Genomic DNA, 102,555 nt, shown 5'->3' with positions numbered 1-102,555 from the left:
TTTTTCGAGCAAGCTCGAAAAAATCTGGGCGACAAATACGCCAAGGCGCATTTGATTTTTTGATTCTTTTGTAAAGGGGATTTTTGCAGTGGAGACTATTTATCTAGAACATTCAAATACAGGGCTGTCATTCATCGAATCACAACCTTGTGTTTTTGCACTTGGGTTTTTCGATGGGGTGCATTTTGGTCATCAAAGGTTAATTCAAACAGCGAAAAGAATATCTGAAGAAAAAGGGGTTCCATTAGCTGTAATGACCTTTTACCCCCATCCAAGACAAGTTTTCGATAAAAATAACGCTCCCATAAAATATCTCACCCCTTTACATAGAAAGCAAGAGGTATTAAGGAACATGGGTGTAGATAAACTTTTTATAGTGAAATTTGATCCAAATTTCGCAAAACTGAGCCCAGAAGATTTTGTCGAACAATATCTTATTTATTATGGATGTATTCACGTTGTAGCCGGATATGACTATACGTATGGCTATAAAGGACACGGAAATATAGAAACGCTTAAAAAGTCGGGGCAAGGCCGTTTTGAAGTAACGGTTGTTAATAAAATTTCTTATAATAAAGAAAAAATTGGGTCCACTCAAATTAGGCAACTAGTGTCCGAAGGGGAAATGGAAATCATCCCGAAGCACTTAGGTAGTTATTATAAAGTAAACGGCTATATTGCCCGCTCACACTTGTTAAAAAATGATATGCAGGAATTAGTTATTAAAATAGATGCCGATTATCTAGTACCTCAAGAAGGCCACTATCAAATTCAATTAAATGTTCATAATATCCTATATCACGGTACGATTCAAAAAATTTCTATAAGAGACAATTACACACTTCTATACGCCTATATCTATGAAGATTTTAATCTATCAATTGGGAGCCTGGTTGATGTTAAATGGCTAAAATCGATTTATGTACCGGGTATGGAGAATATTAATGTTGTTTAACATAAGGTAGCAAGAGCCAGAGGGCTCTTGCTTTTTTCTTCTACACCAAATACCAAAAAGAAGCAAGGGCCACAGCCCTTGCTTCTTCCATACATACAATCTATTTATTATTTGCCGTTAGCTACTGCTTCTTCTTCCAACACCATTTGGTCTAAGAATTTCTTAACTAGAGCCATTTCAACTTCTTTATCAGCATTTGTATACGTATCCATTGTTACACGGAATGAATCAATTAGATAGAAGCGCTCGTATAATTCACCACGACCAGCTAAATCTGAACCGATGAAATCCCAAGCTAGGCGATTGACTTTGATTTTTTCTAATGCAGATTTATTTCTAGCTTGATAGTACTTATCGATAAATGGTCTTAAATGGCCTTGCATATCTTTTTTCGATGGCGTACATAAGAAACCTCCGCCGCCAATAAGTTGAATTAATTCGATTGATCTTGGGATCCATTTTGGCATTAATCCTCTTAAAGCTTGTAATGGTCTACCATCAGGTATTAATACACCATTCACTCCATTATCTTGTGCACCTTCAATCGCTGAAACGATCGCAGTACGTGTTAATTCTTTATATTGCCAGATTTCTCCAAGCTTTTCTTTAATATGATCAAATGCATTAACACCGTTCATGTCAGCAATCATATGACCAATACCGAATAAGAACTCAAGCTTTGTAAGTGCTCTTGTCATTGCTTGGAATACGATATAGGCACCCCAGTTTACTTCAGCTGTTACTGCACGATATAATTCAGTATTTCCATCGATAAATACACGATCTTTCGGAATATGACAATTATCAAAGATTACAATTGCATCTTGCTCATCAAAACGACTTGATAGTGGATAATCAAATAAATCGCGTTGCTTACTGAAAGAATCACGGTTAAGCAGCATCATACCTGGATGATCCATTGGAACCGCAAACATTAATGCGTATTTTGAATCTTCAGGACGAATTCCTTGACCTGCTCTTGAAGGATAAATTGTCATTTCATCAGCAAATGGGGCTAATGTACCTAACATTCTAGCTCCACTTACAATGATTGAATCCTCAGTTTCGCCAACCTTATGAAGGGCTAAATCCCCCTCACCTTGCTGTGCTTCTGGTACTGAACGGTCCACTTGAGGGTTTACGATACAGTGTGTTAAACATAAGTCATTGTCACGAATATATTTAAAATAGTTTTCTAGATTTTTACCTTTTTCAGATTCGCCGTATTTGTCCCATACATCGGTTCTACTTGCGTAGCAAGCAAATGTAATGTTTAAGTAGTCCGGACTGCGCCCCATGATTCCTGCGGAAGCTTCAGACCAAAGTTTAGTTGCTTTGTGTAATTTCCATAGATCATCTTTAGACTTAGGAAACATAAAAGCGGTTCCAACTTTTTCGCCATTTTCATTTTCAGTTAACATAACCTCTGGATGCAGATATTGTAGGTCATATAAATGAGCGATTGATTCTGCTCCACCTTTCAACTGTGGGTGTACCGTAATATCTTCGATTCTTTCTCCATCAAGGTAAATCTCACGTCTATCTTTTTTCAGCTTTTCTAAATATTGGGCTCCTGTACGTGCTGGCATGAAAAACATCTCCTTTAGTTTGATTTAACAATCGAAATATTATTAATATTTCATTTCCTTGTTTAAATCATATATGATTTGGAAGCGTTTTTCTACGACACTAAGGGTCTAATATTGTAATTTTTTTAAACTTTTAGTATCTAAATGTTTATTTAATTCAAATTAATCTCACCTTTGATCACCAATACCTGTAACGTTAAACGAAGCTGAAAACTCACTTCGGGGTCTCTGATATCAACATCTAAGCAGCTTTCGATTTTTTGTAAGCGGTATCGTAAACCTGTTTTCGAGAGGGCTAGTTCATCCATTGTTCGCTCCAAATTCCCGCCATTTTGTAAAAATACATACAAGGTTTTCACAAGTTCCGTATCTTTATTGCTGCTATTATTTATTAATGGATTTAAAAGATACTTCGCTTTTTGGATAACAGCCTTTTCATCTTTCGAATGCATTAACATGCCAACTAGACCGAGTTCACCAAAGGATACTACCTTTTGGTTGGGATTAGTCATTTCCAGGGCACTTAATGCTTCTTGATAATATTCTGGAGCATCGACGATATCTTCAGCTATTGTACTAATTCCAATTTGAAAGATGGCCCCACGATATTTTGTTGTTAATTGACTAATAAATTCATGGCAAAGCTGTTCTATTTTTCCTTCTGACTTTTTAAATTGAACAAATAATACGGTATTTGCTGCGTGTTGACCAATAATGACCTCTGTATTTTTTTTATTAAAATATTGAACTATTGTATCAAGCAGTTCCTCATAGAAAACCAATTCTTTTTTTAGATAATCATCTAGATACTGATGTTTTAAAATCACAATATGATATGGAAACTCTAAATCTACGTTAATGAATCGTCCTCGTTGCAGAATCTCTTTTTTTGAAGCAAACTGACCACTAATAATCTGTTCTAAAAAGTAGCCCTTCATCCTTTCCATTGCTTCAAAACTAGTCTTTTCATTTAAAAGATGCAACGATGCTATAAAAGAAAGTCTGTCGAGTACCATGTAAGCAAGTTCGGGAAAAGTGTTTTTTGCTTCAAAATAAAGAAAGGAACAATAGCCGAACATTTTTTTCTGCACGATAATAGGTGTCATAAGGCGAGTGTGCTGGGACGCGATAATTTTCCGCATATTTGAATAGGCAATTACACTATTATCAGAATGCTTTTTATCCATCCATTCCGTGAAATCCTGCTGGATCGTTTCTAGTGAATCCTTTGATAATCCAGCGGAAACATAATCCCTAAAATGTACATCTTCTATTAAAATCGGAATCTTTAATGTATTAGAAACATCATTAACAATAGATTGTAAATCACTGCCATTAATTAATGCTTGGGTTATTCTTTTGCTAATTTCAGTTGCCTTAGAGAGGTTATTTCGTTCTTGAAGCAATGTTTCATATGTTCTTTCCAGCTCTTTAACAATTGTTGAATTTTCATAGTACTTTAATTCTTCATCTGCTTCCCCATTCCAATTATGAATGGATTTCCCAATATATTTACACTCATGCATCCCCATCCCTTTGCAGGATAGCTCTTTAAAAATAACCGTATGCCCACAAATAGTTGAGTAAAATCCGCTGGCATAACCAATAAGTGTATAGCAAATAGGCAGGTCTGTCATGCCAAATTGGTTTAAATGCTCCTCTGCCTCATAGGAATTAAACCACTCCCCTTCGACATATACAGATTTGACCTCCCCATTCTTTTCCCATTCAATATCGGTCTTAATTGTATGAACCTTTGTGTATCCTTTAATCATATGTTGGATTGGACCTTGCTTAAGAATATCCTTAATAGAAGGAATATCTTCATCATCCAACACTTTTTCTGCATCATATTTACCAAGATTCCATCCATATCGTAATAGAAATCCCTTAACCCGGGCCATTCCGATATTTTCAATAAGTTCCTTCCTCAATGTGCCAAAAACGGCTGACGGAGTTAATAGAATTCGTTCGTTGTCTAGAAAAATTGCACCATTTTCTTGTTTAATATCGAGACTATTTAACAGGTTTTTGGACATTCATTCCCCTTCTTCCGATAAAGATTTCTATGTATTTATAACTTTTTTATATTTTTTTAATTATCCCAAAAAAAGCAGAAAGAAGCTATCCTTAGATAACTCCTCTCTAAAAAACATATTATTTTTTCATCAAATCTGGTAAAAATGTAACTATTTGCGGGAAGATAACCAAGACAGCTACACATGCAATCATTGCAATAACAAACGGTGTAATTCCCCTAAATATAGTCTGGATTGGTACATCCTTCGCTACCCCTTTAACATCATAAACACTTATGCCAAGCGGTGGTGTAAGTGAGCCAATATTAATAATCATAACCATGATTACTCCAAACCAAACTCCATTAAATCCTAACTCTGTTACGATCGGATATATAATTGGTAATGTTAAAACTAGGATTGATAATCCTTCCACAAAACATCCCAGAATAAATAATGCCAGTAGTATAAGGGTTAAGATAACATACTCATTTAAGTCAAGATTTCCTACAAAGCTAGTAATCTTAACCGGAATTCTACTTACTGTTAAAAACTGGCTAAATATCGTTGCCCCAATAATGATAATAAAAAGATAGGCCGTCAATCGAACAGATTCATGAAACGATTGTTTCAGCCTCTTTAAATCGATTGTTCTAGTTAGTAAAGTTACTACAAGTGCAATAAATGCGCCCACTCCGGCAGCCTCTGTTGGTGTAAAAACACCTAAATAAATCCCACCAATTGAAGTCAAGAATACAACCAGAAATGGCCAAATATTTTTTAAAGTTACTAGTTTTTCACGAAGGGATGCCTTTTCAAACTTTTGTGGCGCTAGTGTTGGGTTACCTTTAATTATGAGAAGTATCGTAATTAAAAAAAGAATGATTTGAACAATCCCCGGGAAAATCCCAGCAATTAATAGTTGTCCGATCGGTTCCCTTGTCATAATTCCGTATAATACTAAAATTACACTAGGTGGAATTAGGGCCCCAAGAGTACCGCCTGCTGCCACGCAAGCAGTTGATAATTGCGGTTTGTATTTATATTTATCCATTTCAGGCAGTGCAATTTTCGAAACCGTAACAGTTGTTGCATTTAAAGAACCAGAAATGGAGGAGAAGATGGCGGCAGTTCCGATTGTCGCCATCGCTAAACCTCCTCTTAAGTGTCCCATCCAACTGTCAACGGCTTTGTATAGATTACTGCCTATACCGGAGTATGATAAAAACATACCCATTAGGATGAACAAAGGAATTACACTTAGAGTATAGGAACTGGCTGTATCAAATGGTGTCCTTCCGGATTGTAGAATAGCTATGTCCCAGCCTCTAATTAATCCGGTGCCAATCATACCTACTAATAATAGCGAAATTCCAACAGGTATTTTTAATAGGAACAAAACGATTAATAAAATTATCCCTAATATTCCAATCATCTCAGGACTCATTGCTATTCACCACCTCTTGGATGCGAGACTCGTTGCTAACTAAATGTTTATTTTCAATAGGCTTATTGATATTTATGATTTTCTTTGAATAGGCTACAATGTGCGAAACAGCAGACAATGCAAATACAACAGTTCCAATTGCAGCAATAATTACAAACAAATAAACAGGTAAATATAAGTCAGCTGTTACCGTATTTGAATGCAGCAATCTCTGGGAATTCATTACTAAACTCCAAGCAACAATAGACAATACAGCTGCGATGATGACATTAATAACACATTCAAATATCCATTGAACTTTTTCAGAGAATTTTTCAACTACAAAATCAATCGTTACATGTACTTTGTGCAAGTGTGTATATGCTAAGCTTAAAAATACTACCATGGATAAGCCCAACTCTGTAAAGTCCACTGTTCCTTTAATTGGATGATTAAAGAGCCAGCGGCCCAGAACATCAAACGTAATCCAAAGCATGATCAACAATAGAATTACTTCGGCTATATTATGTAGCCATTTGGTTATCTTCTCGATCATTCCTTCCATATTACCAGTTCACCACTTCCTTTTTACTACTTTAGTTCATCCTTAAGTTCTTCTGCACGGTTATAAATTTCCTGTGCAGGTAACCCTTTAGCAGACATCTCATCAATCCATTTTTGTGCAACCGGCTTTAATATTTCTTCCCAAGGCGCTAATTGTTCTGCAGTAAGTTCAATAATTTCCGCACCATTCTTTTTCGCTAATTCTAATCCATTTTTACCATCTGTATCAAAGATAGCTCCAGCTTTTTCAGACATCGGTAATCCCACTAAGCTATCAAGCAACTCTTTATCACTATCAGAAAAACTATCATATGTTGATTGATTCATAACAGAATAAAATGGTGTAGCTGAGAAGTTACCGATTGTTACATATTTAGCAATTTCATGGAAATTGTAATTTTGTAGTGTTTCTAATGGAACCATGGCAGCATCAACGACACCTCTTTGTAATGACTCATATACATCACCCATTGGCATTGATACAGCTGTTGCTCCTAGAGCTTCAAGAACCGCACTACCAGTTGGAGATGGAGTACGAACACGAAGACCCTTTAAATCTTCCGGTTTTTCAATGCGATGCTTTACACTTATAAGCTGGGCAGGCTCAGCTGTGAACACGAATAACGGATGTGTTTCAGAATGCTCTTTTTGGATCTCAGGGAACTCATTATAAAGAGTTGCTACTATTTTTGAACCATGTACAGCTGATTCAGCTAAGAAAGGTAATTCTAATACAGAAACTGAAGGAAATCTTCCTGGTGTATATCCATAAACACTAAGTGCGATGTCAGCTTCACCGGTTACTGCCATATCATAGTGTGCACCAGCATCACCAAGTGAGTTTGCCGGGTATAGCTCTTGTGTAATTCTACCATCTGATCCCTCATTTAATGTTTTTCCAAATTCTTCGAAAAGCTGAGTTTGAATAGGATGATTACCTGGTAAGAAATGAGAGATTATTAGATTATGAGACTTTCCAGGTTCTTCTGCCGCACCTTTAGTGTTGGAAGCAGTATTTTGTGTACCTCCACCACAAGCAGATAAAAGAAGTGCTGAAGCTATAGCAACCGTTGATAACACTTTTTTACTTTTTAGAAAATTAGTCATACATTCCATCCTTTTCAATAATATTTTTTCTTTACTCTAATATAAAAAGCTTCATCTATTGAAAACGCTGTCAAAAAACATACATTCCGAAGTGTAACAATTGGAAAAATAGTATATTTTCTGAATTTTGTTAAGACCTTGATTTCATCTGCTCTTTAAAAGCAATAATAGTATTGATTCGATGCTGTCGAATTTCCTCCTCTATTTGAAATAAAGGCGCTTTTTCTTTGAGAAGATGAATGATCGTATTATGTTCCTCTATTGATTGACGAGTCCGCCCGGGTACTAATGTAAAGATAGAGCTTCGAATTCGATCCAACCGTTGTTGGGATTGACGAATTTCTTCTAATAAAAAATCGTTTTCGCATTTTTCATATATAATAGAATGAAACTTTCTATTTAGTTGATTAAATAAATCCAATTGAAAATCTTCCAAAGCTTCATGCATTTGGGTATTCAATTGTTGCAGCTCCTCAATATCTTGAGAAGAAAACTTTCGAGCACTTAAGGCTGCCGCATATCCTTCTAAAACAGAAATGACAGATAGAATCTCAATGTACTCCGTTTCATTGATAGCGCTTACTATCGCACCACTATAGGGCTTATATTGTATTAGTCCATCTGATTCAAGGTTACGGATAGCTTCGCGGATTGGTATTGTACTAGTGCCGAGTTCTTTAGCGATTTGGTCAATGATTATACGCTGTCCCGGACCATAAACACCGTCCAGTATCTTTGTACTTATGTATTCATAAGCATACTGGGTTTTACTCATAGCTAATTTTTTTCGACGATGAATAGTTTTCTTTTTATCCATAGTAATAAGTCCCCTTTGATTGTGTCACCTCCGCTTTGTTAATCCTTCTATTAAAATCATATATCACATCGTATATGATTTCAAGGTTTTTTATACATTTTTTTCAAAAAAGTATAAAATATTTGTATATTTGACATTCATTGTAAAATTGTATCAATAAAAGCTAGAGAGGATAACTCACTAGCTTTTATTATTCACTTTATTTTCCAAACTGTGGAATATGGTGATCGCCAATTGCTACATGGATAACTTTTGGCTCAGTGTAAAATTCAAATGCATAGTGGCCCCCTTCGCGACCGATGCCGCTGTCCTTTACGCCTCCAAATGGAATGCGAAGGTCACGTACGTTTTGTGCATTAATCCAAACCATACCAGCTTCTACAGCATTAGCTACACGATGGGCTCTCTTAAGATTGTTTGTCCATACAAATCCAGCAAGGCCGTATTTCACATCATTTGCAGCCTTGATTACTTCTTCATCATCCTCGAATTCAATTACAGCCATAACGGGACCGAAGATTTCCTCTTGAGCAACTCTCATATCGTTAGTCGCATTTAATAGAATTGTTGGCGGTACGAAGTTGCCTGCTTTAACTTCTTCTGGAACAGTTCCTTGTACTACATCACAGCCCTCTTCTTTAGCGATTTCGATATAGCTTTTAACTTTGTTATAATGTCCTTTTTCAATTAGTGGACCAAGCTGCGTAGATGGGTCCATTGGGTCACCAATCTTAATGTTTCGAACACGCTCTTTCAATGCAGCAACGAATTGATCCTTAATATTTTTATGAAGGAACACACGTGAGTTTGATGTACAACGCTCACCGTTGAATGAAAAGATACCCCATACAGCAGCATCAAGCGCACGATCAAGATCAGCATCTTCGAAAACGATCAGAGGTGATTTACCACCTAGTTCCATAGATGTTTTCTTGAGTGTATCTGCAGAGTTCCTGATAATAGTTGATCCAGTTGTTGTTTCACCTGTAAATGAAATAGCTTTTACATCAGGGTGCTTAACTAGGGCATCCCCTGCTGTTTCACCGAAACCATGAACAATGTTGAACACACCTTTAGGTAATCCAGCTTTATCAATGATTTCTGCTAATTTATTTGCAGTTAACGGAGATAATTCAGCCGGCTTTAATACAACAGTATTACCTGTTGAAAGAGCAGGTGCTACCTTCCAAGTTTCTAGCATAAAGGGTGCATTCCAAGGCGTAATTAAGCCTACTACACCTAGTGGTTTGTATACAGTATAGTTGATAAATTCATCATCTACAGGGAATGACTCACCATGTTTTGTTTCTACCATTCTTGCATAGAAGCGGAAGTTCTCCGCTGCACGCGCAGCTTGATTCCTAGTTTGACTGATTGGTAGACCTGTATCTAATGATTCCAAATAGGCAATCTCATCATTTGCCTCATCAATAAGGTCTGCAATTCGATAAATATATTTCACACGTTCTTTTAATTTCAAGTTTGCCCAATTTTCAAAAGCAGCATTTGCAGCTGCAACAGCTTTTTCCATATCCTCTTTGCGACCTTCAGCGATATTGTTGATCACAGTGTTTGTAAACGGGTTGTGGTTTGCAAACGTACTGCCAGCTTCTGCATCTACAAATTCACCATTAATATATAATTTAATATCTTCTAACTCTTTATGAGTTTTTAAATTGTTTGTTTCTACTGCTTGACTTTGCATCCTTTTCACATCCTTTTCTTTTTTCAATATCAATCACAATTATTTAGAAACAACATTCTCTGGAAGGTCTACATGTCTTTTTAAAATATTACGTAGTTTATCTTGTAATTCTTGTGTTGGAAGAGCCATTGGTCTGCGTAGGATTGGTTTAGCAATACCCATCATTCCCATAGCTGCTTTTAATGGTGCTGGGTTTGTATCTTCAAACAATACATCATTTAATTCCATTAATTCGAAATGATGATCTAATGCAGCTTGAATGTTTCCAGCTTCATAGTCATTGTAAAGATCAGCAATTTCTTTGGGAAGAAGGTTTGCTGTTGCACTGATGTGACCAGCTCCACCGATTGCTAACATTGGGTAACATAATAATTCGATACCAGAATATAAATTGAAATCTCTTCCACACTTTTGTAAAACACGGTTAACATGTTCGAAGTCTTTGTTAGATTCTTTTACGCCGATGATTTGTGGAACGTCTTTAACAAGACGAGCTAGTGTATCAACATGTAAATTCACTGCTGTTCTACCAGGGATATTGTACACGATGATTGGAATATCTACTGTTTCAGCAATCGTTTTATAATGATCATAAAGTGCATGTTGTGATGGCTTATTGTAATAAGGAACGATGATTAATACTGCATCTGCTCCAAGATCTTTTGCCTTCTTCGTTAAAGTAATAGTTTCATCAAAATTAACAGAACCAGTAGCAGGTACGAATGGAACTCTTCCATTGATTACTCTTGCAGCATTTTCCATTACTTGAATGCGTTCTTCTGTTGTTAAAGATGAAGGTTCACCAGTAGTACCACATACAGAAATGGCATGGCTACCGCTTTCAATTTGCCAATTTATTAATTTCTCTTGTGTTTCAAAATCGATTGAGTAGTCTTCGTTGAATGGTGTAACAACAGGTGCAATGGATCCTCTTAATCTTTTTTTCAATTCTTGATACATTATGAATTCATCCTTTCTAAACTAAAATAATTTATAAAAAGTATAATTTTTGCTTCTTGTTTAAATCATATACCAAATCATATACGATTTCAATAGTTTTTCTCAAAAAATCATATATGATTTTTTGAGAAAATAAAAAAGAGAGTCTTTTAAACTCCCGTTCTTTCGATTGTTTAGTTTTTAAAAATGTTCACATTTTATACTTAATATACTGTTTTGTATAAAAAGCAAATAAAAAAATTTGGTTTTAGGCAGTTATATCTGTAGTTTGTTTTTCAAATGTAATGACAGGGTTCCAGCTTCCTGAAGATTGCCCATCTGCATAATACTTTGGTTCATCATTTTCATCCAAAATCGCACTTAACATCGCTAAATGACGTCCGCCAGATTCAACCTTAGCAGCAGCTGCATATTGTGGAAGCATTTCATATGCTTCTTTATATTTTTTGTTCATTACTAATTCTACATATTGCTTATCTAAAGCCTGCTCAGAAATAGTTGGCTTATTCTCTCTACCACGCACGACATTATGAGATAATGCACCGCTAGATACAAAAACAACCTTTTTATCAGTTTTCTCAAGAACCTTTCTAATTTCTTGGCCCCATTTATACGTCTCTTCTAGGGATGCAACTAAAACAACAGATAAATTAATAACTGGGATATCTTCATTAGGGACAAGATGACGTAATGGTACAACTGTACCATAATCCCAGACAAAGCTTGAATCATTAAATCCAACAATATTTAATCCGGCACTTTGACCTGCTTGGACAAGCTTTTCAGCGATTTCTTGATCACCTGGATAATTGTATGGAACATCAGAAACTAAATCAGGGCATTCTTGGGCAGTTAAAATACCTTTGTGAACAGGCGTGCAATCAACTAGATGATTGAAAGTTGATGGCCAATGGCATGAAACTAAGACAACTAGATCAGGTTTTTTCTCATAAATCTTCTTAGATACCGCTTTCATTCCAGCAACCATTTCTTTTTGAAACTCAGGAACATGCTCATCATGGCAAATACTCGGTACGTGCGGTGAAATAACACTCATTACAATACTCATTTTTCAAAACCTCCTTAATTTTCTGTATATTCTATTTATTAGAAATCGGAAATCCCTTATGTATGTTGTTGCAAAAAAAGGGATTCCCGAAACCAATCAAACAAAATTTTTGTTATTCTACGACAGTAAAAGCTACTTCTCCTAAACCATCAAATTTACCAGAAACAACATCACCTTTTGAAAGCATAACAGCACCGGTAATGCCGCCTGTTAAAATGATATCGCCTTTTTTAACCTTCTCGCCTTTTCGAGCAAGCATATTCGCTAGCATTGCCACAGAATTAGCCGGATGACCAAGAACAGCTGCACCAGCCCCAAGCTCTTTAATTTCACCATTAATCGTAATCGTTGTTCCAACAAGCTCTAGATCAAATTGGTCCGGCTTTTTCAATGCTGTTCCGAATACAACACGAGATGTTGAGGCATTATCAGCTACCACATCAGGGAATGTAAAATTAAAATTTTCATAACGGCTGTCAATGACTTCAAGTGCAGGAAGTACATATTCAGTCGCCGCTAATACTTGTGCACCTGTAACACCAGGACCTTCCACGTCTTCACCCATTACAAAAGCGATTTCCGCTTCAACCTTTGGATGGATAACATCACTAAGTTTGACCTGTCCACCATTATCAATCAACATATAATCAAATACATAACCATATATCGGCTCATCTACACCCATTTGTTTCATTTTGGCATAGCTAGTTAATCCCATTTTAGGGCCCACGATTTTTTTTCCTTCAGCCAGTTTCATTCTTACAATTTCTTCTTGAACTAAATAAGCTTCATCAAATGTTAAATCAGGCTTAATCGATGCCGTTACTTTTACTACTTCACGTTTTTCATATTCAGCATCTTGCAAATAAGTTGCTATTTGTTTGATTTGTTCTTGGGTAATCATTATTGCTTCCTCCTAGCCGATCGTGACATTTTTCTTCTTAGCAATCTCTGCAGCGACATCGACGATCATGTCTTCTTGACCACCGACAATATGTTGTTTACCCAATTCTATTAAAATATCACGGGAGTCAATGTTAAATCTCTTAGCCGCACGCTGTGCATGCAATAAGAAGCTTGAATATACTCCTGCAAACCCGAGTACAAGTGAATCTCTTGTAATTTCCTGTGGTTTTTCCAAAATAGGTGCAACAAGGTTTTCAGCAGCGTCCATCATTTTATAAATATCGATGCCCGTATGAATACCTAATTTGTCTAATACCGCAACCAATACTTCAGTTTGTGTATTTCCAGCACCCGCACCTAAACATCTCATACTGCCATCAATTCTTGTAGCACCTACTTCAATCGCAGCGAGTGTATTAGCCATTGCTAATGATAGATTGTTATGACCATGAAAACCGATATTTACTGATAAGTGATCTCTTAAGGCACAAATTTTTTCTGTTACCTCATGCGGCAATAAAGCCCCAGCAGAGTCAACAACATAAACTGTATCAGCCCCATAGCTTTCCATTAACTTAGCTTGTTCAACTAGCTTAGCCGTTGGAGCCATATGTGACATCATAAGAAACCCTACAGTTTCCATTCCAAGTTCTTTTGCAAGTTCAATATAGGCAGGTGAAACGTCTGCTTCCGTTACATGCGTTGCGATCCTTGCCATCTTCGCACCAAGGCTTGCAGCTTGTTTCAAGTCCTTTTCTAAGCCGATACCTGGTAATGATAATACGGCAATTTTAGAATTCTTCGCAGTTGCTGCAGCAGCTTCAATCAATTCAAACTCATCTGTTAAAGATAATCCATATTGCAGTGTAGAACCACCTAATCCGTCGCCGTGTGCCACTTCAATATATGGAACTTTCGCTTCATCTAAAGCCTTAACAACATTTACCACCTGTTCAACAGTAAATTGATGTCTAATCGCATGGCTTCCGTCACGTAAAGCAACCTCAGTAATTAAAATATTTTTATTTGTATCACACATCATAATTTCCTCCCTTCTTTAAACAGTAGCATTTGCTAGCATTTTGACTGCCCATTGTTCTGCAACTTGAACGGATGCAGCCGTAATGATGTCTAGGTTACCTGCATATTTAGGCAAGTAATCTCCAGCACCTTCAACCTCAATCAGGATTGTTATTTTATTCCCATCAAATAATGGCTCCTGTCTAATTCGGAATCCTGGAACATATTGTTGTACTTTTTTCTCCATGTCTCGAATTGCTTTCACAATACCTTCTTCATCCACAGTATCGCCTTCAACTAATGCGTGGATTGTATCTCTCATAATAATTGGTGGTTCAGCTGGATTAATAATCATAATTGTTTTTCCACGCTTTGCCCCACCAATAATTTCAAGGGCACTATTCGTTGTTTCAATAAATTCATTAATATTAGCTCGTGTTGCAGGACCAGCACTTCTACTAGATACAGTTGCGATAACCTCTGCATAGGCAACTGGTTGAACTTGATTAATTGCATGTACAATTGGAGTTGTTGCTTGGCCTCCACAAGTAATCATATTTACATTATCATCGTCTAAATGTTCATTTATATTTACCGTAGGTACTACAAATGGACCAACAGCTGCAGGTGTTAAGTCAAGCACTCGTTTTCCTGCTTCTTTTAATAATTTAGCGTGTCTGATATGCGGCTTTGCGCCAGTTGCATCAAATACGATATCAGCAAGTTCCGGTTGTTCTAAAAATCCGTCAATTCCATTATCAAAAGTTGCATACCCATATTCTCTTGCGCGTTTTAAACCATCTGACTCGGGATCAACACCAATAACTGCTGTTAATTCTAGATTGGTTGCTCTTCTAAGCTTAATCATTAAATCCGAACCAATATTACCTGAACCTAATATTGCTACCTTCACTTTACTCATTAACTACAACTCCCTCCTATTATTCTTCAAAATTCACTGTAACTTGACCAAGATGCGCAAATCGAGCTGTAAATGTATCACCAGGTTCTGCAACGACCATTGCTGAAAGTGCACCTGATAGAATAACTTCCCCTGCACGCAGCGGAATATCAAATTGAGATAGCTTGTTTGCTAACCAAGCAACGCATGTTGCTGGATTACCTAGTGCAGCAGCTCCAACGCCAGTGTTCACTAACTGACCGTTTTTCGTTAAGACCATACCTAGTAATTCTAAATTTACATCTTCGATTCGTGTTGGTTTTCCACCTAATACATAAAGACCACTGGAAGCATTGTCAGCAATTGTGTCCGGCAATTTAATCTTCCAATCTTTTACTCTACTACCGACGATCTCTAGTGCCGGAACGATATATTTAGTAGCCTGCAAGACATCAAGAGTAGTAACATTTGGTCCGATTAAGTCTTTTTTCAGAATAAAAGCGATTTCACCTTCAACTCTAGGTTGGAGTATTTGACTCATAGAAACGGTTCCACCATTTTCAACAACCATAGAATCAAGTAAATGTCCGTAGTCCGGCTCATCTACTCCAAGTAATTTTTGCATTGCTAGTGACGTTAAGCCGATCTTTTTTCCTACTACTTTTTGTCCAGCATCTAATTTCCTTTGAATATTTTCAAGTTGTATATGATAAGCTTCCACCGGTGTAAGATCTGGGTTCACTGATGTTAAAGGAGCAATTCCTACGCCTGTTACTTCTGCTTCTCTAAGTTGGTCAGCAAATTGTATTGTTTGAGTAGTCAATATGTTCCACTCCATTCCATGTTAATTAAGATGTAAAAAGTCAATTGATTTTACAACATACATTAGTTTAACTTCTTCAATCATCTCCCGAAATCCTCCCTTATGTTAGGGATTTTATATAATAATCTTAAAATTATAATAACTCTACTTAGTTGCGCATACAACCTCGCAGTTGTTCTATACGCAACAAAAAGTATCTTTTTTGAAACTTTTTCATCTTTTTTCGTTAAAATAAAAAAGAGACTTTTGCAGCCTCTTTTCTTATTTAAGTATTTACATTTGTTGCCAAAAGCGAATTGACACCTTTTTCTCCTGAAATTTGTGGTGGCCAAGTACAAAGGTCGAAAGGATAATCTGATCCTGGAACTACCCTGTCTTCGCCAACTGTATTTAGTAAATACTGCAAACTTCCCTCGTTCCAAAGAACGGTGTCATACCACATTCTTTTTAAATACTCAATCGGCGGTGCTTGTAATACTGACGAAACATTGTTCCACATACTGTAGCCTTTATTTAATCTTCCTATTTGGTAGGGAAGAAAACCGCCGCCATGGGCAAGCAATACTTTAATATTCGGGTACTTGTCTAAAAAGCCACTTAGTAATAAATCAGTTGCACATACTGTTGTTTCCCAAGGAACACCAATTAAATTAGGCATCATTCTCTTCTTTAGTCTTGGATCTTCACATAGTAGCGGATGAATAAAGATAATCGCATTTAATTTATTAGCCTCTTCAAAAAACGGTGCAAAAAAATCATCTGATAACATATATTCGGATAGTCCCGGTCCAATAATCGCACCTTTTAAGCCCAATTTCATTGCTTCATTAAGCAACCCGGCAGCCTTAACAGGACTATTAAGCGGTACAGTAGCCAGTCCTGATATTTTTTCTGTTTCTCGATCAGCCCAATTAGCTAAAGAGCGATTATAAACTTGCGATAATTCACTTGTTATTTCGGCGGAGAAATCATACATAAATAATTGTGGAATTGGTGATACAAGCGAATGCTTGACGCCAATGTTTTTTTGTTCATGTAAATACAGGTTCTCATCTACGAAAGATTTCTTTAATTCAAAGCCCCATTTTTCATTTACAACAAGAAAGTCCTCTTTATTTGGGTCTTTCTTTTCCCATTTTGCATTGACTAAAGACTTATTTTCTTTTAGCCATGCGATTACATCTTGCGGTATAAAATGAGTATGTACATCATACATATGTTTCCACTCTCCCTGTTTATAGTTTATAGCTTTTAGTTTCATATATCGAAATTACGTTTCTCTATAACATACACTATATCAAAAAATCAGTTAGAAAGTAACAAAACTTATGAAATTTTTAGAATATTCCTTTAAAAAAATTTATCACTTTTCAATTTTCATTTTTTTTGATATGTTTTCTATAGAGAGAGTGCGTTCTTCTATATGAAACTACGAAAGGGTGTACTAAATTGACAACGAATGATAGGGATTCAAAAGATAACAAAGATAATTTGCTTTCATCAGTAAAAAATGCACTATTAATTTTACGGAGCTTTTCAATGGATGAACCTGAAAAAAAGATTAGTGATCTTGCCACAGAGTTAGGTCTGAATAAAAGTACTGTCAGCCGAACAATGGCAACACTTGCTAGTGAAGGGTTTGTTTATAAAGATCCCGAATCAAAAAAATATCGCTTAGGAATGACAATTATTTCATTAAGTGGCATTATCAATAATAACATGGATGTCTACCGTGAATCACAGCCAATTTTAAATAAACTGGTCCAGGACATCGATGAAACGGCCCACATCTCGGTTCTTGATAATACCGATGTTATTTATATTCAAAAAATTGAATGTAAACATTACGTAAGAGCACTATCACATGTTGGAAGACGAAATCCGGCTTACTGTACTAGTTCCGGTAAGGTTCTATTGGCTCATGCAGATGATAGTGTTGTAGAAACTGTGATTAATACAGGACTAAAAAAATATACTGATACAACAATTACTGATCCCGACAAGTTAAGAGAAGAATTAAAAAAGATAAAAGAAGATGGATTTGCCTATAGCTTGGCAGAATTCAATGAAGGTGTCCATTCAGTAGCGGCACCTATTTACGATTATACCGGAAAGGTAATAGCGGCCCTGACTGTGGTTGGTCCGATGCAACGAATACAGCAAAGCAAAATTAGACCACTTGCCAAAAAAGTCATTGAAGCCAGTATGGAAATTTCAGATAGAATGGGCTATTGGAGGTAAGAAAAGCACAAGCGCTAGACAAGAAAAATCGGGGCAGGATTGTCCCGATTTCTTTTTTTATAGTTTACTGGATAATTGTAATAAAAGCTTTGAAATTTCCTCAAATCTTTCAATTCTAGTATTAATATCTTTTGCTTTTTCTAATTGACTAATAACAGTATTGTTTATAGAAGTAACCTCATCCGTAATGGATTGAAGGTCAATCTTCAAATCATTTAATGTTTTTTCAATTTCGATACTTGCATCATTACTGTGACCAGACAACTTCCGGATTTCATCTGCAACGACTCCAAATCCTCGTCCGACATCTCCAATTCTTGCAGCTTCAATAGCAGCATTTAGTCCAATTAGCCTTGTTTGTGAAGCGATTGATTTAATAGAATCCAAAATCTGGCTAGATCTTTTAAACTTATTATTAATATCAGCAGCCTTTTCTTGGAGTGCTTCACTTTCACTTTTTATTTGGGAGGCAATTTCCAAAAACAGTTTTATAATACTCCCAACCTCACCACTAGATTGTGATAATTCCTCAGCACTATTATTCAAACCAGTCCAGGTTTCTATGTTCCTAGCAATTCCCACCGAACCGATAACATTATTATTTTCATCTATTATTGGATACCCTGAAAGTCTAACTGGTAAGCCATATAAAGAGGCATCCATATTCTTAACAGCATACTTTTTCGTTCTCATAGCTTCTGCAGATGCCGAAGTCGGTTTGAGAGGATCACCTGGAGAAATATTCAATTTCAATGTTTTCCCATCTTTTTGTATAATAAACTTTTCTTTGTCTGTAACGGCAAATCCCATATCTACTTGCAAAATATCAGCAATAAATGGCGTAACCACAACAAGCGCATCCATTAGTTGCTGGGCTGTTACATTTCTTTCCATTGTATTCGCCTCCTTACTTCATTAAATTAATAGAATAGTATTTTAGTATAGTAGTAAACGTTTCCATATATCACAATAATTTTATCATTCGAATTCACTGTTTACAAGTTGTTAAAAGAGGGGCTATCCCAATTAATAGACTCATATGATCTGTTAACTTGAGATACCCCCCTTAAGGTTTAAACTAATTGTTGAACAATTTGAAGTGCTGCTTCCCCACACATTTCATCCTCTTCAGCGCTTCCTCCGCTAATACCGATACCGCCAATGACATGACCATCAACAGTAATAGGGAAGCCACCGCCGAAAATAACAAGCTTCGGAGTGTGTACAATTCCATTTAATAGTGCTGGTTCATCCTTTATCATTGGATACCAATCACCGGTAGGTTTTTTAAATCCAATAGCAGTGTATGCTTTATTTTGTGATATGCCGATACTTAGAAGCGGAGCATGATCCATTCTAGAGAAAGCTACTAAATTTCCGCCTTCATCTACAATCGTAATATTAACAGCGATTCCCAATTCCTTTGCCTTATTTTCAGCTGCTTCAATCATTTTTTTCGCAAGCTCATTTGGAATGGAAAACTTCTCTATTAACTTCATATAATCCCTCCTAATTAATTCATTTTTGAACGGCGTTTTTCTACTGATTCACCTGCAATTCCCCAATGTGATGCAGGAATTTCATTAATAAGTACACGAACAGATTCAATTGGTGCTTCCAATGTTTCACAAACTGTATTCGTTACTTCTTTAATTAGCCGTTCTTTTTTTTCAGGTGTACGTCCTTCCATTATAGTAATCTGAACTAAAGGCATTCTTTGACACTTCCTTTTATTATTTGATAGAATCTTCTTAATTTATAGTAAATCCTTTTTGTTCGTATAACAACATTATTGTTGCTTTATATGAAATCAAAAAAAATTTCGATTTAAAGTATTAATTATTGTATATATTTTTTGAATCTTTTGCTAAAATACTTTGTATCATATACAGAATTTATGTTGCTTTATAAGCAACATTTATGTGTAGCGTTTAGGAGGAGGTCATAAAATGAGAGAGAGAAAAATTCAGAAAGTCCTTGTAGCAAACAGAGGAGAAATTGCAATTCGCGTATTTCGTGCTTGTACTGAGCTTGGAATACGTACTGTAGCCATTTATTCGAAAGAGGATTCTGGCTCCTATCACCGTTACAAAGCGGATGAAGCCTATTTAGTTGGTGAGGATAAAAGTCCAATCGATGCCTATTTAGATATTGAAGGAATCATCGAAATCGCAAAAGCAAATGATGTTGACGCCATCCACCCTGGATACGGCTTCTTATCTGAAAATGTTCAATTGGCGAAACGCTGCGAAGAAGAAGGAATCATTTTTGTCGGACCGAAAGAAAAGCATTTGGAGATGTTCGGCGATAAAGTAAAAGCGAGACACCAAGCTGTTTTAGCGAATATTCCAGTTATTCCTGGTTCCGATGGTCCTGTATCAAGTGTTGATGATGTAAAAGCATTCGCAAGTCAATTTGGCTATCCATTCATTATTAAAGCTTCCTTAGGCGGCGGCGGTCGCGGAATGCGAATCGTTCGCAGTGAAGATGAACTCGTTGAAAGCTATAATCGTGCAAAATCAGAAGCGAAGTCCTCTTTTGGTAATGATGAGGTCTACGTTGAAAAATTCATTGAAAATCCTAAACATATTGAAGTGCAAATTCTAGGTGATCAACACGGAAACATTGTTCACTTGTATGAACGCGATTGTTCTGTCCAACGTCGTCATCAAAAGGTTGTTGAGGTTGCACCAAGTATTTCCCTATCTGATGACTTACGTGAACGCATCTGTGAAGCAGCTGTGCGGTTAATGGATAATGTAAAATATGTAAATGCCGGTACAGTTGAATTCCTTGTTACAAAAGAAGAGGAATTTTACTTTATTGAAGTAAACCCAAGAGTACAGGTTGAGCATACCATTACTGAAATGATTACCGGAATTGATATCGTTCAATCACAAATCCTAATTGCGGAAGGACATCAACTCGACAGTAAGGAAATCAGTATCCCAAATCAGTCTTTTATTAAAACTCATGGCTATGCCATTCAATCACGTGTCACAACAGAAGATCCAGAAAATAATTTCATGCCTGACACAGGAAAAATCACAGCGTACCGTTCCGGTGGTGGGTTTGGCGTTCGCCTTGACGCCGGAAACTCCTTTGCCGGTGCTGTCATCACACCATTTTATGATAGCTTGCTTGTGAAAATCTCCACACATGCTTTGACATTTGAGAAAGCAGCTGCGAAAATGCATCGAAATTTAAAGGAATTTAGGATTCGTGGTATTAAAACGAATATTCCTTTCTTGGAAAATGTAATTACGCATGAGAAATTTTTGACAGGTCAATATAATACAAATTTCATTGATCAAACACCGGAGCTGTTCATTTTTCCACAGCGTAAGGACCGCGGTACAAAGATGTTAAGCTTTATTGGAAATACCACTGTAAATGGAACTCCAGGCCTTGCGAAAGAAAAGAAACCACTTCTTAAAAATCCAAGAATGCCAAAAGTGAAATTATCTGAACCAATACCAACTGGAACAAAGCAAATTCTTGACCAAGAAGGTCCAGAAGGTCTTGTAAATTGGATTAAAAACCAAAAAGAAGTTCTATTAACAGATACAACATTCAGAGATGCGCACCAATCCCTACTTGCAACTCGTGTTCGTACAAATGATTTAAAACATATTGCTGAACCAACAGCCAGACTATTGCCAAATCTTTTCTCTGTTGAAATGTGGGGCGGTGCAACATTTGACGTGGCCTACCGTTTCTTAAGAGAAGATCCATGGGTAAGGCTGCAGGTATTAAGAGAAAAAATGCCGAACCTATTATTCCAAATGCTGTTACGTGCTTCCAACGCCGTTGGTTATACAAATTATCCAGACAATGTCATTAAAGAATTTGTTCAGAAATCAGCAGAAAATGGCATCGATGTTTTCCGAATCTTTGACAGCTTAAACTGGGTTAAGGGTATGACATTGGCGATTGATGCTGTTAGAGATACAGGAAAGATTGCCGAGGCAGCTATTTGTTATACTGGGGATATTGAAGATAGCACAAGAACGAAATATAACCTTGAGTATTATAAGAATATGGCAAAAGAGCTTGAAAACGCTGGAGCCCATATTTTAGGAATTAAAGATATGGCAGGTCTATTAAAGCCGCAAGCAGCCTATACATTGATTTCGACTTTAAAAGAAACCGTGAATATTCCGATCCATCTTCATACACATGATACAAGCGGAAATGGCATTTATACCTACGTGAAGGCCATTGAAGCCGGCATAGATATCGTTGATGCGGCAACAAGCTCTATGGCGGGATTAACATCACAGCCAAGTGCAAATACATTGTACTATGCGTTGCAGAATCAAGATCGCCAACCAAAGGTTGATATTCAGTCACTTGAAAAGCTGGCCCATTATTGGGAGGATGTACGCCACTACTATAAAGTATTTGAATCCGGAATGTATGCTCCTCATACAGAAGTATACAATCATGAAATGCCAGGCGGACAATACAGTAATTTACAGCAGCAGGCAAAGGCTGTTGGCCTAGAGAGCGAGTGGGACAATGTTAAACAAATGTATCGCAATGTAAATGATATGTTTGGCGATGTTGTTAAGGTAACTCCTTCTTCTAAAGTTGTAGGAGATATGGCGTTATACATGGTTCAAAACAAACTTACAGAAGAAGATGTAATCGAACGTGGTGACACCCTTAATTTCCCTGATTCTGTAGTGGAATTTTTCCAAGGTTATCTTGGTCAGCCGTACCAAGGCTTCCCTGAAAAGTTGCAAAAAGTAATTTTAAAAGGTCGTGAGCCAATTAAAGTTAGACCCGGAGAATTACTTGAGGCTGTTGACTTTGATGCCATTAAAAAAGAATTGGAAAACACATTTGAACATGAGGTTTCTGATTTAGATGTGATCAGCTACGCAATATATCCGAAAGTATTCGAGGAATACCAACATTTCTTTGACCAATATGGTGATGTTTCCGTCCTTGATACCCTTACTTTCTTCTATGGTATGCGCCTCGGTGAAGAAATCGAAGTGGAAATCGAACAAGGAAAAACATTGATTGTTAAGTTAATTTCCATTGGTCAAACACAGCGAGACGGTACAAAAGTCGTTTACTTTGAATTAAACGGCCAGCCTCGCGAAGTCATTGTTAAAGATGAAAGTATGAAATCTGCTGTAGCAGCAAAACCGAAAGCAGAAAAGAAAAATCCAAATCATATTGGTGCCTCTATGCCTGGAACAGTTGTTAAAGTATTAGTAGAAAAAGGAGAAAAGGTTAAAAAAGGTGACCACTTAATGATTACAGAAGCAATGAAAATGGAAACAACCGTTCAAGCTCCATTTGATGGGGTTGTGACCGACATCCATGTTAGAAGCGGAGAAGCAGTCCAAGCGGACGATTTATTACTAGAACTGGAAAAGTAAGAAAAGCAAAAGCGCCCGTTCAGCGAAGTTTACGAGTTGCTGGGCGCTGGAGCTAGGCATTAGAAAAGCGAAAAGGCTGGTTCCTTAAAATTTAAGGATCAGCCTTTTTTTGATTATCTTAGAATTTTATTCATTTCTCTGCATGGTTCTACAACCATATCGGTTATTGGCATACTTTGACATGCTAAACGGTAGCCTGCAGAATGTTCGTCATCTGATAACACAGATTTCGAAGCAATTCCATCTAATGTATGTCCACTGACAACCTTTACTTTACACATCCCGCAACCACCACCTTTACAGCCGACAAAAATTCCACCTGCTTGGCGTTGTGATGCATTAAGGATCGTTTCATTCTCCCTCACAGCTATCTCTTTTTCTCTTATAACTACTTTATAAGCTCCCATTTTACATAACCCCTTTGTTGAAAATTTCAATAATAAGTAGAAGGAAGTTTCCCGAATATTTGGTACCGCTCCCGAGCGCATCCAAATCGAGAAACTTCCTTGTTATCTTTATATTATTTTTTATGAGAATACAGTCGTAAATCTTTCGTTTAATTCTCTTTCGAAGTAGAATATTGCCTTACCAATCGTATCTTCTGTCCAAGTAATCGTTGGAGAGTCAGGATATGTGATATAGCCGCCACAGAATACTTCGTTACGGTTACCAGATGGGTCAAAGAAGTAAATTGTTGTACCTCTTGTAATACCGTGACGAGTTGGTCCTGCATCAATCATGACGTCATTTTTAGCCATAATATCAGCAGCATTTCTTAGTTCAACCCACTCATCTAACCAGAATGCAAAGTGGTGTAGTCCATTTTGAGGGCCTTTTATAATAGCAATATCATGGGCTGTATTTGTTTTGAATAACCATTTACAAATAGTAACATCATTATTTTCCCCTGCTACTAATTGCTCACTTACATGAAAGTCGAAAAGGTCTGTGAAAATCTTCACTGCCCCATCTACATCGTCTCCGGCAACCAATAAATGATCTAGGCGTGTTGGATGCATTCCTACTAATCCATCTGGCCATGGATCTGGATTCACCAGTGGTAAGCCATTGCCTACTACTTCAATTTCACTATAAAGTTCTACAGTTTGTCCAGTAGGAATTACGAAACGTACCGCTTCTCCTTCAGCAAGGCGAGTTCCGGCCGGTACACGCTCAGTAGTTACACCATAGTTATTTAATTTTTCTTCATATAGATCTAAATCAGAGGCAAACTCACATTTAAAGGCTAAATGAACTAAACCTGCAGAATCATTCTTTTTCAGAATAACACTGTGATGATCGTGCTCATCCCAAGCTTTTAAATAAACTCTATCTTCTTCACGAGCAACTTCAATTAAACCGATTACATTTTTGTAATACTCAATAGATTTTTCCCAGTTTGGACATCCGATTTCTACTCTTCCTAAGCGCATGATTGCCATTACAACATTCCCCCTAATTTTATTATTTTTACTAATTTATAGATTAAAATATTTCAATAGTATTGTCTTCCTACGAAATATTCTAATTTTTGATTATTTTCAGACATATACATACAGTATAAACTAAATAATAGAATTATTTTCAGTCAATTTTTGATAGTTGTTAACATTTTGTTACAAATCAAATTGTATTTCACCTAAAATAATAAGCATTTGTATTGCCAGAAATAATGGATAACTTGAGGCTGGTTGACGGATGTCTACAGACAAAATATCCTTTATTTTCTCAATCCTGTATCTTAATCCACTAATGGATAAGGCTGAGCTGCAGGCGGTTTGTTCCAAATTACCGCCATTCAAAATATAGTGATACAGTGTTTTCGTCAAGTCCATGCCCTTTCGGTTATCGTATTCTAATAGATCTTTTAATACTTGAATCGAATATTTTCTAATTGCCTCTTTATCTCCAGTCTGAATTAAAAGTCCAATAAACCCAAGCTCTTCATAACTAGTAATTGGTTTAGATTTCGTACTAAGCTTCACCGCTGTCAAAGCTTCTTCGAGTTGATTTTTAGCTAACTCGATATTATCCTGGCATGTGCTAATACCACTATAAAAAGTAGGACACGGGTATGACTTTGAACAAACCGTCATAATCTCTTCGGTGAGACTCTGTATAGTCTTATTACACTGATTTAAAATATCATCCTGAATATAGATTACAAAATTTTCTGATTTATAGGTTATTAGTATTGGAATGGACATCTTTTTGAAAAATCCCGATATTTTGGTAACGAGGTCATCTTTCCATTCAATTTCTTCCTTTACATTATGCTCCGTATGAAAAACGTTAACCACTACTATATGAAAGGGCTTTAAAAAATCCACACTCACATAGTGACCCATTTTTATAATTTCTTGTTTACTCATTTTGCCCGATAGAATTTCTTCTAAAAAATTCCCACGCATGCGTTGTTCTGCCTCAATCACAGTTCGATCATTTAGAAGATACATCGCACAAACTACCGACGACCTTTCGATCATCATATTTTCCAAGATTGAAAATTTATCTGTTGGTCTTATGACAGAACAATAACCCGTAACCTGATGATTTAATATAATCGGAATCATTAAGCGGTAATGTTGACTAGCAACCTGCACAACGGCCGGTTTGAAATCTTTAAGAAATTCCAACTTCAATTCTTTAAACCGTTTCATTTTTGTATTTTTATAACACTTCATCTGCTCATTATTCTTTATTATTTCTTTTTCGTCTAATCCTGCTGCTGCCAACACGTTAAATTGATGGTCTTCAAACATAATCGGTACATCCAATGTTTCAAAGAGAACGCTTGCAATAGACTGCAAATCATGGCCTTGGATTAATTCACTAGTTAAGCGTTTATGGATGGTAAAAGATTTATCTAGATTATCTCTTTCTTCCTTTATTTGTTCATAAGCTGACTCTAACTCTTTAATTAAGCTAGTTTCATTAAAACTAAATAACTCTTTAACTTCTTTGTCTTTCCATTCTCGCTCCGGCTTAGCAATCCAATGACAGCAGTCGTCACCTTTACCTTCACACTTGATCTCTGTTACAATAACCTTCATTCCTAAGATTGTTGATATATAGCCGCTGGCATAGCCAATCGTTGTGTAACAAGTTGGTCTGTTGTCTAAACCAAAAAGCTTCTTCCATTCTTCAGCTTCATGTGAATGCCGCCAAATTCCTTCCATATAGAAACTATTCTTTTTTATATCCATCTCGAGCTTTAAAGGTCGGACATAGACATGACCTTTTTGGGTATGCAATTTTGGCCCATCAAGAATCATTTCTTCTTTAGACTTGTTCGTATTATTTTGTAAGGTAATAGATGCATCATGAACGCCAAGACTCCATCCGTGCAACACAAGAAATTGTCTCGTTCTTATCTCTCCAACCATCTCTAGTAAACCCTGACGCAATAGACTCATAGCCGCTGTTGAGGTAATAAAGACTCTTTGGTTATTCAAATAGATCTTACCATCTGAAGGAAATCGAATAACAGATTCATTTTCAACTGAAGAGTGATTCGCCAATACAATACCACCTCGATCCAAGAAAATTATTCTAGTCTCTTGATGTCAAAATCAACAAATGACAGCGCTTTAATTTCATTCAGCAATTACTGAATGAAATTAAGCCTCCGGCGGATGCCTCTGAAAATCTGAGGCAGAAATACGCCGAGGCGTATTTGATAATACAAAAAATGTCTTGTATAATCAATATATCAAAGTTTGTCCCATATACAAGGATTGTGTTGCTATATATGAAACAACCATCGTCTTTTCTGGAAATTTTCTTAATTGTTTTTTAAAAAAGGGGGATGTTATAGAAGAATCCTATATAGGATATCACTTACTTCCTAAAAGCTGTCAGGAATCTGAATTTGGTTCCTGACAGTTTTTAATTAATAACTAAAATTCATCTAAATAGATATGGTTTCCTCTTAAGCCTTTTCCATATAAGGCATCTGTTACCGTTTCGCACATGATCGGCGGCCCGCAAAGGTAAGCATCCATCCCACTACATGACTCCATCTTTTTCTTGATTACATCAGCAATAAATCCTCTTTCCCCACTCCAATTTGAGTCATCTGAAAGATTGGATAGTGCAGGGATAAAGTGGAAATTTGGATATTTTCGTTCCAATTCAAGCCAATCTTCTACTAAATATAAATCCTGTTCTGTTCTAGCCCCATAGAAAAACCATGCTTCATGGTCAAAAGAGGCAGAAAAAACTTCTTCAAGCAAAGCCTTGATTGGGGCCATACCTGAACCGCCAGCAACAAACACTAAATCTTTATCGCGATCACGTAATTGCATTTTCCCATATGGTCCCGAAGCTTTTACAGTTGCTCCAACTTTAAGGTCACACATATAGTTCGAGCCAATGCCATTTGGAATTCTTTTAACATGAAGCTGAATCTTTTTGTTATCAATATATCTAGTTGCCGCGGAATAGGACCTGAGTTCTGATTCACCTTGAACCTGAAATTCGAAAAATTGCCCTGCGCCATAAGGTACAGTTGTTGGTTCGGTCAACTCCAGATCAATAATGTGAATATCTGGTGTAACCTGCTCATTTTTTTCGACTGTTGCTTCAAAATCAACAACCGGATAAAATGTTAGGCCTTCTTCCTCTTCTTCTTCAATTTCCACTACAAGATCACTCTCTGCCAATGTGCTGCAAAGAAGAATCATGCCATCATCTCTCTCAAAGGAGAGAAGAGAGTATTCGGATACTCTCCCCATAATTTCATAATTACCTTCCAGCACCCTAGCTTTACAAGCACTACAGCTGCCATGACGACACCCATACGGTATTTGAATACCATTACGGATAAGGGCATCCAAAATCGTTTGGCCTTCCCTCACTTGTATTTGATTCCCGCTAGGTTCAAGAGTGACCTCATATGTTTCTACCATTGTCTTACTCATAACAAATGAGTCCTCCCTTTTATGCTATTTGAATATTTTTATAGTCTTCTAGACTGCAATGATTTGAATTGGTGCACCGTTTCTAATTCCCATTTCTTTCAATGTTTTCTTTTCATCGACATCGACATCTTGACCACCAAGCCATGTCACTAACTTATAGCGATGATTGTCTTCATTTAAGTTCCATAAGCTAAGACCGGCTTCTTTTAAATCTAATCCCGTCATATCATATTTTGCCCTAAGTGCGATATAGGTTAATAATTCATCCCCGCCAGCTAAAGAAGATGGAACTATATGGACCAACAAATGGTTTGGATCATGTAAATAACTGATTGCCAATTGTATTCACCTCCAATTATTTGAATCTCTTATCAAAATTAATAACTTGGCGGTATTGCAGCCAACGTAAACGGTCTCTAGATGAGTAATGCTCTCCCGCTTCTTCAGGACTAAACGCTAAATACTTAAACAGATCCATCGGAACATTTTCTCCAAATTCACCACTTACATAAGCTTCAGCTGGCCACCACATTTGCATATACTTTTGTGGTTCTGATTCAAATAAATGTTTACAGCCTGGTGAACATGTCATATGGATATCACCATTGTATTCACTGTACTGTGTCCATTGTTGTGTTGGTTTATCCGGATTTACAAATTCCAATGGAATTTGACATACTTTACATACAGATGGGATTCCCGGACTAGTAACAGCTAATGCGTGATCACCTTGACGCTTATAATAAGACGCATAATATTGGTCAAACGTATTTGGGTACTCACTTGCCAGCCACTCATAATCATCCGGCTGCAGCTTAAATGTTCTAAATACATTAGCATGTTTATAATGATCTAAAATTCTCATAGTGGCATGGGAGTAATGTTCTTTTTCCTTTATGCTATCTTCTGCATGTAAAGGTAGGCGAATACCATATTTTCTTAGATCTTTAAATAAGCCATTAAATACTTGGTCTTCAATATAGATTTCGAAAGCTTTTTTCCATGAGATTGGACGAATACGCGGGTAGTAATCCACGATTACTGATACAACAGAAAACATTCTGTAGGCTCTCCAATACCATTTATCCAACCACTTCTGAACAATCGGAACGTTTCGGTCATCTTCTTCTAATAGCATTTTCAAGGCAGACATTCCGAGCGCCATATGTCTTGATTCATCCGATTGTACTGTTTTACCTGTCGCAGCAAAATGCTCATCACCAACAGCAGCTGCTGAGGAAGCAAATGGCAAGAACAAAATATTTGTAAAGCAATATTCAAATGAAAAGGAAATCGCCATCAATGCTTCAAATGGTCCTGCACTTAATGCATCTTCAAAGAATGACTTTGGAACGGTGTTAAACCAATGATTCTCATTTGTTTTAGCATAGGAATGTAGACCATCGTAATATTTACTCATATGGGCATAATGTTTAATCTCAATTTGTGCGTGGCGCAATTCATCGATTGCTTGGGCAAAAGTAGCAAAACGGATTGCTTCAATTGGAATATTCCTTCCAATATAAGCCATTAAGCGGTGTGCTTGATATTCTGCTGGCTGAACAGCTACAGCAAACGCTTTTACCCCTTCATACCATCGGGAGTCTACTACTTTTGCATGTCCATGATTGGCTTCAAAAGCATTAACCACCGAATGATAGATAGAATCCTTCTCCGATTGAATTTTTACATATTGATTGTAAGTCATACGGAAAGGATCTTCCCATTTTTTCGGATCTTTAATATGAATTCCTTCTTTTTCGATTAAAGGATACACTGTTTTCATATCAAAGTCTTTTGGTTCCCACATTAAATCTCTAGTTAAATATTTATATTGATCTTTTGAACTAAGTTTAACTGCCAAAGAACTCACCTCATTTTTTAGTCAACGTTATTCCAACGAATGATTAGCTGTTCATCGTCCATCTCTTCCATAAAGCCAAAATAGGATGCCATATAAATATGAAGTTCATCCATAGACCAATCTCTTCCTAGATGCTCTTCCACATTACACCTGTTAATAATCAACTCATTGGGAGCCTTTAGTTTAATAAATGTTGAAAAATCATCAACTTCTACTCCCGTATTGTCATCCTTTGCAGCAGCGATAATTGCTTTGATAACCTCCCCGCCACTAGTATCTAAATCGATACCAACATATCTAACTGTATCAACAGACATCTTCATTCCTCCTCTTTAGACTGGTGAAGCCGCACAATGAAATGGAATTCCTGCTTTTTTGTAAAGTGGAATAATATCCTCTTCCTCTATTTGCTTCAATATTTGCTCCAAATCTATACCAAGATTGTGTTTTTCAAATAAAGGTGCAAGTGCTAAAACAGCTTTATATGCTTTTGGATACCACTTCTCCACCCATTCCTGAATGATTTCTAAATTGCTCAAGTTTTCCTCTGGTGTCTCCCTTGGGTCAGTGAGTGTTCTGCCCCAACGATAATCACCAGGCCACTCCTCGTACCCTAATGACTTCAAATAATCCCAACGGCTCGTTGGTTTATCATTAGCAAAATGTTTAAATAGTGCGAAAGCCCAATCCGATTGCCATTTCATTTGTTTATTAATCGTTAAATTTAATACTGAAAGATGATAATCGTTAAACTTTCCAGCTTCCTTAGTTAAATGTTTATACATTAAATTCCCTAACAAAAGATCTAAAGTAAGGTTTTCTGCTAAAATTACTTCCGCCCAATCGTTTGTTACTAATAATTCTTCAGCATAGCTGCGTAATGGCTGATAAGCAGGCTCATTTAATAGAATCTCCTTACTATGATCTAGGAAATTACCATGATGCTCCTGCATATTCATTGCCCAAAGTGTAATCCATTGTGCTCTACCTGTTTTATCATAGGCTTGAAAAGTAGCACATTGCTCTATCGGCGTACCTAGAGCATAGCGAATTACATGCTGCATTTGGACATTTTCACCATATTCGATATGGCGTAAAGGAGTGTATATATCACGTAGCGCATCTGCCCATTGGCTTGGCAGATTTTCGATTATTCCTAATTCCTGTGCATTTTTAAACCCATTTTCCACTTCAATAGCTAGATTTTTTCTATCCCTAGTGTAGGTTGTATACCAATATCGTTTCGGATCTCTAAACGCTTCCCAATCAGAAGATTTAATTCTTGTATAGCGAGGGTCATAAAGATCATAATCTCTTTCATCAAAAATATTACGATAATGATAATGCATATAAGTTTGCATTCTTAACGTTACTTCTTCATATTCATTTTTCGTATCCCATGTAAAAGGTTTTTCACGAATTGGTTTGATCTGTGATGATTGATCAGCACTCATTTTCAATTCCCTCCTAGACTTCTACTCTACTAATGCTATTTAATTTTATTACCTACATACAAATATGAATGATGTATCAGCTACTAGTATTTCTTTTCACCATGACTATCTGAACATGACGTCTTTCCGGAGCAATTCCCACAGCACTTTCCGTCTTTTTTACCATTACCTTGCATAACAGTACACCTCCTCTTTTTTCCGCTTCACTTGATATTTATATTGTATTGAAAGCACTTTCAACTTTAAACAACACGGTTTGTTATAATTTTCTAAATATTTAGTACTAAAATGTTTGTAAAATTTAATAAACATTATGTTTTTAATATATTTAGAAGGAAATATATATATAAAGCATAATAATATATATAAGCTATAAAAATGTAAGTATAAAGGAGTTTGACAATGAAAAAAATATATCGACCAAAAGATTTAGTGGAGGTAGTAACAAAAGGGAATATACCACCAAACTGTGATTTAACATTACAGCTGCAGCCTACTTTTTCTGATGATGGTATAGCTCGTGGAGTTTGGCAAGTAGATGAAAAATTTATTAATGGTATTGGAGTGGTTATGGGTGGTTATCTTTCTGCAGTAGCAGATACAATGATGGCTTATGCTATCGCATCAAAATTAAATGATAATCAAGCATTCACATCTATTGATTTACATACAACTTTTCATAGACCAGCCCAAATCGGGGAAATATATGTAGAAGCTAGAGTGGAAAGATTAGGAAAAAGAACTGCTTATGTTCTGGCAGATGTGATCCAAAATGATAAGAAAGTGGCAAGTGCTGTCTCTTCCGTGTTGATTATGGAAAATCATTAGATTTAAAATTTTAATTTGACAAAGCATAAGGGGCATTCAAATAATCTTAAGCCCGATTATTTGGATACCCCTTTCCATTTAAGCATTTATCTTATTTTTACGATAAACCATGCCATCAGCAGTTGCAATTAATTGATCATGTTCATTTCTAACTTCCATATTATAGAAACCCAATTTAGAATTTTTAGAAACTTCTTTGGCAACTGCTATTAATCTATCATTAGAAAAACCTGCTGCAATAAAGTTAATATTCACGTTAATTCCAACTGCCTGTTGTTCATACGTATTGCTAGCGATTGCAAACGCTGCGTCTGCAAGTGAAAAAATGACTCCGCCATTTGCAGTACCGTGAATATTCAGCATATTATCGGTTACATCCATCGAAACCTTTGCAAATCCCTCTGCGATTTCATCAACCGACATCCCCAATAATTTAGCATAAGGATCATTTGTAACTCTTTCCGTAATTTTAGTATCCATTACACCACTCCTACTTTTTTAGCATCCACTTTCCATCTTTAACTTCTGCTAATACCATACTATCTGCTGACAAACCATTATGATCTTCAGGAGAGAATGTAAATGTACCTGTTGCCCCTACAAAGCTTTGAACTTTTGTCTCAAGATAATCTCTGATTGCTTGGCGGTCTGTACCAGCATTTTTCAGTGCTTCAATAGCTAAAAGCATATTGTCATATCCGTAAGAACCGAATTGTGTTGGCTCTCCGCCAAATTTTGAATGATAAGCATCATAGAAATTCTTGATTACTTCATATTGTGGATCTGACTCTTCAATTTGGGTTGGGAACAATAATTTACCTGTAGGGATAACAACGCCCTCAGCTCCACCTTCAGCTAGTTCAATAAATGTATTATTTGCAATACCATGACTGCTGATATGTGGCATTGTCATGCTTAATTCTTTCATATTTTTCGCTATAATAGCTGGACCTGGATTTGTTCCCCATACAACTAGAGCTTCCGCGCCAGAATTATTAATCTTCGTTAATTGTGCACTCATATCTGTATCATTTGTATTATAAGATTCAGAAGTTACGATTTCGATGCCATTTTCACCAGATAATTCTTTAAGTACTTCCAATCCAGCAGCACCATATGCATTTGAATCTGTTAAAGTAGCAATTTTTGTGATTCCCTCTTGTTTCATGTACTGATAAATACGTGTTACTGCGTGTAAATCAGAATGTGGTGTCTTAAACACCCATGTTGACTCCTCAACAGGTGCAACTACGGATGTAGCTGCAGCAGCTGAAATCATCGGAATTTGATTTTCCATTGCCAGTCCTTTCATCGCAAGACTAGGACCGGTCGTTGAAGTTCCAAGAATAATATTCACTTTTTCGTCATGAATCAAACGGTTCATTTCTTCAATCGCCTTTTCCTGCTTAGACTCATCATCAGCAAGAATAACCTTTACCGGCACACCATTAATACCACCATTAGCGTTTATTTGTTCTTCAAGAAGCAATGTTGCATTCCATTCAGGTTCACCAAGTGGACTAGCAGGGCCTGTTTTCGAATAAATTGCCCCAATTTTATAAACCTCCGGAGTTTTTGTTTCTTCTCCTTTGTTTTCTTCTGTTGTCGACTTAGATGTGTTTCCTGTTTGCTGGCCACCACAAGCTGTAAGAAGCATTCCAACAAATAGAAAAATAATCCCGAAATTTAACCATTTTTTCATTTTCAAACCCCCATTTTTTTCAAAATTTTATTTTAGTTAATTTACTGTTTTGAATATTTATAATAAATGGAAAATTATGCGCAGATCCATTTACCCCCTAAATTCCAAACAACCAATTAACATAAAATCAATTATCCTACTGCATGACCTAAAAAAGCTTCCTTAACATTTTCATCTCGTAGCAATTCTTGTGCAGAACCTTCTTTAACAATTTCACCATGCTGTATAACATAGGCACGGTCAGATATTTTAAGAGATGCAAATACATTTTGCTCTATCAATAATACTGTTGTATTATATTGATCGCGTAAATTCTTTACTAACTCAAGTACCTCTTTCACAACAATTGGTGCTAATCCTAGGGATGGCTCATCTAGAAGCAATAAGTCAGGCTTAGACATAATTGCTCTTGCAATCGCTAACATTTGTTGCTGGCCGCCAGATAGTGTTCCTGCCAACTGATCCTTTCTCTCTTCAAGAATAGGAAAAATTTCAAACAGCTTTTCGATCTCTTGAACGACATTTTTCTTTTTTGTTTTCTGATAATGATGATAGGCGCCAAGATGTAAATTATCCAAGACACTCATCGTTGAAAATACTTGTCTATGCTCTGGCACATGAATAAGATGCCGTTGCACAATTTTTTCAGCTGATAGCTTAGTAATGCTCTCATCTTTAAAAATTATCTCACCCGAATCAGCGCTATTTAATCCGGATATTGTTTGAAGTAATGTTGTTTTCCCCGCTCCATTTGCACCTAACAATGCAACAATCTCTCCTTTATGTACATGGAGGGACAAGTTATCTAAAGCCTTAATTGGGCCATAACTAAAATGTAGGTTTTTGATATCCAATATTTTCTCGCGATCTATTCTTTTTATCATCCTATCACCTCGACTTTTTCCTCGGCTTCCTCACCAAGATAAGCTGCTATTACCTTTTCATTATTTTGTATTTCCTTAGGTGTTCCTTCAGCAATTTTCATTCCTTGGTCCAGAACGATAATCTTGTCACATATGCCCATAACCAAATCCATATCATGTTCTACAACAAAGATAGATATTCCCTTATTGCGAATTCTTTTAATAAGTTCACTCATCTCAAGCGTTTCAATATGATTCAGACCCGCTGCAATCTCATCTAAAAGTAAAAGTTCAGGCTTCGTTGCCAGTGCTCTTGCTAATTCTAGTAAGCGGAGCTTGCCTAATGGCAAACTTCCTGCATTTACATCATATAGATCCTCTAAACCAACAAATTTGATTTGCTCCATTGCTGCTTCAAGAATAATTTTCTCTTCTTTTTTAGCACTGGGGAAGCGTAAGGCAGCAGCAAGCATTCCTGATTTTGTTCTTGAATGATGTCCAACCATCACATTTTCTAAAACGCTCATGTTTTTAAATACTTGTAAGTTTTGAAATGTTCTCGAGATGCCTAACTCACAAACTTTATAGGATGACATTTTTTCGATTCTCTGGCCTTTATATTTAATCTCACCAGTTGTAGGGGGAAATACAGCAGATAACATGTTAAACATCGTACTTTTACCTGCACCGTTTGGCCCAATTAAACCAACAATTAGCCCTTCTTCAAGGGTGAACGAAACATCACGATTTGCAACTACGCCTCCAAAGCTTTTTGTAAGACCATGAGCCTCCAACAAGTTTCTCATTCGCTTTGATCTCCCTCCCTTTTACATTTGTATATCTTCAGAGACTTTCATTTTCCTATATTTGAAAAGTCTAGATTGGAAAACATGCACAAGTGAGGGTAATAACCCCTTTGGAAGAAATATAACAACTATCATTAAAATTAATCCATATAGTACATGTTCAAAATCACTTGTAATAAAAGAGATGTGCTCCCCAAGAATTTTAACGATTACTCCAATTAAGGTAATTAGTAAAGAGCCAACAACTGCTCCCCAAATACTGGTGCTTCCACCTAGTACAACCATTGCAAGGAATATAATCGATGCATCCAACGTAAAGGATGTAGGGGAAATGCTATAACTCATATGGGCCATAAGCCAACCGGCCAGTCCTGAAAACATTGCTCCTACTATAAATACTTGCATTTTATATTTTCCGGCATCAACCCCCATTGCACTTGCTGCAATTTCGCTGCCATGAATAGAACGGAGTGCCCGTCCAATTCTGGAATTAATAATATTTAAGGAAATAACAATAATTATTAATACAAAAGCCCATACAAAGTAATAGTAAGATAACCCTTGAGTTAAACTATATCCAAATAACTCTACCTTAGGAATTCCATATAATCCGGAGGCACCATTTGTTACAGACTTCCATTCTACTAATAAAACATGAACAATAATCCCAAATGCAAGCGTTGCCATAGCGAGATAATATCCATTTAAACGTGACATCGTAAACCCAATCAAAAAGGCGATCATCCCTGGTATCAACATGGAAAAGATCAGCCCTAACCACGGATTAAAGTTGTAAGTAGTTGAAAGTACAGCTGTTGTATAGGCTCCGACACCATAGAACGCTGCATGCCCTAGCGAAATTTGACCCGCAAATCCCATTAATAGCCCTAGGCTAACCGCAACAATTGTATATATACCAGCAAATGTTGCTTTAGTAATATAAAATGACTGAGTAATAACTAGGGGAAAAATTATCATCACAACCGCAAAAGCCATCAAACCAATCCAACTTGTCTTTTGAAGACCCTTCAAATTAGAGCCCTCCTTTTCCAACATTCTTTTCTCCCATGATGCCATATGGGCGAATTAATAATATGATAAGGATTACTCCAAAAACAATGGCATCCTTTAATCCTGAACTAATATAACCCGCACCAAATGATTCCATCAAGCCGAGAATCAAGCCGCCAATGACTGCTCCTGGTGCACTTCCTAATCCTCCAAGAATAGTAGCTGAAAATCCTTTAATCCCCAGCATTGACCCCATATCATATGCAGGAAAAAGTATGGGTGCTATTGCAAGTCCGGCAATTGCTCCGAGTGCTGCACTTAGAACGAAAGAGAATGAGGACATTTTCGCAGGGCTTATACTCATTAACCTTGCCGCCATTGGATTAGCTGAACAGGCGCGGAAAGCCTTCCCTATCATTGTTCTTTCCATAATGAAAAATAGTAGAGTAACACATATTAGTAAAATAATCATTACCCAAATACTTTGCGGGGTAATCGCAGCCCCCATTATATTAATAGGATCATTTTTCATAAACGGCTCAATTTTCACCGGGTTTTTTCCCCAAACCATACTCGCAATACCACGGATAAAAATAGAAGCTCCAATTGTTAAGATGATAAGACTAAGTGCATCTGCTTTTCGTGCTCTTCTTATAATGGTTAATTCTAATAAATAGCCTAAAATTACGACAATAATAATAGTTAATAAAAATCCAATGAAGTAAGGTAGCCCTAATGAAAGCAAAGTAAACATTGTCATACCGCCCAACATGACGAACTCTCCTTGGGCTAAGTTTATTACTTTCGTAACGCTATATATGGTTACAAAACCCAATGCAACGATCGCATAAATGCTACCGATTGTTAAACCAGTAATCAAAAATTGCAACAGTTCTCCCAATACTATACCCCTCCTAAATTAAATATGACGTTTTTGTAACGCCCAATTATTAGAACGCTATATTTAGAATGATACCGTTTTCAAATATTAATTGTCAATAATATTTTAAATATTTTTTAAACTTATTATATTTTTTTGTTTATTTTATAAACATTCCTAATATACCTTGATTTTTTTCAAAAAAAAAATAGTACAGGACTAATCCTATACTACCGATTCAAAAATATTTTTAGAACTTTACCACGTTATTTCTAAGTTTTTATATGACCACTTTTCGTATTTCGTTTTTATTTCGTGTTATTATAAAAACTACAACTTTTTTATTAATGAATTCATAACAAGTTCAGCTTCAGCAATCATCCGCTCTACTAATTCTTTAACAGTGGGAATATCGTTTATTATTCCTGAAATTTGACCGCCATTAATAAAGCCTTCTTCTAAATTTCCATCAACAGCTCCGATCTTATGGAATTTTTCACTTGTGAATTCACTGAATTTCGCTAGTGTATAATCCGGACTACCTTCAAATTCTAATAGTTTCTTAGAGTAAGGAGATTTCAAGACACGGCGTACACGTTTTACCGTACGTCCTACAATTACAGTATCGGTATCTGTTGCAGACAATATTTTATGCTTATATTCCTTACTAAATGGTGCCTCTTTTGTAACTATAAACCGGGTACCAATTTGAACTCCGCTTGCACCTAACGCAAGCATTGCTGCTAAACCACGACCATCAGCAATTCCTCCAGCTGCAACCACCGGTACTGTTACTTTATCAACAATTTGTGGTATTAAAGTTAATGTCGTACTTTCATAATTTGAATTAATTCCGGCTGCTTCATACCCTTCAGCCACAATTACATCTGATCCTGCAGCTTCTGCCTTTTGAGCATGTCTAACAGAACCGACAACAGTCACTACTTTTATTCCTGCATTATGAAACCTTTCAATAAATGCAGTTGGATCGCCAGCCGATAAAGAAACAACAGGCACACGATGTTTTATTAACAACTCTATCAATTCATCCACATAAGGAGACACACCTATCGCAATATTTACGGCAAATGGTTTATCTGTCATTTCCTTTGTCTGTTGGATAATTTCTTCCAACTCACCTGAAGTCATTGTCCCGGCCCCTATTGTGCCTAAGCCCCCTGCTTCCGATACCGCTGAAGTTAAAATAGCATTACTAATATTACCCATACCACCTTGAAAAATTGGGTATTTAATCCCTAATTGCCCACATAACCTATTCATTTTTTACCACCCCGTTTAAAAAGTGTTATAATAACCTTGTATATAAATTACCATATATAGGGGGAGTTGGAAATGCTTTATCCATATAAAAATAAAATGCCGAAAATTGACGAAAGCGCTTTTATCGCACCCGGTGCAAGAGTTGTAGGCGATGTTACTGTTGGAAAGGAATCCAGCATCTGGTTTAATGCCGTCCTAAGGGGAGATGAAGCACCCATTAAGATAGGTGAGCGATGTAGCATTCAAGACAATACTACATGCCATTTATTTGAAGACTATCCGTTAGTTGTTGAAGATGATGTTACAGTTGGACACAATGTTATCTTACACGGCTGCACCGTAAGAAAAGGAGCACTAATAGGTATGGGGTCGACAATACTGGACGGTGCTGAAATAGGTGAATATACAATAATCGGAGCAAACACACTAATCCCTTCAGGCAAAAACATTCCACCACGCTCTTTAGTTGTTGGTTCCCCAGGAAAAGTTGTGCGAGAATTAAATGAGAAGGACTATGAGCTAATTCAACTTTCTGTAGATACGTACGTCCAAAAGGGAAAAGAATTTAAGGAGCAATTATCATTATAATGAAAAAGAGGCTTTTCAGCCTCTTTTTCATTTTTTCTTAATTGTTGTTTACCATATATGGATGGTTTAAAACCTCATATTCACTGTCTTTTTTATGCATTTCATTATCTTTTTCAAACACACTTTCAAAGAACTGATTGGCAGGCTCAGCCAATGTTTTGTAATAATCACTAAACAGCGATGCAGCGTGTCCACCAAGCCATTTGCTTGGCAAGAGTTCCTCAGGTAAGCCAGGGTCTATGAATAAGAACTTGCGATATTCATGAACCAACTTGGCTCTTTCAACAAAGCATTCTGCATCTGTCATTTCACCGTTCGAAATTTTATTTTTATCCACAACATATTTTTTGCTGTAAACATTTATGAACTCTTCATATTTAGCATTAATATTATCGATATCCCAGCATTGTCTTACAAGTGCTTCATTATCAGCAGGACCTTTGTACTCTGATACAAAAAAATGGACATATGATTCAATTTTATACTTTTCTATTAATAACTTCACTTCATCTTCTAAATTGTTGGGAGATATCCAACAGCTATTTAAGAGCATACCAAACCCGCTCCACACTAATTCCTGACGCAATTCATCACGTAAGTTCCGCTTTTCTTCGGGAATCGTATAGGTTAGTGTTCTCCAATAGCCATCCCATTTTTCAGGGCCTAATTTATATATACGTTTGGCTGCTTCTTCAATACGTGCTACACCCATTTTACTAAGGGAATAATAGCTCTTATTACCTTTTTTAGAGGAAGTTACCCAACCTTGTTTCCCCATTCGCGAAATAGCCGCTCTTACTGATTGATCATTATGACCGAACTCTTCAAGCAAACGGATTAAACTGCCAATCCATATTTCATTTCCATAATGGCTAATATAGTCGCCATATAATGTAAAAATCATAGATCGTGTATTTATATTAGTCACCTAGATTCATCCCTCTTTACTATACTATTTTATATATTATTATAAATTGAGGATGATATCAAATACCTTATGTTATAGTTTTTGCAAAAATAGTAAAAAAACTCCATATTACGACATATTCATAGTTTTCTTAAATACTATTTCCCTATAAAGTTTGGTGGTCTTTTTTCACTAAAAGCTTTTAAAGCCTCAACCCTATCTTTTGTCGGGATTATCATTTCATAGGCCTTTGCCTCTATTGCCAAACCTGTCTGCAAATCCACTCCCATGCCATAATTAATAGCATATTTCGCCTGCTGCAACGCTACGGGACCATTAGACATCAATTCTTCCGCGAGTGAAATGCATTCATCCATCAAGTTTTCTTGTTCAACTACTTTTGTTACTACACCAAGGATATTTGCCTCATCCGCAGACACTTTTTTCGCGGTTAAAATCATTTCTTTTGCTTTTGCTTCACCTATTAATCTTGGAAGACGCTGCGTGCCTCCAGCTCCTGGAATAATAGCCCATTTCAATTCAGTAAGCCCCATTGTTGCTTCCTTAACAGCAATTCTAAAGTCACATGCTAACATTAGCTCAAACCCACCACCAAAAGCATGCCCATTAACAGCAGCAATGGTTGGTTGCGGTAATAAGGCAATATCATTAAATACAGTACGAATTTTATTGACGTTCCTACGAACCTCTGAATCTGGTAATGTTTTGCGCTCCTTTAAATCTGCTCCTGCACTAAAGGCTTTGTTGCCAGCACTAGTAAAAATAACAACTCTAACATCCTTATTTGTTCGAATTTCATCAACGATTTCTCCAAGCAATGCCAAAGTTTCATAATCAAAACAATTTAGCACTTCGGGTCGGTTAATGGTCACATAGCCAATATAATTTTTTACATCAAACATTACTTTTGCCATAAAAAGCGCTCCCTTTTTATCTTATATGAACAAACAAATATTATATTTAAATAACTTTTATTTCATTCAATATTTTCGACAATAGTTGCAATTCCTTGACCAACACCAATACACATCGTCGCGAGTCCATATTTAACATTTCGTTTTTTCATCTCATAAATAAGTGTGGTTAATATCCTAGCTCCGCTGGCTCCTAAAGGGTGACCGAACGAAATCGCACCACCATTAACATTAACAATATCATTATTCAACTCAAGTTGCTTCATGCACTCCAAAGATTGGGAAGCAAATGCTTCGTTTAACTCCACTAGACCTAAATCATTAATTGTTAATCCCGCACGTGTTAAAGCTTTTCTTGTTGCAAAAACTGGTCCTAATCCCATTATTGCCGGCTCTAAACCTGCTGTAGCGGATACTTTATATTTAACTAATGGCTTAACTCCTAACTCGTCAGCTTTCTCAGCTGACATTAACAGTAAAACAGATGCACCATCATTTACACCTGATGCATTTCCTGCCGTTACTGTGCCGTTTGGAAAGATTGGTTTCAGCTTTGCAAGGCTTTCTAATGTTGTTTCAGGCCGCGGATGTTCATCTTGATCAACGATAGTTTCATTTCCTTTACGGTCATGAAGAACTACCGGAACAATCTCATCTGCAAACCTATTTTCTTCTATTGCTTTTTTTGCCTTCATTTGACTCTCAAAAGCAAATTGATCTTGTTCTTCACGTGAAATATCGAACCGTTGTGCAACATTTTCTGCCGTTTTTGGCATCGTATCTGATCCATACATTTCGTGTAATTTCTCATTTGTAAAACGCCAGCCAATTGTAGTATCAAACATTTTCATGTCACCGCGCGGGAAATCTGTTTCTGGCTTTGCCATTACTAAAGGGGCACGAGTCATACTCTCTGTTCCTCCCGCGATAAAAATTTCACCCTCTCCAGCCAAGATGGCACGTGCAGCATAATTAACAGCATCCAACCCCGAACCACAAAGGCGGTTTATGGTTGTTCCACCAACTTCAACGGGAAGGCCAGCAAGCAACGCAGACATTCTTGCAACATTACGGTTATCCTCACCAGCCTGGTTAGCATTTCCTAATACTACTTCCTCAATTTGTTCAACGGGAACATTGGGATTTCTATCCATAATTTTATTAATTACAATCGCCCCTAAATCATCAGGACGCACTGATTTTAATGCACCTTTATAACGGCCAATTGGAGTTCGAACAGCATCAACGATAACTACTTCTCTCATCACTAACAGCTCCTATCCCTATTTATCAGTATAATCGTAAACGCCTCTGCCCACTTTCCTACCTAATCTGCCAGCTTTTACATACTGTTCTAAGAGCGGAGCAGGACGATATTTTTCTCCTAATTTTTCATGTAAGTATTTTAAATTATTCAATCGCACATCTAAACCGACTAAGTCTACAAGTTCAAATGGACCCATCGGGTAATTCAACCCGAGCTTAATAGCCTTATCTATTTCCTCCGGTGTACCAATTCCTTCCTGAAGCATATAAAATGCCTCATTGCCCACTAGCGTGCTGATTCTGCTTGTAACAAATCCCGGAAACTCATTAACAACAACGGTTTCCTTTCCCATTTTTTCCGATACTTGTCTTGCAACTTCAGCTGTTTCATCTGCTGTTTCCAAACCACGGATAATTTCTACAAGCGGCATTTTATGAACAGGATTGAAGAAATGCATAGCAATTACTCTTTCAGGACGTTTCGTATAGGAAGCGATTTCTGTCGGGCTCATCGTTGATGTATTTGTTGCAAAGTAACAACTTTCAGGTGCATTTGCATCGATTGCTTCAAACACATTTTTCTTAATATCTTTAATTTCAGGTACAGCCTCTATAACCATATCAGCTGTTTTCACAGCATCTGCTAAATTTGACTCATATGTTAAACGCTTTTTAGCCTCATCGGACTGTTCCACTAAGATTTTTCCACGTTCAATTCCTTTGTCAAAAATACTATTTATCTCTTTTTCAGCATTTAATAATGCTTCATTTTTAACATCCACGAGTTTTACATGAAATCCACCCACAGCAGAAACATAGGCAATGCCTCTTCCCATCGTACCTGATCCAACCACAACTATATGTTTAACCACGATATTTCCTCCTATTATCTACCTATTTATATACTGAAAAAATAACGAGCACTTTTTATAATAAAGGTGCTCGTTTTAAAAAAACTATGTTAACCTATTTTAATTACACACCTAGTGGATTTAATGGCTTGCCACCATAATATGAGAGAACACTCTTTGTTTCCGTATATAAATCTAGCGTTTCGATACAAAGTTCACGACCAAAACCGGATTGCTTATAACCACCAAATGGTGTTCCTGGGAAGGCTGAAAATGGACAGTTTACCATTACAATACCTGCTTGGATTTGGTGGGCAACTCGAGTTGCAGTGCCTTGGTCCTTAGTCCAGATAGCAGAACCTAAACCAAATTCAGTATCATTAGCAAGCTTAATAGCTTCTTTTTCATTACTAAATTTCATGACAACAACAACAGGTCCGAAGATTTCTTCTTTTACGACCTTCATCTCATGGGTAACATCGGTAATAATGGTTGGCGCATACCAATACCCATTTTCAAAACCTTCTACTGTTACTTCATGACCACCTGTAAGGACCGTTGCACCCTCTTCAATTGCAGATTTTACATAGCCATCAATAACTTCAAGTTGGCCTCTACTAATAATAGAACCTACTTGTGTTCCAGGATCCATAGGATTTCCTAAACGTAATTGCTGCGTCTTTTCAACGAATTTTTCCATAAATTGATCATAAATGTTTTCATGAACATATAAACGTGAGCGCGCCTCACAAGATTGACCTGTATTATAGAAAATTCCAAAAATAGAACCATAAACAGCTGCGTCAATATCAGCATCCTCAAATACGATATTTGGGGATTTTCCACCTAATTCAAGTGTAAGACGTTTTAATGTTTGGGAAGCTTTTCCCATAATGTCTTTACCAATTGGTGTAGATCCTGTAAAGGCAACTTTATCAACACCCGGATGTTCTACAATGGCATCTCCCACACTAGCACCTGGTCCAGTTACAACGTTGACTACCCCTTCAGGTACTCCAGCCTCATGACAAATTTCAGTTAATACAATGGCCGTTAATGGCGTTAGACTCGCTGGTTTTAATACTACAGAACACCCTGCTGCAATGGCCGGTGCGATCTTCCAAGCTGCCATCATCATTGGATAGTTCCAAGGAATAATTTGTCCACAAACGCCTACCGGTTCTTTTTGAGTATAATTTAAAAATCCGTACGGAAGATTATTAACTTCACCGCGGTGGCCTACAATCGCAGCAGCATAAAACTCAAAATCTTCAATAGATTGCATAACCTGACCTTGAGCAGCTGATAAAGATTTACCGCTGTTTAGAACTTCTAATTCTACTAATTCATTGAAACGTGCTCTCATAATAGATGCAATTTTATTTAAAACTCTTGATCTTTTATTTACTGGGAACTTTCTCCATTTTCCGTTGTCAAAAGCATTACGGGCTGCTTCAACAGCTCTATTAACATCATCCTTTGATGCTTTCGCAACCTGCGCAAGCACCTCACCTGTTGCAGGATTATATGTAGTGAATGTTTCCTTTGCTAATGCATCAACACGTTCACCATTAATAACCATTTGATAATATTCACGCTTCATATTTAATTTTTCCATTTTTTCTTCTTTAATTGTAGACATAAATAACACCCCTTGGTTTATTACATTTATTTACAAACCCTTAAATTCTGGCTTCCGCTTTTCCAAGAATGCCGCTATTCCTTCTTGGTGATCAGCAGTTAACCCTGCAGCCCTCTGCCCATATGCTTCCTTCTCAAGCATTTCTTCGAGATTGCAAGTCCAGCTATCATTAACATAGCGCTTTATTAATCCAATCGCTTTTGTTGGCATTTTTGCCAACTTTTGTGCAAATACAGATACCTCTTTCTCCCAATGATCTGAAGGTATTACTTTTGTAACTAATCCAATTGATTTTGCTTCTTCGGCAGAGATTTTTTCCCCTAATATCGCTAATTCAAGTGCTTTAGCCTGGCCTACTAATCTAGGCAAGTAATACAAGTTCCCTGAATCAGGAATTAAGCCGATATGAATAAACGCTTCAACTAAACTAGCCTTTTCAGATGCTAGTCGAAAATCGCAAGCCAAAGCAAGGCTTAATCCTGCACCTGCAGCAACTCCGTTGATCGCAGCAATAACTGGCTTTTCAATGGCAGCAAGCTGCTGAACCATCGGATTGTAACGATTTCTAAGAATCTCACCATGATTTGTTTCCTCACCAAGACTGCCGATGTCCTCACCTGAACAAAAAGCACGACCCTCCCCTGTAATGACTAAACATCTAATCTCAGAGTTTCTAGCAACATCCTTCAAAGCTTCACCAATTTCTACATTCATTTGTTCTGTAAAAGCATTTAGTTTATCTGGGCGATTTAAGGTTAACCAAGCAACACCATTTTTAACATCGAATTTAATTGTTTCAAACATTAAAATCCTCCTATTTCCCTTCAAAATTAGGCTTTCTCTTTTCGATAAACGCCTTCATTCCTTCTTTTTGATCCTGTGAAGAAAATAAAAGGTAGAAGTTTTTTCTCTCAAATTGCATTCCTTCATATAATGAATAGTCAACTGCTTTTTGAACTGCCTCTTTAATTAGTCTTAGAGAAAGAGGAGGCTGCATTGCGATTTTTTCAGCAAAACGAACGGTTTCTTCTAATAATATTTCCGGGGCAACTAAGCGATTGACAACACCATAATGTAAAGCCTCTTTGGCAGACATTGGTTCACCAAGCCACAGCCATTCCAATGCTTTTGTTTTTCCCATCAATTTGGTTAAGCGCTGTGTCCCTCCTGCTCCTGGCATCACACCCAACTTAATTTCCGGAAAACCAAATTGTGCGTTTTCAGCAGCAAATAAAATGTCGCAGCAAAGTGCCAATTCAAAGCCACCACCTAATGTAAAGCCATGTACTGCACCAATGATTGGTTTTTTAATGAGAGCGATTCGATCCCAATCTTTAAATTGATTCAATAATTCAAAACGTACAGGATCATCCTCAGCCATTTCATCAATATCGGCACCTGCTGCAAACGCCCGACCTTCCCCTGACATAATAATTACTTTTATTTCATCATTTTGATCGAAGTCTTCCATTGCATTAACAATTTCTCTTACCATTGATCGGCTAAGTGCATTTAACACTTTCGGGCGATTGAGATTGATATAACCAATTGAATTACGGCTTAATACGTTTATATATTGAAAATTACTCATTAACTTCCTCACCAATCATGAACGTAACAATCCCCTTAGCAAAAGACATTAAGTCTTTACCAGATGCTTTAGCCTCCTCAGTTTTCATTGCCGTTTTAAATGTATCCATGCTCTCATAATACATTTCGCACATTAAGTAATATTCACTTTCACCACCCATTGGACTGCCAACAAATTTAGTAACATCCATTTTTAACAAGCCAGGGATTTTCTCCGTAATTGGCGCATGTGTTGAAAAATAATGCTCATCAAACTTTTCCTTATCTTCAGGGTGTTTATATAGTGCTACAAATTTAATCATTTTATATACCTCCATGTTTGATCTTATTTTTTTATAAAATAGAAATCGGCTTCATCGCTTCAAATGGGTTTTTACATTCCTTGCAATACAGAAGACTTCTACATGCAGAAGGACCAAAAATATTTTCTAGTGTGTTGTAGGGTGACCCGCAATACGGGCAGTCAACTTGCCAAGACCCGTCACTTTCAAGTTGAATAGGAGGAGGGGCTATACCAAATTTCTTCAGCGCTTCTCTCCCTTTTTCTGTGATTGAAGCGGAAGTCCAAGGAGGGGTATTGATGTAGTTAACCACAACCTCTTCCACTTCATTAAGTTCACTAATGGCTTTTATTACATTTTCTTTAATGATTCCTAATGCAGGGCATCCTAAAAATGTCGGAAGAAGTTCAACAGTTACTTTTTTTTCGAGGATCGAAACATTTCCAAGCATTCCCAAATCAACGATATTAATCGTATCAATCTCTGGATCATAAACAGTTTCGATTTGTTGTTTAACCTTTTCCTCTAGAGTTTGTGAGATTATCATTTTCACTCCACCTTTCTAGTATTTTTCCAACAATATATGCTGCGGTGTAAATCTAGTAAACTAATATAATCTTAAAATTAGAACTCCCGCAGCATATATTTACATATTGTTCTTACCAAGATACAGCAGGATTTAAGTTATAAACTTCTGCCAGTGTATTAATTGCTTCTTTTAAATCCGCAGTATGAACACCCGTTCTACCATCCCCACGTTCCATTCCAGGCTCTCCCGGATATTCTAAATTAAGATGTTCAAACGCATCCTTGACAACGGCCACAAAACGTTCTTTTAACACTTCTTCACCATCAATCAATCCTGTATTCACCATAGCTTCACGGTTAGGTCCAAGTGAAAGAAGTCCACCCACATCCCTCCAAGCCTTTTCAATTGCAGCCTTCATTCGGTCTCTTGCTTCACCTTCGGCACTTACCAGTTGGTAGAACCAAGTTCTCCAATGCATTAAGTGATAAATGGTTTCAGATTGAACCTTGATAGCAACTTGTGCAAGCGGCTCGTACGAGCTTGTTTTTAAAGATTCAATCTTGTGCTTTTTCATTACTTCATAGAAATAATTGCGAACAACGGTGAATGCCCAATCATATTTAGGTTCTTCGTATAACCAACCGCCAGGACCGTTTACTTCTTCTAATAGAATGGCATTTTTACGAACAGCGTCTGAACGACCATGGGCTAAATCATCAGATTTACCTTCCCCAATCTCTTCCAGTAATTCATAATAAATCGCGGCATGTCCCATTGTATTTTGGGCAATAGATGAATAAGCTACATCTTCTTCAATATGCGGCACTAACCCGAGCCATTCACTTCCTCTAAAAGAATGAAGGAAATCGTCATCAGCCAGTTGATACAATAAATCTACTAACACTTTTTTATACTCTACATTTTTTGGATCGTTGACTTCATTTGCTGATGTGATTTTCATTATTTAACACGCCCCTTACTCCAAGAAAGGATTTCTTTCTCATCTAACATTCCCTGCTCGGCTTCTCTCCAAATTTTTGCCAAATAGCCGTAGCCCTTTGTTGTACGATAATCTTTATTATCAATACGCTTAAGTCCTTGGCGTTCTTCCGGTGTCAGCGACCGAATGTCTGAGCGTTTTACAACCCATATATCACAAACCTCTTCACGTCTCATAAAATTTTCTTGCGCCATCATTAAAGCGATTTCATGATTTGGAGCAAGTAATGTATATTGCTCCTGTGCATAAGAGGTAGGTGTTTTTCGACTAAACACTTGAAATTCTTCATAAAATTGCGTACTCTTATCCATTGATTAATCTCCCTCCTTCTTTTTCAATCACATGACTAATCAAATACCTACTTCACTATTCAAACCCAATGCTTCACGTACCCATGCATTATTTTCATAAGAAATTTTTCTTAGGCGCAGTCTTTGTTGTGACATTGGACCATTATTACTAATAATTTTTTTAAAATAATCCCAATCCGGTTGTTTATATACCCAGTTCTTTGTTTCCGAATCAAGGTATATTGTTTCATCTGGAATTGTTAAACCAATCCCTTGAATTCTTGGAATATATTTAGTAAGATAAAATTGTCTTAAATCTTCATTTGTATTTTTTCTAATTTTATATTTGATTGTTATGTCTTGCTTCGAAGTGCCTGTTGTTTCGGAAGTTGGAGGTCCAAAGAACATTAATAGTGCTGGCCACCAACGATTTAGGGCATCTTGAAGCATTTCTTTTTGTTCTTTTGTTCCTTTAGCTAAAGCTACAGAAATTGCCTCACCATGCTGGGCGTGGAACACTTCCTCCGCAGCAATTCTCTTTAATGCTCTTGCGTATGGTGCATAAGAAGCATCCAACATATTGGTCTGTGTGATTATTGCTGCTCCATCTACCAACCATCCGATTAATCCAGCATCTGCCCAAGATTCTGTTTTCCAATGGAAAACGTTATGGAATTTCAAATCCCCTTTGAACAAATCTTGCATTAAATCTTCACGTGTTTTGCCAAGTGGTTTTATTAAGTCTTCAGCAACCCTTAATAAAAGTTGGCCATGCCCCATCTCATCTTGGACTTTTGCCATAATCCCAAGCTTACGGTAAAGGGATGGTGCTTTAGGTGTCCACTCCTTCTCCGGCAATGCACCCATAATCTCACTAATCCCATGCATGGAAATTAGCTTGATCAGTGCCGTTCGATATTCTTCAGGCATCCAGTCACTGGCCTCAATCTTTTCACCAGCTTCGATTCTTTGCATAAACTCTTTGTGCTTAAGCTCATCCGATGAATTTACTACTACAGCCATTTTAATTCCACCTTTCTTTATTATAGTTTCGAAAACTCATTATTTTTATATGACGTTTCCATAACGTGATTATAATATTACGTCATATATATTACAAGTACAATTTATAAAATTTTCAGACTTTTAATAAATTTAAATTGATTAAACACCGACACTTATTGATCTTCTATCGATAACCCTAACGGCTTTCCCTTCTGATCTTTTAATCGACTTAGGTTCGTGTATTTTTACATCCATTGATACAAGACAGCTATTTTTCATAATATGCTGTACTTTCTTCTTCAGGAGCTGAATACTTTCATGATTCATATTCCATTCAACTTGTTTATATACTGCATCTGTGATTTCAACATTAAGTTCAATTGCATCCATAATACCTTTTTTTAATAGGTGCACTTGGTAAAATGGTGCCAGTTCATTTACTTGCAATAGATAATGTTCAATTTCGGACGGAAATACATTTACTCCTCTAATAATGATCATGTCATCAATTCGACCTTTTACACGTGACATGCGAAGAGTTGTTCTGCCACACTTACACTTTTCTCTAGTAACTGATGCAATATCCCCTGTTCGATAACGAATTACAGGAAATGCTTCTTTTGTCAAACTAGTAAAAACTAATTCTCCGTCCTGTCCATCTGCCACTGGTTCAAGCGTATTTGGATCAATAACCTCAACATAGAAATGGTCTTCAGCAACATGCAAACCATCCTGAGCATGATGACATTCCATCGAAATCCCAGGACCCATAACTTCACTTAAACCGTAAATATCGCAAGCCTTTATATCAAACTTTTCTTCTATCGTTCTTCTCATTTCCTCAGACCAAGGTTCTGCTCCGAAAATTCCATATTTCAAGCTTGTTTTACGAGGATCCTTTCCTAACTCCTCCATATGCTCTGCAACGTTTAATATATATGATGGTGTTCCACAAATGACCGTCGGCTCAAAATCTTCAATTAAAGTAATCTGTCTTTCAGTATTTCCTCCTGAAATAGGAACTGTAGACATTCCTAAATGCTCACTGCCGTAATGAAGTCCCAATCCACCAGTAAACAAACCATATCCATATGCATTATGTAATACCTCTCCTGGTTTTCCACCAGCTATCGTTATTGCTCTGGCTACAATTTCACTCCAACTTTGAATGTCTTTTCTCGTATAAGCCACCACTGTCGGCTTACCACTTGTACCGGATGAACCGTGGATGCGTACAATTTCTTTACGGTCAACTGCAAAAAGACCGAATGGGTAGTGATCACGTAAATCTTGTTTTTTTGTAAATGGTAGTTTCGAAATATCCTCTAAGCCTTTAATAGCGTCTGGAGTTATATTTTTTTCGCTAAACTTTTGTTTATAAAACGGTACATTGTTGTATACTTTTTTAACTGTTTCTTTCAATCTACTTAATTGAATCCTTTCAATATTCTCCCTGTTTTCTGTCTCAATTTCATGTAGAATCATCGCATTTCCTCCTTTAAATTTACATTCATAGCAATATTTCGCCAAAATACTACATAAAAGCGTTTTCAATTTATCATAAATATTACGGTACACAATTAATGTATGACGTTATATTTACGATTATAATATTTTTGTAATGTTTGTATAAAATTTACAACTCTCAAAGTAAATTGTCAATAGGTTTTCAGATTTTTTAGACTTTTTATTTTTTTTTGTTTATAAATCCCTATTTAGCGCCTCCCTATTATAATCTAACTAAATTTTCAAACTATTTAAAGTATTATGTTACAATTTTTCAGTGCATACGTAATATTTAATAAAAAGTGGATTTTATATTTTAAGAATTAATTATCGAAGAGAGATGAATTTAGTGAAGCTGGATGAACACCAAAATAATGGCGCAACTGAAGGAGCGAAAAAGGACCATTTTCTTGGTATTTTTCTTGTAACGATTGCCTTTGGTTATATATTTAAGATTGCAGCAATTACAATCTTGGTAGGGGTTAGGGCCCCGTTCGGAGAATGGTTGGATGGGGTTAGAGTCAATTTAACTTTAGTATCAATTTTTACACTTGTACCATTACTAGGAATCCCGGTGCGGTTGGGTGGGTATTTAGAATCTTTAAAACAATTATTTGCGCGAGTAAACCCAAAGTCTTCTTTCGTTTTTCTAGTAACTCAAGCGCTGGCACATGCATTGGAGGTAGTTTTTAATATTGGTTCCATTTCAATCCTCCATTATTTATCAAAAGCTGCACCTATTCAATCGCCCCGTTTATTAGTCAGCGCAATCAATAGCATATTGAAGTTACAAGGATTGCCTTCCGCTGGAATATGAAATACGGGATTGTTATGGCGATATTGCTGCCGATCTATTTAAAGGTTGTTGGAGTGTAAAAAATTAAGAGCATGAAATCACGTTTATGTGACTCATGCTCTTTTTGTTTTAATGATGATGGTGATGGCCTTGTGGCTCCTTAGAAGGGTTGGTGATTTCGAACCCTTCCTCTGGAACATAAAAATATTTAATCCAAACGCCATCTAAGAATTCCTCTCTTTTATCAAGGATGACATCGATTCCTTTGTCTGTCTTGACAACTTCATCATGTTCCGTTGGTGTATCAAGTTTTAAATCATAATGGGCATGGTCGCCATGCATATGAGTTATGTATACACGGATCATTTTTCCTTCTGCTTCTTCACTTCCAAGCATCTCATTCAACACTTTTGCGGCATTGCGATTAATTTTACATTTCATTATTGATGATTCCTCCAATTATTTGTTTTGTATGTATTCATATTTTACCCATTTTTAAAGCCTCCAAGCAACGATATTGAATGTTTAGAGGCTTTATTTAATTTTACAGCATAGTGAATTTTAGAAATAGAGGTTATCGTATCTTTCAAAATGCTCTATTTCCTTAAAATCAATGGAAGTAACTCGATCTGTATTTGGATTATAAACTACATTGCCTTGTATCCTAATATTATCTTGCCCGGAATGAACAATATATTCATAGGTTTCTTTAGTCTGCGACGGAGAGACATGGGTTTTTCTAATAAAATGAAAATCCGTTACGTTATAAGTTGGATAAGCTGTTTTAATAATCTCCAGCAAATATTTCCCCCATCTTTCTTTTTCAAGCTCAGGCGATGGAATAATCTCGACATTTATAACACCTATACTTGGATTCGCTCCTAAGGCTATAAATGCGTTGCGATGAAGATTGACTTTATTTGCCGGATAACCAGCCACTGTATCTACGATTGTCACAATAATTTCTCTTTGCCCTGGCGAAGTTAAGTTTCGTATTTTAAGAGTTTGACCACATTTATAAGGGGAATTTTCTCCGACAGCGACCGTCATATATTCATTTTTAGACCAGGGGATGCCGCATTTTGTAACTTGTCCCCCAGTCGTCCATGTCGCTTGACCTCTTATAGGACGTTGCCGATCCCAGTTATCAGTTGTATCTAACAGATAGCCCGTATTGTAATTATCATAGGGTTGACCATGGAAAGTTCGATACTGATAGGTTCCATAAATATTGGGGTTAATATTAGACCCAAGATAGTAGTGAGGCCACATTTTTCCTTCCTCCTTTTCAATTTCTTTCTAGATAGCATATGCCTTTAAAAGGTTGACCTGTTACAGTAGCACACTGTTTGTGAAATTAATTATCTACTTTTCAAAAAAAATTTTTAAAAAATTGTGAAAATAAAGGATTTAAGAGAAAGTTTGTCGAATTGCCAAAAATGAATTCAAAAAGATTGGAGGAATTTTTATGTCAGTTGAAAAAGGTAAATTTATTGAAGTTAAAGGCGTCAATACCCACTATCATGAAGATGGTCAAGGTGAAGTTGTTTTACTGATTCACGGTTCTGGACCAGGGGTGTCTGCTTGGGCAAACTGGCGTTTAGTGTTCCCGCTTCTTTCGCAACATTATCATTTATATGCACCTGATGTAGTTGGTTTTGGCTATACAGACAGGCCAGAGGGTGTTCAATATGGAATCGATGTTTGGGCAGACCATATGATTGATTTTATTGAAGCTGTTGGCCATAAAAAGATTTCAGTAATTGGAAATTCTTTCGGTGGCGCTATTGCCTTACACATGGCTAAAAAACGTCCTGACCTTATCAACAAACTCATCTTAATGGGTAGTATGGGCATTGACCATCATATTGCTGATGGATTAGACCAAGTTTGGGGCTACGAGCCAAGCCATGAAAATATGAAAAACCTAATTAAGATATTTGCCTTTGACAAAAGCATGGCTGAGAATGGCGATTTAGTTGAAATGCGTTATAAGTCCAGTATTCAACCAGGCTTCCAAGAATCATTTTCCTCTATGTTCCCTGCACCAAGACAAAGACATGTTGGGGCAATGTCTTTAACTATTGACCAATTACAAGATATTAACTTCCCAGTTTTATTAATTCACGGCAGAGATGACGAAGTTATTCCTTTAAAAGAAACTAGCTACAGGCTGGCACTTGCTCTTCCAAATGCTCAGTTGACTGTATTCCCTGAGTGCGGCCACTGGGTACAAATTGAAAAAACCAATGAGTTCGCTGTACAGGTTGTTGATTTTTTGAATAGATAGTATTTGATTATTTTTGGTTAAGGGGAATCAGAAGCTGTGTTCTACAGACAGGCTTCTGATTTTTCCCTATTCCAATGATTGTATACACTCCATCTGGTTATTTTTCGGTGAATTCACTATAGACGATACCTCATATACAATCATTTCCTCAGCCGCATATGGTATTAACAGCTGTTTTAATTGATTAGTATCCTGGATACTGCGATCGAGCCATATTTTTTGCGCTTCTTCTGGAAGAATAACCGGCATGCGATCGTGAATATCCTTCATAATTTCATTCGGCTTTGTTGTAATTATTGTGCATGTATATAAAACTGTCCCCTCTTTTTCCCACCGGTCCCAAAGGCCTGCAAATGCAAATAACTTATTATCTTTATGAACGATTCTGAATGGTCGTTTATTCCCTTGATCGTCTTTTTTCCATTCATAAAATCCATCAGCTACAATCAAACAACGTCTCCGCTTTAACAAGTTTTTAAAACTTGCCTTTTCATCAATCGTTTCGGACCTGGCGTTAATCATTTTATAGCCAATTGACGGATTCTCTGCCCAAGACGGCACCAACCCCCAACGCAAGAATCCACCCCTGTTGTTTTCACCATCGGATACAATTGAAAAAACATTTTGGCTTGGGGCGATATTGTAGCTGATCTCATAATCAAGCTCATCCCCATTTACAATATTGAATAATTTAATAATTTCCTCTAGTGGTGTAGTTAACGAAAAACGTCCACACATATATTAACCCTCTTTTCATTATCTCAAATACGGTTACGGAAGCTTATTCAATGGTATTTGCGGACAACCCTCATACCCCAGTGTTGGTTCTTGACCGCAATCACCGGGACCCGACCTATACATTTCCCTATTATTGATTATTACTATTACTAATTTAAATAATAACTCTTTTCATTAACTAATATTGACTATATGGGAATATTTTTATATAATTAATTTTGTTCTGGTCTGTTAGCTCAGTGGGAGAGTACTTGCTTGACAGGCAAGGTGTCACTGGTTCGAATCCAGTACAGACCATCATTGTAAGAGAGCCTAAATCCTTTGATGTGAAAGGGTTTAGGCTTTTTTTTTTACGATTTGACTTTTTACTTTCAAATGCCTATATTTATGATTTGCAAATGGGTTCCAACATGGTTATATCTTCCATTAGAACTCCCTAGTATTTAAGAGTTTATTTGTAAATTCAAACTTTCGATAAGAAGATAAATCCCAGTAAAACTCAAAAGAATATATGTAAATATCTTAAAAATCCGTTGATTTAGCCATTTGTAAATAATTTGACCTATAAACAACCCCAAAAATACAATTGGAATTGCATAAAAACTTGACTCCCATACTAATTTATTTGTACCAGTAAGAATTATTTGAGTAATTAGACTGATAAAATATATAAACAGATAAAAAGCTAAAGTAGTTGCCCTTAGCTTCCCTTTTTCAGTATCGGTTCCTGTAAAGTAAAGTAATAACGGGGGACCCGGCATACCAATGCTTGCTGTTAAAAGACCTGATAACCCACCAACAACGAAATCTCCAATGCGATTTGGCTTTACCCTGAAGTTAAGTATTAACAACAAAGTTAATATTAAAAGCAATATACTAACTCCTATTTTAAAAGCAGTTATGTTAATGGAAATAAAGATCAGTATACCAAAGGGTACCCCTACCATACTTCCGATAATAAACCTCTTTAAAATTGAAAAATCAATATCTTTGCTTATTTTCCCTATTAATGAAACTGAAATAATTAAAGATAAAATTATGTTTATTTGTATGGCTTCTTGTGGCAGAAATAACATTAGCAAAAAGGGGGTCGCCATTATGGAAAACCCAAAACCTGTACTTGTTTGCAGAATAGAAGCCACTAATATAATACATAAAAAAGATAGTATAGTCCCCAAAATAACCTCCTATAAATTCAATGTAACTAGTATTTTATCATTGAATTTATTATACCATCCAATTCAACAATCCTCCCTGCCTGTTTACACAAGGGAATACCCAAATTTTTCTTTAAATAGTTATTTTTTAATTAATCTTGTATACTTTCTACTAATTGACCCTCGTGGCGCTCTATGAACCCACTGTTAAAGAACTTATTCCGTCTAACATTACCAACAACTTTTTATAAATAGATAATGTTTCTTTGTCTTTAACTTTATAACCAGATTTAAAAAATAAAATATCTCCTGCCCCATCGTTAATTTGATTCCTAGCTTCGAGAATTCGTTTTAAGTTTTTTGCAGTTCCAATACCTCCAGAAATAATATCCACTTCTTCAGGAAATATTCTTTTAAAACTATTTTCAAAATAGGGGAAATGGGTGCATCCAAGTACAATCGTTCCGTACTGTTTTAAATCAAATGAAGATAGTTTTTCTTTTAAATATGGTACAACTTTTTCATCTCTAAATTCAAAATCCTCAGCGAATTGAACCAGACCAGGAAGTGGTAGACTTTCAACAATATCGTGATGGTCTATACTTTTCACAAGGTTTTGGAACTTTTCCTCTCGGAGAGTTAAATTGGTCGCCAACACTAAAACCTTTTTTCTTTTTCCCTCACAGAGTTGAACTGCTGGTTTTACAGCTGGTTCAATACCCAAAATAGGGAAATTATACTTTTTTCTAAGGTCATCCACAGCGATACTAGTTGCAGTATTACATGCAATGACTAATGCTTTAATTCCTTGTTCAGCCATAAAGTCAACTGCATTAAAAATATACTCCCTTACCTCTTTTTTTGTTTTTTCACCATATGGAACATGCAGGGTATCTGCATAATAAATATAATCATCATTCGGTAAATACTTCAATGCTTGATGAAGTACAGTCATTCCACCTATTCCAGAATCAAAAAAACCTATTCTCACTACTTTCACTCTTCTCCAAATTTAATGCTATCAATCACTTATTAAGAATCTATTTTATATGCATACTTGCAATTATTGTAGTCAAATCCGCTTTCCGAGATAAAGTTATCTTCAAACACTTGATGCAATGTACAGGTGTTCCAACCCTTTGTGCAGCCATTACAATGAGAAAGATTTTTCTTGCTGGACATTTTCGAGTTGCTGAGTAGTAGCCTCTAGTTGCTGGTCATCTTCCTTTAATTGGGGCCCGTTTGCTTGTTCACAACCAATAATAAACAAACTCCAAAATAAAATAAAGGCTATCACCAAAAAAGATGATTTTTTCATGTCTGTTCCCTCTCGTAAATTTTACTCTCTACTTTTATTAGACGCAGACTCCTCCCATTTGTTTCAATATTGAAGTTAGAATTTCTAATAATGTAGTGGGAATTCTCCTCTTGCCAGTAATTTATAGAGAACCTTTCCTGTTTATTTTTGTTTTAATATTCGCCACAACTAACAATAGTAAAGGCAGCAATAAAAAGAAAGTTAATGAATAGGGAGTCCACACCTCAAATGTAAATTCTCTAAAATAAACAATATTGGGCTAAAAAATCTAATAGAAAAGAGAGAATGGTAACAATCCAGGCATCCCTTCCTGCAGCAGCACCAAAACCATATATGATAGTGGTCCCTATTTGAAAAAAAACAGTTAATACAAAAAGTTGGTATAGTGATATTTGCTCCATAAAAAAAGAATCTATCTTAACAAAATAAATTCTTTTCTAGCATCAAGGTAGTATTTCAAATTTAATGTAATTCTAGACTTGATCTCACCTCTTCTTCCATTAAAAAGCTAATGAAATATTGTTCATAAGCACTTAATATATTTCCAAAGTAAAAAAAGTCTGTTTACCATATAGAAATAGAACAGACGTGTCTTAATATTGGTACCTTAATTTAACTGCTATAAGCATACAAATCATCCAAATTTTTCCTTCAATTTTTCAAATTCAACTAACAGGCCACCCACATTATCTTTATATAATAGTTGTTCTTTAATTAATCTTGTATATGTTCTACTAATGGACCCTCGTGAGGCTCCCACCATTTTTGCTAAATCAGTAGTAGTAAACTGGGGCTTCAGATGACATTGACCGTTTTGGGTGATTTCCCCGTACCTTTCACACAATCGTAATAGTAATTTCACAATTTGCATATTCCTTTCAAGGAGAACCTGCTCCTCAAGACGGGTTTGGAGATCAATAATTCGTTCATTCATTACACTAAATAGCTTAATTAAAACATTCGGGTTATCTAATATTAATGATTCGAAGTCATGCACTCCAATCGAACCTATTATTGAATCTTCTAAGGCCTCGGCATTTGCCGGAAAAGTAACTTCTCTGGAGAAACCCTCCAATGGGAAAATATCACCTTTCTGCATAATCCAGACAATTTGCTCTTTTCCACAGGAATCCTTGTTAAAAATTTTAACCTTCCCTCTTATTATGAAATAGATTTCATTGAGTGACGTACCTTTTGAAAAAATTTGTCCGTGATTTTTGTATTGTCTTACACGAATGATATTTAAGAGATGTGTTAATGCATTTTCATTCAATTCTTTTATTATAGGAAAATTTTTAATACTATCTTTCAAAAAGCTCATTTCAAAACCTCCCCTATCTATCATCGTGATTTATGCACAGTTTCTGCAAAATGATAATTCCAATGTACCTCATACCCTTGCCGGTATTCCGTGATTAAAATCACAAAAATTGTGTATGTTCTTTGTACATTTCGTGTTGATTTTGTGAGGAAAATTTTAATTTTTAACGAGATTTTTGTGAGTAAATTATGAACTCTAAATTTTTTGGAAGAATAAAGGCAATAAAAAGAACCTGAAATGGTTTTTTATTTCAGGTTCCAACAATACTTACTAAATTATAAGATTACTCCTGCAAAGCTTCCTCTTAATACTTGTTTCTCATATTGGTTTGCACATTGAAAAGATGCCATAATAGATATTCTGTTATTATCCTGCCTTTCAAACTTCTCAATCGTTACTTCACATCTAATTGTATCACCAGTAAATACGGGTCTTAAAAACTCAAAATTCATCGTTCGGGCCAGTACATTATGATCTCCACCGACTTTTGTTGGTAATGTAGCGGTCAACAACCCCTGAATAACAAGTCTTCCCTGTTCATCAGGAGTAACATGGTGAGTGCCTTCATCACCTGAAACCGTAGTAAATAATTTGACATCATCTGCCGTGAAAGTCCGTTCGAATGCTATAATATCGCCAACTTTTAAAGACACTGGTATCCCCCCTAATTCAATTGCTAAAAATCATAAGTGAACGATCGCTCAGTTATATTATAAATAATATTCCCAATATTTAAAACAGATCGCCGCCGTTATTTAATAAATGTTTCCGTTCAAATAAAACAATCTTTTTTATATAATTGAAGTAAAGTAAATTTGACTTCGTGGAAAATGGGGAAGCAATTTTGAAAACAATTAATCTAGTTTCTTTAATAAGCGCTAAAGAAGATTTAGATGCAATAAACTTTGCCAAATACATTGAACAATTCGGTATTAATCCAAGAATACGTACAAGTGAGATTAAAGATATAAAGGCTTTAGTTGGGGAATTTAGAAAACGGGATGATAAATTTGATATTTTTAACGATTATTATGTCGGATTTATGATAAAACAAATAGGAAAAGAATTTGACCTACTCAGAATCGGTAAGAACAGTATTATTAACATTGAATTAAAGCTAATAAGTACTGAGGAAAAAATTAAAAAGCAGCTTGTTCAAAACCGACACTATTTAAAATTTCTTGATGTGGATGTTTTTAATTTCACCTACATTTCATCAACCCAAAAACTTTATTGCCTAGTCGGTCCTGATAGCATTGAAGAAATAGGATTTGAGATTTTAATTGAAAAATTAAAAGAACAAAAAATTAAAGAGATTGAAGATCTTAATGAGGTATTTGACCCGACGCATTATTTAATTTCTCCATTTACTGAAGCTTTTATCGAAGATAAGTATTTTCTCAGTGCCCAGCAAAACACATATAAAAGGGATATCATTAATTTAACACCGACTGACCAAACAATTTTTGTATCCATTAAAGGTGGAACTGGTACTGGAAAAACACTGTTAACCTATGATATCGCTAAAGAATATATGAGACAATCGAAAAAGGTGCTTATTTTTAATTGCGGGAAGTTAAATGATGGACACGAAAGACTAAAAACACAGTATTATTGGCCAATTGAAGCTATTAGTAATTTTAATGAAGGCAATAGCCTAGAAATGGATATTCAACAATATGAATTAATCATATTCGATGAAGCCCAACGAATGTATAAGAACAAATTTTTGAAATTAACGAATATGATCAAACAGTTTAAGATAAAATGTATTTTTTCCTATGATCCTGACCAATGCCTAACGGAGCTTGAGATTGAAAATAATATTCCTAAATTAATAGAGGAAAATTTGAATCCGCACCAATATGAATTGACCACGATTATTAGGCACAACAAAGAAATACATGCATTTATTAATAATTTATTTGATTTGTCAAAGCATGCGAATGTCGATAATTATTCGGATGTCAGTATTCAATATTTTTCCTCGAAAAGCGCGACAACAAGCTACTTGCAATTATTACAACAAGAGGGATGGAAAGTGATCGATTACACCGAGGAACAATATATTGAAAATCCTGATAATGATCATAAAATTACAGCAAGAGCAAAATATCAATATGGAACTGGACAGGAACTTGATCATGTTGTTGCCGTCATTGACGAATACTTTTATTACAAACGAAACCACAAACTGGCCACGAATGATATCGAAAAACAAACTTTTTATCAGCCAATTAAAATGCTGTATCAAAACATAAGTCGAACAAAAAAGAAGTTGCATATTGTGGTTCACAACAATTCTGATGTTTTAGATAAAATCTTAAAGATTTTAAACTAAATAAGAGCCTAAATCCATTGCTATCAAAGGGTTTAGGCTCTTTAAAATTAAAACATTCATAGATTACAAGATATCCATCCAAATTTTCACTGCCGTGGCGAATATTAGGATTGCTAAAATTACTTGCAGAATTTTTGTATTCACCTTTTTTCCCGCCATTGCCCCAAGTGGTGATGCTATTAAACTGGCAATGACCATGATTAGTGCCGGAAAGTATTCCACCTGTCCTGTTGTCAGTTTTCCCACAGTCGAACCAATCGATGATATAAAGGTGATCGCCAATGAAGAAGCAATCGTCATACGTGTTGGAATCTTTAACACTACAAGCATAATTGGTACTAATAAAAAAGCTCCTGCCGCACCAACAATGCCCGCTCCAATTCCGACAATAAAAGCTAATGAAGCTGCAATCCATTTATTAAATTTCACTTGATCAAGTGGAATGTCATCAAGGCCCTTCTTCGGAATAAACATCATCACCGCTGCAATAGCTGCTAAGATTCCGTAGATGACATTAATTCCGCCCTCAGACATTAGCTTTGATCCATAGCCACCGATAAAACTTCCAACTAAAATACTAATCCCCATATAGGCAATCAATGTTTTATTTAAATAGCCACCTTTTCGGTAAGCCCATACTCCGCCAATTGTTGCAAAAAACACTTGGACTGCACTAATTCCAGAGACTTCATGTGCACTAAATGCCGCGAGACCAAATAATGGCGGGATATATAAAAGCATCGGATATTTAATGATAGAACCGCCTATGCCAAGCATTCCGGAAATATAGGAACCAATAAAGCCAATTAAAAAGATCGTAATAATAAATGCAAAATCCATGAATTTCCCTCCTCCCCTATTAAGGAAAGGGATCTAAACTAGATCCCTTTTTTGTCACTTTATTCTGCGTGGTGAACAGCACAACGGTTTGGACCAATTTCCAGTTCCTGCATTTTTTCAACGTCTGCTGACACCATGCCACGGTTAATAGAGACAATTTCTTCAAAATTAGGAGGTTTTACTGAACTTGCTGATTTTTCAACTTGGTCAAGGAATTCCTCTTCACTCGTATTAAACATCTTCTCGTTACGCTTCCGAATATCGCCAAGAGTCGCCCCAATAAAACCAGAGGCATTCATTTCATCATCCAAGCTAGCATAATGACCCGGAAGTACAATCACATCATCCGCAATCTCTGATACCTTAGAATAAACAGTATTATATAAGTCCTTTGCCCATTCTCTTACCTTATTACCAAGGTCAGGACGTCCTAAGCCGCTCACAAAAATCGTATCCCCAGAGAATAATAACTTGTTGTTTACAAAGAACGATACACTTCCCGGTGTATGCCCGGGTGTTTTTACTGCTAGCACTTCTAGTGTAACGTTGTTAAATACAATCTTTTCATGATCCTCTAAAGGAATGAAATCAAATGTTGCTCCTTCACTTTTCATCAGGTAGTAGTCTGCACCTGTCATATCAGCAAGCATTTTACCACCTGAAATATGGTCTGCGTGAAGGTGGGAATCAACGATATGCTTTACCTTCGCTCCCGCTTCCAGAGCAGCAGCTTCATATTGTTCTACAAATCTTGCCGGATCCACAATAAGAGCTTCCCCATCAGAAACAACCATATAAGAAAGACAGCCTTTACCTACACGTACAAATTGGTACACCGTAATGTCTTGGTCTTCATAAACCTTTGTTTTGTGTAAAAATTCACTCCATGACTTCATTCCGCCCTCTAGAATAGAGGAACTAATACCAGCTTCATCTAAAAACTCTGCCACCATCATCGATGAACCTTCTTTTGCACAGACTACTAATATTTCCTTATCTGTTGGAAGCTTATCTTGGATCGGCTCAATCCCATCAATTAATTCGAAGTAAGGAATATTTAAATATTCAAAGTTCTCCCCTTCAATTTTCCAATCATTAAAATCAGTTTCATTACGAACATCCAAGATAAATAGACTTTCTTTATTTAATACTTTTTCAGTGATTTGTTTTGCAGTCAAAATATTTACAGTCATCAACTTACCCCCAAAGGTATTATTGTTTGTAAAAAAATTTGTTGATTTAGAACGTCAACGTAATATCTGCATCTTTTGCATACTCTAAAAATGTTACCGCCCCACCAATATCAATGCCATCAACAAAGGCTTCTTTCTCTAGACCCATTACATCAATCGTCATTTGGCAACCGATAAATCTTACGCCCATTTCCTGCGCCATCTCTACTAATTCTGGAATGGCCGGTACGTTAGCTTTTGCAAATCCTTCTGCAAAATGTTCTTTTCCCTCAGGCATCGGAAGTTGTTTGTATGCTTCCTTATGAATTAAATTTAATCCTTCGAACGTAAAGAAAATCGCTACTTCCATATCTGTTGCTGCTGCTGCTGTTGCGATATTAAATACCTTATATGCATCAAATACTCCACCATTACTTGCAATAATTGCTACCTTTTTAGTCATTTTAAATTCCTCCTAAATTGTATAGTTATTTATTTAATCCTGTCGTTTTACCAGTCCACTGACTCATTCCTGGAACGACATTAAAAACTTTACTAAATCCATTTTCATCAAGCTTCTGAGCAGCTAAGTCACTGCGGTTTCCTGTACGGCAAATGACATAAATCTCATTATCTTTATTTAGTTCTCCCATGCGACCCTCAAGATCACCTAACGGAATTGAAATAGCCTCAGGAATATGGTTAAAAGCGAACTCTGCTGTTTCTCTTACATCAAGAACAACAATTTTGTCATTGTCTTTTAATTTGATTTCAAGTTCATCATTATTAATAACGTTTGGATGATTTTTTTCGAGCATATCGTCATTCGAAGATTTCCGAATATAATGCTTCAATACATTTTCTTCTTCGACTGTACCTAAATATTGGTGGCCGGTGCTCTCAGACCAAGCTTTAATATCGGCTTTTGAGCCTTTATCAGTCGCTTGGATTTCTAACACAAGACCAGCCTCAAGATCATTCATTGCTTTTTTTGTTTTTACAATTGGCATTGGACATGATAATCCTTTTGCATCCACTACTACATTTGCTTTTATACTATTCATTACAAACCTCCATGTGGTGATATCACTATTAATATATACTTACAGGTATAGGTATTTATAACTGTAAAAAAATTATTCTACAGAGCCTTCCCAAGCGAGCATTCCACTGGTCATGTTTTTCACCTTAAACCCATAGCTTTCAAGAAATTGTGTTGCACGACCACTTCGAGCACCAGATCGGCACACGATAATATAGTCTTTTGTTTTATCTAACTCATTCATGCGAAACTCGATTAACCCTAAGGGTATATTTACTGCACCAGGAATTTTCCCAGCTTCCACTTCATCAGCTTCGCGAACATCAATTAGATTTAGAGTTTTTCCCTCTTTAATTAGTTCTTCTACTTGTTTAGCAGTTATCACATTCATCGTTTTGAGCCTCCAATTAGTCTAATTGTGATTACCTTTTTTAATACAAAACTTTAAAACCTCATTACTGCGATTAATATTCCTAACAATATTCATTTTATACCCTATACGGTATTTAGTCAACATATCTATATAAAAAATATAATAAAAATAACAATGTTTTGGGATGGTCAATATTCGATTTGTTATCTGAATATTAAAAGTTTCCTGGTAGTTTAATCATACTTAATCGTTACATTATAAGCAGAGAATAACCATTATTCTACCCTTTTTTTAGGAAGGATTTTTAAATGGATGAAGTTTTAAAATTTTTCTTAATTTATCTATAATTTCTATTCCATTTATACCCTGTTAGGTATATAATATTATAAAATACACTAGCAGGTATGTAAAGGGGGATAAAAATGGCGAACGTTGTCATTTTGGGAGCAGGTTTTGCTGGACAAACAGCGGCATTGTATTTAAGAAAAAAATTAACCAAGGATCATCAAGTAACCGTAATCAATCCATGGCCTAGATTCACATATATACCCTCCTTAGTATGGGTTGGAGTTGGCCAAATGCAGCCGGAAAAAACAATGTTTGAACTAGCTCCTATATTAAAAAAGAAAGGAATAAAATTCATTCAAGCCTGGGCGAGAGAAATTCATCCCGATGAACAATACGTGGTTACTGAGTCAAAAGATGGGACAAAGCAAACAGTAAATTATGATTATTTAATCAACGCAACAGGACCACACTTAAACTTTGAAGGAACTGAAGGCTTAGGACCGGACAATGGTTATTCCCATTCTATCTGTAATATTCATCATGCCAAAATGGCAAGAGATGCTTATTTAGACAAGGTTGAACGAATGAAAAAAGGTGAACATGTAAACATTCTAATCGGTACTGGGCACGGACAAGCTACATGCCAAGGGGCTGCATTAGAATATATAACAAATATTCATAGCGATCTTGTTAAAAGAAGACTTAGAGACAAGGCCAAAATTATGTGGATTTCAAATGAACCAGCATTAGGAGATTTAGGTGTTGGTGGTATCCATGCGCAAAAATATGGGTACGTCATGAAATCCGAAGCATTCCTCAAATCACTTTTTGCTGAACAAGGGATTTATTTTCAAGTTCAAACAGCCGTGAAAAAAGTAGAACAAGGAAAAGTGACTTGGGAAAACTACGAGGGCGAAGAGGGGGAAACAGAATTTGACTTTGCTATGCTAATCCCTCAATTTCTTGGAACAAAAATAAAATATATTAATAAAAATGGCGAAGATGTTACATCTAAACTTACAAACCCTGGAGGCTTTATGTTGGTAGATGGCGGTTATGGTAAGCAATGGAATGAAATGAAAGCTTCTGATTGGCCTTCCACATACCAATCACCATTTTATCCAAATATATTTGCTGCTGGGATTGCTTTCGCTCCGCCGGGGTCCATTTCAAAGCCACATGTAACGAAAAATGGAACAGTGATTACTGCAACTGCCCCGCGTACGGGGATGGCTGCTGGTATTATCGGCCGTGTAGTAGCTTTTAATATCATCGATATGATTGAAGGCAAAGCCCCATCCCATTATGAATCTATGGCAGAAATGCCAGGTGCATGTATTGCTTCTTTAGGAAAATCAATATGGAACGGTTCAGCTTCAACAATCTTAATGTACCCGGTTGCTCCAGACTACGAAAAGTATCCTGAGTACGGACGAAACCTTAAAGTTTGTGATTTAGAAGTGGGACTTGCTGGCGCATGGATTAAGCGTTCTTTACACACAGCATTCTTATATAAAATGAAAGGAAACTTAGGTTGGAGTATGATACCTGAATAAAGTGAAAGGAAGATGATTTATGCAACTGATTAATGAAATGAAACCGACAAGAAGAACATTGTTCATAAGGCAATGTAAAATTTATCAACTATTTAGGTTTTTATCGTTAACTCTTAAAGTCTTAAAAGTGGCCTTATTCCCTCCACATGATTCACGTCATTAGGAAGTTATAAATAAAGTGCCTACATTAGAAAAGTTGGCTAATGTAAGCACTTTTTTTATAAAAAAATCTCTTATTTAATAGATAATGTCCTTCGCCAGCATGTTCAATTAGGATAGATTCGAAATAACTTGCGCAATTAGTACAATAAATATTAGGGGCAATGCAATTTGAACCCATTTCATTTGAATCTTTGGAATTAGTTTGATCCCAATATGGGAACCGACGATTGAACCAATTGCTATTGGAATGGCAACTGCCCAATCTACGATCCCTTGAAAAAAATACCACCAAAAAGCTCCAAAGCAACTGGAGAATATTACAATTCTAGAAAATTCAACGGCTTTATAATAACTGAATTGCTTTTTTAAATAATATGTAATACTCATTGAAGCCGACCCAGGTCCAAACCCTCCATCATAAATACTTATAATAAATGGAATAATCCGATTGATTTTTTGTTCCTTATCTTGTTTTACTAAATTATTAATATATTTTCTACTTAATAAAACGGTTATTAGAGCTATAACCAATAAAAAGCATGCCACTATATTCATTACGTTTTCCGATAGTAGTGTGGCTAAAAAAGCTCCAAAAATACCACCGCAAATAGCAATGATGATGATACCAATTGTCTTTTTAAATGATATTTCTTTTTTTACAAAAAAGGTCATCACATTCGTAAACGCAGATAGTCCTGTTGCAAACTTATTGACAGCTACACTCGTATGGATTGGTATGCCAACCAAGAGCATGGCTGGAAGGGTTACAAGACCCGCAGCCCCAAACAAAGCCCCTACCATTGATGCAACGACACCTATACCGAATAATGTGACAGCCTCAAACGAAAATAAAGAAAAGATTAATTCACTCACCTAAACTCCCCCCTATTTCTAAATTAGCTGTATACTATTGATAAAACAAATATATATTTTTCTATTTTTCATAAATAATTTTTATATAAGGGGTATAACATGAATTTACATGCACTTAAAATTTTTATAATCGTAGCAAAACATAAAAGTATCACTCTAGCAGCAAACGAACTTTTAATCAGCCAACCGGCTGTAACGATCCAGATTCGCAATTTGGAAAAAGAATTAAATTTAAAACTGATCGAGGGAAGAGGAAGGGGAATCCAATTAACATTAGCTGGTGAATTTATATATGAACAGGGCCAAAGATTATTTCGATTAGAACAAAATATCGAGAACAAAATTAGTGATTTTAAAGAAAGAAATATCCAATTGAATATTTCTTCCTCCTACATCCCAATCAACTATGTTTTACCTCCTTTGCTGGCACAATACAAACTGCTACATCCCCATATTTTTATTAATGTTGCACTTGGAAATGTAGCGAATGTAGAAAAACAAGTTCTAAATTACGAATCAGATATTGGTTTTGTTGTTAGAAGCAACGCAGGACACGAAGACCTACTATTCGATGAATTAATGACCATTCCTTTTTGGTTCATCGTCCATCCTGATCATCATTTGGCAAATAAAATGATAAAATTAGGAGACTTATCAAGTGAACAGATTATTTTTCGTGAAAGAGGAAGCTCAACACGTGACTTACTTGAAGCTATTTTTTATTCTAACAATTGTTCTCTACCGCCTATTGGAATCCAATTACAAGGGCTTCATGAATCTATTAAAGCTGTTGAAGCTGGTTATGGCGCAACACTTGCCCCTTCCTTTAGTGTGAGTAACGAAATTAAAGATAAAAAGATCGCTCGTGTATGGGTTGAAGGGATCGAGATCATTCAAAGTCTCTATATTTGCACACGAAAAATGGAAGTAAAGACAGAACCTTTTATTACATTTATCAAAGAGAAACTGAATGAAAACAGGAAAGTACTCTAAAACAAAAACAAGCCCAGAGTAGGGCTTGTTTTTAGCTAAGTCAACTGCATTGTTGTAATACAAGTATTGTCTCCTTCAAACGTTGAAATCTCCGATTCCGCTATTTTCCCATCGTACTCAATTTTTACTTGATACGTTTTGTCACGTGGTAACCAGAAATCCATGAATCCGTTGGCTTGGGATTTCATTGTCTGATCAAGGATCACGTTGCCTTCTTCATCTTCAATATATACAGCAAACTCTTTATCTACCAATTCACCTTGACAACCTGTCAAGCTATGGTTGCTTCAAGGATGGGTCTGATCGAAGTATGGAGCGATGGAAACAAAAAATTCATCTTCTGGTAATTCATATGTTAACTCACTTTTGTCGCTGTTCCTTACAATAAGTTGATGAGAAGTGATTGATGCAGATTGATCTGGAATATTACCCACACTATAATCATGTACCAATTCCTTAATATTTTGTACTTCGTTTTCCTGCGTCGCACTATTTTGGACAGTACTAGGTGATGGTTCTTGATTTGAGCTACATGCTGAGATTACTAGTGTCGACAGTAAAATTGCAGCAAATGCTTTTCTTTTCATATCTATTAAAACTCCTTTTTGTTATTTACCTATATAGTACCTTTTTTATGTGCAGAAACTTTGCAGATACTATTATTTATTGTGACAAAATTTCTAACTTATTCCCATTTATATCCTAGACCCCATACTGTTTTTAAATGATCCTCAATCGGAAATCCAGCTTTTCTACATTTATCACGGATATTTCGAATATGGGAATCCACCGTTCTTCCTTCAGTATTCGATTCTAATCCCCATATACTTTCTATCAGCTTTTCGCGACTAAAAACCGTTTTCTTATTATGTATTAATAGACCAATCATCTCAAACTCTTTCGGTGTTAGATTGATAGCTTCATCATTATATGTTAGTTCATGACTGCCCTCATCCCAAATCAAGCCGTTTTCTTCTATCTTGCTTGGCGGACTAACTCTTCTTAGTAATGCATGAATGCGTGCTAATAGTATCTCTTCCTCAAACGGCTTCGTTATATAATCATCGGCCCCAATTCCAAGTCCTTTTACCATATCGGAACTTTGATCCCTTGCTGTCAACATGATAATCGGGACATTTGAAAAACCTCGAATTAATTTAGCAGTTGCCCAACCATCAATTTCTGGCATCATAATATCAAGTAAAACTAAATCGACCTCATGATCCACTAGGAAATTAATTGCTTCATATCCACTTGTCTTCGTAATACATTCAAAGCCATGCGGCTCTAAATACAGTTTTAATAATTGCAACATCCTGACTTCATCATCTACTACTAATAATCTTTTCAATTTGCACCACCGTCCTTTAAATGAATAGTAAAGGTTGTACCTACGTTAACTTTACTTCTTACTGAAATTTCACCACCATGGCCTTCAATAATTTTTTTCACAATTGCAAGCCCTAGTCCGCTTCCTCCGGTTGAACGAGATCTAGATTTCTCTACTCTATACAGTCGATCCCAAATATTAGGAAGATCTTTTTCAGAAATCCCTTCTCCCTCGTCAGAAACAGTAATGGTCGTTCCATTTTTATTTTGATTGACTTCAACTGTTACGGTAGTATTAGCTGGTGAATACTTTAAAGCATTATCCAACAGGTTACTTATAACTTGTCTAAACCGTTCCGCATCTATTGATACACGAATATTGGCTGCACACTTAATTTGCAATATAATATTGGCCTCGTTAAAAGCGGGCTGGAATTTCTGGCTAATTTTTTCTAAAAAGTCATTCAACATGACTGATCGTCTATGAATAGTAAATTGATTTTCATCCATCTTTGCCAGCTCAAATAAATCATTTATTAAGGCAACGACATTTTCGGCTTCTTCTTTGATAATGGCTAGATATTCGTTCCGTTGTTCATTTGTAAGATTCGGTCTTTTTGCAATATCTGCATAACCCTTTAAATAGGTTAACGGTGTTTTAAGGTCATGGGAAATACTTGATAAAAATTCATTTCGATCTTTTTTAAGACGCTCAAGATTATCGGATAGCAATTGAATCGAACGGGCTAGATCTCCCAATTCATCATCACGTTTTGTATTTAACTCATTTTCATGATTTCCCTGACTAATTTGCTCTGTTACCCTTTTCATCTCAAGTAATGGAGAAACAATAAATTTGGATAAAAGGAAGATTGTAATCAAAGTTATAAATATTGAAATCACACCAACTAATATAAATTGATTGGTTAATTGGTGGATCATATTGCGGATAGGCACAGTCTCTAGGAACATAAATACAAATCCAACAACCTTTTTATTTACAACAATCGGGCTGACAGTCGCCATATATTTTTCCGTTTTCCATCTGTCTTCTAATAATTCTCCATGATGTGTAAAATGATGTGCTTTACTATTATTTATCAGTTCTTGCATTCCGTCTGTTATTTCATTGGACGATTTAATAACTTTATTATTTTCATCGGTAATAACAACATCTGTTGCAGCTTCCGTTTCCATTAATGCCACATGCTCTATTGTCGATTCTTGAAAGTTCTTTTCCAACACATTCCGATGAGTTGTTCCCCTAGCAAGCAGATTTCCTGTTTCACTTTGAATTCTTTCACTTATAATCCCTTGGTATAAAAAGAAGAAAAGCATCGTTTCAATTAACAATATAAAAATAAAAAACAACAATCCTAACCGGATAGATAGTTTGTTCATTGTATTCTCCTTAAAGAAGATAGCTGTATTTAAAACCAATAAGTAATCGTATCTAATGTGCCCAGAACAATCATGATCCAACCGGATACCTTTTGAATGATTGCCCCAACTTTTCGTCCCTTCTTTTTCATGTTGGAACCACTAATGCCGAAATACCAAATTAAGAAAATAGCAATAATTAATGGTAAAGATGTTCCTATTGCAAAAACGCTCGGTAAAATGACTCCGTAAGATGCTGAAAAAACAATAGGCATTAAAGTTACAAAAAACAAGAGAAACATAGTTGGACAAAACCCTAGAGAAAACCCAACACCTAAAAAGAATGCACCTAATTTTCCTTCTTTTAATCTTTCAGGAACTTCCCCTAAAGTAATAAACCAAGTCATCTTAATGATCCCAATCATAAAAAGGCCAATTAAAATGAGAAAAGGCCCTACTGTTTTACGAATCCATGGAAAAAATAATGGTAATAAATCTTGAAATTCTCTCCCCAGCAGCCACACTAACAACCCTAAACTTGAAAAGACAACCATCTTTCCCATGGTAAACCAAATAATATGGAGCCATGGAATCTTGTTCTGTAGTGAACGGTTTCCATATATCGTAATGGCCCCTAGATTTCCTGTAAATTGACAAGGTGCAACCGCTCCAACTACCCCCAAGAACAATGCAGCAAGTATCGGTGTCCCTTCAAATCCATACGCTAACCGCATAAATGGTTGACTTAAAAGGTTGCTAATTTGACTAAAAATCTCGTACATTATTATATTCACCTCTACCCATGCTTTTTATTTTAGCAAAAAATAAGAGGTGCCCTCTCATTTTAATAAAGTTTGTTTTAAGTGCTCGAATTCATCTTCGGTAATTTCTCCCCTAGCCAAGCGTTCTTTGAGAATATTAATATGTGATCCGCCCTTCGTGTCTTTACCGTTCTGCAATGTTTTTAAGAAATAGACCCCAAGAAAAATCAATAATCCCCAAAAAATAAACATACCTAGCATCATCATTCCGCCTCCTTGAAATCCTAGACAATGATCAAACCAGTTCATCATTATTTTCCGTCTCCTTCCCTTTGATGATGTATTTCCGAGAAATTATTCCCATATATATCCTAGTTCTCACATCAAACTTTAGCCTAAGTGGGAGAAACTATATTACCATAAGTATAGGAGAAAAGTTTGCAGAAACTTTCGAGAAAGATTAGAAAAAGGCCACTATTTATTAATAGGGACCCTCGTTTAAGATACTCTTACTTTTTATGCAATAAATAAATCTACTGATTATGTTGCTCCGTATTCGAATGGTCTACACCTTTAGTCGGGGTATCACTTATTGCTGTATAGGCATAATATGAGCCTACAACCACGATAAAATATAGAATAGCTGAAAGCGCCCATTTTTTCATAACACGTTTCCCCCCTAAAGTTTTACTTTTTGCAAGCGAAGAGCGTTCAATACAACAGATACAGAACTGAATGCCATTGCAGCACCTGCTAGCCATGGAGCCAGAAATCCAACCGCTGCAATCGGTATTCCAATTGTGTTATAAGCAAGCGCCCAAAAAAGGTTTTGCTTAATATTTTTCATCGTTTTATGACTCATCAAGATAGAATCAGGAATACTATTTAAATCTCCACGAATTAAGGTAATATCTGCTGCCTCCATCGCAACATCTGTACCAGTTCCAATAGCCATACCGATATCCGCAGTCGCAAGTGCTGGAGCATCATTGATACCGTCCCCAACCATGGCAACTTTCTTTCCTTGTTGTTGTAGTTTTTTCACTTCTTCAACTTTACCTTCCGGTAGCACCTCTGCAATTACATGATCTACCCCCGCTTGTTTGGCAATTGCACTTGCTGTTTGTTTGTTATCTCCTGTTATCATAATGACTTCAAGTCCCATATCTTTCATACGCTTGATGGCAGAGGTTGAAGTTTCTTTAATAGTGTCAGCAACCGCAACAAGTCCAGCATATGTGCCATCAACAGCAGCTAACATAGCAGTCTTACCTTGTTTTTCAAGACTTTCCATTTTCTCGATCACATGATCTATTGCAATATTGTATTTCTTCATAAGTCGGCGTGTACCGACCAGAACTTCTTTTCCATTTACATTAGCTTTAATACCATAGCCTGGAATAGCCTCAAAATCCATAACATCTTTCAAATGAATGGACCTTTCTTTAATTCCTTCAACTATTGCCTGAGCCAATGGATGTTCAGATTGCTTTTCAGCTGATCCTACTAAGGATAAGAATTCTTCTTCGTTTCTATCAGTTATTACATCTGTTAGAACCGGAGTACCGTTTGTTATCGTTCCTGTCTTATCTAAAACAACAGTATTTATTTGGTGTGTCATCTCAAGGTGCTCCCCACCTTTAAAAAGAATCCCATATTCCGCGGAACGACCTGAGCCAGCCATGATAGATGTTGGAGTAGCAAGGCCGAGTGCACACGGGCATGCAATAACTAGAACAGCTATTAAATTTTCTAAAGCCTCGGCAAAGTTCCCCGGATCTACCCAAAAATACCAAACTAAAAACGTAATAACCGCAATTCCCACAACTATTGGAACAAATATTCCCGATATGGAATCAGCTAACCGCTGGATCGGTGCCTTTGATCCTTGGGCTTCTTCCACTATTTTTATTATTTGGGATAGGGCTGTTTCTTTTCCAACTTTAGTAGCTTTTATTTTTAAGAATCCATTTTTATTAATAGTTGCACCAATGACAGTATCTCCAACCGTTTTATCAATCGGCACACTTTCACCTGTGATCATTGATTCATCCAGCGCAGAACTACCTTCGATGATTTCCCCATCAACAGGTATTTTCTCTCCCGGTTTGACTAATAAAATATCACCGGAAGTAACTTCCTCCAGTGGGATAATAAGCTCTTCCCCGTTACGAAGAACGGTTGCGTTCTTAGCTTGTAAGCCCATCAGTTTCTTTATCGCTTCAGAAGATCTACCTTTTGCTTTCGCTTCAAACAATTTACCTAAAATAATTAAAGTGATTAAAACGGCACTTGTTTCAAAATAAAGCCCTACTGAATGAGCATTACTTCCAAGCGTTTGAATAGCTAAATAAACACTGTAAAAATAGGCAGCAGATGTACCTAATGCTACTAGAACATCCATATTTGCACTTTTATTTTTCAATGCTTTATAAGCACCCACATAGAATTGCTTACCAATAAAAAATTGAACTGGTGTAGCTAAGGCCATTTGAACCCAAGGATTCATAAAAGCATCCGGCACATAGATAAAGGATGTAAAACTAAAATGGCCTACCATGGCCCAAAGAAGAGGCAGCGATAAAATTGCTGAAAAAATAAATTTCCCTTGCTGTTTTTCAATCTCTTTTTGACGGTGATCCGTAGCATCGTTTTCATTATCGTCACTTTTTATGATAGCACCATAGCCTAAGGCTTCCACCTTTTGAATTAAATCGTTGGTTGCAATGATGGATGGATTGAATACTACAGATGCTTTTTCTAAGGCTAGATTGACATTAGCCTCAAGAACACCATCCATTTTGTTAATACCCTTTTCGATTCTTGTAGCACAGGCCGCGCATGTCATTCCTGTAATAACCAATTCCTTTTTTTCGGTCACGATGTCGTACCCTAGATCTCTCACTTTTTTCTGTATATCAGAAGGGGTCATGACTGTAGAATCAAATTTCACCATCGCTTTTTCTAAAGCTAAATTAACATTCGCGTCTTCAACACCATTCATTTTCTTTAGCCCTTTTTCAATTCGAGTTGCACAGGCAGCACATGTCATCCCAGTAATTTGAAATTGACTTTCTATTAATTTCTCACTCATATTAACACCTCATACCTATATAGGGTATATTTTATCTTAAAAAAGAGAGCGTGCTTCTTAGCACGGCTCTTGCTGATTACTTTACATCGTAACCTTGATCATCGATAGTTTCTTTAATTGTATCAATTGTCACTACATCCTTATTAAACTCAACATCAACTGTACCATTTTCAAGATGAACTTTTACGTTAGAAACGCCATTTAAAGCTCCAACACTTCCTTCAACGGCTTTCACACAATGACCACATGACATTCCTTGTACATTTAAAGTTACTTTTTCCATATTTACGTCTCCTTTATTTTTTCATTAATTTTTGAATTGTAACAAGCACTTCATCTAGGACTTCCATATCTCCTTCTTGAATTCGATCAACAACACATTCCTTCATGTGTGCTTCAAGAAGTAATTTAGCGACACTATTTAAAGCAGCTTGGGTGGCTGATATTTGTGTAATAACATCATCACAATATGCATCCTTTTCAATTAATCCTTTTATGCCTCGAACTTGACCTTCAATCCGATTAAGTCGGGATACTAAATTCTTTTTTGCTTTCTCGGAATGATGACTCTTTCGCTCATTTGAATGGGAGCAACAATTATCCTCAAACAATTCATCGTTTTCGAATTCAGATTCCATCTCACTTCCCCTCCTTATTCACATTATAGGATACCATAGTACCCTATGTAAAGTGTTTTGTGCAAAATTTTTACACTGTTTAGAGACTAACTTTTTTTGTCTTTATCCATTTGATTAACGGCTTCTTGATGTGTATGGTACATATACGTACCGGGATGTGTTGCGTTGAATTCCGTGCCAGTGAGTAGGTACAGGAGCAAGAAGCTCATTTTTTAATGTGATTTTGACCTTTTCAATTTTCACAAATAAATTCTATATGGGCGATAAAAAAGGTGACATTCCTATATAACTGATGAAGGATGTCACCTTTTTTGCTTATTTATTAAAATAGTATTATATTTTTTTCCATTTAGATGAAATTTCGATTCCTGCATCTAAAAACAAATTAAATACTGGGCATCGTCTTTCAACTTCCATTTTTAGTTTTCCAATTGCTTCTTCCGATTCATTTGTATCTATTTTTACCGTTAAACGTATTTTCTGAAAATGTGGAGTTACGCCTTCTTCACCCATCAAACCTCTAATATCAATAATCCCTGTTGTTTCAAATTCAATCCCTGAGAAAGTAAAACCCTGTTCATTTGCAATTAAAGGAATCATTACACCCTTACATCCATTTAGTGCTGCGACAACAAATTCCATAGGATTAGGTCCAACATTAGTGCCTCCTAATTCAACCGGTTCATCCATAAGAAAAGGTTCAAATTCTCTAATATGATGGTTTGTTTTTACTCCTTCTTCCCATTTCCCAACAGCTGATACTTTCATCAAAGTATTTGTTTCATTCATTATAAGTACCTCATTCCAAGTATTATTATAGGATTATACAACTTTTACCATCTTATGTAAAATACTTTTTTGAATGTTCACAGTTTTAGTTTTAGTGGTGAAAAACGTAAAAAGCTATATCCCCAATTTGTAACCACTTAGAAATCTACACTTTTTGATTGGACTTCCTTTACTAAAGCACCTATTTAGCTGAGTAACTTCCAGATTCTTATAAGAGTAAAAATAAGTCAAAAAACACCATCGGTTAATTAAATATCATTAATCTAAGTCCAAATATCAAATATTCTGTTTATTGTCTCACCAACCACTACATTCGGTATGCCAAATGCAATCAATTTATATTTTAGGCGATTTCTCCCTTTGTAATCTGCATGATCATGATTATTTCTAATCTCGTTATAACGATAAAAACAACCCATTCCTATTTGTATATAAAAAGCTATAACTAAACTAATTAATCCTACAATTAGATTAAAAAAAACTAAAAACTCTACATAGCCTGTTACCCAAACAGCTATTATTGAAATAAAAACCAGTAATAATCCTGATAAAAACCATTTTCTCATATCATAACATCCCCCCCTAAACAATTTTATATTACCATAAGACCCATCCTATTGAATTATGGTGCAGTTAGTGGAACAAGGGATACAATTATTTGGTTAGGATAAGCCATCATTAGTTCAGCAATTTTAAAGCCAAAAATGCTTAAACTCCAAAAAGGGATGTCCAGATTAGCTTGCTGAATATCCCTTTTACTTCAAAATTCTAAGCTGGCAGACAAAATCAATTCGACCTCCGTTCCTTCTTTCTCTTTACTTTTTATTTTAATTTCACCTTTATGCAGTTTTATGATGCTTTTCGCAATATAGAGTCCTAAGCCGGAACCTCCAGTTTCCCTGCTCCTTGCCTTATCCACCCGGTAAAAGCGTTCAAAAATATTCTTAATTTCCTCCTGAATGAACTACAATCTATTTAAATCGATTAATCAATGGGCAGGTCATCACCCTTTTTTAGATGGACTAATGGTCGGTGTGACAAACAACGCGTTGCTCATCTATGCCGTTGTCTAGGTGCTCATTTGGGTTTTCGGAAAAGATCAGTATAAACAAACAGTCGTTTACGCTACGATTACCGGTGTTCTTGGATTACTCATTAACTTCGTCATTGGACATATTTATTTTGAATCTCGCCCTTTTGTCACACATAAGGTCAATTTATTATTGACCCATGCGGCAGACGCTTCGTTTCCAAGTGACCATACAACCGGTGCCTTTGCTTTAGCAGTGGCAGTTCTATTTGTTCATCTTTCGAGTCAGTGTTTTGTGCCAAGACTAACCTTTTTAGATTTTATCTTCCACAAATAATAAAAAACAAATAATAGTACAATGAACAAAATTAAATAAAGACTGTATTTGGTTACATACATTTCTACTTGTCCCCAATTTTCCCCTAGTTTTCTTCCTAAAGTGATAAAGGTAAACGTCCAAACGAATGCCCCACTATACGCATATACAATGAATTTTCTAAAAGGATAGTTATTTATTGCGGCCATATAAGCCGCAAGATGCCGCACTCCAGGAATAAAATAGCCAATGAATAAAACTGTAGGCCCGATTTTCCGAAATAAATTCTTTGTCAAATTGATTTTAGATTCAGTAATATGAAATTTAGGTCCATATTTCTTCAACAATGGTAATCCAAACCTGTAACCAATATAGTAACTAAGTGAAATTCCTCCTGCAGCACCTGAAAACGCGCTTAACAAAGACAGGATGAATTTTAAATTACCCTGAAAGACATTATAGCCAACGTATGTTAATAGAACCTCATCAGGTATCGGAAGACCCACAATACCGCCAATTAACACTACAATGATTCCTATATATCCAAAATGCTCAATTAGGAAATTTATATGTTGCATCATTATTTCCCACCTAAGTATTAAAGTTTTTTAACTCTAATGGGAGTCACCATTAAAATAGCAAGGACTAAGGTGATCCATGCATTGCTGTATGAAAAGAATCCCATTGCAGCGAGCGGTAGTCCAGCAGCAGGAATAGGCAATCCTCTAAAATATCCAATTGTTGGTTTAACATTAAACCTTGCTAACCTTAACGCCCCCATTATTGGAAAAAGGATAAATGCCAAGGAAGTTAAAATAGATGGCTCTGCTATTGCATGAAATACAAGTGCTGGAGCAACACCAAAACTAACAATATCAGCCAAGGAATCCAATTGAACACCTAGTTCACTGTTAACTTTTAACCCTCTAGCAATTCTTCCGTCAAGAAGATCAAAAATAGCTGAAAAGAAAATGAGGATGCATGCTACTTCTAAAAAGCCACTCATAATACAGGTAATGGAAAGAACACCACACAATAAATTTCCCATTGTAAATAAATTAGGTATTGCTTTTGCTACTTGACTGAACAAAATACTCCTCCTAACTTTGATGCTTCGACATTTAATTAGTTTTTGTTCCTTATGGTTTTCTTATTAATATGTCTTTCCTGGTATTGCTGATAAAACCATATTGCAGTGGTTAACCATAATACACTGAGGAAGTACCCTGCTAATATATCGCTTGGATAATGAACTCCAAGATTAAGACACCTCATTATCATTTACCTTTTTTTCGCATTAACCTATTGAACTTTGTTCCAATATGCTTTTGCTTCTTCTTCAAGCACTTTTAATCTTTTATAATAATCAGGAAACTCGTTAAGGTGAGCCAATGCGATTTTCCCAGTTATTATAGGGTCATCCCCAGTAACATTGGTTTGGCTTGATTGATTTCCATGTTCAAGCTCAATATTTACTCCCATCCAAAATTCATTTAAATCAAACTTACTTTTAGTAAAATCAATACCTAAAAGTAAAGCTATTGCTGCCGCTTCCTCTTTAGAAAAGCTAGTTCTAGCCCTGTTCCATTTATTTGTTGGAGTATTATTAGAATAAATCCTTGGTGGATATTGGTTAACCAGATTTCTATTGGTTTGATGAGTAGTATCCATACCGTAGTTAGAATTAACGAAACGATTCATATACGGATTATTAGAGTAGTACATCATAATCCACTCCTATAAAGTTATTACCAATAATATATGTTAACTACACTTTAAAGAAACATTCAAATTATAATTTTTACTTTCTGCTTATGATACCTTGCTATAATAATTTTAATGATACAACTTTGAGACACTAATATAGAACATTTTATGAATATATAATTGTTCTATATATGTTTTGACCGCATATGTTAGTGTCAACAAAGAATGATATCCTATTTAAACTTAAAATGGGGGATGAAGAATGCCGTCCAGTTATTCAAAATGGTACACAAATGAAAGGGATACCTATCTTGGTGCAATTTATCACTCTTTAGAAAAAGGAATGGCTGCTAAAGAAGTTGTATGTTCCATTACCACCGGTTTTCGGTCGGTGCCTTCCATCAGAACTGCTCCGGGACTTAATCCCTACCACGCAACAGTTGCTGATATTGGATACGGGTTTGATGCGATTAATGGAACGATCAATAGGATACTAACTGGCGAATCGATTTCAATGGCTAAGGAAATGCTTGTTTTTGACCTTGACACATTAAGAATTAGCGAGGCACAAATCCTCCCAAATTTTGAATTAGCCGTAAAAGGTGCATCTCCAGATACCAACTATTTAGTAGAACAAAGTCGTTATTTAAACTCTCAAATTTCTATAAGAATCAATAAATCTATAAGAATTGGTAAGGAGCTTTTTGGAGCCGAGTGGGAGTCTATCCGTTCAAAGGTGGAAAATATCCAAGCTGTTCCACGTCTATAAAAAGTGGTAAAGCCATATACCATTTTCCATTACTATTTGTGCCGCCTACGGTAGCGGCAAATGGAGGTTATCATGTATAATCCTAATTCACACAAAATGACCCTTAGTAATGAAGAATACTTTCATTTATTAGAATGGTGGAAAACAATGGAGTCCGGAAAACCTGTCATTCAGCGACTTGTATCGTTAGTAAGTGAATTACGGATACACCCGGAGGCTAGTCATGCAGGAGGGATTATTCTTTTTTACCGTGCAATATCTGAGGTTTCTTATGGTTATGCAGGCGTAAGAGGCTGTATACGTAGGGCATTTACAGATGAATATGGCCACTCACTCAGAACCAATATGGGTATGTGTCATAGATTTGCCCATCGATTTTCGATAGATAGTAAAGTACTTCTCGCTCGTTTAGAAAAAGAAATTTCCGGACGAAATGCTCTTCTTCTAATTAACCGAATAAAAGAAGTATTAAATGAAAACGATAGAATACTAGAGGAAATAGAAAATAAAGCCAACACTTTTTTTGGAAAAGAAACTTTTCAGTCCTTAAAAAAAGAAATATCACAAGCAAATATGGTACCGAAAATTAGATAATATTACTACTTATAAGAAAAGGTATTACACATCTGTAATACCTTTTATACGCTATCTGCTCGTTCTCCCACTATATGAATGGGAGTGAGGTGTTCGACCGCTAACAGTTGTAACTCCATGAAATTCATGAAAATGTCCACCATTTGGAAGTGGGATATCCGGTCCAGTAACTCCTCTAATTTCGTGTCTATGTCCATCATTAACGGAAGTGAATGTAAAGTACTGATGAGTATGCGGCACTCCACTTAGTGCTGGTGCAGTGGTACCAACGTATTTATGATGATGACCATCAGCAAAAGAAGTTACACCCGAAATATGATGTACATGGACAGGCTTTCCATCCCAAGACATTATATAAAGACTATGAGAATGCATAGGGTCATCTTCATTATTTGAAATCATAAAACCAGTTACAGGTATTTCCAAACCTCTTCCCCCTCGAAAAGATTAATTGCGCAAATATGAATCCAATACGCCATTCTAATATATGAATTATTTTGCAAGGTGTTCATTGAAAAAGCCCTTTTAATGGCTAAATATATATCAAAAAACAGGCTTAGCAAAGCAGGGGTAAAAGCAGATCAAGAAAATGAACTTGATATAGATATAAAAAAATTCAGATAGTGGGAATTCTCCCACTATCTGTTTAAAGGGTCTGTTTCCAAAGGTTCATTGGATTTTCTTGATTTTCATTCAATCGCATTTGTTTCATTTTTATTTTACGTTCATCTTTGCTCTCTTTAAATTCATCATATATAAATTTGGATTTTCCCAAACCTACTTCAACAGCATCAGCCACTGACTGACAATAAAACACCTCTTCAATACCAGCAAAATACATAGCTGTTAGACACATTGGGCACGGCTCTCCGCTAGCATACATAGTATAACCTGATAAATTATTAGTTTGTAATTGAGCCTGTGCCCTCCTAATAGCAATCAATTCGGCATGTCCGCTTACATCATATGTTTTATGTAATTCATTTACACCTTCAGTTACTACTTCGTTATTTTTCACAAGAACAGCACCAAATGGCTGTCCTCCTTCATTTACATTAATAACAGCTAATTCTACCGCTCTTTTCATAAAAATATTCATTCTTTTTTCCTCCCATTTTTTTATTATCAATATAGACCATGCATCTCATAATTAATAAGACTGCGTCAAGTTTAACAAAGAAAATTTATTGGGGCTCAATATGAATATGAACATTTTGTATTTGATGTTTCTCCATAAGACTTTTCTCTATTTCTTCGGTAATTTGATGACTTTCAAAAACATTTAGAGTTTGGTCTGTCACTATAATAATATCAACAAATGTTTGATTTCCGTGCATTCTAGCTTTTATACTTTTTACTTTTTTAATATCAGGATTATTACTAACGGTCTCCCTAATTTGTTCCAATTCCTCAATTTCAAAGCCGTCAGTAAGTTCAAGTACAGCCTCCTTAAATATTTCGATTGCAGTCTTAATAATGATGATTCCAACAAGAATAGCAGTTACCGTATCTAGCCAATAAAAGCCAAATTGTGACCCTGAAATACCAATAAATGCACCAATACTAACAAGAGAGTCAGAAAGATTGTCCTTGGCAGCAGCTTTGATGGATTGACTATTAATTTTTTTAGCTAGGTTTATATTATAACAATAAACCAAGAACATGATGATCGAACAGATTAATGCAACCCACCCGGTAAACATATCCGGAATAGCATTACCTTCATCAGTTAGACTTTTAACACCTTCAATTATTACTTGGATCCCTACCGAAATCATGATAAAAGCCGCAATTAGCGACGCAATTGTTTCAGCACGAAAATGACCATAATGATGATTTTTATCTGGAGGTTTCCTAGCTATTTTTAACCCGACTAAAACTGCTATTGAGGCAACTACATCTGTTGAATTATTTAATCCATCAGCAAGTAATGCTTCTGAATTACCCAAAAACCCAATCAACAATTTAGATACAGATAAAAATATATATGTGATAATACTAAGCCAAGCACCTTTTTCTCCAGCCTTGAGGTTTTCGTAAGACTCCACTAATATGCCCCCATACAAATAAAATAATTTTCCTTATTGAGTATGGCATATCAAAATCGAGTGTGTCTACAGCAACAGTTTTTCCTTATTGCAACAATTCATCTTGGATACCTACAAAAACTGTGCAAGAAATATCTAATACAGTATAGGTGATGATTGGCTTTACCAAAAATAGGAATGCTTAGAATGTTTAAAGTAGCTCTAAGCTCAAAATATATAGTCTTATGAAGATCAGTCCTACACAAACTAAAATAATATATTCTCTAGCTGTTACCGTAGTCTTTGATTTCCAAAGTATTTCATGTACAGTCACATACCCTAATGTCCCGATTGCACTACCCATTAATATTGTATTAAACTGGTGGGATAGATTGGAAATACTTATTCCTCCTAAGATACTTACACCAAGAATCAGTGCTAAAAGAGCTGTAATCAATGAAAAAGATAATGAATTTGAACCAGCAAGTATACTAGATACCATTAATGTTATTCCCTCTGGAATATGATGTAAAAAAAGTGCCCATAAGAGAGGTGATCCTGTAATTGACTGGTCGACTATATTGGTGCCTATAGCAAATCCAGTTGGAACATTATGAATAGCGACAGCAATTATTAAAAATATAATGCCATGAACATAATTTGAAGCTTTCCCGTTATGATTGTTTTTACTATGAAATATGTTCTCGATTGCCATCATTCCAATTATCCCTAAAAATCCACCTATTATCAGTCCTAGCTGATCATATTGCTGTATGCTTTCTGGTATGACTTCAAAAATTAACAAACCGACTAATAATCCACCACAAAAAATATAAAGCCTATGAATTTTTCCAGGTAAGTACTGCTTAAAAAAAGTTGTTGTGATTCCACCAATGTACATTCCTAAAAATGCTAAAAAGGATATAAACAGCGAAATGTATAAATTAAATATCATGAACCCTTGCCCCTTTCGTCATTCTGGCTGTTCATTCATGTATACGTTAATTTTTGAAAAGACATGCATAAGATAGCTTGAATATCCATAAATATAGCCTATTTACAAATTTTGTTATTTGATGTATCTTATATTTAACATATGAATAAATACTCATATGTTTATGTTTGCATAGGAGGATTCTAAATCATGAATAAAGACGAACACCTATTTTTAGATGAAGACCTAATTGAAGTGGTTTCAAGAAATTTTAAAGCCTTGGGGGATCCCACCAGAATTAAACTGTTGTATTTATTATCTCAAGAAGAGTGTTCTGTAGGTCATATTGCTGAAGTACTTAATATGTCTCAATCAGCCATATCCCATCAATTGTCATTTCTAAAAAATCTTAGATTAGTTAAATCACGACGAGACGGAAAATCAATTTATTACACATGTGATGACGAACATGTTATTGAGATATTAAAAATCATGATTAATCATACAACCCATAATTAGGAGGAATAAAAATGAGTCACCATCATCACCACGGACATGAGCACGGTCATGGTCACAGTCATGACCATCATGGACACCACCATCATGGTCCAACTAGGGAAGGAAATAAGAAAGGTTTAGCCATTGCATTAACCATCACAACCGGCATTATGCTTTTAGAGTTTTTCGGTGGGTTAATCACAAACAGTTTAGCCCTGCTCTCGGATTCAGGTCATATGTTAAGCGATGCCAGTTCATTAGCACTTAGCTTAATTGCTATGTGGTTTGCAGCAAGACCAGCATCACCAAATAAGACCTTTGGTTTTTACAGATTCGAAATTTTGGCTGCTCTTTTTAATGGGGTTTCACTCTTTTTAATAGCTGGTTTTATCGTTTATGAGGCTTACGGGCGATTCTTTGACCCACCAACTGTGGCAAGTGGCTCAATGATGCTGATTGCATTAATAGGTCTTTTAGCAAACCTATTAAGTGCTTGGGTATTAATGAGAAAGGGAGACGTGAAAGACAATGTGAATTTACGAAGTGCATATTTACACGTGTTAGGTGATGCATTAGGTTCAGTTGGAGCGATACTAGCAGGAATAGTAATGTATTTCTTTGGCTGGTATGTAGCAGACCCTATTATTAGTGTTATTGTTGCACTCCTGATACTGAAAAGTGCTTGGGGAATTATCAAGCATACCGTGCATATTCTAATGGAGGGGACTCCTATAACCATTGACCAACAAGAGGTTTATAAGGCATTAGAGGAAATTCCGGGGGTTATTAACATTCACGACCTGCATATATGGACGATTACATCAGGTTTAGACTCTTTAAGCTGTCATATCCTAATTGAAGATAATCAAGATAGTCAGGTTATTCTACAAGAAGCCATCACTAAAATTGAAAACATATTTAAAATTAAACATACAACGATACAGGTTGAAAAATCAGATTTACAACATGCAGAAACAGAGGTATAGTCAATTACAAGCAAAACCAAAGCTCTTATTCGCATCTTGGTTGTGAATAAGAGCTTTATCATTCCAATGCCTATTATTTCTTTCAATTCACATTCATTTATTGATCAGATTTTTTCATTTCTATAATTAAAATATGAGATGTATTTTCCGATTGAATAGTGATATCCTCTTCAACAATTTCCATGCCATCTCTATCGTTTAACTCAATACCATTAATAGTAGATATACCTTCAATTTGTACTAAATATGCCTGTCTTCCTTCTTTCACTGGGAAGCCGATTTCTTTTCCCTGCTCTAATTCTAAAGAATAGATATTAGCATCTTGATGAATTTGAATGGGCGCATCACCGCCTACCCCAGAAACCATGTGCAGCCATTTGTTTTTTCTGTCATCCCAATTGAATCTGTAATCACCATAGTTAGGTGTATAACCATATTGATCAGGTAATATCCAAATTTGTAATAACCTTAATGTATCTACCCCTAAGTTGTGCTCACTGTGGAGCACACCAGTACCTGCACTCATATACTGGACATGACCGCGAGTGATTGTATTTTTATTTCCCATGCTATCACCATGAGTTAATTCCCCATTTACTGCATAGGATATGATCTCCATATCACGATGCGGATGAGTTCCGAAGCCCGTTTGTGGATTGATTAAATCGTCATTAATTACTCGTAAAACACCGAACTGAATATTGTCAGGATTATAGTATTCTGCAAAAGAAAAATGAAACTTACTTCTTAACCATCCAAGATTACTTGAGCCCATTTGATTGCTATCAATTTTTTTTAACATATTATTCTCTCCATTCTATTTTAAAAAAATTAATACAAATTCATATATTATTAATTTCAGATATATTACTAAAAAAATTATAACCCTTGCGCTTGATACCCCAATTTTTTTAACAGTTGGATCAAAACTTCTTTCTCATTAGAATCCAACCCGCTACATATTTCATGAATGGCTGTCCTGTGATTAGGAAAAACTTCATCCATAAATTTAGTTCCTTCTTCAGTTATCGTTGCATATGTGACTCGGCGATCTTTCGGACAAGGTCTTCTAGTTAAGAATTTTTTCTTCTCCAACTTGTCAACCACATAAGTAATACTACTGCTTGCTATAAGAACTTTTTCACCAATTTTTTGTATTGGTTGTTCCCCTTTACTATAAATCAACTCTAAAACGGCGAACTCTGTTGCGTTTAGCCCCATAGACTTGATGTCTTCTTCAACACGTTTATTTATCGATTGCAATGCGCGTGATAACACTATAAATAACTTAAGAGACAAATCCTCTTCTACTAGTTTTTTGTCCGTAGTCCCCATGATTAGTCTTCCCTTCCTTTTATCTCGAATTCGAGATAATTGTATAATATTAAAATTTCTATGTCAACAAAGCTTTAGAGGATTGAAAACATTAGGTATAAAGCTCAATTTCACAAAGTAAATAACGAATTTGCTTGACCTTCATAATCATATAAAAATAATCCTTTATAAAGAGGTGTATATACATGGAGAATTTTAAATATTTCGAAGGCCCTAAAAACATTACAACGGGACCACATCCATCATCACCAGGGGCATGTCAAGCGCATTTTAATCACCAAACCTATAGCCATTTTCATAAACAGACACACCAACCTACGTATCCAAATCCTCATTACACTAACGGATATATGTATCCAGAAATTCCAACGGGAAGACCGCCGTTTGGTTATTATCCCTATCAATATTATTAAAATGTATTAACAAACTACAGCAAATACCCTTCCACCTTTTCCTTTAAATTATTTTATAACCGAAGGGTGTCTGATCTCACCTAAAAAACGTCTGTACCTTATTGGCAGACGTTTTTTAGTATTTCTAATAGTTACTGTTCTGCCTGTTTTTTTGCATTTAATCGATTTTCCAATATATGAATCATATATAGGAAATGTTCAGCTTCACGAACCACATGGTCAGCTAATAAAGGGCTTATTACATTTCGGATTTGGCATGATTTGATCAATTCCAACCCTGCCTTCTTAAAGGCAAGTATTTCTTGAGCTGCATTTTCACTATCATTATTTAATTTGCCGATGATCGGATATGTTGGTTGTTTACGATACAACATCGACTCAACATCTCTAGCTTGATTTAATAGTGTTTCGAAATCGTCACCAAATTTACGTGCTGTAATGACCAAATTTCGTTCAGACTGGTCTAACAAAGAGGCAATAAAACGGGAATGTTCCATCATGATTCGTATCCAAAATACGTTTTCAGTTATAATTGCATCTTGGATGGGGTCTAAAATGCCCTTATTGAACTTATTTAAAGTTCGCATAAAATATTCTGCTTCCCTTGCAATGTGATCCACGAGCAAAGGAAAGTTGAAACCGCTAATCTTACAATTAATGATTAGAATCAAAAGATTTCTTTTAAAATTACGAAATCCTTGTACGAGATCTATACTTTCTTCGTTTAACTTTCTAACTAATTCCACATTGTTCGGCGTTTGGTAAGCCTTCTTTTCTTGCTGTTCAAAATAATGATAAAATCTATCGGTTTGTTGAATAAGATGTGTATCCTTTCGATTAAAGCCTTCCCCTAAAAATAGGGAGTGTTCTTTCATAATTCTTAACCAAAACTTGTTTTCTGTTAGGGATCGCTCTACAAATAGTTGCTCTGTAAGTGATTCAGGTTTTGCAGCAAACGATTCTGGAGAAATTAACATCTGATTGAATTGGTCCATATTCACATGACCCGGAAGTTGAGGATGATTCTGCATCGAATTCCTCCTTTGATTTTACTTATTACAAATAATATTTTAAAAAAATGGGATTATGTATTGGACAAGATTTGATATTTTAGGGGGAAAATGAAATTTTAAAAAGCGTTCCTATTTTTTTAGGAACGCTAGCCTCAAAGATTTTTCTTATTTAATTGCATTTAATTGGTCTAGATAACCTTTTAATGTTTCTTCTGTCATTGGTGCAAATCCAGTTTCACCTGCGAATTTACCCGCATTTTCAACTACGAATTTTGCATAGTCTAATACTTGTGGTTTTTCTTTTGCATAATCAACATTTAAATAAGTGAATACCGGACGAGTGAATCCTGCATAATCAAGATCTTCCCCAATTGTCTTGAGACTTGGTGAAACAGGGCCTTTTCCAAAGTCTACGCTAACCGCTTGTAATTTATCAGTATTGTTTGCATAGTAACCATAGCCGAAAAATGCGATCGCATTTTTATCTTTAGATACTAAATCAACTAATGTTGAATATTCTTGTTGGAGATTTACAGTTTTCACCAACGGCTGTTCGTCTAGGATTTTTTCAAAGAAAAATTCGTATGTTCCATGGTTTTCGTTAGGTCCAAAGAACTTTACTTCTTCAGCTGGCCAGTCTGGACGAATATCAGACCATAATACTTTATCATTAGCTTTGATTTTTCCAGAAATAAACATGTTCACAATTTCGTCTTTCGTCATTTCAGTTGCCCATGTATTTTCTTTATTAATAACCATTGTTAAACCATCATAAGCAAGTTTGATTTCTAATACGTTTTCGCCCATTTTCATGCCTTTTTCCGCAAGCTGTGCTACTTCCTCATCTTTAATAGGTCTTGAAGCATCAGAAAAATCAAGTTCACCTGGGATGAATTTTTTGAAGCCTGCGGATGAACCAGCACGACCTACTTGGACACTTACGTTTTCTTGTGCAGTTGTCATATATTCTTCAGCAATACGTGCCATTAATGGATATACAGTTCCAGAACCATCTACGATAACGTCACCTTCTAATTCTGTAGCTTGATCAGCTGGTTGTTCGCCTTCAGTTGGAGTTTCAGTTGATTGTTGCCCCCCACATGCTGCGGTAAAAATGACTAGAGCTAACATTAAAAGCATAAAAAGAAGATTTTTCATTTTTTTCATTTCCCCAAATTCCTCCTGCGTTGTTTGTTATCTTTTACAATTATTAGTCTAATAGTTTTGTATTAAGCGCATATAAACTAATCGTTAATATTTTGTAAATTCGACTTTTTAGACTTATAAATATAAAAAAACCAAGAGGCCCCCACTCTCTCGGTTTTGTTCATTTAAACAATCACTTAGGTTCTTCCAGCTTATATCCTACACCCCGAATTGTTTTAATATATACTGGTTTTTTTGAATTTCTTTCAATCTTTTCTCTAAGATGACTAATATGAACATCTACTATTCTAGTATCATTTGCATACTCGTAATTCCAAACATCATTTAATAATTGGTCCCTAGTTATGACAAGTCCTTTGTGCAGCGATAAATAGACTAGTAGTTCGAATTCTTTCGGGGTAAGGTCAAGTCTCTCTTCACCAATATAAGCTTCAAAGCGTTCAGGAAAAATCTTCAAATCTCCAACTTGTATTTTTTCCTCCTTTGACTGTTTATTTTCGATAGTATCTATCACTGGTTTTCTTCTTAAAATCGCCTTTACTCGGGCAACCACTTCTCTTGGACTAAATGGCTTCGTCATATAATCATCTGCACCAAGTTCAAGGCCTAAAATTTTGTCAAATTCATCACCTTTTGCCGTTAACATTAGGATCGGTATCATGATTTTATCTTCACGCAATTTTTTACATACTTCGATTCCATCGAGTTTGGGCAGCATTAAATCAAGGATCATGATATCCGGATTTTCTTCCATAACCATTTTTATACCTGCCTCACCATCCATGGCAGAGCTTACGTCAAACCCAGATTGTTGCAAATTATATTGTAGTAATGTGATAATTGCTGGTTCATCATCTACAACTAATACCTTTTTGACCATGATATCCTCCAATAAGTATGTTTTAGCTCCTTATATAAAAATCTACCTTTGTATTGTTAATTTAGTTTTTTTAAAATATTAAGTTTTTGTAAATATATTAAAATAGGACCTTGTTATTCAAATTCACATTTGAATATTTCGATGTTTTAGTTTATTGTATATTCAAACGAACACTTGAATAACAAGGAAGTGGAACAGTTATGGGGTCAAAGGATACTTGTGATATTTATTGTTTTGATGAAGAAAAAGTTAATCGAATTCAAAACGATATGCAAAATGAAGATTTATCAAATATTGCTTTAGTTTTTAAAGCACTTGCGGATGAAAATAGGGCAAAGATCACCTATGCCTTATGCCAAGATGAGGAGTTGTGTGTATGTGACATTGCCAATATCATCGGTGCTACTGTTGCAACAACCTCCCATCATTTACGGACCCTTAAAAGCCGCGGGATTGTAAAATTTCGAAAAGAAGGTAAATTAGCTTTCTACTCTCTTGACGATGAACATGTAAAGCAGTTAATTGGAATTGCATTAGCTCATACAAAAGAGGAGAAAGCCCATGTCTGATCAAGCAATATTAAAGAACTATGATGCGAAAACTTACAGAGTTCAAGGCTTTTCCTGAGCAAGCTGTGCAAAAACATTCGAGGAGAATGTGAAACACCTGGATGGTGTTATCGATGCACAGGTAAACTTCGGCGCCGCAAAGATTACAGTTTATGGGAATACGACGATTGAAGAACTTGAAAAAGCAGGGGCTTTTGAAAACTTAAAATTGCGAGGGGAAAAAGAACAAAGAATCAAACAAGAACCATTTTGGAAACAAAAAGAAAATATAAAAGTGTACATCTCCTCATTATTACTGCTTTTCGCTTGGTTTTTAGGGCATCAATACGGTGAAGATCATATTGCCCCAATGATTGTCTTTGCAGCCTCCATTCTAATTGGTGGGTACACATTATTTAGGAAAGGTCTTAAAAATTTAAGCAAGTTTCAGTTTGATATGAGCACACTTATGACAATTGCTATCATTGGAGCTGCTTTAATTGGTGAATGGAGCGAAGGGGCAACTGTCGTTATACTCTTCGCTATTAGTGAGGCTCTAGAGAGATTTTCTATGGATAAAGCGCGAGAGTCTATTGAGTCATTGATGGACAGTGCACCTAAGGAAGCATTAATCCGGCGTGGTACCCGAGAATTTCCAATCAATGTGTATGACATTCAGATTGGCGACACCATGATTGTAAAGCCCGGACAAAAGCTGGCAATGGACGGCATTGTTGTTAAAGGGACTTCAACATTAAATCAAGCCGCGATTACGGGTGAATCTGTTCCTGTAACTAAGACCATTGATGATGAAGTGTTTGCTGGTACCTTAAATGAAGAAGGCTTATTAGAGGTAAAAGTAACAAAATTGGTGGAAGACACAACATTGTCCAAAATCATTCATTTAGTGGAAGAGGCCCAAGCAGAACGCGCACCATCTCAAGCCTTTATAGATAAATTTGCAAAATATTACACACCGGCGATTGTTGTTTTAGCCTTTTTGATTGCTAGTATTCCACCTTTTTTAGGCGGAGATTGGAGTACTTGGATTTACCAAGGGTTATCTGTACTAGTTGTTGGTTGTCCTTGTGCACTTGTTATTTCAACACCCGTTTCTGTAGTAACGGCCATTGGAAATGCTGCAAGAAATGGAGTTTTAATTAAAGGCGGCATCCATTTAGAAAAAACAGGATCGTTAAAAGTCATTGCTTTTGATAAAACCGGAACTCTTACAAAAGGCATTCCAGTAGTGACAGATATTGTGACTTTTGACGGGAATGAAAATGAAGTATTAGCCATTACAGCAGCGATCGAAAAAGGATCTCAACACCCTCTTGCTTCGGCAATCATGAAAAAGGCCGAAGCCAACGGATTAAATTTCAATGATATAGCTGTTGAAGAATTACAGTCACTTACAGGAAAAGGAATAAAAGCAAGAGTTAAGAACGAAATGTATTATGTCGGAAGCCCAAACTTGTTTAAGGAAATCCTTCCAGATGGCATCGATAATACAATTACAGAAAAAATTTCAACGCTTCAAACACAAGGGAAAACCGTCATGATCATAGGTACAGAAAATAAAATTCTTTGCTTAATTGCCGTAGCAGACCAAATAAGAGAAACATCAAAAGAAGTAATATATAAACTACACCAGCTTGGAATCAAAAAAACAGTTATGCTCACCGGTGATAATAAAAGAACAGCAAATGTGATTGGAAAAGAAGTTGGGGTTTCGGAGATTAAGGCTGATTTACTTCCAGAAGATAAATTAACATTTATCAAAGAACTTCGTGAAAATTACCAAAGTGTTGCGATGGTTGGTGATGGAATTAATGACGCTCCAGCTCTTGCTGCCTCAACAGTAGGGGTTGCAATGGGAGGGGCCGGAACGGATACTGCACTTGAAACCGCAGATATTGCTTTAATGTCTGATGATCTAAGCAAATTGCCATTTACAATGAATTTAAGTCGGAAGGCACTTGGAACGATAAAACAAAACATTGCTTTTTCCTTAGTCGTGAAAGCACTAGCTTTACTTTTAGTCGTACCTGGTTGGCTAACGCTTTGGATCGCCATATTTGCAGATATGGGAGCCACATTGATTGTAACTCTAAATAGTTTAAGATTATTGAAGGTTAAAGACCAATAGTTTTTTAAATTAAAAGAATTGAACTCCGACGCTAACGAGTTCAATCCTTTTAATTTACTTTAAGTTTTAGCTATATAAAAGCCAAGAATAACAAGGGAGACCGAAACGACTACGACATAAATTGATGTTAATCGCATCACATTGGACTTGCTCTTTTTCCCATAGTTTTCGTCATTTTCTTTAGACACGGATATGGTTACCAATGTGCCAATTATTAAAACTACAACGGCTATCGCCAGAAGATAAAACATTAAGTGGAAGATTCTCCTTTCCAAATGAAATCAACGCTACATCTTTAATTCATTTATACCATCCGCTGTATAAAGATGCAAAAAATAAGCATCGCCCTAAAGTGGTGCTTACTAATTTAATCAAGTTAGAAAATGGAAAAGAGTATTAACGTACCGGTCTACAATCTCTCTTTTTGATTGTTCAGGTAATTTATAAAAAGGAACCTTCTCTGGCAAAATGACGTGACTTAACATCATGCCGGCAATAAGTCTTGCACATCGTTCTCCATCAATAGTTGTATTTTTAAGTGAAAAATGAGCCTCTATTGCTTGCTTTAAACTATTCAAAAGAATTTCTGGCATGTTAATGCTTTGATCTAAGTTTTTCATAACACTTTCAGCGATTAAAACCCTTACCACTTGATCATTTCGCGACATTGTCTCTAGACGGTCGAATAATATTTTCCGAAAAAACTCCGCTGTTTCTTCTTCCTTTGCAAATTGCATAATTTTAGAATCAAATTGCCGTGCGATGATCGGTTTGAAAACAGATAAGAACAAATTTTGTTTGGTTGAAAATTTCCGAAACAAAGTCATTTCTGCAACCTCTGCTTCTTTGGCGATTTCTTGTGTAGTTGCCTGAAGATAACCTTTTCTTAAAAACACCCGAAGTGCAGCAGCGATAATTTGGTCTGTTTTATCTCTCATTTCATATCTCCTTGGTACAGTTATTACTAACTATCATTCCCTTAATGTATCAATTAAAACCTACTACTATTCTTCCTGAATCCATTTCTTTATCTTTTTATTATTTTTCTCCATTGAATAATAAAGGATAGGAATTACAAAAAGTGTCAACAATGTCCCGACCGTTAGTCCCCCTAACACAACTGTCGCCATCGGGGCATTTGTTTCCGTTCCTTCTCCTAAACCGAATGCTATCGGGGCCATCCCTAGTATTGCTGTTCCGGTTGTCATAAGGATTGGGGTTAAACGTATTGGCGCAGCCTTCATCACTGTTTGATAGGCATCTAAACCTTGTTCCCGCAACTGCTTCATAAATTCAATCATAACAATTCCATTGCTGACAATAATCCCTGAAAGCATAATAATACCGAGAATGGCGGGCATACTTAAACTTCGATTAAAAACAAGTAAACTTCCTGTAATCCCCAATATAGTGAGTGGAATTGTGAACATAATGATAAAAGGATGCTTCACATTTTCAAATTCAGCCACCATTACCATATAAATAAGCAAGACTGCTAATAGAAGGGCGACCCCTAAATCAGAAAATGACTCTTTCATATCATCCATTTCGCCGCCAAATTCAACTGTATATCCTTTTGGGAGCTTATAATCTTTTAATCTGTCTTGAATCTTTTCACTAACCGTACCTAAATCTGAATGAAAGATGCCGGCAGTTACATATGACATACGGATTTGGTTTTCACGAAAAATATCCGATGGCATAGTACCTTGACTTACTTCGATAAAATTTTGAAGCGGAATCATTCCATACTTGGTAGGGATCAAAACATTCTTAACATCGCCAATTTGATTTAAAGAACTTCCCTTATAGGATAAGCGAATGTCGATATCATCGGTATCTGTCCGCATGATCCCAATAACCTCCCCCTCCATTGCCATACGTAAGGTTTTGCTGACTTGCATTACATCTAGACCATAGCTTTTCAATTTTTCTTTATTAAAATGAAGAATATATTCTATTTTTCTTCCATTAAAACTATTGTCCGCCTCTCGTATTCCCGGTACTTCTTGAATCATTTGCGTTATATCATGTGATATACGATCTAAAACGTCCAAGTTTTCTCCCTTAACTGTAATAAATACCGGGTCAGATGAAAATAAAGATGCCATGATAAATCCTTTTTCTTGAATTTTAATTTGAACACCAGGATATTTAAGTTTATTTCTAAGCGATTCCATCACCGCTGCTGTACTTTCATTTCTTGCTGCTTTATCAACTAACTTTACATGGATAAAGGCTTTATCCGATTGTTCTTGGTTCGGATTATCTTTTGTAAATCCTATACCAATATAGGTAGACTCCTTGCTTTTAATTTCATCTACCTTTTGCAAAATATCCTTCACCATTTTCTCAGTATCTTCTAATCTTATATTTGGTGCCATATTAACATGTACCGTGAATTCCCCTGAATCCATCTTCGGCATAAACTCTTTCCCAATCATTGGTACGAAGGCAATTCCGGCTACAAGTGAAAGTAAGGCGGTAAAAAGAACTATTTTTCGATATTTCAATACATGTACCAAAAGGTTTTTATACCTGTCTTCGATTCCCTGCCTTAGTCTATCTAAAAACAAAGACCATTTTGATTTTTTCTTGAGCCATGGTATCGACTGCGAAAGTGACAAAAGTAAGGCAGTCAGAGTTGGTGTGACGGTAAACGATACAATTAGGGAAGACAATAAACTATATATAACTGTTAAAGCCAATGGACGAAAAATCTGGCCGGCCATCCCTCCGACAAATAGCATCGGTAAAAATACAATCATTTTTGTCATTGTTGACGCAAAAACAGCAGATGCTACTTCTTTCGTTCCTTCAATAGTAGCCGGGAAGACTGTCTTTTTTTCATCCTTATAGTGACGGTAAATATTTTGGAGAACAACAACAGCATCATCTACGACTAAACCAATGCTTAATGTTAATGCTCCAAGTGTAATCAGGTTAATTGTTAACCCACTAAAATACATCAACAGAAATGACGCAATAATCGAAATCGGAATTGCTAACGCAATCACCAATGTGGCTGCTAATTCACCTAAGAAAAAATAAATGATAAGCGTTGCTAATCCTGCCCCAATGAATCCTTCCTTTGTTAAATTTTTAACTGAATGATTAATAAACTGTGAAGAATCATTCGTAACAATTAATTTCCCTTTGCTGAACTCACCCTTAAGTTCTTCAACTTTTTTCATTATCTTAGCTGCTACATCAATTGTATTGGCACCGTTTTGTTTATAGACATTAATGGTCACCGCATTACTGTTATTATAATAAGAGATTTTATCAATTTCTGATGTTTTAATCGACACATCGCCTAAGTCCTTTAGACGTAGTGGAATATCCAGCTGATTAGGAATAGGCGTATTTTCAAGTTCATAGATATTCGTTATTTCCGATTTACTTTTGATCGGTATAGATTTGTTTCCTTCATCCACTGCCCCCATTGCAAGCGTGATATTATCCTTCTGTAGAACCTGCTGAATTTGGCCAATGGTAATTCCGAATTGGGTTAACTTGCTTTCATCCAGTGAAATTTGAACCTCGTTTACTTGACCGCCCAAAATTTTAACAGACGCTACCCCTTCCACTTTTTGTAGTTCATCCTTAACCTGTTCTTCGGCAATCGTCGTTAATTCCTTCAGATCCCCTTCACCAACTAAGGCCAGCTCAACAATCGGTGTATCGGATGGATTTACTTTTTCTACAATTGGATCTTCTACTGTAGAAGGGAGATCTGTTTTGATCATTGATAATTTTGAGCGAATTTCATTTTCGGCTGTATTTAAATCTGTACCCCAATCAAATTGGATCATTACGCGGGAAACATTTTGCGAGCTTGTTGAATTTATTGAATCAAGATCCTCTAAATCAGCCATTTCTTCCTCAATAACCTTTGTCACTTGCTCCTCCATTTCTTCCGGAGAGGCCCCTGCATTTATCGTTGTAATAGTCACAACTGGAAGATCAAGATCAGGAAACAAATCTACAGGAATCCTTAATAAAACGAACAATCCCATAAGAACAATCATTAAGACAACCATAAATACTGTCAGTGGACGTTTTAATAGTACCTTAAACATTTAGTTCCCACTCTCTTTCTGGATCGTTTGAACTTTATCTCCATCCCGGACAAATTCAACTCCATCCACGATAATGACCTCTCCTTTTTGCAGTCCACTTACGATCTCAATATTGGTTTCCGTCCGAATCCCTGTGTGAACAACTCTTTTTTCAGCCATATTATTTTCAATCACGTAGACAATATACTCCCCTCTATCATTCAATACGGCATCTGCCGGAACTGTAATAGTCGCTTTTTTGTCAGCTACCGGGACATTAACCTCAGCTGTCATTCCTGGTTTAAGCAGTCCATTTTCATTGTCGATAATAACTTTCACCTTGAATAAATTCGTTTTCAAATCCGCGTGTGGCGGTATTTCAATAATCGTACCGTTAAAATTTTTGTTTAAGGTTGCGGTTTTTACGACTACCTGATCTCCTTGATTCAAATTTAAAAAGTAGGATTCTGGAATATTGATGAGAGCATATACTTGATCAATATTATGAACAAAGGCCAAAGGCATACCTGAACCAACGAATTCTCCTTTCTCAGCCTGGATATCTGCTATAAAGCCGGAGATTGGACTTTTTATGGATAGGTCTTTCACCTTTAATTGTAATGCGGCATAAGCAGCATTAGCCTGCTGATACTGTGCTTCTCCAACTTGAACGGTTTCCTTTGTCGGGCCTGCTTTCATTTGCTCCAATTGGTACTTCAAAGATGCATATTGAGATTTTGCAATTTCTAATTCAGTTTCAGCTTGCTCCAGCTGCTGTTTACTAATGGCCCCATTTTCAAATAATACTGCTAACCGATCTGTATTTAAGTTTGCTGCATCATATTTAGCTTTTGCTGCCTGTAGATTTTCTTCCACACTGTTAATTTCCTGTTCACTTACTCCCGCTTTCATTTTTTCTAAATTAGCTTTTGAAACTGCCACTGCAGCTTTTTTATTTAAAATTTCTGATTCAAGGTCTTTATTCTCAATTAAAAATAAAAGATCCCCTTTATGAACTTCTTCTCCATTCTTATCTGGAGCCAATTTAATGTTTCCGGGTATAGACGATGAAATTGTTACTGTTTCTTTACTAACGATCTCCCCAAAGAATCTCTCGGCATTTGATAACGGTTGCTCCTCAACCGTATGTGCGGTTACATATAATTCTGCAAATTCTTGGGTTGCTTCCTCCACTTGACAACCACTTAAAATACTAATGAATAACAAAGCAAAAACAACTAAAATACGTTTATTCATCAGATTCATCACCAACCTTCTTTTTTGTGCTTGATTTAAATTTAATTCAGTTAGTTAGTACCAACTAACATTAATAGCAAAAAAAAAAAAACCTATTTCATAAACTTATACTAATGTTAGTTATCACTAACATTAGTATATAGAAAGAGTGGCAATTTGAAAACACTTTTTACAAAACTTAAGCAAGTAGGTAGATGGTTGTCAAGCTAGTGATTTTCTTTTACGTATTATTACGATAATTCAAAGTAATAATGGAATTCCTTCCGCATTGATAGGCGTAATAAATCCAATATGTTTTCATGTATCAATCAGCCCTTCTAAGGTTACTGGGATACTAGGGCGTGGTTTAGTTTTCGTTTACGGGATTTAAACATATCCTCGGCTTAATTATTCTTGCATCGAAATTGATTGCATTAATTGTAATTACTTCTTTAGAAGATTTCGCTGAAATATAAAAGTATATGTTAAACCATTTGCAAAGTATATATACTATCGCCGTTTCGTCTTGTCCTATCCCTCATACTATATATTAGTTTTAAGGAAAGGGGGGAAGCGTATGTGTAACGACCACGATCATTGTTGTAATAATGAGCATAAGAATTGTCATCCTACTTGCCACAAACACCATCATCGCTGCAAAAGAATGCATCATAAATGCCACCATAATTGCCACGAATGCCATCATCGCTGCAAAAAAAAGCATCATAAATGCCACCATAATTGCCATGAATGCCAACATTGTTGTAAACAGGAACAGGATATGTGCCAGCATAATTGCTGTAAATGCAATCATTGTTGTAGAAACAATTTCCATAGCTGTTGGTAGTTCCTGTCACACCAATAAATACCAACACTTATTTGACAACTTCTATGCAATAAAAATCGTTGTTGTTAATGGCGCTGAAGCTCACTTATTAGTGAGCTTCTTTTTATTTCACTCAAAATCACTGTGGCAACGATGGGATAAGGAATTTTAAAAATTGTTGAGGGGAAAACAGCGCCTGCTTTTTTATTTATTATAATTGTGAAATTAGTGTGAAACTTCCTAGTATACCGTGTTTTATATCACGCTTTTTAATATACTAAAATCATAGGTACATAGTAATCATTGCAAGCAACAATACAGAGAGGGTTGAAAATATGTACAACCAGTTTTTAAAGGGAATCCCTTTTCTTAAAGATTTGCCTGACCACGTAATTGGCGATTTAAGTGCAAAGGTAAAAATAGCTACATATAAAAAAGGTGAATTTATTTATCATGAAACTGATCTAGCCAAAGCTGTATTTTTTGTAAAAAGTGGATTGGTCAAAATTAAAACAATTAACCATGAAGGAAAGGAATTTGTAATCTCTATTAAACGGGCAGGCAATGTTTTTGCAGAGACCTCTCTATTCGTTGACAAGCCCGCAACGTATTCCGGAACTGCAAAAGCCACTGAAAAGACGGAAGTTTTATTCATTCTGTCCTCGGATTTAGAGGAAATTATCTCTATGAATCCTAGTTTAGCTGTTGAAATTATACGTATGATGGGTAAACAATTACGTTTCTCTACTTCTATTTTACGTGATGTTGCTTTACTAGATATCTATAGCAAAACGGTTAAAACGATCGAACGGTTGGCTCATGAATTCGGAACGAAAACGAATGACGAAGTTAAAATTGAAGTTCCCCTAACTATACAAGATTTAGCTAATATTATTGGCTCTACTCGTGAAAGTGTAAGCAGAGTGGTTTCCAAATTAAAAAAGCAGGACCTAGTCACGGTTGATGAAAAGACGATTATCATCAATAACTGGGATGATTTTAGAGAAATGTTTGTAAACTCTTAATATATTCTTAACGTCAGGCTCTTAGGGCCTGCTTTTTTTATTATATATAGGAATATGATAAAGTAAGCATAGTATAATAATGAAGATGGAAACCAATTTACATTTAATGCCATTGTCTGTCTTGATAGTATTGTTGAATTAAATCAAAGGATACAGGCTTTTTGATTTTTTGTGACTCTTGTAATCAATTAAGACGCAACATGATCCTTATTTAAACCATCTAATGCCTCATAAATCTCTGCATCCAGTTTTTCAGCTAATTCTTTTTTGTAAGTCTTTTCATACTCTGGCTCTACTGTAATTTTTCCGCCGTAAAACATAACATCTTCAACAGATTCAACATCTACTGAGAAAGTTTGAATTTTAATCGTTTTGTCAAATGACTCTGTTTGATAGACTTTTCCTTTGATAGCATAGCTGCTTCCTGCTCCGATTACTCCCAAAATGACATTTGGATTTTTTTCAATGTTCTCAATAACAGAGGCTTTAGCCCCTACTGCAAAATGAACTTGTTCACCAGTTGGATTAGCTAGCACCCATGAAATAGAACTTAAATGTGGGGCATCATTTCCCGCATCAACTGTAATTAAAGATACAAGTTTTCCTCCGTTTAACGATTGAATTAATTCCTCAGTTAGTTTTTCCATGTATATCTATCCTTTCTTTGTGCGTTTCTAATTAAAATTTACTTTAAATAAATAATAAATAAACTTTAAGATAATTACAAATATTTTATACTTTTTAATTTATAAACTTTCATTAGTGAAAATGGACCGTTCCCCTATCATTTATCACAAAACTCAACTTCACACTTTCTTCAAAAAAAAATAACAACGTTATCACTATTGAAAAGAATATTTCTGATATACTATATTAAGACGTTTAAAAAACTATTTGAGAGGTATATAAATGAACAAAACTAAGAACTCACCATTTAAATTGATTGTGATTCTGACACTTGTAATCGTCGCTACAATGGTTGCATTAGTTTTTGCAAATGGTAGTACAAATTCAACTTCCACTACAGAACAAACATTTGATAAGGCCCCATCAATTGAGGGGCAACCTATTTTAGGTGATCCCAATGCTCCTATAACTGTTGTTGAGTTCGGTGATTATATGTGTCCAGCATGCAAAGCTTGGGGACAAGATTATTTTCCTGCATTGATGGATGAATATATTAATACTGGAAAAGTAAAATTTGTCTATGTAAATGTCATGTTTCATGGAGAAGAATCTATACTAGGATCTCTGGCAGCTGAATCTATTTATAAGCAAAATCCTGAAGCATACTGGCAGTTTCATAAAGAATTGTTTAATTCACAACCAACCGATGAGCACGAAGCTAGTTGGATTAATAATGACCTGCTTTTGACTATAGCTAATTCTATTCCAACTATAGATACGGATAAATTACAAAATGATCTTGCCCAACAATCAGCCATGAAAGAAATTGAAATAGACAAAAAATTAGTGGAAGATTACAAAGTTGAGTTTACTCCGAGTATTATGGTTAACGAAACGATGCTTGAAGATCCATTTGATTACGAAAGAATTAAGACCTTGATTGAACAAGAACTTGATGGTAAATAAAGATGAGCAATAAATTACCTATGCACAAAAATCAAATACTTCTTTACACGGCATGGCTCGTTTCGATTGTAGCTACCTTGGGAAGTCTATACTTTAGTGAAATACGTGGTTTTATACCATGTGAACTTTGCTGGTATCAACGGATTTTAATGTATCCTTTAGTGTTAATCTTAGGAATCGGGACATTCCAAAGTGATATTTCAGTGAAGAAATTTGTTCTTCCGATGTCTCTATTCGGTGGGGCTATTTCATTCATGCATTACTTGGAACAAAAGGTTCCGGGATTCGCCGGTATTAAACCATGTGTTAAAGGCGTTCCTTGTAGTACAGAATACATTAACTGGCTAGGATTTATTACAATTCCATTCCTCGCTTTAACCGCTTTTACGTTAATATCAATACTTTTGATTTTAATGAAAACAAAAAAATAATATTTTAACAATACGAATAATAGAACGCTCAAGCCTTTAAAAGGATGAGCGTTTTTGCTTATCGTTTTACCTAAAAACCTTTTTAGAATGGAGTCATTATTTTCCACTGGTAGCTTCGTTAACTAATTCCACAACTTCTTTTGTAGTACCCATCTGTACTGCCTTTTCTACTAATTTTCCCATATCTTTTTTAGAAAGACGGAGTATTTGCGAGCGTGCCTTTAGAATTGAAGACGAACTCATCGAGAATTCATCTAGACTAAGTCCA

Annotated in this window: 112 protein-coding genes, 1 tRNA gene and 1 pseudogene (1 of these 114 running past the window's edge); 21 read left to right on the top strand and 93 right to left on the bottom strand. The window is 36.0% G+C overall.

Going from position 1 to position 102,555, the window contains the following annotated elements:
- The first annotated feature begins 88 nt into the window (after positions 1 to 88).
- Entirely contained in the window at positions 89 to 955 is an 867-nt protein-coding gene (locus tag BAZO_RS17610) for an FAD synthetase family protein (RefSeq protein ID WP_004432308.1), read from the top strand.
- Between the two features lie 107 nt (positions 956 to 1,062).
- Here the strand turns inward: BAZO_RS17610 and BAZO_RS17605 are convergent, their stop codons facing one another.
- The 14 genes from BAZO_RS17605 to BAZO_RS17540 all read right to left on the bottom strand — a co-directional run bounded on the left by BAZO_RS17605 (position 1,063) and on the right by BAZO_RS17540 (position 17,076).
- Complete coding sequence (locus tag BAZO_RS17605; RefSeq protein ID WP_004432305.1) at positions 1,063 to 2,544, bottom strand: 4-hydroxyphenylacetate 3-hydroxylase family protein; 1,482 nt, start codon at positions 2,542 to 2,544, stop codon at positions 1,063 to 1,065.
- 152 nt (positions 2,545 to 2,696) lie between these two features.
- Positions 2,697 to 4,583 carry a XylR N-terminal domain-containing protein gene (locus BAZO_RS17600; protein WP_004432302.1) on the bottom strand — a complete coding sequence of 629 codons (1,887 nt, stop codon included), beginning with the start codon at positions 4,581 to 4,583 and terminating at the stop codon, positions 2,697 to 2,699.
- Positions 4,584 to 4,701: 118 nt separating this feature from the next.
- Positions 4,702 to 6,009: a TRAP transporter large permease gene (locus BAZO_RS17595; RefSeq protein ID WP_004432299.1), complete on the bottom strand. Its 1,308-nt coding sequence runs from the start codon at positions 6,007 to 6,009 to the stop codon at positions 4,702 to 4,704.
- On the bottom strand, positions 5,999 to 6,553 hold the full coding sequence (locus BAZO_RS17590; protein ID WP_004432295.1) for a TRAP transporter small permease: 555 nt from the start codon (positions 6,551 to 6,553) through the stop codon (positions 5,999 to 6,001). Before BAZO_RS17590 ends, BAZO_RS17595 begins: the two co-directional genes overlap by 11 nt.
- A gap of 26 nt (positions 6,554 to 6,579) precedes the next feature.
- Positions 6,580 to 7,659: a TRAP transporter substrate-binding protein gene (locus BAZO_RS17585; RefSeq protein ID WP_004432293.1), complete on the bottom strand. Its 1,080-nt coding sequence runs from the start codon at positions 7,657 to 7,659 to the stop codon at positions 6,580 to 6,582.
- A 130-nt stretch (positions 7,660 to 7,789) separates the two neighbouring features.
- Positions 7,790 to 8,476, bottom strand: coding sequence for a GntR family transcriptional regulator (locus BAZO_RS17580; RefSeq protein ID WP_004432292.1), 687 nt, complete (start codon positions 8,474 to 8,476; stop codon positions 7,790 to 7,792).
- A gap of 199 nt (positions 8,477 to 8,675) precedes the next feature.
- The gene (hpaE, locus tag BAZO_RS17575) at positions 8,676 to 10,181 is read right to left on the bottom strand and encodes a 5-carboxymethyl-2-hydroxymuconate semialdehyde dehydrogenase (protein WP_004432291.1); all 1,506 of its coding nucleotides are present in this window, start codon (positions 10,179 to 10,181) and stop codon (positions 8,676 to 8,678) included.
- Positions 10,182 to 10,220: 39 nt separating this feature from the next.
- Positions 10,221 to 11,141, bottom strand: a complete 921-nt coding sequence (gene hpaI / locus BAZO_RS17570) for a 2,4-dihydroxyhept-2-ene-1,7-dioic acid aldolase (RefSeq protein ID WP_004432290.1) — start codon at positions 11,139 to 11,141, stop codon at positions 10,221 to 10,223.
- A gap of 247 nt (positions 11,142 to 11,388) precedes the next feature.
- Positions 11,389 to 12,210 carry a DODA-type extradiol aromatic ring-opening family dioxygenase gene (locus BAZO_RS17565; protein ID WP_004432289.1) on the bottom strand — a complete coding sequence of 274 codons (822 nt, stop codon included), beginning with the start codon at positions 12,208 to 12,210 and terminating at the stop codon, positions 11,389 to 11,391.
- Positions 12,211 to 12,322: 112 nt separating this feature from the next.
- The gene (locus BAZO_RS17560; protein ID WP_004432288.1) at positions 12,323 to 13,114 is read right to left on the bottom strand and encodes a 2-keto-4-pentenoate hydratase; all 792 of its coding nucleotides are present in this window, start codon (positions 13,112 to 13,114) and stop codon (positions 12,323 to 12,325) included.
- 12 nt (positions 13,115 to 13,126) lie between these two features.
- A complete protein-coding gene (gene dmpG / locus BAZO_RS17555; RefSeq protein ID WP_004432287.1) occupies positions 13,127 to 14,155 on the bottom strand; it encodes a 4-hydroxy-2-oxovalerate aldolase in 1,029 nt (342 codons plus the stop codon).
- Between the two features lie 18 nt (positions 14,156 to 14,173).
- Complete coding sequence (locus tag BAZO_RS17550) at positions 14,174 to 15,058, bottom strand: acetaldehyde dehydrogenase (acetylating) (RefSeq protein WP_004432286.1); 885 nt, start codon at positions 15,056 to 15,058, stop codon at positions 14,174 to 14,176.
- 19 nt (positions 15,059 to 15,077) lie between these two features.
- Positions 15,078 to 15,875 (bottom strand): 2-keto-4-pentenoate hydratase, encoded by a 798-nt coding sequence (locus BAZO_RS17545; RefSeq protein WP_035196838.1) that lies wholly within the window; start codon positions 15,873 to 15,875, stop codon positions 15,078 to 15,080.
- 250 nt (positions 15,876 to 16,125) lie between these two features.
- On the bottom strand, positions 16,126 to 17,076 hold the full coding sequence (locus tag BAZO_RS17540) for an amidohydrolase family protein (RefSeq protein WP_004432283.1): 951 nt from the start codon (positions 17,074 to 17,076) through the stop codon (positions 16,126 to 16,128).
- A gap of 233 nt (positions 17,077 to 17,309) precedes the next feature.
- Between BAZO_RS17540 and BAZO_RS17535 the strand changes: the two genes are divergently transcribed.
- Positions 17,310 to 18,101, top strand: a complete 792-nt coding sequence (locus BAZO_RS17535) for an IclR family transcriptional regulator (RefSeq protein ID WP_004432282.1) — start codon at positions 17,310 to 17,312, stop codon at positions 18,099 to 18,101.
- Between the two features lie 57 nt (positions 18,102 to 18,158).
- Here BAZO_RS17535 and BAZO_RS23240 read toward each other — a convergent pair whose 3' ends face one another.
- From BAZO_RS23240 to BAZO_RS17520, 3 genes are all read right to left on the bottom strand, one after another.
- Positions 18,159 to 18,995, bottom strand: a complete 837-nt coding sequence (locus tag BAZO_RS23240; protein ID WP_004432281.1) for a methyl-accepting chemotaxis protein — start codon at positions 18,993 to 18,995, stop codon at positions 18,159 to 18,161.
- Between the two features lie 179 nt (positions 18,996 to 19,174).
- Positions 19,175 to 19,600, bottom strand: a complete 426-nt coding sequence (locus tag BAZO_RS17525) for a GlcG/HbpS family heme-binding protein (protein ID WP_004432280.1) — start codon at positions 19,598 to 19,600, stop codon at positions 19,175 to 19,177.
- 14 nt (positions 19,601 to 19,614) lie between these two features.
- Positions 19,615 to 19,815 carry a 4-oxalocrotonate tautomerase gene (locus tag BAZO_RS17520; protein ID WP_004432279.1) on the bottom strand — a complete coding sequence of 67 codons (201 nt, stop codon included), beginning with the start codon at positions 19,813 to 19,815 and terminating at the stop codon, positions 19,615 to 19,617.
- Positions 19,816 to 20,050: 235 nt separating this feature from the next.
- On the opposite strand from BAZO_RS17520, the gene pyc reads away from it, so the two are divergent.
- Positions 20,051 to 23,497 carry a pyruvate carboxylase gene (pyc, locus tag BAZO_RS17515; protein ID WP_004432278.1) on the top strand — a complete coding sequence of 1,149 codons (3,447 nt, stop codon included), beginning with the start codon at positions 20,051 to 20,053 and terminating at the stop codon, positions 23,495 to 23,497.
- Between the two features lie 113 nt (positions 23,498 to 23,610).
- Here pyc and BAZO_RS17510 read toward each other — a convergent pair whose 3' ends face one another.
- From BAZO_RS17510 to BAZO_RS17475, 8 genes are all read right to left on the bottom strand, one after another.
- Entirely contained in the window at positions 23,611 to 23,904 is a 294-nt protein-coding gene (locus tag BAZO_RS17510) for a 2Fe-2S iron-sulfur cluster binding domain-containing protein (protein WP_039957667.1), read from the bottom strand.
- A gap of 120 nt (positions 23,905 to 24,024) precedes the next feature.
- A complete protein-coding gene (locus BAZO_RS17505) occupies positions 24,025 to 24,939 on the bottom strand; it encodes a catechol 2,3-dioxygenase (protein ID WP_004432276.1) in 915 nt (304 codons plus the stop codon).
- A 174-nt stretch (positions 24,940 to 25,113) separates the two neighbouring features.
- On the bottom strand, positions 25,114 to 27,018 hold the full coding sequence (locus BAZO_RS17500) for a XylR N-terminal domain-containing protein (RefSeq protein ID WP_004432275.1): 1,905 nt from the start codon (positions 27,016 to 27,018) through the stop codon (positions 25,114 to 25,116).
- Positions 27,019 to 27,396: 378 nt separating this feature from the next.
- Entirely contained in the window at positions 27,397 to 28,419 is a 1,023-nt protein-coding gene (locus tag BAZO_RS17495) for an NADH:ubiquinone reductase (Na(+)-transporting) subunit F (RefSeq protein WP_004432272.1), read from the bottom strand.
- Between the two features lie 48 nt (positions 28,420 to 28,467).
- Positions 28,468 to 28,758 carry a hypothetical protein gene (locus tag BAZO_RS17490; RefSeq protein WP_004432271.1) on the bottom strand — a complete coding sequence of 97 codons (291 nt, stop codon included), beginning with the start codon at positions 28,756 to 28,758 and terminating at the stop codon, positions 28,468 to 28,470.
- 16 nt (positions 28,759 to 28,774) lie between these two features.
- Entirely contained in the window at positions 28,775 to 30,292 is a 1,518-nt protein-coding gene (locus BAZO_RS17485; RefSeq protein ID WP_039957665.1) for a ferritin family protein, read from the bottom strand.
- A gap of 8 nt (positions 30,293 to 30,300) precedes the next feature.
- Positions 30,301 to 30,600, bottom strand: a complete 300-nt coding sequence (locus BAZO_RS17480; RefSeq protein ID WP_004432265.1) for an MmoB/DmpM family protein — start codon at positions 30,598 to 30,600, stop codon at positions 30,301 to 30,303.
- A 15-nt stretch (positions 30,601 to 30,615) separates the two neighbouring features.
- Entirely contained in the window at positions 30,616 to 31,737 is a 1,122-nt protein-coding gene (locus tag BAZO_RS17475) for a ferritin family protein (protein ID WP_004432263.1), read from the bottom strand.
- 402 nt (positions 31,738 to 32,139) lie between these two features.
- Between BAZO_RS17475 and BAZO_RS17470 the strand changes: the two genes are divergently transcribed.
- Complete coding sequence (locus tag BAZO_RS17470; RefSeq protein ID WP_004432261.1) at positions 32,140 to 32,565, top strand: PaaI family thioesterase; 426 nt, start codon at positions 32,140 to 32,142, stop codon at positions 32,563 to 32,565.
- Positions 32,566 to 32,643: 78 nt separating this feature from the next.
- On the opposite strand, the gene paaI is transcribed toward BAZO_RS17470, so the two are convergent.
- The 7 genes from paaI to BAZO_RS17435 all read right to left on the bottom strand — a co-directional run bounded on the left by paaI (position 32,644) and on the right by BAZO_RS17435 (position 39,108).
- Positions 32,644 to 33,045, bottom strand: a complete 402-nt coding sequence (paaI, locus tag BAZO_RS17465; protein WP_004432260.1) for a hydroxyphenylacetyl-CoA thioesterase PaaI — start codon at positions 33,043 to 33,045, stop codon at positions 32,644 to 32,646.
- Positions 33,046 to 33,055: 10 nt separating this feature from the next.
- Complete coding sequence (locus BAZO_RS17460; protein WP_004432259.1) at positions 33,056 to 34,267, bottom strand: ABC transporter substrate-binding protein; 1,212 nt, start codon at positions 34,265 to 34,267, stop codon at positions 33,056 to 33,058.
- A gap of 131 nt (positions 34,268 to 34,398) precedes the next feature.
- On the bottom strand, positions 34,399 to 35,151 hold the full coding sequence (locus tag BAZO_RS17455) for an ABC transporter ATP-binding protein (RefSeq protein ID WP_004432258.1): 753 nt from the start codon (positions 35,149 to 35,151) through the stop codon (positions 34,399 to 34,401).
- Positions 35,148 to 35,936: an ABC transporter ATP-binding protein gene (locus BAZO_RS17450; protein WP_004432257.1), complete on the bottom strand. Its 789-nt coding sequence runs from the start codon at positions 35,934 to 35,936 to the stop codon at positions 35,148 to 35,150. The genes BAZO_RS17455 and BAZO_RS17450 overlap by 4 nt, the downstream gene beginning before the upstream one ends.
- Before the next feature lie 21 nt (positions 35,937 to 35,957).
- Entirely contained in the window at positions 35,958 to 36,968 is a 1,011-nt protein-coding gene (locus BAZO_RS17445) for a branched-chain amino acid ABC transporter permease (RefSeq protein ID WP_157382165.1), read from the bottom strand.
- Between the two features lies 1 nt (position 36,969).
- Positions 36,970 to 37,848, bottom strand: a complete 879-nt coding sequence (locus BAZO_RS17440) for a branched-chain amino acid ABC transporter permease (RefSeq protein ID WP_004432255.1) — start codon at positions 37,846 to 37,848, stop codon at positions 36,970 to 36,972.
- A 309-nt stretch (positions 37,849 to 38,157) separates the two neighbouring features.
- Positions 38,158 to 39,108, bottom strand: a complete 951-nt coding sequence (locus BAZO_RS17435; RefSeq protein WP_004432252.1) for an NAD(P)H-dependent flavin oxidoreductase — start codon at positions 39,106 to 39,108, stop codon at positions 38,158 to 38,160.
- Positions 39,109 to 39,180: 72 nt separating this feature from the next.
- Between BAZO_RS17435 and BAZO_RS17430 the strand changes: the two genes are divergently transcribed.
- Entirely contained in the window at positions 39,181 to 39,696 is a 516-nt protein-coding gene (locus BAZO_RS17430) for a gamma carbonic anhydrase family protein (protein ID WP_004432250.1), read from the top strand.
- 37 nt (positions 39,697 to 39,733) lie between these two features.
- Here BAZO_RS17430 and paaX read toward each other — a convergent pair whose 3' ends face one another.
- From paaX to paaK, 13 genes are all read right to left on the bottom strand, one after another.
- Entirely contained in the window at positions 39,734 to 40,600 is an 867-nt protein-coding gene (gene paaX / locus BAZO_RS17425) for a phenylacetic acid degradation operon negative regulatory protein PaaX (RefSeq protein ID WP_004432248.1), read from the bottom strand.
- Positions 40,601 to 40,761: 161 nt separating this feature from the next.
- Positions 40,762 to 41,538 (bottom strand): enoyl-CoA hydratase-related protein, encoded by a 777-nt coding sequence (locus tag BAZO_RS17420; RefSeq protein ID WP_004432247.1) that lies wholly within the window; start codon positions 41,536 to 41,538, stop codon positions 40,762 to 40,764.
- 62 nt (positions 41,539 to 41,600) lie between these two features.
- Positions 41,601 to 42,803, bottom strand: coding sequence for a thiolase family protein (locus BAZO_RS17415; protein ID WP_004432245.1), 1,203 nt, complete (start codon positions 42,801 to 42,803; stop codon positions 41,601 to 41,603).
- A gap of 18 nt (positions 42,804 to 42,821) precedes the next feature.
- Entirely contained in the window at positions 42,822 to 43,676 is an 855-nt protein-coding gene (locus BAZO_RS17410) for a 3-hydroxyacyl-CoA dehydrogenase (protein ID WP_004432242.1), read from the bottom strand.
- A gap of 103 nt (positions 43,677 to 43,779) precedes the next feature.
- The gene (locus BAZO_RS17405) at positions 43,780 to 45,297 is read right to left on the bottom strand and encodes an aldehyde dehydrogenase family protein (RefSeq protein WP_004432240.1); all 1,518 of its coding nucleotides are present in this window, start codon (positions 45,295 to 45,297) and stop codon (positions 43,780 to 43,782) included.
- Positions 45,298 to 45,327: 30 nt separating this feature from the next.
- Positions 45,328 to 46,101, bottom strand: coding sequence for an enoyl-CoA hydratase-related protein (locus tag BAZO_RS17400; protein ID WP_004432238.1), 774 nt, complete (start codon positions 46,099 to 46,101; stop codon positions 45,328 to 45,330).
- A gap of 10 nt (positions 46,102 to 46,111) precedes the next feature.
- Positions 46,112 to 46,888: an enoyl-CoA hydratase-related protein gene (locus BAZO_RS17395; RefSeq protein ID WP_004432235.1), complete on the bottom strand. Its 777-nt coding sequence runs from the start codon at positions 46,886 to 46,888 to the stop codon at positions 46,112 to 46,114.
- Positions 46,881 to 47,189: an EthD family reductase gene (locus BAZO_RS17390; protein WP_004432229.1), complete on the bottom strand. Its 309-nt coding sequence runs from the start codon at positions 47,187 to 47,189 to the stop codon at positions 46,881 to 46,883. Before BAZO_RS17390 ends, BAZO_RS17395 begins: the two co-directional genes overlap by 8 nt.
- Before the next feature lie 31 nt (positions 47,190 to 47,220).
- The gene (gene paaD, locus BAZO_RS17385) at positions 47,221 to 47,715 is read right to left on the bottom strand and encodes a 1,2-phenylacetyl-CoA epoxidase subunit PaaD (protein ID WP_004432227.1); all 495 of its coding nucleotides are present in this window, start codon (positions 47,713 to 47,715) and stop codon (positions 47,221 to 47,223) included.
- Between the two features lie 112 nt (positions 47,716 to 47,827).
- Positions 47,828 to 48,658, bottom strand: a complete 831-nt coding sequence (paaC, locus tag BAZO_RS17380) for a 1,2-phenylacetyl-CoA epoxidase subunit PaaC (protein ID WP_004432225.1) — start codon at positions 48,656 to 48,658, stop codon at positions 47,828 to 47,830.
- On the bottom strand, positions 48,658 to 49,008 hold the full coding sequence (gene paaB / locus BAZO_RS17375) for a 1,2-phenylacetyl-CoA epoxidase subunit PaaB (protein WP_004432201.1): 351 nt from the start codon (positions 49,006 to 49,008) through the stop codon (positions 48,658 to 48,660). The genes paaC and paaB overlap by 1 nt, the downstream gene beginning before the upstream one ends.
- Before the next feature lie 39 nt (positions 49,009 to 49,047).
- Positions 49,048 to 50,010 carry a 1,2-phenylacetyl-CoA epoxidase subunit PaaA gene (paaA, locus tag BAZO_RS17370; RefSeq protein WP_004432200.1) on the bottom strand — a complete coding sequence of 321 codons (963 nt, stop codon included), beginning with the start codon at positions 50,008 to 50,010 and terminating at the stop codon, positions 49,048 to 49,050.
- A gap of 141 nt (positions 50,011 to 50,151) precedes the next feature.
- Complete coding sequence (gene paaK, locus BAZO_RS17365) at positions 50,152 to 51,477, bottom strand: phenylacetate--CoA ligase PaaK (RefSeq protein WP_004432199.1); 1,326 nt, start codon at positions 51,475 to 51,477, stop codon at positions 50,152 to 50,154.
- Between the two features lie 370 nt (positions 51,478 to 51,847).
- Between paaK and BAZO_RS17360 the strand changes: the two genes are divergently transcribed.
- A complete protein-coding gene (locus tag BAZO_RS17360) occupies positions 51,848 to 52,315 on the top strand; it encodes a hypothetical protein (RefSeq protein ID WP_004432198.1) in 468 nt (155 codons plus the stop codon).
- Positions 52,316 to 52,423: 108 nt separating this feature from the next.
- Here BAZO_RS17360 and BAZO_RS17355 read toward each other — a convergent pair whose 3' ends face one another.
- Together BAZO_RS17355 and BAZO_RS17350 are read right to left on the bottom strand one after the other, a co-directional pair.
- A complete protein-coding gene (locus BAZO_RS17355) occupies positions 52,424 to 52,735 on the bottom strand; it encodes an iron-sulfur cluster assembly accessory protein (RefSeq protein WP_004432197.1) in 312 nt (103 codons plus the stop codon).
- Positions 52,736 to 52,855: 120 nt separating this feature from the next.
- Positions 52,856 to 53,566, bottom strand: a complete 711-nt coding sequence (locus BAZO_RS17350; RefSeq protein ID WP_004432195.1) for a DUF3889 domain-containing protein — start codon at positions 53,564 to 53,566, stop codon at positions 52,856 to 52,858.
- A gap of 196 nt (positions 53,567 to 53,762) precedes the next feature.
- Between BAZO_RS17350 and BAZO_RS17345 the strand changes: the two genes are divergently transcribed.
- Positions 53,763 to 54,584 carry an alpha/beta fold hydrolase gene (locus BAZO_RS17345; protein ID WP_004432193.1) on the top strand — a complete coding sequence of 274 codons (822 nt, stop codon included), beginning with the start codon at positions 53,763 to 53,765 and terminating at the stop codon, positions 54,582 to 54,584.
- 66 nt (positions 54,585 to 54,650) lie between these two features.
- On the opposite strand, the gene BAZO_RS17340 is transcribed toward BAZO_RS17345, so the two are convergent.
- Positions 54,651 to 55,322: an SOS response-associated peptidase gene (locus tag BAZO_RS17340; RefSeq protein ID WP_004432191.1), complete on the bottom strand. Its 672-nt coding sequence runs from the start codon at positions 55,320 to 55,322 to the stop codon at positions 54,651 to 54,653.
- A gap of 225 nt (positions 55,323 to 55,547) precedes the next feature.
- Here BAZO_RS17340 and BAZO_RS17335 point away from each other — a divergent pair.
- A tRNA-Val gene (locus tag BAZO_RS17335) sits at positions 55,548 to 55,619 on the top strand.
- 146 nt (positions 55,620 to 55,765) lie between these two features.
- On the opposite strand, the gene BAZO_RS17330 is transcribed toward BAZO_RS17335, so the two are convergent.
- The 7 genes from BAZO_RS17330 to BAZO_RS17315 form a co-directional block, all read right to left on the bottom strand.
- On the bottom strand, positions 55,766 to 56,500 hold the full coding sequence (locus tag BAZO_RS17330; protein ID WP_004432188.1) for a sulfite exporter TauE/SafE family protein: 735 nt from the start codon (positions 56,498 to 56,500) through the stop codon (positions 55,766 to 55,768).
- Positions 56,501 to 56,672: 172 nt separating this feature from the next.
- Positions 56,673 to 57,470, bottom strand: a complete 798-nt coding sequence (gene murI, locus BAZO_RS17325; RefSeq protein ID WP_004432185.1) for a glutamate racemase — start codon at positions 57,468 to 57,470, stop codon at positions 56,673 to 56,675.
- Positions 57,471 to 57,511: 41 nt separating this feature from the next.
- The gene (locus BAZO_RS23470) at positions 57,512 to 57,661 is read right to left on the bottom strand and encodes a DUF5651 domain-containing protein (RefSeq protein ID WP_411844573.1); all 150 of its coding nucleotides are present in this window, start codon (positions 57,659 to 57,661) and stop codon (positions 57,512 to 57,514) included.
- On the bottom strand, positions 57,630 to 57,797 hold the full coding sequence (locus tag BAZO_RS22495) for a hypothetical protein (RefSeq protein WP_157382164.1): 168 nt from the start codon (positions 57,795 to 57,797) through the stop codon (positions 57,630 to 57,632). Before BAZO_RS22495 ends, BAZO_RS23470 begins: the two co-directional genes overlap by 32 nt.
- Positions 57,798 to 58,036: 239 nt before the next feature.
- The gene (locus tag BAZO_RS23465; RefSeq protein ID WP_157382163.1) at positions 58,037 to 58,198 is read right to left on the bottom strand and encodes a GerAB/ArcD/ProY family transporter; all 162 of its coding nucleotides are present in this window, start codon (positions 58,196 to 58,198) and stop codon (positions 58,037 to 58,039) included.
- Between the two features lie 233 nt (positions 58,199 to 58,431).
- Positions 58,432 to 59,118, bottom strand: a complete 687-nt coding sequence (locus BAZO_RS17320) for a Crp/Fnr family transcriptional regulator (RefSeq protein ID WP_004432182.1) — start codon at positions 59,116 to 59,118, stop codon at positions 58,432 to 58,434.
- Positions 59,119 to 59,393: 275 nt separating this feature from the next.
- On the bottom strand, positions 59,394 to 59,771 hold the full coding sequence (locus BAZO_RS17315) for a hotdog domain-containing protein (RefSeq protein WP_004432177.1): 378 nt from the start codon (positions 59,769 to 59,771) through the stop codon (positions 59,394 to 59,396).
- Between the two features lie 191 nt (positions 59,772 to 59,962).
- Here BAZO_RS17315 and BAZO_RS17310 point away from each other — a divergent pair, with 191 nt between their 5' ends.
- Positions 59,963 to 61,459 carry a DNA/RNA helicase domain-containing protein gene (locus BAZO_RS17310; protein WP_035196787.1) on the top strand — a complete coding sequence of 499 codons (1,497 nt, stop codon included), beginning with the start codon at positions 59,963 to 59,965 and terminating at the stop codon, positions 61,457 to 61,459.
- Between the two features lie 63 nt (positions 61,460 to 61,522).
- Here the strand turns inward: BAZO_RS17310 and BAZO_RS17305 are convergent, their stop codons facing one another.
- From BAZO_RS17305 to BAZO_RS17285, 5 genes are all read right to left on the bottom strand, one after another.
- Positions 61,523 to 62,299 (bottom strand): sulfite exporter TauE/SafE family protein, encoded by a 777-nt coding sequence (locus tag BAZO_RS17305; protein WP_004432171.1) that lies wholly within the window; start codon positions 62,297 to 62,299, stop codon positions 61,523 to 61,525.
- Between the two features lie 59 nt (positions 62,300 to 62,358).
- Positions 62,359 to 63,492 carry an MBL fold metallo-hydrolase gene (locus BAZO_RS17300; RefSeq protein WP_004432168.1) on the bottom strand — a complete coding sequence of 378 codons (1,134 nt, stop codon included), beginning with the start codon at positions 63,490 to 63,492 and terminating at the stop codon, positions 62,359 to 62,361.
- A gap of 46 nt (positions 63,493 to 63,538) precedes the next feature.
- Positions 63,539 to 63,934: a DsrE/DsrF/DrsH-like family protein gene (locus BAZO_RS17295; RefSeq protein WP_004432166.1), complete on the bottom strand. Its 396-nt coding sequence runs from the start codon at positions 63,932 to 63,934 to the stop codon at positions 63,539 to 63,541.
- 25 nt (positions 63,935 to 63,959) lie between these two features.
- Positions 63,960 to 64,535, bottom strand: a complete 576-nt coding sequence (locus tag BAZO_RS17290) for a sulfurtransferase TusA family protein (RefSeq protein ID WP_004432165.1) — start codon at positions 64,533 to 64,535, stop codon at positions 63,960 to 63,962.
- A 72-nt stretch (positions 64,536 to 64,607) separates the two neighbouring features.
- Positions 64,608 to 64,904: a rhodanese-like domain-containing protein gene (locus tag BAZO_RS17285; RefSeq protein ID WP_004432164.1), complete on the bottom strand. Its 297-nt coding sequence runs from the start codon at positions 64,902 to 64,904 to the stop codon at positions 64,608 to 64,610.
- Positions 64,905 to 65,308: 404 nt separating this feature from the next.
- Here BAZO_RS17285 and BAZO_RS17280 point away from each other — a divergent pair, with 404 nt between their 5' ends.
- On the top strand, positions 65,309 to 66,730 hold the full coding sequence (locus BAZO_RS17280) for an NAD(P)/FAD-dependent oxidoreductase (RefSeq protein ID WP_004432163.1): 1,422 nt from the start codon (positions 65,309 to 65,311) through the stop codon (positions 66,728 to 66,730).
- A gap of 270 nt (positions 66,731 to 67,000) precedes the next feature.
- On the opposite strand, the gene BAZO_RS17275 is transcribed toward BAZO_RS17280, so the two are convergent.
- Positions 67,001 to 67,765, bottom strand: a complete 765-nt coding sequence (locus BAZO_RS17275; protein ID WP_004432162.1) for a sulfite exporter TauE/SafE family protein — start codon at positions 67,763 to 67,765, stop codon at positions 67,001 to 67,003.
- A 99-nt stretch (positions 67,766 to 67,864) separates the two neighbouring features.
- Here BAZO_RS17275 and BAZO_RS17270 point away from each other — a divergent pair, with 99 nt between their 5' ends.
- Positions 67,865 to 68,758, top strand: coding sequence for a LysR family transcriptional regulator (locus BAZO_RS17270; RefSeq protein ID WP_004432161.1), 894 nt, complete (start codon positions 67,865 to 67,867; stop codon positions 68,756 to 68,758).
- 35 nt (positions 68,759 to 68,793) lie between these two features.
- On the opposite strand, the gene BAZO_RS22785 is transcribed toward BAZO_RS17270, so the two are convergent.
- The 16 genes and pseudogenes from BAZO_RS22785 to BAZO_RS21325 all read right to left on the bottom strand — a co-directional run bounded on the left by BAZO_RS22785 (position 68,794) and on the right by BAZO_RS21325 (position 79,820).
- Entirely contained in the window at positions 68,794 to 69,345 is a 552-nt protein-coding gene (locus BAZO_RS22785; protein ID WP_211208565.1) for a CueP family metal-binding protein, read from the bottom strand.
- Positions 69,346 to 69,443: 98 nt separating this feature from the next.
- A complete protein-coding gene (locus BAZO_RS17255) occupies positions 69,444 to 70,109 on the bottom strand; it encodes a response regulator transcription factor (RefSeq protein ID WP_004432160.1) in 666 nt (221 codons plus the stop codon).
- A complete protein-coding gene (locus tag BAZO_RS17250) occupies positions 70,106 to 71,488 on the bottom strand; it encodes a sensor histidine kinase (protein WP_004432159.1) in 1,383 nt (460 codons plus the stop codon). Before BAZO_RS17250 ends, BAZO_RS17255 begins: the two co-directional genes overlap by 4 nt.
- 29 nt (positions 71,489 to 71,517) lie before the next feature.
- A complete protein-coding gene (locus BAZO_RS17245) occupies positions 71,518 to 72,249 on the bottom strand; it encodes an urease accessory protein UreH domain-containing protein (RefSeq protein WP_004432158.1) in 732 nt (243 codons plus the stop codon).
- A gap of 57 nt (positions 72,250 to 72,306) precedes the next feature.
- Positions 72,307 to 72,540, bottom strand: a complete 234-nt coding sequence (locus BAZO_RS17240) for an SHOCT domain-containing protein (protein WP_004432157.1) — start codon at positions 72,538 to 72,540, stop codon at positions 72,307 to 72,309.
- 221 nt (positions 72,541 to 72,761) lie between these two features.
- Positions 72,762 to 72,893: a hypothetical protein gene (locus tag BAZO_RS23235; RefSeq protein ID WP_267880052.1), complete on the bottom strand. Its 132-nt coding sequence runs from the start codon at positions 72,891 to 72,893 to the stop codon at positions 72,762 to 72,764.
- Positions 72,894 to 72,907: 14 nt separating this feature from the next.
- The gene (locus BAZO_RS17235; RefSeq protein WP_004432156.1) at positions 72,908 to 75,322 is read right to left on the bottom strand and encodes a heavy metal translocating P-type ATPase; all 2,415 of its coding nucleotides are present in this window, start codon (positions 75,320 to 75,322) and stop codon (positions 72,908 to 72,910) included.
- Between the two features lie 76 nt (positions 75,323 to 75,398).
- Positions 75,399 to 75,605 carry a copper chaperone CopZ gene (gene copZ / locus BAZO_RS17230; RefSeq protein ID WP_004432155.1) on the bottom strand — a complete coding sequence of 69 codons (207 nt, stop codon included), beginning with the start codon at positions 75,603 to 75,605 and terminating at the stop codon, positions 75,399 to 75,401.
- Positions 75,606 to 75,618: 13 nt separating this feature from the next.
- Positions 75,619 to 75,960 carry a metal-sensitive transcriptional regulator gene (locus BAZO_RS17225; protein WP_004432154.1) on the bottom strand — a complete coding sequence of 114 codons (342 nt, stop codon included), beginning with the start codon at positions 75,958 to 75,960 and terminating at the stop codon, positions 75,619 to 75,621.
- 101 nt (positions 75,961 to 76,061) lie between these two features.
- A pseudogene (locus tag BAZO_RS23525) lies at positions 76,062 to 76,200 on the bottom strand (cupredoxin domain-containing protein); the annotation flags it as partial.
- Positions 76,201 to 76,293: 93 nt separating this feature from the next.
- Positions 76,294 to 76,749, bottom strand: coding sequence for an OsmC family protein (locus BAZO_RS17220; protein ID WP_004432153.1), 456 nt, complete (start codon positions 76,747 to 76,749; stop codon positions 76,294 to 76,296).
- A gap of 263 nt (positions 76,750 to 77,012) precedes the next feature.
- Complete coding sequence (locus tag BAZO_RS17215; RefSeq protein WP_004432151.1) at positions 77,013 to 77,315, bottom strand: hypothetical protein; 303 nt, start codon at positions 77,313 to 77,315, stop codon at positions 77,013 to 77,015.
- A 194-nt stretch (positions 77,316 to 77,509) separates the two neighbouring features.
- Positions 77,510 to 77,698 (bottom strand): ATP-binding protein, encoded by a 189-nt coding sequence (locus BAZO_RS21915; RefSeq protein ID WP_407697183.1) that lies wholly within the window; start codon positions 77,696 to 77,698, stop codon positions 77,510 to 77,512.
- 366 nt (positions 77,699 to 78,064) lie between these two features.
- Positions 78,065 to 78,676, bottom strand: coding sequence for a DedA family protein (locus BAZO_RS17210; protein WP_039957662.1), 612 nt, complete (start codon positions 78,674 to 78,676; stop codon positions 78,065 to 78,067).
- 17 nt (positions 78,677 to 78,693) lie between these two features.
- Positions 78,694 to 79,185, bottom strand: a complete 492-nt coding sequence (gene pssA / locus BAZO_RS17205; RefSeq protein WP_004432147.1) for a CDP-diacylglycerol--serine O-phosphatidyltransferase — start codon at positions 79,183 to 79,185, stop codon at positions 78,694 to 78,696.
- A 212-nt stretch (positions 79,186 to 79,397) separates the two neighbouring features.
- The gene (locus tag BAZO_RS21325; protein ID WP_004432146.1) at positions 79,398 to 79,820 is read right to left on the bottom strand and encodes a DUF5661 family protein; all 423 of its coding nucleotides are present in this window, start codon (positions 79,818 to 79,820) and stop codon (positions 79,398 to 79,400) included.
- Between the two features lie 244 nt (positions 79,821 to 80,064).
- Here BAZO_RS21325 and BAZO_RS17195 point away from each other — a divergent pair, with 244 nt between their 5' ends.
- Positions 80,065 to 80,571 carry a hypothetical protein gene (locus BAZO_RS17195; protein ID WP_004432145.1) on the top strand — a complete coding sequence of 169 codons (507 nt, stop codon included), beginning with the start codon at positions 80,065 to 80,067 and terminating at the stop codon, positions 80,569 to 80,571.
- Positions 80,572 to 80,643: 72 nt separating this feature from the next.
- Positions 80,644 to 81,165, top strand: a complete 522-nt coding sequence (locus tag BAZO_RS17190) for a hypothetical protein (RefSeq protein WP_004432144.1) — start codon at positions 80,644 to 80,646, stop codon at positions 81,163 to 81,165.
- Between the two features lie 51 nt (positions 81,166 to 81,216).
- Here BAZO_RS17190 and BAZO_RS17185 read toward each other — a convergent pair whose 3' ends face one another.
- The 4 genes from BAZO_RS17185 to BAZO_RS17170 all read right to left on the bottom strand — a co-directional run bounded on the left by BAZO_RS17185 (position 81,217) and on the right by BAZO_RS17170 (position 84,147).
- On the bottom strand, positions 81,217 to 81,591 hold the full coding sequence (locus BAZO_RS17185; protein ID WP_004432141.1) for a YmaF family protein: 375 nt from the start codon (positions 81,589 to 81,591) through the stop codon (positions 81,217 to 81,219).
- A gap of 220 nt (positions 81,592 to 81,811) precedes the next feature.
- The gene (locus BAZO_RS17180; protein ID WP_004432139.1) at positions 81,812 to 82,264 is read right to left on the bottom strand and encodes a nucleoside deaminase; all 453 of its coding nucleotides are present in this window, start codon (positions 82,262 to 82,264) and stop codon (positions 81,812 to 81,814) included.
- 85 nt (positions 82,265 to 82,349) lie between these two features.
- Positions 82,350 to 83,213, bottom strand: coding sequence for a cation diffusion facilitator family transporter (locus BAZO_RS17175; RefSeq protein ID WP_004432138.1), 864 nt, complete (start codon positions 83,211 to 83,213; stop codon positions 82,350 to 82,352).
- A 190-nt stretch (positions 83,214 to 83,403) separates the two neighbouring features.
- A complete protein-coding gene (locus tag BAZO_RS17170) occupies positions 83,404 to 84,147 on the bottom strand; it encodes a ZIP family metal transporter (RefSeq protein WP_004432136.1) in 744 nt (247 codons plus the stop codon).
- 189 nt (positions 84,148 to 84,336) lie between these two features.
- Between BAZO_RS17170 and BAZO_RS17165 the strand changes: the two genes are divergently transcribed.
- Complete coding sequence (locus tag BAZO_RS17165) at positions 84,337 to 84,645, top strand: ArsR/SmtB family transcription factor (protein WP_004432134.1); 309 nt, start codon at positions 84,337 to 84,339, stop codon at positions 84,643 to 84,645.
- A gap of 11 nt (positions 84,646 to 84,656) precedes the next feature.
- A complete protein-coding gene (locus BAZO_RS17160; protein ID WP_004432132.1) occupies positions 84,657 to 85,610 on the top strand; it encodes a cation diffusion facilitator family transporter in 954 nt (317 codons plus the stop codon).
- 97 nt (positions 85,611 to 85,707) lie between these two features.
- Here the strand turns inward: BAZO_RS17160 and BAZO_RS17155 are convergent, their stop codons facing one another.
- Positions 85,708 to 86,412, bottom strand: coding sequence for a pirin family protein (locus tag BAZO_RS17155; RefSeq protein WP_004432130.1), 705 nt, complete (start codon positions 86,410 to 86,412; stop codon positions 85,708 to 85,710).
- 77 nt (positions 86,413 to 86,489) lie between these two features.
- Positions 86,490 to 86,945, bottom strand: a complete 456-nt coding sequence (locus BAZO_RS17150; protein ID WP_004432127.1) for a MarR family winged helix-turn-helix transcriptional regulator — start codon at positions 86,943 to 86,945, stop codon at positions 86,490 to 86,492.
- Between the two features lie 185 nt (positions 86,946 to 87,130).
- Here BAZO_RS17150 and BAZO_RS17145 point away from each other — a divergent pair, with 185 nt between their 5' ends.
- Positions 87,131 to 87,358, top strand: a complete 228-nt coding sequence (locus BAZO_RS17145) for a hypothetical protein (protein WP_004432126.1) — start codon at positions 87,131 to 87,133, stop codon at positions 87,356 to 87,358.
- Between the two features lie 131 nt (positions 87,359 to 87,489).
- Here the strand turns inward: BAZO_RS17145 and BAZO_RS17140 are convergent, their stop codons facing one another.
- The 3 genes from BAZO_RS17140 to BAZO_RS17130 form a co-directional block, all read right to left on the bottom strand.
- Positions 87,490 to 88,389 carry a DUF2935 domain-containing protein gene (locus BAZO_RS17140; RefSeq protein ID WP_004432124.1) on the bottom strand — a complete coding sequence of 300 codons (900 nt, stop codon included), beginning with the start codon at positions 88,387 to 88,389 and terminating at the stop codon, positions 87,490 to 87,492.
- A gap of 147 nt (positions 88,390 to 88,536) precedes the next feature.
- A complete protein-coding gene (locus tag BAZO_RS17135; RefSeq protein ID WP_004432122.1) occupies positions 88,537 to 89,538 on the bottom strand; it encodes a PstS family phosphate ABC transporter substrate-binding protein in 1,002 nt (333 codons plus the stop codon).
- Between the two features lie 172 nt (positions 89,539 to 89,710).
- Positions 89,711 to 90,418: a response regulator transcription factor gene (locus BAZO_RS17130; protein ID WP_004432120.1), complete on the bottom strand. Its 708-nt coding sequence runs from the start codon at positions 90,416 to 90,418 to the stop codon at positions 89,711 to 89,713.
- Between the two features lie 200 nt (positions 90,419 to 90,618).
- Here BAZO_RS17130 and BAZO_RS17125 point away from each other — a divergent pair, with 200 nt between their 5' ends.
- Entirely contained in the window at positions 90,619 to 90,987 is a 369-nt protein-coding gene (locus BAZO_RS17125) for an ArsR/SmtB family transcription factor (RefSeq protein ID WP_004432118.1), read from the top strand.
- Positions 90,980 to 93,115 (top strand): heavy metal translocating P-type ATPase, encoded by a 2,136-nt coding sequence (locus BAZO_RS17120; RefSeq protein ID WP_081585749.1) that lies wholly within the window; start codon positions 90,980 to 90,982, stop codon positions 93,113 to 93,115. The genes BAZO_RS17125 and BAZO_RS17120 overlap by 8 nt, the downstream gene beginning before the upstream one ends.
- Positions 93,116 to 93,174: 59 nt before the next feature.
- On the opposite strand, the gene BAZO_RS17115 is transcribed toward BAZO_RS17120, so the two are convergent.
- From BAZO_RS17115 to BAZO_RS17095, 5 genes are all read right to left on the bottom strand, one after another.
- Entirely contained in the window at positions 93,175 to 93,366 is a 192-nt protein-coding gene (locus BAZO_RS17115; protein ID WP_004432112.1) for a hypothetical protein, read from the bottom strand.
- Positions 93,367 to 93,486: 120 nt separating this feature from the next.
- A complete protein-coding gene (locus BAZO_RS17110) occupies positions 93,487 to 94,053 on the bottom strand; it encodes a TetR/AcrR family transcriptional regulator (RefSeq protein WP_004432109.1) in 567 nt (188 codons plus the stop codon).
- A gap of 66 nt (positions 94,054 to 94,119) precedes the next feature.
- On the bottom strand, positions 94,120 to 97,197 hold the full coding sequence (locus BAZO_RS17105; protein WP_004432106.1) for an efflux RND transporter permease subunit: 3,078 nt from the start codon (positions 97,195 to 97,197) through the stop codon (positions 94,120 to 94,122).
- Complete coding sequence (locus BAZO_RS17100; RefSeq protein ID WP_039957661.1) at positions 97,198 to 98,433, bottom strand: efflux RND transporter periplasmic adaptor subunit; 1,236 nt, start codon at positions 98,431 to 98,433, stop codon at positions 97,198 to 97,200.
- A gap of 535 nt (positions 98,434 to 98,968) precedes the next feature.
- Complete coding sequence (locus tag BAZO_RS17095; protein WP_004432100.1) at positions 98,969 to 99,247, bottom strand: hypothetical protein; 279 nt, start codon at positions 99,245 to 99,247, stop codon at positions 98,969 to 98,971.
- A gap of 326 nt (positions 99,248 to 99,573) precedes the next feature.
- On the opposite strand from BAZO_RS17095, the gene BAZO_RS17090 reads away from it, so the two are divergent.
- Positions 99,574 to 100,263 carry a Crp/Fnr family transcriptional regulator gene (locus tag BAZO_RS17090; protein ID WP_004432097.1) on the top strand — a complete coding sequence of 230 codons (690 nt, stop codon included), beginning with the start codon at positions 99,574 to 99,576 and terminating at the stop codon, positions 100,261 to 100,263.
- A gap of 188 nt (positions 100,264 to 100,451) precedes the next feature.
- On the opposite strand, the gene BAZO_RS17085 is transcribed toward BAZO_RS17090, so the two are convergent.
- Entirely contained in the window at positions 100,452 to 100,910 is a 459-nt protein-coding gene (locus BAZO_RS17085) for a PNPOx family protein (protein ID WP_004432088.1), read from the bottom strand.
- A 262-nt stretch (positions 100,911 to 101,172) separates the two neighbouring features.
- Here BAZO_RS17085 and BAZO_RS17080 point away from each other — a divergent pair, with 262 nt between their 5' ends.
- The gene (locus tag BAZO_RS17080) at positions 101,173 to 101,856 is read left to right on the top strand and encodes a DsbA family protein (RefSeq protein ID WP_004432086.1); all 684 of its coding nucleotides are present in this window, start codon (positions 101,173 to 101,175) and stop codon (positions 101,854 to 101,856) included.
- A 2-nt stretch (positions 101,857 to 101,858) separates the two neighbouring features.
- Positions 101,859 to 102,287: a disulfide oxidoreductase gene (locus tag BAZO_RS17075; protein ID WP_004432083.1), complete on the top strand. Its 429-nt coding sequence runs from the start codon at positions 101,859 to 101,861 to the stop codon at positions 102,285 to 102,287.
- A gap of 96 nt (positions 102,288 to 102,383) precedes the next feature.
- On the opposite strand, the gene ptsP is transcribed toward BAZO_RS17075, so the two are convergent.
- Positions 102,384 to 102,555: the final stretch of a phosphoenolpyruvate--protein phosphotransferase gene (ptsP, locus tag BAZO_RS17070; protein ID WP_004432080.1), read on the bottom strand. 1,547 nt of this gene lie beyond the right edge of the window; only the last 172 of its 1,719 coding nucleotides appear in the window; its start codon lies beyond the right edge, outside the window — the gene reads right to left on this strand; its stop codon occupies positions 102,384 to 102,386.

Origin of the sequence: Schinkia azotoformans LMG 9581 (assembly GCF_000307855.1) — a bacterium.
Classification (GTDB): Bacteria; Bacillota; Bacilli; order Bacillales; family Bacillaceae_J; genus Schinkia; species Schinkia azotoformans.
The sequence above is the reverse complement of the archived record's forward strand: the minus strand, read 5'-3'. Positions and strand labels throughout refer to the sequence as shown.

Bases quoted from the DNA above. Each gene is read 5' to 3' on its own strand.
- BAZO_RS17305 (WP_004432171.1), bottom strand. From the start codon at position 62,299: ATGGATTTTGCATTTATTATTACGATCTTTTTAATTGGCTTTATTGGT.
- BAZO_RS17095 (WP_004432100.1), bottom strand. From the start codon at position 99,247: ATGGAAATTGTTTCTACAACAATGATTGCATTTACAGCAATTATGCTG.
- BAZO_RS17430 (WP_004432250.1), top strand. From the start codon at position 39,181: ATGCTTTATCCATATAAAAATAAAATGCCGAAAATTGACGAAAGCGCT.
- BAZO_RS17390 (WP_004432229.1), bottom strand. From the start codon at position 47,189: ATGATTAAATTTGTAGCACTATATAAACACCCTGAAGATAAGGAAAAG.
- BAZO_RS17420 (WP_004432247.1), bottom strand. From the start codon at position 41,538: ATGGCAAAAGTAATGTTTGATGTAAAAAATTATATTGGCTATGTGACC.
- BAZO_RS17540 (WP_004432283.1), bottom strand. From the start codon at position 17,076: ATGTATGATGTACATACTCATTTTATACCGCAAGATGTAATCGCATGG.
- BAZO_RS22495 (WP_157382164.1), bottom strand. From the start codon at position 57,797: ATGAAAAAATCATCTTTTTTGGTGATAGCCTTTATTTTATTTTGGAGT.
- BAZO_RS17075 (WP_004432083.1), top strand. From the start codon at position 101,859: ATGAGCAATAAATTACCTATGCACAAAAATCAAATACTTCTTTACACG.
- BAZO_RS17585 (WP_004432293.1), bottom strand. From the start codon at position 7,659: ATGACTAATTTTCTAAAAAGTAAAAAAGTGTTATCAACGGTTGCTATA.
- BAZO_RS17195 (WP_004432145.1), top strand. From the start codon at position 80,065: ATGCCGTCCAGTTATTCAAAATGGTACACAAATGAAAGGGATACCTAT.
- BAZO_RS17355 (WP_004432197.1), bottom strand. From the start codon at position 52,735: ATGAAATGTAAAATTAATCGCAATGCCGCAAAAGTGTTGAATGAGATG.
- BAZO_RS17400 (WP_004432238.1), bottom strand. From the start codon at position 46,101: ATGTTTGAAACAATTAAATTCGATGTTAAAAATGGTGTTGCTTGGTTA.
- dmpG (WP_004432287.1), bottom strand. From the start codon at position 14,155: ATGTGTGATACAAATAAAAATATTTTAATTACTGAGGTTGCTTTACGT.
- BAZO_RS17170 (WP_004432136.1), bottom strand. From the start codon at position 84,147: ATGATATTTAATTTATACATTTCGCTGTTTATATCCTTTTTAGCATTT.
- paaA (WP_004432200.1), bottom strand. From the start codon at position 50,010: ATGGCTGTAGTAGTAAATTCATCGGATGAGCTTAAGCACAAAGAGTTT.
- BAZO_RS17590 (WP_004432295.1), bottom strand. From the start codon at position 6,553: ATGGAAGGAATGATCGAGAAGATAACCAAATGGCTACATAATATAGCC.
- BAZO_RS17130 (WP_004432120.1), bottom strand. From the start codon at position 90,418: ATGGTCAAAAAGGTATTAGTTGTAGATGATGAACCAGCAATTATCACA.
- BAZO_RS17110 (WP_004432109.1), bottom strand. From the start codon at position 94,053: ATGAGAGATAAAACAGACCAAATTATCGCTGCTGCACTTCGGGTGTTT.
- pyc (WP_004432278.1), top strand. From the start codon at position 20,051: ATGAGAGAGAGAAAAATTCAGAAAGTCCTTGTAGCAAACAGAGGAGAA.
- BAZO_RS17215 (WP_004432151.1), bottom strand. From the start codon at position 77,315: ATGAGAAAATGGTTTTTATCAGGATTATTACTGGTTTTTATTTCAATA.
- BAZO_RS17235 (WP_004432156.1), bottom strand. From the start codon at position 75,322: ATGAGTGAGAAATTAATAGAAAGTCAATTTCAAATTACTGGGATGACA.
- BAZO_RS17300 (WP_004432168.1), bottom strand. From the start codon at position 63,492: ATGACTGTAAATATTTTGACTGCAAAACAAATCACTGAAAAAGTATTA.
- BAZO_RS23235 (WP_267880052.1), bottom strand. From the start codon at position 72,893: ATGAAAAAATGGGCGCTTTCAGCTATTCTATATTTTATCGTGGTTGTA.
- BAZO_RS17100 (WP_039957661.1), bottom strand. From the start codon at position 98,433: ATGAATAAACGTATTTTAGTTGTTTTTGCTTTGTTATTCATTAGTATT.
- BAZO_RS17220 (WP_004432153.1), bottom strand. From the start codon at position 76,749: ATGAATGAAACAAATACTTTGATGAAAGTATCAGCTGTTGGGAAATGG.
- paaK (WP_004432199.1), bottom strand. From the start codon at position 51,477: ATGATTCTACATGAAATTGAGACAGAAAACAGGGAGAATATTGAAAGG.
- BAZO_RS17145 (WP_004432126.1), top strand. From the start codon at position 87,131: ATGGAGAATTTTAAATATTTCGAAGGCCCTAAAAACATTACAACGGGA.
- BAZO_RS17090 (WP_004432097.1), top strand. From the start codon at position 99,574: ATGTACAACCAGTTTTTAAAGGGAATCCCTTTTCTTAAAGATTTGCCT.
- BAZO_RS17125 (WP_004432118.1), top strand. From the start codon at position 90,619: ATGGGGTCAAAGGATACTTGTGATATTTATTGTTTTGATGAAGAAAAA.
- BAZO_RS17150 (WP_004432127.1), bottom strand. From the start codon at position 86,945: ATGGGGACTACGGACAAAAAACTAGTAGAAGAGGATTTGTCTCTTAAG.
- BAZO_RS17210 (WP_039957662.1), bottom strand. From the start codon at position 78,676: ATGATGCAACATATAAATTTCCTAATTGAGCATTTTGGATATATAGGA.
- BAZO_RS17085 (WP_004432088.1), bottom strand. From the start codon at position 100,910: ATGGAAAAACTAACTGAGGAATTAATTCAATCGTTAAACGGAGGAAAA.
- BAZO_RS17350 (WP_004432195.1), bottom strand. From the start codon at position 53,566: ATGTGGCCTCACTACTATCTTGGGTCTAATATTAACCCCAATATTTAT.
- BAZO_RS17135 (WP_004432122.1), bottom strand. From the start codon at position 89,538: ATGAAAAAAATGAAAAATCTTCTTTTTATGCTTTTAATGTTAGCTCTA.
- BAZO_RS17580 (WP_004432292.1), bottom strand. From the start codon at position 8,476: ATGGATAAAAAGAAAACTATTCATCGTCGAAAAAAATTAGCTATGAGT.
- BAZO_RS17180 (WP_004432139.1), bottom strand. From the start codon at position 82,264: ATGAATATTTTTATGAAAAGAGCGGTAGAATTAGCTGTTATTAATGTA.
- BAZO_RS17340 (WP_004432191.1), bottom strand. From the start codon at position 55,322: ATGTGTGGACGTTTTTCGTTAACTACACCACTAGAGGAAATTATTAAA.
- BAZO_RS17140 (WP_004432124.1), bottom strand. From the start codon at position 88,389: ATGCAGAATCATCCTCAACTTCCGGGTCATGTGAATATGGACCAATTC.
- BAZO_RS17475 (WP_004432263.1), bottom strand. From the start codon at position 31,737: ATGAGTGCTGATCAATCATCACAGATCAAACCAATTCGTGAAAAACCT.
- BAZO_RS17320 (WP_004432182.1), bottom strand. From the start codon at position 59,118: ATGAGCTTTTTGAAAGATAGTATTAAAAATTTTCCTATAATAAAAGAA.
- paaX (WP_004432248.1), bottom strand. From the start codon at position 40,600: ATGATTTTTACATTATATGGCGACTATATTAGCCATTATGGAAATGAA.
- BAZO_RS17470 (WP_004432261.1), top strand. From the start codon at position 32,140: ATGAAAAAAATATATCGACCAAAAGATTTAGTGGAGGTAGTAACAAAA.
- copZ (WP_004432155.1), bottom strand. From the start codon at position 75,605: ATGGAAAAAGTAACTTTAAATGTACAAGGAATGTCATGTGGTCATTGT.
- BAZO_RS17155 (WP_004432130.1), bottom strand. From the start codon at position 86,412: ATGTTAAAAAAAATTGATAGCAATCAAATGGGCTCAAGTAATCTTGGA.
- BAZO_RS21325 (WP_004432146.1), bottom strand. From the start codon at position 79,820: ATGTACTACTCTAATAATCCGTATATGAATCGTTTCGTTAATTCTAAC.
- BAZO_RS17450 (WP_004432257.1), bottom strand. From the start codon at position 35,936: ATGAGAAACTTGTTGGAGGCTCATGGTCTTACAAAAAGCTTTGGAGGC.
- BAZO_RS17165 (WP_004432134.1), top strand. From the start codon at position 84,337: ATGAATAAAGACGAACACCTATTTTTAGATGAAGACCTAATTGAAGTG.
- BAZO_RS17395 (WP_004432235.1), bottom strand. From the start codon at position 46,888: ATGAGTAATTTTCAATATATAAACGTATTAAGCCGTAATTCAATTGGT.
- BAZO_RS17565 (WP_004432289.1), bottom strand. From the start codon at position 12,210: ATGAGTATTGTAATGAGTGTTATTTCACCGCACGTACCGAGTATTTGC.
- BAZO_RS17105 (WP_004432106.1), bottom strand. From the start codon at position 97,197: ATGTTTAAGGTACTATTAAAACGTCCACTGACAGTATTTATGGTTGTC.
- BAZO_RS17405 (WP_004432240.1), bottom strand. From the start codon at position 45,297: ATGTCTACAATTAAAGAAGAAAAAATGGAAAAATTAAATATGAAGCGT.
- BAZO_RS17595 (WP_004432299.1), bottom strand. From the start codon at position 6,009: ATGAGTCCTGAGATGATTGGAATATTAGGGATAATTTTATTAATCGTT.
- BAZO_RS23470 (WP_411844573.1), bottom strand. From the start codon at position 57,661: ATGTCCAGCAAGAAAAATCTTTCTCATTGTAATGGCTGCACAAAGGGT.
- BAZO_RS17455 (WP_004432258.1), bottom strand. From the start codon at position 35,151: ATGATAAAAAGAATAGATCGCGAGAAAATATTGGATATCAAAAACCTA.
- BAZO_RS17160 (WP_004432132.1), top strand. From the start codon at position 84,657: ATGAGTCACCATCATCACCACGGACATGAGCACGGTCATGGTCACAGT.
- BAZO_RS17460 (WP_004432259.1), bottom strand. From the start codon at position 34,267: ATGAAAAAATGGTTAAATTTCGGGATTATTTTTCTATTTGTTGGAATG.
- BAZO_RS17245 (WP_004432158.1), bottom strand. From the start codon at position 72,249: ATGTACGAGATTTTTAGTCAAATTAGCAACCTTTTAAGTCAACCATTT.
- BAZO_RS17525 (WP_004432280.1), bottom strand. From the start codon at position 19,600: ATGAAGTTAATAGAGAAGTTTTCCATTCCAAATGAGCTTGCGAAAAAA.
- BAZO_RS17435 (WP_004432252.1), bottom strand. From the start codon at position 39,108: ATGAATAGGTTATGTGGGCAATTAGGGATTAAATACCCAATTTTTCAA.
- BAZO_RS17115 (WP_004432112.1), bottom strand. From the start codon at position 93,366: ATGTTTTATCTTCTGGCGATAGCCGTTGTAGTTTTAATAATTGGCACA.
- paaI (WP_004432260.1), bottom strand. From the start codon at position 33,045: ATGGATACTAAAATTACGGAAAGAGTTACAAATGATCCTTATGCTAAA.
- BAZO_RS17560 (WP_004432288.1), bottom strand. From the start codon at position 13,114: ATGATTACCCAAGAACAAATCAAACAAATAGCAACTTATTTGCAAGAT.
- BAZO_RS17290 (WP_004432165.1), bottom strand. From the start codon at position 64,535: ATGAATAGTATAAAAGCAAATGTAGTAGTGGATGCAAAAGGATTATCA.
- BAZO_RS17250 (WP_004432159.1), bottom strand. From the start codon at position 71,488: ATGAACAAACTATCTATCCGGTTAGGATTGTTGTTTTTTATTTTTATA.
- hpaI (WP_004432290.1), bottom strand. From the start codon at position 11,141: ATGTATCAAGAATTGAAAAAAAGATTAAGAGGATCCATTGCACCTGTT.
- BAZO_RS17225 (WP_004432154.1), bottom strand. From the start codon at position 75,960: ATGGAATCTGAATTCGAAAACGATGAATTGTTTGAGGATAATTGTTGC.
- BAZO_RS17080 (WP_004432086.1), top strand. From the start codon at position 101,173: ATGAACAAAACTAAGAACTCACCATTTAAATTGATTGTGATTCTGACA.
- BAZO_RS17240 (WP_004432157.1), bottom strand. From the start codon at position 72,540: ATGATGAACTGGTTTGATCATTGTCTAGGATTTCAAGGAGGCGGAATG.
- paaC (WP_004432225.1), bottom strand. From the start codon at position 48,658: ATGAAAATCACATCAGCAAATGAAGTCAACGATCCAAAAAATGTAGAG.
- BAZO_RS17285 (WP_004432164.1), bottom strand. From the start codon at position 64,904: ATGAATGTGATAACTGCTAAACAAGTAGAAGAACTAATTAAAGAGGGA.
- BAZO_RS17495 (WP_004432272.1), bottom strand. From the start codon at position 28,419: ATGAGTAAGACAATGGTAGAAACATATGAGGTCACTCTTGAACCTAGC.
- BAZO_RS17295 (WP_004432166.1), bottom strand. From the start codon at position 63,934: ATGACTAAAAAGGTAGCAATTATTGCAAGTAATGGTGGAGTATTTGAT.
- BAZO_RS17520 (WP_004432279.1), bottom strand. From the start codon at position 19,815: ATGCCTTTAGTTCAGATTACTATAATGGAAGGACGTACACCTGAAAAA.
- BAZO_RS17550 (WP_004432286.1), bottom strand. From the start codon at position 15,058: ATGAGTAAAGTGAAGGTAGCAATATTAGGTTCAGGTAATATTGGTTCG.
- BAZO_RS17510 (WP_039957667.1), bottom strand. From the start codon at position 23,904: ATGGGAGCTTATAAAGTAGTTATAAGAGAAAAAGAGATAGCTGTGAGG.
- BAZO_RS23465 (WP_157382163.1), bottom strand. From the start codon at position 58,198: ATGGAGCAAATATCACTATACCAACTTTTTGTATTAACTGTTTTTTTT.
- BAZO_RS17280 (WP_004432163.1), top strand. From the start codon at position 65,309: ATGGCGAACGTTGTCATTTTGGGAGCAGGTTTTGCTGGACAAACAGCG.
- BAZO_RS17190 (WP_004432144.1), top strand. From the start codon at position 80,644: ATGTATAATCCTAATTCACACAAAATGACCCTTAGTAATGAAGAATAC.
- BAZO_RS23240 (WP_004432281.1), bottom strand. From the start codon at position 18,995: ATGGAAAGAAATGTAACAGCCCAGCAACTAATGGATGCGCTTGTTGTG.
- BAZO_RS17480 (WP_004432265.1), bottom strand. From the start codon at position 30,600: ATGTCTGTTGATACAGTTAGATATGTTGGTATCGATTTAGATACTAGT.
- BAZO_RS17505 (WP_004432276.1), bottom strand. From the start codon at position 24,939: ATGGCAATCATGCGCTTAGGAAGAGTAGAAATCGGATGTCCAAACTGG.
- hpaE (WP_004432291.1), bottom strand. From the start codon at position 10,181: ATGCAAAGTCAAGCAGTAGAAACAAACAATTTAAAAACTCATAAAGAG.
- BAZO_RS17345 (WP_004432193.1), top strand. From the start codon at position 53,763: ATGTCAGTTGAAAAAGGTAAATTTATTGAAGTTAAAGGCGTCAATACC.
- paaD (WP_004432227.1), bottom strand. From the start codon at position 47,715: ATGATAATCTCACAAACTCTAGAGGAAAAGGTTAAACAACAAATCGAA.
- BAZO_RS17600 (WP_004432302.1), bottom strand. From the start codon at position 4,583: ATGTCCAAAAACCTGTTAAATAGTCTCGATATTAAACAAGAAAATGGT.
- BAZO_RS17605 (WP_004432305.1), bottom strand. From the start codon at position 2,544: ATGCCAGCACGTACAGGAGCCCAATATTTAGAAAAGCTGAAAAAAGAT.
- BAZO_RS17545 (WP_035196838.1), bottom strand. From the start codon at position 15,875: ATGGAGTGGAACATATTGACTACTCAAACAATACAATTTGCTGACCAA.
- BAZO_RS17415 (WP_004432245.1), bottom strand. From the start codon at position 42,803: ATGAGAGAAGTAGTTATCGTTGATGCTGTTCGAACTCCAATTGGCCGT.
- BAZO_RS17270 (WP_004432161.1), top strand. From the start codon at position 67,865: ATGAATTTACATGCACTTAAAATTTTTATAATCGTAGCAAAACATAAA.
- paaB (WP_004432201.1), bottom strand. From the start codon at position 49,008: ATGGATAAGAGTACGCAATTTTATGAAGAATTTCAAGTGTTTAGTCGA.